The sequence below is a fragment of the Sphaerothrix gracilis Ecp01 genome (assembly GCF_030405905.1).
Taxonomy (GTDB): domain Bacteria; phylum Cyanobacteriota; class Cyanobacteriia; order Phormidesmidales; family Phormidesmidaceae; genus Sphaerothrix; species Sphaerothrix gracilis.
This window is the reverse complement of sequence record NZ_JASATW010000011.1, coordinates 54708-170000: the sequence shown is the minus strand read 5'-3', so window position 1 is coordinate 170000 and position 115293 is coordinate 54708. Positions and strand designations below refer to the sequence as shown.

General features: G+C 53.4%; 98 protein-coding genes, 4 tRNA genes and 1 rRNA gene (1 of these 103 cut by a window edge). 43 read left to right on the top strand and 60 right to left on the bottom strand.

Annotated features, from left to right (window positions below; genetic code table 11):
- Positions 1-31: 31 nt before the first annotated feature.
- From QJQ48_RS14375 to QJQ48_RS14365, 3 genes are all read right to left on the bottom strand, one after another.
- Positions 32-107 (bottom strand) — tRNA-Ala (locus QJQ48_RS14375).
- A 5-nt stretch (positions 108-112) separates the two neighbouring features.
- Positions 113-186 (bottom strand) — tRNA-Ile (locus tag QJQ48_RS14370).
- A 116-nt stretch (positions 187-302) separates the two neighbouring features.
- Positions 303-1790: ribosomal RNA gene (locus QJQ48_RS14365) — 16S ribosomal RNA — on the bottom strand.
- A 470-nt stretch (positions 1791-2260) separates the two neighbouring features.
- Between QJQ48_RS14365 and nadC the strand changes: the two genes are divergently transcribed.
- Together nadC and QJQ48_RS14355 are read left to right on the top strand one after the other, a co-directional pair.
- Positions 2261-3115 carry a carboxylating nicotinate-nucleotide diphosphorylase gene (gene nadC / locus QJQ48_RS14360; protein WP_346291928.1) on the top strand — a complete coding sequence of 285 codons (855 nt, stop codon included), beginning with the start codon at positions 2261-2263 and terminating at the stop codon, positions 3113-3115.
- A 42-nt stretch (positions 3116-3157) separates the two neighbouring features.
- Positions 3158-4330, top strand: a complete 1173-nt coding sequence (locus QJQ48_RS14355) for a cysteine desulfurase family protein (RefSeq protein WP_346291927.1) — start codon at positions 3158-3160, stop codon at positions 4328-4330.
- 45 nt (positions 4331-4375) lie between these two features.
- Here QJQ48_RS14355 and QJQ48_RS14350 read toward each other — a convergent pair whose 3' ends face one another.
- Complete coding sequence (locus QJQ48_RS14350) at positions 4376-4963, bottom strand: metal-dependent hydrolase (RefSeq protein WP_346291926.1); 588 nt, start codon at positions 4961-4963, stop codon at positions 4376-4378.
- 295 nt (positions 4964-5258) lie between these two features.
- Between QJQ48_RS14350 and QJQ48_RS14345 the strand changes: the two genes are divergently transcribed.
- The gene (locus tag QJQ48_RS14345) at positions 5259-5435 is read left to right on the top strand and encodes a hypothetical protein (protein WP_346291925.1); all 177 of its coding nucleotides are present in this window, start codon (positions 5259-5261) and stop codon (positions 5433-5435) included.
- Between the two features lie 23 nt (positions 5436-5458).
- Here the strand turns inward: QJQ48_RS14345 and QJQ48_RS14340 are convergent, their stop codons facing one another.
- Positions 5459-7609, bottom strand: coding sequence for a response regulator (locus tag QJQ48_RS14340; protein ID WP_346291924.1), 2151 nt, complete (start codon positions 7607-7609; stop codon positions 5459-5461).
- Positions 7610-7863: 254 nt separating this feature from the next.
- Positions 7864-8922, bottom strand: coding sequence for a potassium channel family protein (locus tag QJQ48_RS14335; protein WP_346291923.1), 1059 nt, complete (start codon positions 8920-8922; stop codon positions 7864-7866).
- 298 nt (positions 8923-9220) lie between these two features.
- On the opposite strand from QJQ48_RS14335, the gene QJQ48_RS14330 reads away from it, so the two are divergent.
- Positions 9221-11326 carry a M3 family metallopeptidase gene (locus tag QJQ48_RS14330; protein WP_346291922.1) on the top strand — a complete coding sequence of 702 codons (2106 nt, stop codon included), beginning with the start codon at positions 9221-9223 and terminating at the stop codon, positions 11324-11326.
- Positions 11327-11509: 183 nt separating this feature from the next.
- Here the strand turns inward: QJQ48_RS14330 and QJQ48_RS14325 are convergent, their stop codons facing one another.
- Both QJQ48_RS14325 and QJQ48_RS14320 read right to left on the bottom strand, forming a co-directional pair.
- Positions 11510-12877 carry a serine/threonine protein kinase gene (locus QJQ48_RS14325; protein WP_346291921.1) on the bottom strand — a complete coding sequence of 456 codons (1368 nt, stop codon included), beginning with the start codon at positions 12875-12877 and terminating at the stop codon, positions 11510-11512.
- A gap of 100 nt (positions 12878-12977) precedes the next feature.
- The gene (locus QJQ48_RS14320) at positions 12978-13664 is read right to left on the bottom strand and encodes a Uma2 family endonuclease (RefSeq protein WP_346291920.1); all 687 of its coding nucleotides are present in this window, start codon (positions 13662-13664) and stop codon (positions 12978-12980) included.
- Positions 13665-13951: 287 nt separating this feature from the next.
- Between QJQ48_RS14320 and QJQ48_RS14315 the strand changes: the two genes are divergently transcribed.
- Positions 13952-15634, top strand: a complete 1683-nt coding sequence (locus QJQ48_RS14315; protein ID WP_346291919.1) for a multicopper oxidase family protein — start codon at positions 13952-13954, stop codon at positions 15632-15634.
- 93 nt (positions 15635-15727) lie between these two features.
- On the opposite strand, the gene QJQ48_RS14310 is transcribed toward QJQ48_RS14315, so the two are convergent.
- The 5 genes from QJQ48_RS14310 to QJQ48_RS14290 all read right to left on the bottom strand — a co-directional run bounded on the left by QJQ48_RS14310 (position 15728) and on the right by QJQ48_RS14290 (position 26938).
- Positions 15728-16339: a TIGR04376 family protein gene (locus QJQ48_RS14310; protein WP_346291918.1), complete on the bottom strand. Its 612-nt coding sequence runs from the start codon at positions 16337-16339 to the stop codon at positions 15728-15730.
- A gap of 15 nt (positions 16340-16354) precedes the next feature.
- Positions 16355-17422, bottom strand: a complete 1068-nt coding sequence (locus QJQ48_RS14305; protein ID WP_346291917.1) for a hypothetical protein — start codon at positions 17420-17422, stop codon at positions 16355-16357.
- Positions 17423-17664: 242 nt separating this feature from the next.
- Positions 17665-23058 (bottom strand): AAA family ATPase, encoded by a 5394-nt coding sequence (locus QJQ48_RS14300; RefSeq protein WP_346291916.1) that lies wholly within the window; start codon positions 23056-23058, stop codon positions 17665-17667.
- Positions 23059-23251: 193 nt separating this feature from the next.
- Positions 23252-25582, bottom strand: a complete 2331-nt coding sequence (locus QJQ48_RS14295) for an NAD(P)-binding protein (RefSeq protein ID WP_346291915.1) — start codon at positions 25580-25582, stop codon at positions 23252-23254.
- A gap of 117 nt (positions 25583-25699) precedes the next feature.
- Positions 25700-26938 (bottom strand): acetoacetate decarboxylase family protein, encoded by a 1239-nt coding sequence (locus QJQ48_RS14290; protein ID WP_346291914.1) that lies wholly within the window; start codon positions 26936-26938, stop codon positions 25700-25702.
- Between the two features lie 503 nt (positions 26939-27441).
- Here QJQ48_RS14290 and dnaN point away from each other — a divergent pair.
- Positions 27442-28581, top strand: coding sequence for a DNA polymerase III subunit beta (gene dnaN / locus QJQ48_RS14285; protein ID WP_346291913.1), 1140 nt, complete (start codon positions 27442-27444; stop codon positions 28579-28581).
- 344 nt (positions 28582-28925) lie between these two features.
- On the opposite strand, the gene QJQ48_RS14280 is transcribed toward dnaN, so the two are convergent.
- From QJQ48_RS14280 to QJQ48_RS14245, 8 genes are all read right to left on the bottom strand, one after another.
- Positions 28926-29369 (bottom strand): Fur family transcriptional regulator, encoded by a 444-nt coding sequence (locus QJQ48_RS14280; protein WP_346291912.1) that lies wholly within the window; start codon positions 29367-29369, stop codon positions 28926-28928.
- Positions 29370-29670: 301 nt separating this feature from the next.
- Positions 29671-30384 (bottom strand): M48 family metallopeptidase, encoded by a 714-nt coding sequence (locus tag QJQ48_RS14275; RefSeq protein ID WP_346291911.1) that lies wholly within the window; start codon positions 30382-30384, stop codon positions 29671-29673.
- A 36-nt stretch (positions 30385-30420) separates the two neighbouring features.
- Positions 30421-31437, bottom strand: coding sequence for a cytochrome d ubiquinol oxidase subunit II (gene cydB / locus QJQ48_RS14270; RefSeq protein ID WP_346291910.1), 1017 nt, complete (start codon positions 31435-31437; stop codon positions 30421-30423).
- Between the two features lie 15 nt (positions 31438-31452).
- Positions 31453-32895: a cytochrome ubiquinol oxidase subunit I gene (locus QJQ48_RS14265; protein ID WP_346291909.1), complete on the bottom strand. Its 1443-nt coding sequence runs from the start codon at positions 32893-32895 to the stop codon at positions 31453-31455.
- 161 nt (positions 32896-33056) lie between these two features.
- Positions 33057-33443, bottom strand: a complete 387-nt coding sequence (locus QJQ48_RS14260; protein ID WP_346291908.1) for a response regulator — start codon at positions 33441-33443, stop codon at positions 33057-33059.
- A gap of 118 nt (positions 33444-33561) precedes the next feature.
- Positions 33562-34944: an ATP-binding protein gene (locus tag QJQ48_RS14255; protein ID WP_346291907.1), complete on the bottom strand. Its 1383-nt coding sequence runs from the start codon at positions 34942-34944 to the stop codon at positions 33562-33564.
- Positions 34945-34973: 29 nt separating this feature from the next.
- On the bottom strand, positions 34974-37358 hold the full coding sequence (locus QJQ48_RS14250; protein WP_346291906.1) for a response regulator: 2385 nt from the start codon (positions 37356-37358) through the stop codon (positions 34974-34976).
- 208 nt (positions 37359-37566) lie between these two features.
- Positions 37567-37639, bottom strand: a tRNA-Ala gene (locus QJQ48_RS14245).
- 166 nt (positions 37640-37805) lie between these two features.
- Between QJQ48_RS14245 and QJQ48_RS14240 the strand changes: the two genes are divergently transcribed.
- The 3 genes from QJQ48_RS14240 to QJQ48_RS14230 all read left to right on the top strand — a co-directional run bounded on the left by QJQ48_RS14240 (position 37806) and on the right by QJQ48_RS14230 (position 39888).
- The gene (locus QJQ48_RS14240) at positions 37806-38894 is read left to right on the top strand and encodes a RuBisCO accumulation factor 1 (protein WP_346291905.1); all 1089 of its coding nucleotides are present in this window, start codon (positions 37806-37808) and stop codon (positions 38892-38894) included.
- Between the two features lie 12 nt (positions 38895-38906).
- The gene (locus QJQ48_RS14235) at positions 38907-39116 is read left to right on the top strand and encodes a hypothetical protein (protein ID WP_346291904.1); all 210 of its coding nucleotides are present in this window, start codon (positions 38907-38909) and stop codon (positions 39114-39116) included.
- Positions 39117-39246: 130 nt separating this feature from the next.
- Positions 39247-39888 carry a DUF3386 domain-containing protein gene (locus QJQ48_RS14230; RefSeq protein ID WP_346291903.1) on the top strand — a complete coding sequence of 214 codons (642 nt, stop codon included), beginning with the start codon at positions 39247-39249 and terminating at the stop codon, positions 39886-39888.
- 82 nt (positions 39889-39970) lie between these two features.
- Here QJQ48_RS14230 and QJQ48_RS14225 read toward each other — a convergent pair whose 3' ends face one another.
- Entirely contained in the window at positions 39971-40816 is an 846-nt protein-coding gene (locus QJQ48_RS14225; protein WP_346291902.1) for an MlaE family lipid ABC transporter permease subunit, read from the bottom strand.
- A gap of 531 nt (positions 40817-41347) precedes the next feature.
- On the opposite strand from QJQ48_RS14225, the gene QJQ48_RS14220 reads away from it, so the two are divergent.
- The 6 genes from QJQ48_RS14220 (at position 41348) to QJQ48_RS14195 (ending at position 46563) form a co-directional block, all read left to right on the top strand.
- Entirely contained in the window at positions 41348-42349 is a 1002-nt protein-coding gene (locus QJQ48_RS14220) for a hypothetical protein (protein WP_346291901.1), read from the top strand.
- A gap of 75 nt (positions 42350-42424) precedes the next feature.
- Entirely contained in the window at positions 42425-42832 is a 408-nt protein-coding gene (locus tag QJQ48_RS14215; RefSeq protein ID WP_346291900.1) for a hypothetical protein, read from the top strand.
- A gap of 109 nt (positions 42833-42941) precedes the next feature.
- Complete coding sequence (locus QJQ48_RS14210) at positions 42942-43361, top strand: hypothetical protein (protein ID WP_346291899.1); 420 nt, start codon at positions 42942-42944, stop codon at positions 43359-43361.
- Positions 43362-43540: 179 nt separating this feature from the next.
- A complete protein-coding gene (locus QJQ48_RS14205; RefSeq protein ID WP_346291898.1) occupies positions 43541-45277 on the top strand; it encodes a hypothetical protein in 1737 nt (578 codons plus the stop codon).
- A gap of 57 nt (positions 45278-45334) precedes the next feature.
- A complete protein-coding gene (locus tag QJQ48_RS14200; protein ID WP_346291897.1) occupies positions 45335-46414 on the top strand; it encodes a tocopherol cyclase family protein in 1080 nt (359 codons plus the stop codon).
- A gap of 75 nt (positions 46415-46489) precedes the next feature.
- Positions 46490-46563 (top strand) — tRNA-Arg (locus QJQ48_RS14195).
- A 17-nt stretch (positions 46564-46580) separates the two neighbouring features.
- On the opposite strand, the gene QJQ48_RS14190 is transcribed toward QJQ48_RS14195, so the two are convergent.
- The 6 genes from QJQ48_RS14190 to QJQ48_RS14165 form a co-directional block, all read right to left on the bottom strand.
- Positions 46581-47261, bottom strand: a complete 681-nt coding sequence (locus QJQ48_RS14190) for a Uma2 family endonuclease (protein ID WP_346291896.1) — start codon at positions 47259-47261, stop codon at positions 46581-46583.
- Between the two features lie 132 nt (positions 47262-47393).
- Positions 47394-48626 (bottom strand): class I SAM-dependent methyltransferase, encoded by a 1233-nt coding sequence (locus QJQ48_RS14185; protein WP_346291895.1) that lies wholly within the window; start codon positions 48624-48626, stop codon positions 47394-47396.
- A gap of 259 nt (positions 48627-48885) precedes the next feature.
- A complete protein-coding gene (rnc, locus tag QJQ48_RS14180; protein ID WP_346291894.1) occupies positions 48886-49626 on the bottom strand; it encodes a ribonuclease III in 741 nt (246 codons plus the stop codon).
- A gap of 24 nt (positions 49627-49650) precedes the next feature.
- Entirely contained in the window at positions 49651-50868 is a 1218-nt protein-coding gene (locus QJQ48_RS14175; protein WP_346291893.1) for a DUF3095 domain-containing protein, read from the bottom strand.
- 354 nt (positions 50869-51222) lie between these two features.
- Entirely contained in the window at positions 51223-52998 is a 1776-nt protein-coding gene (locus QJQ48_RS14170; protein WP_346291892.1) for an N-acetylmuramoyl-L-alanine amidase, read from the bottom strand.
- Positions 52999-53043: 45 nt separating this feature from the next.
- Positions 53044-54159, bottom strand: a complete 1116-nt coding sequence (locus tag QJQ48_RS14165) for a mechanosensitive ion channel family protein (protein WP_346291891.1) — start codon at positions 54157-54159, stop codon at positions 53044-53046.
- Between the two features lie 210 nt (positions 54160-54369).
- Here QJQ48_RS14165 and pyrG point away from each other — a divergent pair, with 210 nt between their 5' ends.
- From pyrG to QJQ48_RS14150, 3 genes are all read left to right on the top strand, one after another.
- Positions 54370-56007 (top strand): CTP synthase, encoded by a 1638-nt coding sequence (gene pyrG / locus QJQ48_RS14160; RefSeq protein WP_346291890.1) that lies wholly within the window; start codon positions 54370-54372, stop codon positions 56005-56007.
- Positions 56008-56022: 15 nt separating this feature from the next.
- Complete coding sequence (locus QJQ48_RS14155; protein ID WP_346291889.1) at positions 56023-57081, top strand: threonine ammonia-lyase; 1059 nt, start codon at positions 56023-56025, stop codon at positions 57079-57081.
- Between the two features lie 87 nt (positions 57082-57168).
- Complete coding sequence (locus QJQ48_RS14150) at positions 57169-57483, top strand: hypothetical protein (RefSeq protein ID WP_346291888.1); 315 nt, start codon at positions 57169-57171, stop codon at positions 57481-57483.
- A 15-nt stretch (positions 57484-57498) separates the two neighbouring features.
- Here the strand turns inward: QJQ48_RS14150 and QJQ48_RS14145 are convergent, their stop codons facing one another.
- Both QJQ48_RS14145 and QJQ48_RS14140 read right to left on the bottom strand, forming a co-directional pair.
- Positions 57499-58515 carry a tetratricopeptide repeat protein gene (locus QJQ48_RS14145; protein WP_346291887.1) on the bottom strand — a complete coding sequence of 339 codons (1017 nt, stop codon included), beginning with the start codon at positions 58513-58515 and terminating at the stop codon, positions 57499-57501.
- 262 nt (positions 58516-58777) lie between these two features.
- Complete coding sequence (locus tag QJQ48_RS14140; protein ID WP_346291886.1) at positions 58778-59173, bottom strand: hypothetical protein; 396 nt, start codon at positions 59171-59173, stop codon at positions 58778-58780.
- A 208-nt stretch (positions 59174-59381) separates the two neighbouring features.
- Here QJQ48_RS14140 and map point away from each other — a divergent pair, with 208 nt between their 5' ends.
- Entirely contained in the window at positions 59382-60176 is a 795-nt protein-coding gene (gene map, locus QJQ48_RS14135) for a type I methionyl aminopeptidase (RefSeq protein WP_346291885.1), read from the top strand.
- Positions 60177-60440: 264 nt separating this feature from the next.
- Here the strand turns inward: map and ppk2 are convergent, their stop codons facing one another.
- Entirely contained in the window at positions 60441-61271 is an 831-nt protein-coding gene (gene ppk2, locus QJQ48_RS14130; protein WP_346291884.1) for a polyphosphate kinase 2, read from the bottom strand.
- Positions 61272-61294: 23 nt separating this feature from the next.
- Positions 61295-62260: an Npun_F2552 family protein gene (locus QJQ48_RS14125; RefSeq protein WP_346291883.1), complete on the bottom strand. Its 966-nt coding sequence runs from the start codon at positions 62258-62260 to the stop codon at positions 61295-61297.
- Positions 62261-62338: 78 nt separating this feature from the next.
- Here QJQ48_RS14125 and QJQ48_RS14120 point away from each other — a divergent pair, with 78 nt between their 5' ends.
- Positions 62339-63085, top strand: coding sequence for a DUF554 domain-containing protein (locus QJQ48_RS14120; protein ID WP_346291882.1), 747 nt, complete (start codon positions 62339-62341; stop codon positions 63083-63085).
- 66 nt (positions 63086-63151) lie between these two features.
- Here QJQ48_RS14120 and QJQ48_RS14115 read toward each other — a convergent pair whose 3' ends face one another.
- The gene (locus tag QJQ48_RS14115) at positions 63152-63331 is read right to left on the bottom strand and encodes a hypothetical protein (protein WP_346291881.1); all 180 of its coding nucleotides are present in this window, start codon (positions 63329-63331) and stop codon (positions 63152-63154) included.
- A 262-nt stretch (positions 63332-63593) separates the two neighbouring features.
- Here QJQ48_RS14115 and uvrC point away from each other — a divergent pair, with 262 nt between their 5' ends.
- The 3 genes from uvrC to QJQ48_RS14100 all read left to right on the top strand — a co-directional run bounded on the left by uvrC (position 63594) and on the right by QJQ48_RS14100 (position 66351).
- Positions 63594-65504 carry an excinuclease ABC subunit UvrC gene (gene uvrC, locus QJQ48_RS14110; protein ID WP_346291988.1) on the top strand — a complete coding sequence of 637 codons (1911 nt, stop codon included), beginning with the start codon at positions 63594-63596 and terminating at the stop codon, positions 65502-65504.
- Positions 65505-65554: 50 nt separating this feature from the next.
- On the top strand, positions 65555-65677 hold the full coding sequence (locus tag QJQ48_RS14105; RefSeq protein WP_346291880.1) for a hypothetical protein: 123 nt from the start codon (positions 65555-65557) through the stop codon (positions 65675-65677).
- A gap of 473 nt (positions 65678-66150) precedes the next feature.
- On the top strand, positions 66151-66351 hold the full coding sequence (locus tag QJQ48_RS14100) for a replication restart DNA helicase PriA (RefSeq protein ID WP_346291879.1): 201 nt from the start codon (positions 66151-66153) through the stop codon (positions 66349-66351).
- Positions 66352-66475: 124 nt separating this feature from the next.
- Here the strand turns inward: QJQ48_RS14100 and rlmN are convergent, their stop codons facing one another.
- The 3 genes from rlmN to QJQ48_RS14085 all read right to left on the bottom strand — a co-directional run bounded on the left by rlmN (position 66476) and on the right by QJQ48_RS14085 (position 68887).
- Positions 66476-67540, bottom strand: coding sequence for a dual-specificity RNA methyltransferase RlmN (rlmN, locus tag QJQ48_RS14095; RefSeq protein ID WP_346291878.1), 1065 nt, complete (start codon positions 67538-67540; stop codon positions 66476-66478).
- Between the two features lie 46 nt (positions 67541-67586).
- On the bottom strand, positions 67587-68417 hold the full coding sequence (locus QJQ48_RS14090) for an SPFH domain-containing protein (protein WP_346291877.1): 831 nt from the start codon (positions 68415-68417) through the stop codon (positions 67587-67589).
- 161 nt (positions 68418-68578) lie between these two features.
- Positions 68579-68887 (bottom strand): TMEM14 family protein, encoded by a 309-nt coding sequence (locus tag QJQ48_RS14085; protein ID WP_346291876.1) that lies wholly within the window; start codon positions 68885-68887, stop codon positions 68579-68581.
- A 112-nt stretch (positions 68888-68999) separates the two neighbouring features.
- Between QJQ48_RS14085 and QJQ48_RS14080 the strand changes: the two genes are divergently transcribed.
- A complete protein-coding gene (locus tag QJQ48_RS14080) occupies positions 69000-70295 on the top strand; it encodes an ATP-binding protein (RefSeq protein ID WP_346291875.1) in 1296 nt (431 codons plus the stop codon).
- A 39-nt stretch (positions 70296-70334) separates the two neighbouring features.
- On the opposite strand, the gene QJQ48_RS14075 is transcribed toward QJQ48_RS14080, so the two are convergent.
- Positions 70335-70763 carry a universal stress protein gene (locus QJQ48_RS14075; protein ID WP_346291874.1) on the bottom strand — a complete coding sequence of 143 codons (429 nt, stop codon included), beginning with the start codon at positions 70761-70763 and terminating at the stop codon, positions 70335-70337.
- A gap of 184 nt (positions 70764-70947) precedes the next feature.
- On the opposite strand from QJQ48_RS14075, the gene QJQ48_RS14070 reads away from it, so the two are divergent.
- Entirely contained in the window at positions 70948-71742 is a 795-nt protein-coding gene (locus QJQ48_RS14070; protein WP_346291873.1) for a tryptophan-rich sensory protein, read from the top strand.
- Positions 71743-71768: 26 nt separating this feature from the next.
- On the opposite strand, the gene QJQ48_RS14065 is transcribed toward QJQ48_RS14070, so the two are convergent.
- Positions 71769-72377, bottom strand: a complete 609-nt coding sequence (locus tag QJQ48_RS14065; protein WP_346291872.1) for a hypothetical protein — start codon at positions 72375-72377, stop codon at positions 71769-71771.
- 124 nt (positions 72378-72501) lie between these two features.
- On the opposite strand from QJQ48_RS14065, the gene QJQ48_RS14060 reads away from it, so the two are divergent.
- Entirely contained in the window at positions 72502-73161 is a 660-nt protein-coding gene (locus QJQ48_RS14060; RefSeq protein WP_346291871.1) for a DUF938 domain-containing protein, read from the top strand.
- Here QJQ48_RS14060 and QJQ48_RS14055 read toward each other — a convergent pair.
- Positions 73158-73394, bottom strand: a complete 237-nt coding sequence (locus tag QJQ48_RS14055) for a hypothetical protein (RefSeq protein ID WP_346291870.1) — start codon at positions 73392-73394, stop codon at positions 73158-73160. The genes QJQ48_RS14060 and QJQ48_RS14055 overlap by 4 nt on opposite strands.
- Before the next feature lie 228 nt (positions 73395-73622).
- Between QJQ48_RS14055 and QJQ48_RS14050 the strand changes: the two genes are divergently transcribed.
- A complete protein-coding gene (locus QJQ48_RS14050) occupies positions 73623-74243 on the top strand; it encodes a pentapeptide repeat-containing protein (RefSeq protein WP_346291869.1) in 621 nt (206 codons plus the stop codon).
- On the opposite strand, the gene QJQ48_RS14045 is transcribed toward QJQ48_RS14050, so the two are convergent.
- The 4 genes from QJQ48_RS14045 to QJQ48_RS14030 form a co-directional block, all read right to left on the bottom strand.
- The gene (locus QJQ48_RS14045; protein WP_346291868.1) at positions 74233-76554 is read right to left on the bottom strand and encodes a two-partner secretion domain-containing protein; all 2322 of its coding nucleotides are present in this window, start codon (positions 76552-76554) and stop codon (positions 74233-74235) included. The two genes, QJQ48_RS14050 and QJQ48_RS14045, sit on opposite strands and share 11 nt — an antisense overlap.
- A 107-nt stretch (positions 76555-76661) precedes the next feature.
- Positions 76662-78746, bottom strand: coding sequence for a two-partner secretion domain-containing protein (locus QJQ48_RS14040; RefSeq protein ID WP_346291867.1), 2085 nt, complete (start codon positions 78744-78746; stop codon positions 76662-76664).
- 125 nt (positions 78747-78871) lie between these two features.
- Entirely contained in the window at positions 78872-80893 is a 2022-nt protein-coding gene (locus QJQ48_RS14035; protein WP_346291866.1) for a TRAFs-binding domain-containing protein, read from the bottom strand.
- Positions 80894-80951: 58 nt separating this feature from the next.
- Complete coding sequence (locus tag QJQ48_RS14030; RefSeq protein ID WP_346291865.1) at positions 80952-81692, bottom strand: hypothetical protein; 741 nt, start codon at positions 81690-81692, stop codon at positions 80952-80954.
- A gap of 285 nt (positions 81693-81977) precedes the next feature.
- On the opposite strand from QJQ48_RS14030, the gene QJQ48_RS14025 reads away from it, so the two are divergent.
- On the top strand, positions 81978-82190 hold the full coding sequence (locus tag QJQ48_RS14025; RefSeq protein WP_346291864.1) for a hypothetical protein: 213 nt from the start codon (positions 81978-81980) through the stop codon (positions 82188-82190).
- A gap of 57 nt (positions 82191-82247) precedes the next feature.
- On the opposite strand, the gene QJQ48_RS14020 is transcribed toward QJQ48_RS14025, so the two are convergent.
- A complete protein-coding gene (locus tag QJQ48_RS14020; RefSeq protein ID WP_346291863.1) occupies positions 82248-83051 on the bottom strand; it encodes a WecB/TagA/CpsF family glycosyltransferase in 804 nt (267 codons plus the stop codon).
- Between the two features lie 138 nt (positions 83052-83189).
- Here QJQ48_RS14020 and QJQ48_RS14015 point away from each other — a divergent pair, with 138 nt between their 5' ends.
- The 3 genes from QJQ48_RS14015 to QJQ48_RS14005 are packed head-to-tail and all read left to right on the top strand — an operon-like array spanning position 83190 to position 89794.
- Positions 83190-84632, top strand: a complete 1443-nt coding sequence (locus QJQ48_RS14015) for a sugar transferase (protein ID WP_428843052.1) — start codon at positions 83190-83192, stop codon at positions 84630-84632.
- A gap of 5 nt (positions 84633-84637) precedes the next feature.
- On the top strand, positions 84638-87241 hold the full coding sequence (locus QJQ48_RS14010) for an O-antigen ligase family protein (protein ID WP_346291862.1): 2604 nt from the start codon (positions 84638-84640) through the stop codon (positions 87239-87241).
- A 6-nt stretch (positions 87242-87247) separates the two neighbouring features.
- Positions 87248-89794, top strand: a complete 2547-nt coding sequence (locus tag QJQ48_RS14005; RefSeq protein ID WP_346291861.1) for an O-antigen ligase family protein — start codon at positions 87248-87250, stop codon at positions 89792-89794.
- Here QJQ48_RS14005 and QJQ48_RS14000 read toward each other — a convergent pair.
- The 4 genes from QJQ48_RS14000 to QJQ48_RS13985 all read right to left on the bottom strand — a co-directional run bounded on the left by QJQ48_RS14000 (position 89791) and on the right by QJQ48_RS13985 (position 93975).
- Positions 89791-90582, bottom strand: coding sequence for a hypothetical protein (locus QJQ48_RS14000; RefSeq protein ID WP_346291860.1), 792 nt, complete (start codon positions 90580-90582; stop codon positions 89791-89793). The genes QJQ48_RS14005 and QJQ48_RS14000 overlap by 4 nt on opposite strands.
- A gap of 197 nt (positions 90583-90779) precedes the next feature.
- Positions 90780-91352: a type IV pilin-like G/H family protein gene (locus tag QJQ48_RS13995; protein WP_346291859.1), complete on the bottom strand. Its 573-nt coding sequence runs from the start codon at positions 91350-91352 to the stop codon at positions 90780-90782.
- 171 nt (positions 91353-91523) lie between these two features.
- Complete coding sequence (glcD, locus tag QJQ48_RS13990) at positions 91524-93005, bottom strand: glycolate oxidase subunit GlcD (protein WP_346291858.1); 1482 nt, start codon at positions 93003-93005, stop codon at positions 91524-91526.
- A 64-nt stretch (positions 93006-93069) separates the two neighbouring features.
- Positions 93070-93975: a ferritin-like domain-containing protein gene (locus QJQ48_RS13985; RefSeq protein WP_346291857.1), complete on the bottom strand. Its 906-nt coding sequence runs from the start codon at positions 93973-93975 to the stop codon at positions 93070-93072.
- Between the two features lie 177 nt (positions 93976-94152).
- Between QJQ48_RS13985 and QJQ48_RS13980 the strand changes: the two genes are divergently transcribed.
- Positions 94153-94839 (top strand): transaldolase family protein, encoded by a 687-nt coding sequence (locus QJQ48_RS13980; protein WP_346291856.1) that lies wholly within the window; start codon positions 94153-94155, stop codon positions 94837-94839.
- 16 nt (positions 94840-94855) lie between these two features.
- Here QJQ48_RS13980 and QJQ48_RS13975 read toward each other — a convergent pair whose 3' ends face one another.
- From QJQ48_RS13975 to QJQ48_RS13965, 3 genes are all read right to left on the bottom strand, one after another.
- Entirely contained in the window at positions 94856-96259 is a 1404-nt protein-coding gene (locus QJQ48_RS13975) for an AAA family ATPase (RefSeq protein WP_346291855.1), read from the bottom strand.
- Complete coding sequence (locus QJQ48_RS13970) at positions 96249-96686, bottom strand: VOC family protein (protein ID WP_346291854.1); 438 nt, start codon at positions 96684-96686, stop codon at positions 96249-96251. Before QJQ48_RS13970 ends, QJQ48_RS13975 begins: the two co-directional genes overlap by 11 nt.
- 66 nt (positions 96687-96752) lie before the next feature.
- The gene (locus tag QJQ48_RS13965) at positions 96753-97262 is read right to left on the bottom strand and encodes a TIGR02652 family protein (protein ID WP_346291853.1); all 510 of its coding nucleotides are present in this window, start codon (positions 97260-97262) and stop codon (positions 96753-96755) included.
- A gap of 144 nt (positions 97263-97406) precedes the next feature.
- Between QJQ48_RS13965 and QJQ48_RS13960 the strand changes: the two genes are divergently transcribed.
- Entirely contained in the window at positions 97407-97934 is a 528-nt protein-coding gene (locus tag QJQ48_RS13960; RefSeq protein ID WP_428843054.1) for a gamma carbonic anhydrase family protein, read from the top strand.
- A 104-nt stretch (positions 97935-98038) separates the two neighbouring features.
- Positions 98039-98167 (top strand): photosystem II protein Y, encoded by a 129-nt coding sequence (locus tag QJQ48_RS13955; protein ID WP_346291851.1) that lies wholly within the window; start codon positions 98039-98041, stop codon positions 98165-98167.
- An 81-nt stretch (positions 98168-98248) separates the two neighbouring features.
- Here QJQ48_RS13955 and QJQ48_RS13950 read toward each other — a convergent pair whose 3' ends face one another.
- The 3 genes from QJQ48_RS13950 to QJQ48_RS13940 form a co-directional block, all read right to left on the bottom strand.
- The gene (locus tag QJQ48_RS13950) at positions 98249-99985 is read right to left on the bottom strand and encodes a hypothetical protein (RefSeq protein ID WP_346291850.1); all 1737 of its coding nucleotides are present in this window, start codon (positions 99983-99985) and stop codon (positions 98249-98251) included.
- 133 nt (positions 99986-100118) lie between these two features.
- Positions 100119-100703, bottom strand: a complete 585-nt coding sequence (locus tag QJQ48_RS13945; RefSeq protein ID WP_346291986.1) for an LURP-one-related family protein — start codon at positions 100701-100703, stop codon at positions 100119-100121.
- A gap of 111 nt (positions 100704-100814) precedes the next feature.
- A complete protein-coding gene (locus QJQ48_RS13940; protein ID WP_346291849.1) occupies positions 100815-101537 on the bottom strand; it encodes a DUF1995 family protein in 723 nt (240 codons plus the stop codon).
- A gap of 133 nt (positions 101538-101670) precedes the next feature.
- On the opposite strand from QJQ48_RS13940, the gene QJQ48_RS13935 reads away from it, so the two are divergent.
- Positions 101671-102465: an SDR family NAD(P)-dependent oxidoreductase gene (locus QJQ48_RS13935; RefSeq protein WP_346291848.1), complete on the top strand. Its 795-nt coding sequence runs from the start codon at positions 101671-101673 to the stop codon at positions 102463-102465.
- Positions 102466-102479: 14 nt separating this feature from the next.
- Here QJQ48_RS13935 and QJQ48_RS13930 read toward each other — a convergent pair whose 3' ends face one another.
- Positions 102480-102836 (bottom strand): hypothetical protein, encoded by a 357-nt coding sequence (locus QJQ48_RS13930; protein WP_346291847.1) that lies wholly within the window; start codon positions 102834-102836, stop codon positions 102480-102482.
- A 199-nt stretch (positions 102837-103035) separates the two neighbouring features.
- On the opposite strand from QJQ48_RS13930, the gene QJQ48_RS13925 reads away from it, so the two are divergent.
- The gene (locus tag QJQ48_RS13925) at positions 103036-104499 is read left to right on the top strand and encodes a tetratricopeptide repeat protein (protein WP_346291846.1); all 1464 of its coding nucleotides are present in this window, start codon (positions 103036-103038) and stop codon (positions 104497-104499) included.
- A gap of 454 nt (positions 104500-104953) precedes the next feature.
- Positions 104954-105469 carry a DUF3122 domain-containing protein gene (locus QJQ48_RS13920; RefSeq protein WP_346291845.1) on the top strand — a complete coding sequence of 172 codons (516 nt, stop codon included), beginning with the start codon at positions 104954-104956 and terminating at the stop codon, positions 105467-105469.
- On the opposite strand, the gene QJQ48_RS13915 is transcribed toward QJQ48_RS13920, so the two are convergent.
- Positions 105466-105870, bottom strand: coding sequence for a peptide chain release factor 1 (locus QJQ48_RS13915; protein WP_346291844.1), 405 nt, complete (start codon positions 105868-105870; stop codon positions 105466-105468). The two genes, QJQ48_RS13920 and QJQ48_RS13915, sit on opposite strands and share 4 nt — an antisense overlap.
- Positions 105871-105938: 68 nt before the next feature.
- Here QJQ48_RS13915 and QJQ48_RS13910 point away from each other — a divergent pair, with 68 nt between their 5' ends.
- Entirely contained in the window at positions 105939-106118 is a 180-nt protein-coding gene (locus QJQ48_RS13910; RefSeq protein WP_346291843.1) for a hypothetical protein, read from the top strand.
- 148 nt (positions 106119-106266) lie between these two features.
- On the opposite strand, the gene QJQ48_RS13905 is transcribed toward QJQ48_RS13910, so the two are convergent.
- Positions 106267-106920 carry a GDYXXLXY domain-containing protein gene (locus QJQ48_RS13905; RefSeq protein WP_346291842.1) on the bottom strand — a complete coding sequence of 218 codons (654 nt, stop codon included), beginning with the start codon at positions 106918-106920 and terminating at the stop codon, positions 106267-106269.
- Positions 106913-108334: a DUF2157 domain-containing protein gene (locus QJQ48_RS13900; RefSeq protein ID WP_346291841.1), complete on the bottom strand. Its 1422-nt coding sequence runs from the start codon at positions 108332-108334 to the stop codon at positions 106913-106915. Before QJQ48_RS13900 ends, QJQ48_RS13905 begins: the two co-directional genes overlap by 8 nt.
- Before the next feature lie 124 nt (positions 108335-108458).
- Here QJQ48_RS13900 and QJQ48_RS13895 point away from each other — a divergent pair, with 124 nt between their 5' ends.
- The 4 genes from QJQ48_RS13895 to QJQ48_RS13880 all read left to right on the top strand — a co-directional run bounded on the left by QJQ48_RS13895 (position 108459) and on the right by QJQ48_RS13880 (position 111596).
- Complete coding sequence (locus QJQ48_RS13895) at positions 108459-109721, top strand: MFS transporter (RefSeq protein WP_346291840.1); 1263 nt, start codon at positions 108459-108461, stop codon at positions 109719-109721.
- A gap of 143 nt (positions 109722-109864) precedes the next feature.
- Complete coding sequence (locus QJQ48_RS13890; protein ID WP_346291839.1) at positions 109865-110635, top strand: ABC transporter ATP-binding protein; 771 nt, start codon at positions 109865-109867, stop codon at positions 110633-110635.
- A 136-nt stretch (positions 110636-110771) separates the two neighbouring features.
- Positions 110772-110930, top strand: coding sequence for a hypothetical protein (locus QJQ48_RS13885; protein WP_346291838.1), 159 nt, complete (start codon positions 110772-110774; stop codon positions 110928-110930).
- Positions 110931-111050: 120 nt separating this feature from the next.
- Entirely contained in the window at positions 111051-111596 is a 546-nt protein-coding gene (locus QJQ48_RS13880) for a hypothetical protein (protein ID WP_346291837.1), read from the top strand.
- Positions 111597-111689: 93 nt separating this feature from the next.
- Here QJQ48_RS13880 and QJQ48_RS13875 read toward each other — a convergent pair whose 3' ends face one another.
- A complete protein-coding gene (locus tag QJQ48_RS13875; RefSeq protein ID WP_346291836.1) occupies positions 111690-112655 on the bottom strand; it encodes a glutathione S-transferase family protein in 966 nt (321 codons plus the stop codon).
- 83 nt (positions 112656-112738) lie between these two features.
- Complete coding sequence (locus QJQ48_RS13870) at positions 112739-114574, bottom strand: ABC transporter ATP-binding protein (protein ID WP_346291835.1); 1836 nt, start codon at positions 114572-114574, stop codon at positions 112739-112741.
- Between the two features lie 207 nt (positions 114575-114781).
- Between QJQ48_RS13870 and QJQ48_RS13865 the strand changes: the two genes are divergently transcribed.
- Positions 114782-115293, top strand: partial view of a metallophosphoesterase family protein gene (locus QJQ48_RS13865; protein WP_346291834.1) — the 5' end (the start) only. 628 nt of this gene lie beyond the right edge of the window; the window shows 512 of its 1140 coding nt (coding positions 1-512); it begins with the start codon at positions 114782-114784; the stop codon falls past the right edge of the window.

Below are 115293 nucleotides of genomic sequence, written 5' to 3'. Positions count from 1 at the left end.
ATCTCTATTCAACTCGCTCTCTTTCTCTTAATGGTGGAGGTAAGCGGACTCGAACCGCTGACATCCTGCTTGCAAAGCAGGCGCTCTACCAACTGAGCTATACCCCCACGAGTGGGCCATCCTGGACTCGAACCAGGGACCTCACCCTTATCAGGGGTGCGCTCTAACCACCTGAGCTAATAGCCCATGCCCTTCACCAGACCTAGTTTGAAAACCAAAAACTCATCCTGCACGACCTAGAGATGACCTCTCACTCGCCTATTCCTGTTTGTTTCAGCTAAGTGTAGGTTAGGTCTCCCTTGAAAGGAGGTGATCCAGCCACACCTTCCGGTACGGCTACCTTGTTACGACTTCACCCCAGTCATCAGCCCTGCCTTCGGCGCCCCCCTCCGCGAACGGTTAGGGTAACGACTTCGGGCGTGGCCAACTCCCATGGTGTGACGGGCGGTGTGTACAAGGCCCGGGAACGTATTCACCGCAGTATGCTGACCTGCGATTACTAGCGATTCCGCCTTCATGCAGGCGAGTTGCAGCCTGCAATCTGAACTGAGCCATGGTTTATGGGATTAGCTGACTCTCGCGAGCTAGCTGCCCTTTGTCCATAGCATTGTAGTACGTGTGTAGCCCAGAACGTAAGGGGCATGATGACTTGACGTCATCCCCACCTTCCTCCGAGTTGTCCCCGGCAGTCTCCCCAGAGTGCCCAACTTAATGATGGCAACTAAGGACGAGGGTTGCGCTCGTTGCGGGACTTAACCCAACATCTCACGACACGAGCTGACGACAGCCATGCACCACCTGTGTCCGCGCTCCCGAAGGCACTCCCTGCTTTCACAAGGATTCGCGGCATGTCAAGCCCTGGTAAGGTTCTTCGCGTTGCATCGAATTAAACCACATACTCCACCGCTTGTGCGGGCCCCCGTCAATTCCTTTGAGTTTCACACTTGCGTGCGTACTCCCCAGGCGGGATACTTAACGCGTTAGCTTCGGTACTGAACGGGTCGATACGTCCAACACCTAGTATCCATCGTTTACAGCTAGGACTACAGGGGTATCTAATCCCTTTCGCTCCCCTAGCTTTCGTCCATGAGTGTCAGTTGCGACCCAGTAGAGCGCCTTCGCCACTGGTGTTCTTCCCAATATCTACGCATTTCACCGCTACACTGGGAATTCCCTCTACCCCTGTCGCACTCAAGCTATTCAGTTTCCACCGCTAATCCAGAGTTGAGCCCTGGGCTTTAACAGCAGACTTAATTAGCCACCTGCGGACGCTTTACGCCCAATAATTCCGGATAACGCTTGCATCCTCCGTCTTACCGCGGCTGCTGGCACGGAGTTAGCCGATGCTGATTCATCAGGTACCGTCAGTTCTTCTTCCCTGATAAAAGAGGTTTACAACCCACAGGCATTCCTCCCTCACGCGGCGTTGCTCCGTCAGGCTTGCGCCCATTGCGGAAAATTCCCCACTGCTGCCTCCCGTAGGAGTCTGGGCCGTGTCTCAGTCCCAGTGTGGCTGATCATCCTCTCAGACCAGCTACTGATCGTCGCCTTGGTAAGCCTTTACCTCACCAACTAGCTAATCAGACGCGAGTTCCTCTCTAGGCCATAAATGTTTCAGCTCTCGCCATATGGGGTATTAGCAGAAGTTTCCCTCTGTTGTCCCCCTCCTAAAGGCAGATCCTCACGCGTTACTCACCCGTCCGCCACTAACCCCGAAAGGTTCGTTCGACTTGCATGTGTTAAGCACGCCGCCAGCGTTCATCCTGAGCCAGGATCAAACTCTCCATGTTATTTAGAGAATCTATCCAGATACTCATAGTATCCAGAACTCTTCTCGGCTCCCTTGGCAAACTACCCACTCTCGTGTTACAGTCTTACCAATTTAGCCTCAGTTCTATCAAAATTGAACAGGACGTTTAATTCGTCTTTGGCTTTCAAACTATTTAACTGTCTAGGTCCGGCTCGCCCTCCAGGACTTCACTTCCGTGTCCCCCCTTCAGGCGCTTTACTAATATAGCGACACCCTTTCGTTTCTGTCAACGGGTTTCTGAAAAATATTTTTTTGAGGGAATAAAGCCTTTATTTGTAAGGTGTTGAGGCGATCGCGTCCGGAAACTTGGCGCTTTTACCGCCCGTTTTGAGGAAATTTCGTAGAAAATTTTCTGCGAGCAGGTCAGTCAAAACGCAGGGATAAATAGCTCACCTTGGGGTGAAGCAAGCGCTCTATGCTAGAGGTTGTTGCATTCAACCCGTTGAACCTATGCTGCCTTCTTGGTTAGTTCTCGATCCGCTGCTGCAAAGCTGGCTTCTTGAAGACGTGGGACGAGGCGATCGCACAACTCAAGGGATCTTGCAGGGACAGAGTCGCATGAGTAAAGCGGTTTGGGTGGCGAAGCAGTCCGGCGTTCTTGCCGGATTAGAAGTTGCAGCGCGTGTGTTTCAACTGCTAGATCCTAGGGTAACTGCTGCGGTCAGCCAGTCTGACGGGTATGAATGCCAACCCTCCGAAATAATTGCGCGCTTTCATGGTCCTTTAGAGGCGCTGCTGACGGGTGAGCGGGTAGCTCTCAATTTAGCGATGCGGCTGAGCGGCATCGCTACGCTCACCCATCAGTATGTTGAAAAGCTCGCAGGTACTTCAGTCCAGCTCGCCGATACCCGTAAAACAACGCCCGGATTACGGGTGCTAGAAAAATATGCGGCCTTCGTAGGAGGAGCTGTTAACCATCGGATGGGACTAGATGATGCAGTCATGCTCAAAGACAACCACATTGCGGCGGCTGGTGGCATTGAACAGGCTGTCACTCAAGTCCGCGCTCACATGCCTTACCCGCTATCTATTGAGGTAGAGACTGAGAATTTAACGCAGGTCAAAGCTGCACTGGCCCAGAAAGTAGACATTATTATGCTCGACAATATGCCGCTTGATGAAATGCAGCAGGCCGTGGAGCTGATTCGCCAACAGAGCGATCGCATTAAGGTAGAAGCCTCTGGCAATGTAACCCTGACAACAATCCGTGACGTAGCGCAGACAGGTGTAGATTACATCTCTACCAGCGCGCCTATTACTCAGGCTAAATGGCTAGATATTAGTATGCGATTAGATCTTGAGTAGATCAGTTCTTGGCTAGCTATCGCAATTTTGGGAGGCTAACTGATGCCACATCGCCCGATTTATCTTGACTGTCATGCCACAACGCCCGTCGATCCACGAGTAGTAAAGGCCATGACGCCTTACTTTACGGAGTATTTTGGCAATCCTGGTAGCAGCCTGCATCAATACGGCTGGGAAGCGGAGGCGGCTGTGCAGCGATCGCGCGTACGCTTAGCGCAGGCCATCGGGGCTGTTCCTGAGGAAATTGTGTTTACCAGCGGCGCTACCGAAGCCGACAACTTAGCAATTAAAGGAGTCGCCGAAGCTTATTTTAATCAGGGTCGGCATATTGTTACGGTGCGAACAGAGCACAGTGCTGTACTGGATCCTTGCCGCTACTTGGAAACCTTGGGCTTTGAGGTGACTTACCTGCCGGTTCAGCCAGACGGTTTGATTAGATTGGAAGCTTTAGAAGCAGCGCTGCGAGAAGATACGGTTTTAGTCTCTGTGATGGCCGCCAACAACGAAATTGGCGTTTTGCAGCCATTAGCCGCTATTGGTCAGCTTTGCCATGACCGACAAGTTCTGTTTCATACTGACGCGGCTCAGGCATTGGGCAAAATTCCCTTAGATGTCCAGGCGATGAATATTGATCTAATGTCGATGACGGCCCATAAGATTTACGGGCCGAAAGGCATTGGCGCGCTTTACGTCAGGCGGCGTCAGCCACGGGTACAGCTAGCACCGCAGCTCCACGGAGGCGGGCAAGAGCGGGGTCTGCGAGCGGGAACGCTATATCCGCCGCAGATTGTAGGCTTTGCTAAAGCAGTTGAACTGGCGATCGCTGAGATGACCATAGAGACTGAGCGGCTGACTGCGCTGCGCGATCGCCTTTGGCAACAGCTTCAATCCCTTTCCGGCATCGATCTCAACGGTCATTCTTGCCAGCGGCTAGCAGGTAATCTCAACGTCAGCTTTGCGGGGGTAGACGGTCAAGCTCTGCTGCTAGGACTGCGATCGGGGGTTGCTCTCTCTTCTGGAGCAGCCTGTAGCACAGCCAAAACGGAACCATCTCACGTACTTAAGGCGCTAGGGCATACAGACGTGCTAGCCTATGCGTCGCTGAGATTTGGGATTGGGCGCTTCAATACGCAGGCAGAGATTGACCAGGTGGCCAAGGCTGTTATTGAAACGGTTGAAGCTTTGCGGGAAGCGCGAACCGTACCTGCTAGCTGAGCGGCCACGGTCAGCGGCTGTCTCTCTGCCTTCCTTATAAGAAAGCTAGTTGAAGCTGGAGAGACGTTGTTTGAGATATCGCCAAATTCGGAAACAAGACGGCGTTACCAGGTAGAGCAAAAAGATCAAATTAGCTGTTTGTTCAAAGATCTGAAACTGCTGAGCATAGTAGCGATCGTCCCAGTAGCTGACCGCGCTTTGAAAGCGAGTCTGCCAGTCTAAGGGAAATAAGAGCAGGGGGCCATCGTCAACGTGGGTCAGAATATCTACGCCAGAGTGCAGCAGGCAGGCCAGCAAGAACCAAAACAGCCAGCGCGATCGCGAGTTAATACGACGCCGCGATCGCCAAACAATAGCCAGACCTATTAGTAACACTAGAGGCGAGTGCAGCAAATTATGAGCGACAATCCAAAGCGGATGATTAAAGAAAAGCTCGTCAAACATATAGCGAAAGGCATCACCTGCTGACCAGCCCAAAATGTAGCGGTAGTAGATCATGCCGCCAATTGAAAGCAGCCACAGGGGTAAATCAGGTGCAACTGACCCTAGCAAAAAGGCGCTTTTAACAATTGGAACGCGGGGATTTCCCTTTTCTAGGGCAGCCGTCATTAAAAAGTGCGAGGGCGTATTCATGGCAACCTCTTTTGAGAGAAATTCTTGCTTGAACCTAAGTTCTAAAGGCGAGGGATTCAACTGGCTATATTACAAACCTTTTTGGAATATCACACCTGACTCAGCGATAAGTGGCCATATTGGGACAGGCATGACAATTCTTTACCAACCGTCTGGTGTTGAGCATTCTAGGTACCGCCATCCAGTAAAGTTGTTGAAACTACTGTCTATAGCCCACAGCATTGAGTGAAAAGCGAGGGCGCCTCTAATTCCTGTAGATCCAGCACAGTTGTCAGCTTTTGGGGAGCAATTGCTTATGTCCAATACTGAAAATCTTGAAAAACTAGCAGGTGTTCTGAATCGCGCTAGCCAACAGGGAAAAGAAGGCTTTGTTAGAATGCTTTGGGGCAATCAGCCTGCGGACGTGCAGTCTCAGCTAATGCCGTTGCTGGTGGCAAAGACACTGCAGGCAATAGAAACTCAGTCAGAATAGGCTTTACTTTGGACGGGATCGACTCATAGAGAAGCTGTTTTGGAGGCAGAACGACTCCGCATCAAGGCAGCTACCAGTTCTTTGATCCGAATAGGCTTACTGACATAGTCATCCATGCCTGCTTGGAGACATTTTTCGCGATCGCCCTGCATGGCACTTGCGGTCATCGCAATAATTTGGGGCTGTGACTGACTTGCTATTACCCGACGAATTGTTCTAGCCGCCTCAAACCCGTCCATCTTGGGCATATGAATGTCCATCAGCACAATATCGTAAGGCTGTTGCTCAAGCGCGGCGATCGCTTCAAGACCGTTACCCACAAGCTGAGCTTTGTAGCCCATTCGGGCAAGAACGTGGGTGATCAGCCGCTGATTGACTCGGTTGTCTTCCGCAACCAGTATTTTTAAGGGTAAGCGTTCAGCTAGCTGCTGATCGATTGCTTTTGTGTGATTGGCGGGCGGCTGCTCTAGAGTGCTACCTGTCAAAACCTGCACTAGAGTGTCATAGAGCTGGAACTGTCTAACAGGCTTATATAGCTGCGCTGCAAAAACAGTTTTATTGACTTCTGAGGTCGTGTCTACTTGGTACAGAGGCAAGCCAATCGAAGTTAGCATGATCAAAGGCAGATCCCTGCCCTGAGAGCATTGACGAATCTGAGTGGCTAGCATCAGACCGTCCATTTCTGGCATTTGCATATCTAAAATGCCTAAATCAAAAGGTTCAGACGTCTTTAAAAGTTCCAGCGCCTCCCGACCGGAACAAGCCAGTACAGGCTCCATTTCCCAAGCCTGTGCTTGCAGTTCTAGAATCTGTCGATTCGTCTGATTATCGTCCACAATTAGAATGCGCTTACCGGCTATCTGAGGTTCAGCTAACCTGGGCAAGCTTTGGATACTAGCTGCTTCAGCAGTCAGAGCTTTGATCGTGAAGTGAAACGTCGAGCCTTGATTGGGCTGACTGTCCACCCAGATTTGACCGCCCATCATTTCGCAGAGACGCTTACTAATGGCTAGGCCCAGCCCGGTACCACCATAGCGCCGGGTGGTAGAAGCATCCACCTGGGTAAATGAGTTGAACAGCTCTGACTGCTTATCAGGATGAATACCAATGCCTGTATCAGTTACGGCAAAGTGTAGTTCGTGTACCTCGCCTGCTGCCGAACGATCTCTATCAGGTAGAGCCTTTGCCTGCACTCGCACCACAATTTCTCCGCTCTCGGTGAATTTAACGGCGTTGCTCAGTAAATTCATGAGTATCTGTCGCAGTCGGGTAGCATCTCCGACCAAAGCAACTGGAACATCTGCGGCAATTAGGGAAGCCAGCTCCAAATTCTTAGCTACTGCATTAGGCGCTACAAGTTCTAGAGCATCTTCAACACAGGTGTGTAGATTGAAAGGCTGTTTTTCTAGGGTGAGCTTATCGGCCTCGATTTTAGAAAAATCTAGAATATCGTTGATTAGCGCCAGCAAAGTTTCGCCACTTTTCTGAATAATCTCGGTAAATTCTCGCTGCTTAGGCGCGAGCTGAGTATCCAGTAACAGGCCGGTCATGCCGATGACGCCATTCATAGGCGTACGAATTTCGTGACTCATCATGGCTAAAAATTCAGACTTGGCGCGGCTAGCCTCTATGGCTTGCTGACGAGCCGCCTCCAGTGCCTCGGCGTATTCCTCAATTCGCTTGGCATGTAGCCTAGACTCTAAAAGTGCTACCACCTGATTGGCGATAATTTTAAGATTGTCAAGCTGAGTCGCCGTTAGCTCTCTGGGAACATAATCAATCACGCAGAGCGACCCCAAACGATAGCCGTGGGCTGAGATGAGCGGTATGCCAGCGTAGAAGCGAATGTGGGGTGCACACAGTACGAGGGGATTGTCGCTGACAAGGTTATGGGCGATCGCGTCTGAAACCACAAATGGCTGATCGCGGAGAATCGTATAACCGCAAAAAGCCTGATCCCGTGGCGTTTCTGCAACGTCTAATCCGTAGCGGGACTTAAACCACTGGCGATATTCATCTACTAAGCTGATGAGGCTAACAGGCGCTTGGCAAAGGCTAGCGGCTAGGCGCGTCAATTCGTCAAAGGCTGGCTCTGGAGGTGTATCTAAGATGGCGTAGCGGCGCAGCTCTGCTAGACGTTTCTCTTCATCAATAGGAATAGGGGCGGCTGGCATTAAAGCGTTGACTCCTGGGAAACTGATAGCAATAGGCAAGACCTTAAGACTCAATTGCCTTGAATTTTCAAAGTAATTGAAAGACTAGGTAATACAACTAGGTAAGCAATCTCCACTCTTAGCAATACTTTAACGAGGATCGTGAGAAGTCTCAGCAGTTTTTGCAGTAGGCACCTGTTTCAATACTCTTGTTTCGATATTCTCAATACTCTATCTACAGGGTACCCAATCCCGTTGGCAATCTTTGGCACAGGTTAACGGACTCTAGCGCCGCGATAGCGTAGTCCGCGTTTGTGGGTATGGCTTTGAGCAAACTTAGGCATATCTCCTTGATGCCCCATGAGAATAACGGAGTCGTCCTGGGAGAGATAGGTTTCGCGGCTGGGGTGAATCAGCACTTCGCCCGTAGCCCGCCGCAGAGCAACAATAATAAATGTGCCTCTGCCTCTCACCTCAATATCGCCAATAGTGCCGCCAATAAGAGATGAATTAGCCACAATCGGTAACTCATTGAGCTGAATGTCCAACTCGCCTAAAAGCTCATTTAAACTCGCACCTTTGTCAGTTTGGGATAGAAAATCGACCGCTGTGGGATGGGTAATCAGATGGGCCATGCGAATCGCCCCGATGGCAACAGGCAAAACAACGTGATTGGCCCCTGCTAGACGCAGCTTTTTTTCGGTAGAAGGCAGCTTACCCCGCGCCAAGATCACTAAGCTGGGATTCATTTCTCTAGCCGTTAGGGTAATAAATACGTTGGAAGCATCATCCGGCAAAACGGTGGACAGGGCCTTAGCCCGGTGAATTCCTACTGCCTGCAGGTTGCCCTCATCGGCTGCATTCCCCTGATAAACCAGATAGCCAGACTCTTGGGCCTGGGCAATACGCTCAGGATCGTGATCAAGTACAACAAAAGCCTGCTTTTCCTGCCACAACCGACGGGAAAGCATTTGGCCCATGCGGCCATAGCCACAGACAATTACGTGGCGCTCTAAGCTTTGAATTTCCTGGGTCATACGCTTGTTTTTGAATACTTTACGGAGTTCTCCTTCCGTCACTAACTGCAAAAAGCCGCCCACGATATAGGCAACTGATAGTACTCCCGCAATGATGACTAGAATCGTAAAAATCCGCAGCTTGGCTGAATCCAGCGGATGCACTTCACCATAGCCAACGCCAAAGATGGTGATGACAACCATGTAGACAGCATCTAACAGCGACCAGCCAGCTAGCATATAGCCATAAACAGCTAGCACCACTGTCAGCAAGAAGAACGTGCTCCCTAAGATAATTCGCCGAAAGGGACGCTGCATTGCGATCGCCACTAAGGTTTCTAAGGCTGTTAGCTATTTGTCATGGTAGAGCGATCGCCCGCAATTGTCGGTGCTAGAAACTGCAGTTGAATTGGGGTGGCGTTCCTAAGCGGCCAACGAGTGCGGCGAGGAGACAAAAAGAGATGCCTTAACTGACACAGCACGCTATGATAATTAAATAAACTCGTAACGAGTATGAATAAAAACTTAGGCGAAGGTAGTTACCTTTAGTACAAAGCTAAGTTTGTGCGGCATTCAAGTCGTTAAAGTTGAAACTATATCTCCTCGAACACAACCTATGAGTGCAACTGTCACCCTACCTGAAAACTCAATTCAAAATCCGTTGCTGCTTGGTACGGGACTACCCCCTTTTGCAGCTATCGAGCCGGAGCATGTTGTGCCTGGAATGACGCAACTGCTTGATGAGTTAGCGCGATCGCTTACCGCCTTGGAAGCCAACGTTACGCCGACCTGGGCTGGCTTGGTGGAACCGCTGACGCGCATCAGTGAGCGGCTAAGCTGGAGCTGGGGTATTGTCAGTCACCTGATGGGGGTGAAGAACAGCCCTGAACTACGACAAGCCTATGAAGCTGTGCAACCAGGTGTCATACAGTTTGCTACTCAGCTTGGGCAGAGCAAACCGCTTTACGCAGCCTTCAAGCAGATGCGCGCAGGCGAGCAGTGGCCACAGCTAGCTCCCGCTCAGCAGCGAATCGTAGACTCTGCTATTCGTGAAGCTGAGCTGTCGGGCGTAGGGCTAGAAGGCGAAGCCAAAGAGCAGTTCAACCAAATTCAGCAGGAGCTGGCTGAGCTATCAACTAAATTTTCTAATAACGTTTTAGATGCGACCAAAGCCTTTAGCCTAATGCTAAAGACCGAGGAAGAGGTTGAAGGATTGCCGCCTAGCCTCCTGGCCCTAGCGGCTCAGGCCGCGCGCGAAGCGGGTAAGGAAAAGGCGACGGCTGAATCTGGCCCTTGGCGAATTACGCTGGACTATCCCAGCTATGTGCCCTTTATGCAGCACAGCCGTCGTCGTGACCTGCGTGAGCAACTCTACCGGGCTTTTGTCACTCGCGCGTCTGCTGGCGATCTCAACAATACGCCCCATATTGAGCGGATTTTAGAACTGCGGCAGCAGCAGGCGGCGCTACTGGGCTACGACACCTATGCTGAGCTGAGCGTTGCCCGCAAGATGGCCCCTTCTGTCACAGCGGTGGAGCAGCTAATGGAGGAACTACGCAGCGCCAGCTATGCAGCAGCTCAGAAGGATTTAGCCGATCTCAAGCAGTTTGCTCAAGCCCAAGGAGCCAGCGAGGCCAACGACCTGATGAACTGGGATACGGCGTTTTGGGCCGAGCGCCTGCGGGAAACCAAGTATGAGCTAACCGACGAAGAACTGCGCCCCTATTTCCCGCTGCCTCAGGTGCTTGAGGGACTGTTTAATCTGGCCAATCAGCTTTTCGGCGTGACTATTACTATTGCCGATGGTGAAGCGCCAGTTTGGCATCCTGATGTGCGTTACTTCAAGGTGGCAGACGAATCGGGCAGCGCGATCGCCCATTTTTACCTCGATCCTTACAGCCGCCCGGCAGAGAAGCGCGGCGGTGCTTGGATGGATGAATGTCTCAATCGCGGCAAGTTTGGCAACCAGCTCCGGCTGCCTGTCGCTTACCTGGTGTGCAACCAGTCCCCCCCGGTAGACGGCAAGCCTAGTCTGATGACTTTCCGAGATGTAGAAACGCTGTTTCACGAGTTCGGGCATGGCCTGCAGCACATGCTAACTCAGGTAGACTATCCGGGGGCAGCCGGAATCAACAACGTGGAATGGGATGCTGTAGAACTGCCCAGCCAGTTTATGGAGAACTGGTGCTATCACCGCGATACTTTATTCAAGCTGGCGCGGCACTATGAAACGGGCGAACCGCTACCGGAAGACAAGTATCAGCGCCTCTTAGCGGCCCGTAACTTCATGACAGGCAGCGCCATTCTGCGCCAGGTAAACTTTGGCTGGTTGGATATTGAGCTGCACCACCGCTATCAGCCGGGTGGCAGCGAAAGTATCTGGGAGGTGCGCGATCGCCTAGCAGAAAAGACGACGGTGATGAAGCCGATTCCGGAAGACGCCTTCTTGTGTGCGTTCGGCCATATCTTTGCCGGAGGCTATGCTGCAGGTTACTACAGCTACTTCTGGGCCGAGGTGCTGAGCGCAGATGCTTTTGCCGCTTTTGAAGAGGCCGGTTTAGAGGATGAGTCAGCCCTGCTTGAAACCGGACGCCGCTTCCGAGATACGGTGCTGGCCTTGGGCGGGAGCCGTCATCCAATGGAGGTGTTTAAAGCCTTCCGGGGGCGGGAGCCGAGTACCGCAGCGCTGCTGCGACACCGAGGTTTAGCGACAGCCGCTTAGTCCTTGGGCTGAATTAGGTAAGGGCAGCGGGCCAAGTCTCTCTGTCCTTACTGCTCAACAGCTAGCCCTAACCCACTGAACCAAGTCTCTCTGGCACCTGTCTTCGCGCGATCGCGCCGCTACGCCAGAGTCAAAGGTGAAAGGCAGGGGGTCTTGCATCTACTTTTGGCAGTCTGCTTATTTCTAACGCTGGACTGTTGCCATAAATTCGTTGAGTTCCTGCAATAGCCAGTCCTTTTCCACCGGGGAAAGCATAGCGCCAAACTTATGGGCGCTAATCCCTTCTACTAGAGTGAGCGCCTGAATGGGGCGTTCATTTTGCGTGTAGGCCGTACGCAGCTCAAACGGTTCCAAATCGTGAAGCTGGCCCTCAACGTAGCGCCGCCAACCAAGAATGCTGCGCTCAAACTTGAACCGCTTATGGTCAATTTCCAGCTTGGTTTTGCCCAGTAAACCGTTGACCACAAAAGCGATCATGCCGAAGCCTACTAGCCAAAAGGGAATTGAAAACAGCGGAAAAATCCAAAAACCGCTAGCCGCAGCGCCCCAGGTAGCCCCAACTGTCCAAATCAAAACAAAACCTGTCCAAAAGAGGGCAAAACCGCCCACGGCCAAAGTCTCCGCCTTCCAGCCGGTAGGCGGAATTTCTAAGGTAAGCTGCGATCGCGTCCGGTTGAGCTTAATCTGACTGCCTTTGGGCTGACGTCGCCGCATCTGGCCTGCGGCTGTGCCTGTATGTGACACGAGCTGAGGGCGAGGCTGAGTGAGAGCGGCGATCGCTTTTTGAGCTGAGTCAAAGCGATCTTCGATTGCCGGTTCCAGCATCGTTTCTAGCCAATCAGCTAGCCCTGGGCTGATGTTGACCTGCTCGCGGAAGTCGATCTTCAGGCGGCGCTGCGGTAGATCAGCGGGCGACTGGTGGGTGAGCAAAAATAGCAGGGTTGCCGCCAAGCTGTATAGGTCAGAGCCAGGATAGGCAACGCCGCGAAACTGCTCTGGAGCCATGTAGCCATAGGTACCGACCACCGTGCTGCCCTGCAGGGTGTGGTGATAGACCTGCTGGACAGCACCAAAATCTACGAGAAAGAGGGCACCATCCTCATGACGAATGATATTTTGCGGCTTAATATCGCGGTGAATAATGGGCGGATTGAGACTGTGCAGATATTCCAAAATCTTGAGCACCTCTAAAGCAATCCGCTTGACCTCAGCTTCCGTGGCTCGCCAGCCAGATTCAATCAAAGCAGCTAAAGATTTTCCCTCAGCTAGCTCCTGAGCAATGTAAAAGCGGCGATCGCGCTCAGAATCTACCTGAAAGTAGTCAATATAGTCAGGAATCGCCGGATGGTTCAGGCTTTTGAGTACCTGAGCTTCGCGCTCGAACAGCTCTAGCTGCTTCCAATCCGTCAGGCCGCGCAGAGCTAGGGCTTTGAGCGCGACGTGACGTTTCAGACCAATCTCTTCAGCTTCGTAGGTAATACCGCTGCCCCCTGTGCCCAGCAGTCGCACAATCCGGTAGCGATTAGCAATCACTTCCCCCGGCTGATGCATGGAGCGTCTCCCTTAACTAAATCTAATAGTTTGACGGTAGCTCAATCTCCAGGTCAATGCCGAACCGACTTTGGTAGAAACATCAGGTGCTCGCAGGCTGCTAGATTTCCGGTTGGCCGAGACGCTGTACAAAGGCCTGATGCTCCGGTGCGGCAATCCCCTGCTGCGCTGTCGCTAACACCGTTTGCATCTGTCCCTGCTGCAGAGCTGCCACTGCCAGCCACAGCCCTGGAAAAACTCGGCTCTTGATAACACCTGCTGCATCCGGTTCAGCCAGCCCATAGTTGCCTTCTTCTAAATAAAACCAGTTCAGCTTATTCTCAAATGCCTGCCAGACAATATATTCCTGCACACCATTGCGGCGATAGGCATTTTTTTTGGCATAGAGATCGATTGCTACGCTGCTGGCCGCAATTTCAACCACTAGCTCTGGTGGTCCTTCAATGTAGTCATCTGACGTCAGTTTGGCTTGTCCCCCCGCAATCAGTAACACTCCATCCGGCTGAAACTCGTTATCTAAGTCCAATCGCACCGTCGGCTCAATTCCCAATTCAACACCCGGCGTAAATGCTTGATAGAGTCCCAGCCAGGTAATTAGAAACCCATGAGGCTTGGCATGACTTCTAAAACGCAGCGCAGCAGGCGGCATGTAAACAGTTCCTTCAATTAATTCAGCTTGAACGTCAGTATGAGCATAACGCCGCTCAAATTCATGCCGCGTTAGGCGATCGCCGTTCGTCAAGGGCGGCACTGATGAGGATGGTGACTGAACTGGACGATTAACCATAAGACTTCTCTACAGCTTGAGCAGCAAGCTCACGTCTCTTGCCTATTTATAGGGTAATACTCGCTTTGAGCTGCAACACGATGCGCTTTTCCTCAGTGTCAGCCGATCGTCACTGTCCTCGTCCCCCTGACTTCTGCGCGTCTCCCAGACTAACAATATCCTCTCCCCGCCTATATTTCAGAACTTCTCAGCCCGATACGCTTCATGACGATTTCGGCGATCGCTTGCGGATTTTTTCTATAAGCAGTGGTGCAACCCTTAAGTACTGAACAGAGGAAGCGGGCGAGATGAAACTATCGAGACGCGATGCACTGAAGCTGGGTTTAGCCACAGGAGGCGCTTGGCTAGGAACAGCTCAGAGCGCTGAAGCCGCGACAAAATGTCCACCTCAGAGACACCACGGCTCTCCCTTGGACTCTCCTATTCCGGAGACAGATTTCCACAGTCCTTGGATTGAGCCATTTCAGAGACGCTTTCAAACGCCGCCAGAACTGAGGCCGGTTCGTAGTGATGAGCGGGGCGATCGCCCCACCGACTATTACGAGATTACGCTACAAAAAGCTCAGGTCAATATTCTGGCCGATCGCCCCACCGAAGTCTGGAGCTATAACGGCGTTGTTCCTGGCCCCACAATTCGGCAGCGGGGCGGCATTGAGCCGGAAGATCAGGGGCGGCAGTCGGTAGTGCGATTTATTAACCAGATAGGCCAAGACGATGAAGGTCAAGACTTTAAAACCGTTACTCATCTACATGGCATGGCCTCTCTGCCTCAGTATGACGGCTATGCCGAGGATTTAATTCCGCCTGACCACTTCAAAGATTACATCTACCCTAACGATCGCGCCGCCACGATCTGGTACCACGATCATGCCGTAGAGCAAACCTCCCGCAACGTCTACAAGGGTTTAGCAGGCATGTATATTGTCGAGGACGAATACGAGCGGCGATTGAATTTGCCTGCAGGTGACTACGACGTGCCGCTAATTCTGCAGGATGTACGTTTAGACGAAAACGGTAAGCTCCTCTTCAACGATCGGGCTCGACGTAGCCTCTACGGAGACATTACTTTAGTCAATGGTGTCCCCTGGCCCTACATGCCGGTTGAGCGGCGCAAGTATCGCTTCCGGGTATTGAACGCCTCGGTATCAAGGGCCTATCAGCTCGTACTCAGCCTTGATTCTCAGCGTCAAACCCTGGGTGAAACGCTCTCGATGATTGCCACCGATGCCGGACTGCTGGGTGCTCCCGTACCCTTAACGCCAACGCGGCGATCGCCCTTCAAGACTCTACGAATTTTCCCGGCGGAGCGCTATGAATTTGTGATTGATTTTTCGGCCTATGAGCCAGACACGTCGGTTTATCTGCGCAGTCCGGCCCTAGACACCAACATTGACTCCAGCGGGCGATCGCAGGTCTTGATGCGCTTTGACGTGATGGCGGGCAGTCCAAATGACTCTAGCGATTTACCCCAGGTTCTACGTCCGGTCGAGTCAATCTTAGAACGAGCAGAACGCGAAGGCCGTCCGGTGCGCACCCGCACATTCCGCTTTGGCCGCAGCTCAACCCAGTGGCTGATTAATAACAAAGTCTGGAATCCCTATCGCGTTGATGCCAACCCAGAACCCGGTGATATCGAAATTTGGGAACTCACTAATGTGGGTAGCGGCTGGACTCATCCGGTGCATATTCACCTAGTAGACTGGCAAATCATCGATCGCAACGGCATTCAGCCCCCAGAACATGAACGAGGCTGGAAGGATGTCTTCGCCATTCATGAGTTTGAAACGGTACGAGTCGCAGCCCAGTTTGGTACCCGCAATGGTGACTATATCAAGGGCAAGTTTATGATGCACTGCCACAATCTGGTGCATGAAGACCATGACATGATGACCCAGTTTGAAGTCGGTCAGGGTGGACCTAGCCCTTGCTCGGAACCTGCTCTGCCCATTTCAGAGATGCGTCCGCTGTAGTAAGTGGTTAAAGATGAATTAAGCTTTCGGCTGGAAGCAGAGTCTCCAGTGAGAGAAAACTGCTGCGATCGCCAAGAGTCTTGCAGGCTACAATCACCGTCCCATTTGGCGCTTAAGGTCTTCTAATTCTTCTTCCGTTTCCCAGCGCTGGAAGGTTTCTTCTAGCGGATCAACGGGGCGATCAAAAGTGGTGTAAGGGCTTTGATTCCAGCCTTTATTCCCCCAAGCAGCAGCAGCCGGATCTTTGGCGGCGGTGGCAGTCGTCTTGGCTCGCTGAGCAGCGCGATCGGCTTCAGCCTGGGCAATTTTCACCTTTAGCTCTCGCCGTTTCTCATGTACCTGTCGCTGCAGTTCACGGGTCTGTTCAATCCGCTCTTTGGTGCCCTTCATCTGCCCCCAGAGATGATTTCCCTGGCGCAATAGGGAGGCCTCCCGCTCCTGGGCAGCGCGGCCTAGATCTTGGCGATTGGCTGATTCTGCTTTCTTGACCCGTTCGTGCCAGCGCTGAATTTCCTGGGCCGTCGAGAGAATACTGTCTTCTAGCTGCTTCTCGCGCCGCTTCAGATCGCCCAGTAAATTGATCGCGTCTTCTTCCTGCCCACGGAGCTGCTCTTCCAGCGCCATCAGCTCTAAGTGGGGATGCGCTCGCAGAAACTCATCCAGCCGCGTTTCTAAAAATCGGCTGAGATCTTCAAATAGACCCATGCTGCATTCCTGAAATTAAAATTTTTGCCCTACGAGTACCGAGCGCACATCCCCATTGCGACGGATTACCGCCTCTTGATTGGCTATAGACACTAGGGTCCAACCGCTAGAGCCAATGGGCTGCCCCAGATAAACGCGCTGGGGTGCTCCGTCTATTTCAAATAAAGCAGCAGAGCGATCGCCCAGTTCTAAAATTCCGACGAGCAGATGGGTCACGACTGGAGCGGCGGCTGTCTGAGTGGGCTGGGGCAGCCTAGCGGCTGGCGACGCGGGAGCTGGCGGCGCAGTGGGGGAAGCGGGGGCTGCTGGCGCTGGCCGCGGTGGCAAAGGGGTTACTGTGGGTGCCGTCGCCAAGGTCTGGGGTGGTTGATAAACCGGCACGTAGACCCGCTCGATTACGCTAGGCCGGGGCGAGGTGGCAGCACTACCAGGTAGGGGAGGCAGCGTCCCTGCCGGTGGCGGTGGCGTCAGGGCGACTGGGGGAAGCTGAGCCGCATTGGGGGCTGTGGCGACCTGAGCCTGCTGCTGCTCAATCACGTTGAGCGATCGCTCTAAATACTCTAAATACTGGCGATCGGCTTCTGCTTGCAGTTCAGCAGGGGTCAGCTCTAGTTCAGGCGCGACAGTGCCCTGGCGGCTGCGGTATTGGCTATCTACCAGCCACAACAGCAGGGTAAACACCAGAGACATGCAGGCCGCGCCCAAAAAGAAGCGATCGAAAGGGCGACCAAACCAGCGGCGAGGTGGAGCGGCTTCAGCGGAGGCAGCCGCTACAGGAGGTGACAGCGCTGAGAAAGCCAAAGTCGGGGGAGCGGGCTTTAGGCCAGCACCAATCGGCACAATAGCGCCTGAAAAAGCTTCATTGGCGTAGGTCGTTTCTGCATCCGGCTCAGCATAGTCATCCGCTAGCTCAGTTTCTCCCTCCAAAATGCGATCGACATCACCAAAGAGATCGCCCATCAGATCGTCGGCATAGGCATCGACCAGATTAGCCGCATCCATCTCACCCATCGCCGCCGAGGGGGGCATTTCTGGAGTATCTAAGGTAGGAGCCTTGGAGCTATCGCGCTGAGTCATCGTCATCCGTATTCCTGCGTTGCAATTGGAGCGTTCGGGCACCCGCTAGGTGTTTGCCTAGAACTTAGCAAGATATCTAGCCCAGCGAAATATTCGCAATGAATTGTTAAGTAAGTTATCAGTTCCTCGCAGAATCGACAATGCGTATTCAGACAAAATCATCGATCTACTGATTCCTGGACCCGATAGCTCACCCGCTAGCTCATTTTATGAGCTTTAGCCTATCAGTATAAGGGCCTTAGCTGAATCTATGAGTTGCCTTGATGGTTTAGTCGCTGCTGGCAGCGATCTAGATAAAGCTGCGCAATCTGATCGGCAGGGTTTTGATGGAGACAGGACTCAAATCCCTGGGCCGCTGTCTGCCAGTTTGCTTCAGCATATTGCACTAGAGACTGTTCAAATAAACTGCGCGTCGCGTTTTTTGCCTGCAAGACCTGAATAGGGTCGGCATCGAAAACTTCATACACGCTCAGGGCTGAGACTCTGCCGCGCACGGTAGTATGACCCACCAGTCGCAGAGCATAGCGATTGGGGTCGTCTAGCTGCATGAAGGTGTGCTGCGAAATGAGCAGCGCTGCCCCATATTCTTTGGTTAACTGTTCGATCCGCGAGGCGACATTGACCGCATCGCTAATCACGGTACTGTCCATGCGGCTGTTACCACCGACTGTACCTAGCATCAGCGTACCTGTGTTGATGCCAATGCCTAAGCGAATGGAGGGCTGGTTTCTCAGGCGCTGCCGCTGGTTGAAGTCGGCTAAAATTCGCAGCATCGTGATGGCGGCTCGCAGCGCATTGTCAGCCGTGCCGTCAAACAGGGCCATGATGGCGTCGCCGATGTACTTATCGACGAAGCCACCATGCTCGGCGATCGCTGGTTCCATGCGTGAGAGAAACGTATTAATAAAGCGAAAGTTTTCCGCCGGCGTCATCTGCTCAGAAATGGCCGTAAACGCCCGAATATCGGCGAAGAGTACCGACATTTCTCGCTGCACCTGATCTCCTAGCTTGACATCGACGATGCTGCGCTTGTTGAGCAATTGCAAAAACTGCCGGGGAATAAAGCGCTCATAGGCCTGGTTTAGCGCCGTTAAATTCTGATTGAGAATAGCCAGATCTTGGTTGAGCTTTTTTTGCTGGCGGTAGAGCAAAGCATTTTCGATTGAAATGGCGGCCTGAGCCGCTAGCAGATTGAGGGTTTCTAAGCGATCGAAGGTGAAGGCATCTGTGGCTAAGTTATTTTCTAAATAAATGACGCCGCTGAGCCGTCCCCGATAGGCCAAAGGGGCACACAAAACTGACTGGGGCTGCCGCTGCTGAATATAGACATCGCTGGCAAAGCGGCTATCAGAGGCGGCATCGCTGAGAACCACGCTCTCCTGGGTGCGAATGACATAGTTGATGACGGCGATCGCCAAGCGCGATCGCGCCCGCTCATCTGTGAGAGCAATTGACTGCAGCACCTGAACCTGAGATGAGTTGACCTGGCCCTCCGCCTGAATCGTCCAGTCATCCTCCTGATGCAAAATCAGGTAGCCCACTTCTGCCCCGGCATTTTCAATCAGAATTCGCATCAGACGCGCTAGCAAACTGTCTAAGACAATCTCCTCAGCAATCGTTTGCGAAGCTTTGACAATAGAAACCATGTCTAACGACAGGCTCTTGCTGCTGGAAGAGGTAGTAGTGGTGGTAAAGCCGTTAGAAGAGAGCGATCGCGGTTCTGGCGCAGACTGGCTCAGCCACATCGGGTAGCGCTGTTCCAAATCGGTCAGCTTAGCCTTAGCATCCCAGCGAAGATAGGCGTAGAAAGCGTCTAGCAGATAGGCTCTGGCAATGCGGTCATGCTTGAGGCTGAGATAGAATTCGCCAGTCAGCTCACAAGCAAGCGCTTCCTCCTGCAGATAGGCGGCTCTTTTGGCACCCTCGATAGCCACATCGTACAGCGCCATTGCCCGCTGTACCTCGCCCCTCACCTTGGCCAGTTCAGCAGCAACGAGGTCATATTTATGCTGGTAGTTTATCGGCGCATAGCTAGCCCAGTGGCTGAGCTTCGTCTGATTTGCCACCACTTGGCCGAGCCAGTCCCCATGCTCCCGATCCATCTCAGCCGACAGCAGCGCCAACCGCGTCAGTGAGTCATAGAAATACAGCAGCGCTACTTCAACAGCGGCAGGCACGCCCATGACATAGCTGGCTGCCGCCTCGGCATGTTCTAGAGCTGCTTCGTATTGCTTAAACCCATAGTGCAATATGAGCTGGTGCAAATGCAGTTCATAGAAGCCCAAAATATTGCCTGTAGCCCCATACTGACTGAGGCAGGCCGCTTCATCGTAGTAAGCACCGACTAAGCGTACCGGATTAGCGCTCTTGCCCCGCCAATTCGCCACCACTTGAGCCTGTAGCTGAATTAGATTGAGCTGGGCCTCTTGCTTTAGGCGCTTTACAGCCGCGCAGGCATTTTCTAACCGGGCCTCCAGCTCGTTTAGCCGTTCACCCGTCAGGTAGGAAAAATGGACAACGCGCCAGTAACCCCAGGTGGCATATTCCAAATCACCTGCCTCTAGGCCGGTATCAATGCTAGAGCGCAGATTGGGCAGACTTTCCCGCAGATGAAACTTCCAGGGATTGATGAAGTTAGCCACCATAAAGGTAATTTTGGCGGATAGCTCCTTTGACGGAAACTGAGCCAGCAAGTCTAAAACAACCTGCCCTAATTGATAGCCAGCTTCAATCTGATTGAGCAGGCCGCACAGCAGTAAACCGTAGTTGGAATAGGCTAAAACAGACTGCGGCGCATTACCATACTCAACCGAGAGCTGCATAATTTGGGTCTGGAGTAGGGCAAATAACTGGGGGTTGGTAACGTAGGCCGCTGCTGAAATCGCGCCCAAAATTTGAGTGGCTGCCAGAGCGCGGGGTTCACTCATCCGGGGCAGCCGCCCTAGTCGCTGAATGGTTTGGCAGGCAATTAGCTCAGCCGTCGCCATCAGAGCCTGCCCTGTCTGAGCTTCGGTCGGCGTTTCTGGCAGATTGATGTGCAGCAGCTTCAGGGTAGATAAGCCCAGCTGCACAGCTTCTACAAGCTGCTTTTGAGCAATTAAAACCCGAATTTGAATTTCATAGGCTTTGACGCGGTCAATCAGCGTCACCCCATGCGTTAAAACTCGCTGTATCCAATCCTGGCTATCGGCTAGAGCGCCTACAAAATAGGCGGTTTCTGCCGCTTCTATATGCAGCTCTAGGGCCAGAGTGTAATGGCTTTGCCAAAGGGTTTCTCCCAGTAGCTCAATTCCGACTTGCGCATAGCGACGGGCAGATTCAAAAGCAGCAGCTCGTTTAGCTTTGTGGTTAGCGGCTAGGTTGAGCTGAGCTAGCGTCAGACGCTCCGCTAGGTCGGCAATGGCGGCGGAGCCGATATTGAGCTGATTGACAATATCAAATATTTTCTCCTGTTGCTTGCAGGGAGATGTCTGCTGCAGTAGCAGACGGCCAATTTTAAGATGAGTTTCCTGTTGCTGCTGCGCTGAGAGCAATTGGTAAACAGTCTGATGGACTCGGTCGTGGAGAAAGCGATATTCCCAAATCGTCTCTTCGAGCGCAAACTGTTCTAAATCTTCTTCTTCTAGAGCTAGAGAACGCTGATATTCACCGCTGAGCGGCAAGACCAGTCCCTGCTGTAGGCTGGGCCAGAGATTTTGGGCCAGCGTCAGGGGCGATTGCTGACAAATGAGTGCCAACGTTGATAGGTCAAACTGATTCCCCAGGCAAGCGGCTAGCTTCAGCACTGTTTGAGTCGCCGCCGGCAGGCGTTCAATGTTGGCCGCCAGCAGATCGGCAACGCTTAAATCGACTTGGCCTAAAGCTCTGATGTCTCTAATATTCCACTGCCACCGCCCTTGGGCAAAGTCAAATTTGAGGTGCTGTTGCTGGGCCAGGGATTGCAAGAGCTGTCTCAAAAAAAAGGGATTTCCCTGGGTTTGAGCGCAAAGCTGGGCGGCTAGGGGCTGGATTTCGGTGGGCGTATTATTTACAAACGTATCGGCTAGCAAATTGGCGATCTGGGGGGAAAGTAATGGGCCGACTTCAAGCTGATGAATCGAGCCGCCCTGCTGCTGGATAGTTGCGATCGCCTCTCGCAGTGGATGTCCCGCCTCAACTTCATGACTGCGATAGGCTCCCATCAGCAACAGGCGTCCAGGCTGCAGCGTCGTTGCCAAGAGCTGTAGCAGATTGAGTGAGGTCGCATCCGCCCACTGTAAATCGTCAATAAACAGCACTAGCGGCTGGCTGCCCTGGGTAAACGCCTGGACAAACTCTATGAAGACCTGGTTGAAGCGGGTCTGGGCCTCAACGGGGCTGAGTTCTGGCACGGGCGCTTGGGGGCCGATAATCAGCTCCACATCCGGAATGACATCAATAATCACCTGGGCCTGTTCACCCAGCATTGACAATAGCTGCGCCTGCCAGTGGGAAAGCTGATAAATATCTTCGGCTAAAAGCTGCGCTACCAGTTCTTGAAAAGCCTGCCGAAAAGGGGCATAAGGCATATTGCGCTGCAGCGGATCGCACTTGCCAGCAATAAAATAGCCCCGCTGCTGTGTCACTGGCTTGTAGATTTCGTTCACCAAAGCAGACTTGCCAATGCCAGAGTAGCCAGAGACCAGAACGAGTTCCGCCTGCTGGGTCGTCTGAGTGATGCGATCGAAAGCGGCCAGTAAGGTTTGCACCTCAGCTTCACGACCATAGAGCTTTTGAGAAATTTGCAGCTTGCCAGAGTAGTCCTGCTGCCCCAAAGTAAAAAGCTCTATTTGACCTGTCTGTTGCCAATCTGTTAGACAGCGCTCTAGATCGGCTTTCAAACCAAAAGCATTTTGGTAGCGATTTTCTGCGGTTTTCGCCAGCAGCTTTAAGATAATTGCTGCCACAGTTGGCGGAACCTCAGCCCGTAGCTCGTGAGGCGGCAGCGGCGTTTTGGCAATATGAGCATGAACAATTTCCATTGGATCGCGGGCATCAAACGGCAACTGTCCGGTGAGAATTTCATAAAAGCTGACACCTAGGGAATAGAGATCGGTGCGATAGTCGATGGAGCGGTTCATGCGCCCGGTTTGTTCCGGTGACATATAGGCCAGCGTGCCCTGAAACTCGCGGGGACTGCTGTGAGCCTGAGTTTCCTGAGACAGCAGTGAAGAAATGCCAAAGTCAGTAATTTTGACCGTCTTCGCCGAAATATCGAAAATAATATTGGCTGGCTTGATATCTTTGTGAATGATGCCCTGCTGATGGAGCTGCCCCAAGATGTCCGCTAGCTGAATGGCAATCTCCAAAAATTCGGCCAGCGTAAACCGCTGACGCTGCATCACCTGTCGCAGCGATTCATGACCGAACGCTTCTAGGATTAGGGCTAGGCCATTGTGATATTTTTCCAGGGTATAGGACTTGACAACACCGGCGATCGCTAGCGAATTAGTTAGCTGATATTCGTGCCGCAGCTTGGCAATATCCTGCAGTTGGGGATACTGAGCCTTAAGCACTTTAGCCACAATCGGCTGCTGATCGGCCTGGCGCAGCCCTCGGTAAACGTCAATCCGAGTTCCACGATTGATAATCTCTGAAATATCGTAGCCCGGCAGCACAATCATGAAGGTACTTAGAAGAGGGCGCTAGAGACTAATTGAATTGAAGCGTGACCTGGGCAAAAAAGCTGTAGCTTTTGTCATCGGCTACACAGACAAAAGAGCCAAGACCGAGAGCCAATCACCGCAACATTTGGATAAATGCCCACCCTGAATTAAGCCGTTACTATTTTTGACAAACTACAGCTTCGATCAATATTTACGCATATTTTCCAAACATCCAGGAGTCCCATTCACCAATAATTTGTTTTCCGTAACTCAAATTGAATTGCTGCTTCAGGATAGCTCTGGCTGCTTGCATACTAGACATAACAGTTGCTTCAATACAGCTAGCGTTATAGCCATTGTTGATCCAGTCACCGGCCAAATAGAGATTGCTAAAGCCGGATTCATCGGCTTTTAACCGCTGCGCCAGCGTTCCTGGTAAAGAGAGCACATAGCGCTCCGTAGGGAAGATGTTGATTCGCCAGTATTGAGACTGAAAGCGTTCGGCTAAGCCTTTCCCGTCATCTAGATCGACCAGCAGGTTGGCCTCCAGGGATCGCGGCTCGCCAGCAGCGGTTGCCAGGGGCCACAGGTAGCCAATATCGTTGGTCAAGAAGTGGAGCGATCGCGCATCGACTGTCGCCTGAGCCTGAGCCGGAAAATCATAGTCCTCAGCAGGGGGAATCCCCGGATCGGCAATAACCCCCGTGAAGTAGGCAATAGAGTGCGGATAGTGGGCCGCTGGCCAGTTTTCTTTCGGCAGCAGATCGCTCATGTCGGCGTAGGTATCCAGCGGCTCCACATAGGCACCAACAACCGGACTCGCCAGCGGCCAGCCAAGCTGCGGCAGCGTCGATTTTAGCCAGAGCTGTCCCCCTTGGGTCGGCACAGTTTTGGCTTGGGTGTCTGCAAGCAAAGTTTTCCAGCTCGAACTAGCGGCAACCAGTTCCTGACAGATATCCGGCAGCGCCGCCAGCGAAATGCCTAGCAGCACTAGATCAAAGTCTTGGCCCGCTTCTAGCTCAACCGGCGTTTCTCGCTGTTTCCAAGGTGACCAGTAGGACTCTAGGTTAATGCCTTGCTGCTTTAGTTCTTCCCCTTCAACCAGCTGCTCGTAGTGCGGCTCGCTGGGCCAGCACCGCATACCCTTGACCGAGATCAGCGGTTCATAACCGCGATCGGGATGCTTGAGCTGTGCCTGACGGCCCAGTGAAATACGGGCGATCGCCGTCTTTTCTGCATTTAGATGCAAATGCCGCACTCGCTGGAAAAACTCAAACTTGACGCCCCGCCGCTGCAGCACCGTATAGAGCGGCGTGAAGACGACATCTCCCATGCCCCCCTGCATCTTCCACATCACCGCCCCGTTGTACTGAAAGATGACGGTAATCAGAATGCGCACTGCCACCCCAGCCGCCAGTCGCGGCTGGGTAATATCGCCGCCGGGAAAGGCATAGACCAAGTCATAGAGTACACGAATAAAGGCCGACTGCAAGCTGCTAGGGCGCAGGCCGTGATGCAGCAGCCATTCTCGGTAATCAAGGTGGTCGATCGCTGCCAGGGAACCGTGATAGACAATGCCGTCAGCCAGCAGTCCCCGTAGATTGGCTAAAGCTATATCAATCAGGGCAATGCGCCAGTGGCCTTCGTGTATCTGATCTGAATCGGTAGCGCAGCGGAGACTAAAGCGATCGCCAAAGCGCTCCAATAGCTGAACTAGCAGGCTGTGGTGTTCGCGGCGGTGAAAGCTGGGATTTTCCGGCAGGGCCTCGGCTAGCTGCAGCGCTAGATGCAGAAACGTCCCTTCTGCGCCAACACCCCAATGCTTCAGCGTTTTATCTATCCTTTCTGCAGCACTGCTGAGCCAAGCCTGCCACCGCTGAGGCTCCTGCAGCAGCGATCGCAGCAGCTGCTCTGGCAAATGCAAAAACACGCCGTCAAAAGCCAGCTCTAAAACTTCGCGGCCAATCTCAAACTGCTCAATTAGGGTTTCGAGAAACGGTGGGGTAGCTGTTTCAGGCGTTTGGGGCGATCGCTGAATTTGGCGGTACTCGACAAATAGCTGCAGCACAAAGCGAATGGTAGTGCAAAAATGCTGCCACAGCGAAAAGTTGCCGCCCCCGGTCCAGGGCCGCAGATTATTAGGTGGAAAATTTAGCGCGATCGGCTGCCACTGGGCGTTGACATATTCCTGCAGCACAATTAAATCGTGGGGCTTAAAGGCATCTTCAACCGTCGCCAATGGCCCGTTGCCGCCCATCTCGGCATAGCACTGCTGCAGGATGCGGAAGGCATTTTCATAAAAGCCGAAAAAGATATGCAGGCCGTGTTCTTCAATCCGATAGGTGGGTTCAGGCGCATCGGCATGGGTCTGCAAATTGCGACCGCTAGCGCCTTTGCCGCCTAGCCGCCAGCCCATTTGATAAACCGTGATCTCGTAGAGGCTGTCCCAGCCAGGCTGGCTTGTCAGCTCATAAGCAGTGGTCAAAGAAGCCATGCCGCCGCCGAGAATGGCGATTTTTTGGCGCGGAGGAAGTTCAGACATATTTTTTCTTGGGGGGCTAATTAGCTATGTCCTCAGTGCCGATGCGGTTCTTTTCGGCAAAAACTGGCCAAAACGGGATAAATTCCATATCGCCTAACTTGGCCGGGCCTCAAGCCTTTAGCGGGCCTGCCAGATAATCTTGCCGTTCTGCAGGCGAAAGTCGAAATCTAGCCAGAAAGCAAATTTGACAGGTATTAGGGCAGGCCCGTGAGGTTGCAGGCTGCCTGCCTGTGCGGTGAGTCCAAGTTCCTGCACCAGCGGATGGCTAGCAAACTGCCCGATTTCGACCTCAAACTTGTAGCCCAGCTGTTCTGTGCCCAGCAGCCCGCCAGCGTGTAAGGCCGTTAGCTGTGCTGGCGTTTCTACAATGGCCTGATAGCAAGCGCGATCGCCTACAACGGCATCCCGAAACTGCTTTAGCAGCACAAAGGGCACCTCCTCTTTCAGCAAATAGTCAGCTAGATTAAACGGCAGCTCCCAGCCGGGTACATCGACAGGATGCTGACCGCCCAACAGCAGTTCGGCCAAATGGCTGCCTGCCTCCACAGCACTCTGCCAGTGCCTGACGGGTTTAGCCATCTCAGCGGCTTTGACTTCGATCAGCGTTTCCCAGCGGGCTGGAGTTTGGGCCGATAGAGTCTGCCAGGTTAGTGCCTGCAGGTGAGCTGGCTCAGTCAGATGGTTCGGATCGGGGAGCTTAAATTTGCCTAATTCTTTAGGAAAGCCGCAGACTTCTCGGCCAGAGGCAATAATCGGCTCATTGCTGGCAAACATGTAGGGGATAAACCAGGCCAAGCGCTCTGCCTGAAAGACGGGGCCATATTTCTTCCCTGCCAGGGTCAAAACCCAAATCGCTACTTCTTGCTCAGACAGATATCCTCGGTTGGCATCTGGCAGATTGACTGAGCTGACATGTCCCATCTGCTGAAAGCTAACTACAACGTAGGGAATCGCCGCCTGATAATACACCGCTCCGTCAGCAGGCTGATTCAGAAAGCGATCGCAGAGCGTTTGCAGCCTTGCCAATGACCCCTCCAAGACAAAGCCAAAAAGTTGGGTATTTTTCAGGTCGTAGGGCGACAAAAATGTTTGCTCGCTGGGACGGGTAATGAATTTGGGTAAAGCCTGAGCGCCACAAGCCTCTTTCCCCAGATGGGGCCAGCGCTGCTCCCAAGCGTGAGCAACTGAGGCACCTTCTGCCCTCAAATCCTCAAAAAAGCTGGCGGGACGCTGCTGGAGTTGCTGCCAGTCTTGACTAAGCTGCTGAGGCTGCTGGGGCAAACGTGCCATACGCTGCAGCGCTCCCAAGGCTGCATACCAGCCAGCCTGAAGCGGATCGGCAGAGGAAGAATACATCATTAGCTGCAACCCAAAAAGGATGACGCTATTCTATGGCGGTTTCAGGATAGCTATGCCTTTTCTAAGACAGATTTTGGGATTGGCTCAGTTAACATTAGGTAAAGAATTTTAAAAAATTGCGGATTCAGCCTGTGGAAAACTAATTCTTCTCTGTGGAAAAACTGTGGAAAGTTAGGGGATAAATCAGACTCTATAGTGGAAAAAAACTGAGGATCCACAAGGCTTGTGGAAAACCTGTTTTGTTTTCCACAAGTTTTCCACAGGCCCGCGATCGCTTAAAGCATTTCTGTATGGACGATCCCCCATCTTTTCCACATTTTCCACAGCCCCTACTACTACTATTTTTAAAAAGCTTTTAAACCAGGAGAAGATCTTAAGGCTGAGGAAACTTTTCAGATTGAACTTCTAGCCAGGGGTGTTACGATTGGCATCCAGCCCTTAGAATCCTGAGTAAGCTGCCTGGTTCGCTAGATTAAACGCCTTGAAACCCCACAAAATCCATGAAGTTCGTTTGTTCTCAGAGCGAATTAAATACCCATCTTTCCCTAGTCAGTCGGGCCGTGCCTTCTCGCCCTAGTAAGCCCATTTTAGGCAATGTTTTGCTCAAGGCTGATGCAGAAACTCAGCAGGTCGCGCTGACGGGATTTGATGAAAGTTTGGGCATACAAACCTGCTTTGCCGCTCAGGTGGAACGCTCAGGTCGCCTAACTTTGCCAGCCAAGCTGCTGGGGGATATTGTTTCTCGTCTGCCCAATGAAGACCTTGTTTTAGAAGAAACTGAAGCCGAAACGGTGATCACGCTGACCTGCGCTTCCGGACACTACCAGGTGCGGGGACTGAGTGCCGATGAATACCCCAATTTGCCTGAGGTAGAAGCGGGGCAGGCGACAGAACTTTCGCCGGAAGTATTGCTGGAAGGGCTGCGGGGTGCCCTCTTTGCGGCCAGCACTGACGAGACAAAACAGGTCCTGACCGGCGTACACCTGCTTAGCGAAACAGCAGCGCTGGAGTTTGCCGCCACAGATGGGCACCGTCTTGCGGTAGTCCAGACGACTGAGCCGCCTGTAGAAAAGGCTGTCGAGGAAACGGCCATCGAAGTGACCGTACCCGGCAAAGCACTGCGCGAACTGGAGCGAGTCTTGCAGATGCATCAGGGCAGCGAGGCCATTGCGCTTCGGTTTGATCCAACCCAGGTGATTTTTGAGCTAGGCCAGCAGCGAATCACCACCCGCCTGCTCGAAGGCCAATATCCCAACTATCGCCAACTGATTCCTCGCCAGTTCTCCCGCCAGATGACGGTCGATCGCAAGCTGTTTGTCTTGGCCCTAGAGCGCATCGCCGTACTGGCCGACCAAAAGAACAACATTGTCAAACTAAGTCTCGACAACGAGGAGCAGGCGATCGCTCTGACGGTAGAAGCTCAGGAAGTCGGTAGCGGTCGCGAAAACGTGGCGGCCCAAATTACCGGCGACAGCATAGACATTGCTTTTAACGTGCGGTATCTGCTCGATGGCCTCAAAGTCTTAAATACTTCAGAAGTGCAGCTTCAGTGCAACAGCGCGACCAGCCCTGCTGTCCTGTCTCCTCTGGGCGGCTCTAAGATGACTTATCTGGTTATGCCCGTGCAGATTCGCGGCTGATAGGCGGGAAAAATAGAGGGTGATACCAGTCTGTACCCTGACAGAGCGATCGCGTTAAGTTAGGGGAGAGGCCAGCCAGCCTTTTAGCGACTGGGTTGGCGCTGATTGATGTCACACCTTAGGAGACTTTTCATGGATCTTGCTTTTGCCGCCGTTGTTTTTGGCACTGTCTTGGTTTTGTTTACCCGCGACGTTTTTAACAAATAGGCGCGATCGCCTCCAGCTTTAATCTCGCTCACGCAAAAACAAGCTAATTTCCACAACAGCACTATCTGCTTTCACTACAGGAGAGCAGCTTGTTTTTTGTTGATTACCGCTACGCTTGCCGTAGATAGGGTGGCAGACTACGCGCTCTGAGTTTTAGTGCCGTAAAAATCGATGCGATAGTCCGTAATGGTAACGCCCGTTTGGGCCTCGATTTGACGAATAACCTCTGCCGGCAGCTCCACGTGGATGTCAATAATTTGGTTTGTGTCCAAACAGTTGACATGGCTGTGGGAATCGCTGATGTTGCCATAAAGACGACCATCAGAGCGCTCTAAACATTCAATAATGCCCTGCTCTGATAGCGCTTCTAAGTTTTGATAAACGGACGTGTGCCCAATTTCCCGGCCCTGGCGATTAAGACAGTCATAGATTTCGCGGGCTGAAAGATGTTCTTGGGCCTGCCAAAGCAGCTCTAAGATATAGCGCCGCTGACGGCTCAGGCGCATTCCTAACTCCTGGCAGCGCTCCAGCGCGTCGTCTAAAGATCGAAGTGGCTTGTTAGTGTTTGCTTTACTTGGCATTGATGTCATACTCCAATCCCCTTGAGAAAACGGCTGATAACCCCAAGCTTGTTTCCCGCTCCAAATTCTATCGTGGCTGAATTCTGAAAGTAACGACAGGGCTAATCTAGCCCGCTGGATGCCGCTTATGAGAAGGGAAGTTGGCTCAGGCTCGACTATGATAGAGTCACTAATCCATCGTAAACAGATACAATCAGCGACTGGCTCAGCACTTTCCTAAAACATAGTCAGTACCACTTTAGCTTAGAGTTAGCCTTGCTGTCCATAATCCCGAATTTACGCCAGCTTGCGCCTGTCGCCTTTACTGCTCTACCCACCGTGGGATGTACTGCCAAGCCTGTTTAAGCTGGGTTTTGTGCTGCTGATAGTCTGCCATTTGCTGCGCTACTAGACTCCAGAAGGCCGGGGAGTGATTCATCTGCCGGGTATGGCAAAGCTCGTGAACTAGCACGTAGTCTACTAGGGACGGCGGCAGAAACAAGAGCTTGTAGTTAAGGCTGATGTGCTGCTGGCTAGAGCAACTGCCCCAGCGTGTTTTCTGGCCCCGAATAGCAACTTGTCTATAGGGCAGCCCCGCCATTCGACTCCGGCGCTGCAGCCAGCGCGGCAAAATCTGCTGGGCTTTACGCTGCAGCCAGCGCCGTAAAGCTTCCTGACAGATTGCGGTTTCTGCTACGGGACCCGTGACGGCTAGTCGCTGCGAGCTAAGCGTCTTGACCTGAAGCCGCTCGCTCTGGCTGGGCTGGTAGACAATATCCCAAATTTCGTCGAGCGATCGCAGCTGTATCTGGCTGGGTCTGGTTTCAGCTAGAGCCGCATCGGCTGACTGCCGCTGGGCTGCCAATCTAGCCAGGGTTTGCTCAATCCAGGTCTGCTTTTTCTCTAAAATTTCGGGGAGTCGCCGAGTATCAAACTGGCGGGGAACAACCACCTCTATCTGACCGTAAGGAGAGATTTTGATGGAGACATGTTTAGCCCTGGCGCTCGCTCGAATCTGGTAGGAATAGCTGCTCATAAACCGTTCGGGAAAATGCCCTAATAGCGGCAGTTATCATTCGCCACCGTAACCACCGCTGGTTACTTTACCGCGAAACACGATGTACTGATAGAGGTTGTAAAACAACATGACGGGAATCAGACCGCCGATAAAAATCAGCATAAAGACAAGCGCACTGGGATCGGCTGCGGCCTGATAAATCGTGATTTGGGTCGGAATAATATAGGGAAACACCACTAAGGCTAGCCCCACGAACGTCAGCAGAAACAACAGAATGGTCAAAACAAAGGGCCATCGTTCCTCTTGGCGATTGAGGCTGCGCAGCAGCAGCGTAATCAGTAAAACTCCCAGCAGGGGGATAGCGGCGAAGAGATAGACTTGGGGTGCCTGAAACAGGCGATCGCGGGCATAGTTGTAAAAGATGGGCGTTGCGATCGTAATCAAGATAGCGCCGACCAGCGTTGTGATAGCGGCTATTTTGGCGGTGCGGTAGTGGGTTTGCTGCAGTTCCCCTTCGGTTTTCCAAACCAGGTAGGTAGAGCCAATCAGTACGTATCCCTGAATCAGGGTCAGCGTTACCAGCACAGACGGCAGGTTCAACCATTCCCAAGTGCTGCCTACAAAATGGCCGGTCGCATCTACCGGAATGCCTGCCAGAACGCCGCCTAGGGCAAACCCCTGACCGACAGCCACGACGAAGCTACCTGCCCCAAAGGCCGTATTCCAAAAAAACTTGCGGTTGGACTGTTCCCGAAACTCAAAGGCAACGGCTCGAAAGATGATGCCGAACAGCATGATGAAAATAGGAATATACAGCGCGTTGAGAATAGTGCCGTAAGCCAGCGGAAACGCGCCGAATAGGCTGCCTCCCATCAGCACTAGCCAGGTTTCATTGGCATCCCAGACGTTGCTGAGGCTCGTCATCAAGATGCCGCGACGCTCTTCTGAGGAAGAAGTGAGCGAAAGAATGCCAACGCCCAGATCAAAGCCGTCAAGCATGACGTAGAGAAACAGAAAAAGGGCCAGAATGCCAAACCAGACTTGGGGTAAAAAGTAGCTGAGCGTATTCATAAATAAGCGAATCGATTACTGCTGGGCTTCGACAGGGCGTTCATCAGGCGTGAATTGACCGGGTTCAGTGTCCACAGCGGGTTTTTCCTCAACGCCTGGAATAGGCAAATCTAGGCGAGGGCCACGACGAATAATCCGGCTGCCAAAATAAAGCGCGGCGATGAACAAGACCGTATAGGTGGAAGCGAAGCCGATGAGGGTAGTCAGCACATCGCTAGGTGGCAGGCTAGAAACCGCATCAGCCGTACGGATTTGACCATACACGACCCACGGCTGACGACCTACACAGCGCACGATCCAGCCAGATTCTACAGCGATATAGCCCAGAGGAGCCGAGAAAATCCAGCCTCGTAATAGCCAGCGCTGCTGGGTGATATTTTCAGGTGAAAGCTGGCCTCGGAGCCACTGCAGGGTCGTTAGCAACATCAGACCCGCCAGGAAAAAACCGATGGCAATCATGGCCCGGAAGGAATAGTAAACCAGCCCAATCATGCCGGGGCGATCTTCAGGCGGAAATTCTTTCAGTCCCTGAACCGGCTCCGATAAATTGGGCTTCAGCTCCAAGATGTAGCCGAGGGCATTGGGCACTTTGATTTCCCAGTCGTTTTGCTCAGCCTGTTTGTTGGGCAGAGCAACTAAACTCCAATCAGCAGGCTGCCCGGCGGGCTGAGTTTCCCAAAGCGCCTCCATCGCTGCCATTTTGGTCGGCTGACGGTGATAGACCTGCTCGCCGCTGAGATGACCGACGTAGATTTGCAGGGGGGCAACAGCGATCGCGGTGGCAAGCGCGATTTTGAAAGCCTTGGTAAAAAATTCGGGCTGACGCTGATTGATGATATACCAGGCGCTGATGCCGCCAATAACAAATAGCGAAGTTTCTAGCGTTGCCAAAAACATATGGGCGACACTAACTGCCATGAACGGGTTAAGAATGGCCTGAAAGTAGTCGCTGACGATAAAAATGCCGTCTACAAACTGGCCGCCTGCCGGGGTTTGCATCCACGAGTTGGCAGTCAAAATCCAAAAGGTAGAGAGATTGGCGCCAAAGGCGACCAGAATAGTGGCTACGAAGTGAATGATCGGATTAACACGCTCCCAGCCAAACACCATGATGCCGAGAAAGGCGGCTTCTAGCATGAAGGCCCAGGAAGATTCAAAGCCAATAATGCTGCCAAAGAAGTTACCAACGGCTTCCGAAAAGGGGGCCCAGTTGGTGCCAAACTGAAAGCCCATAGGAATGCCGCTGGCGACACCAATACCAAAATTGAGAATATAGAGCTTAGACCAGAAGCGAGCGTGATAGTAGTAAACCGGATTGCGGGTTTTGAGCCACAGGGCCTCGACTAGAACTAAATAAATACCTAGCCCAGTCGTCAGGACAGGCCAAATCATGTGGAAGATGGCTGTCAGCGCGAACTGCATCCGCGAGAGTACAACCGTGTCGGATAAAAAAGACATAGGGAATTTTTATCGCTGAGGGCTAAAACCCGGCGGCAAGCGACCGCCAAGAATTTGAACGATTCTATGCTAACTAGAAAATTCTTTGCAGCGAGAGTTTTCCCTGGGTTTTGCGCGAAACCTGACAGAGCGCGATCGCCGCTGATATGTTAGAGCTGCAATTAACACCGGCCCTCAGGCCAGCGCAAAATTTGGGCTACCTGACGGCTTAGATCAACAGGATTAAAGGGCTTATAAATCACCCCGGCGACATCGAGTTGGGAAAACCGATTGCGATCGCTAGGGGTCCCTTTGGCCGTCAGTAAAATGACTGGAATGTAGCTGATTGAGGCTTCGGCTTTCAACGCCGCTAGAAACTCTAGGCCGCTGATATCTGGCATTGAAACATCTAGCAAAATAGCATCGGGCTGCTCTATTTTTGCCTGAGACAACCCCTCAGTGCTCGACTGAGCCGTCAGCGTCAGCCAGCCAGCTAAATCTTCTAAACAGGCCCGAATCACTTCGCAAATCCGCTCATCATCATCGACAATTAGAATTTTTCTGACCATTTTTAACGATGATGGGCGGACTTATTGTGGCTGATGTTAGTATTTTAATCTCCTCAAAAAATAGACAGGTGAAAAACAATAAACTGAGTTTGGCTGCAAAAAAAGTTAGAGTTCAGAATTAAATCTTATAAGATTCTTGATCCGAAGGCTGCGGTAAGGTAAAGAAAAAAGTACTGCCCTGAGCCAGCTGACTAATTGCCCAAATTTGACCTCCCTGCTGTTCCACAAGGCTCTTACAAATAGCTAGCCCTAAGCCCGTACCTCTGCCCGGCTCAAAGCCTGATGTTTCTGCGAATTGAAACCGCTCAAAAATTAGCTGCAATCTGTCAGCCACAATTCCTTTCCCCTGATCCCGGATAGAAAATAAAATGTTCGGCTCAGAGTTTTCTAAACGATTGCGAGCCTGCCCTTTGACATCAAGAGCTGCTGTAATCCATATGGTACTGCCGGCCTCTGAAAATTTAACGGCATTGTCAATCAGGTTGATCAAAATTTGATGGACAGCATCTGGATCGGCCCATACCTGCTGTCCTGACGGCTCCAAATCTAACAAAACTGACTTTTCTGCAGCAATTGGTTGCACGCTCCTAAAAGCCTGATTTAAAAGGTCGCTGACGTCGCAGATCTGAGGCTGTAGCCATGTCGTTCCTGCCTGTAATCGCTCAACATTTAAGATATTGTTGATCAGGCGTATTAGGCGATCGCACTCTAGGTTGGCAATTTCTAACATGCGCTGAGTTTGCTCAGGCTGATGGTGATAGAGGCCGGTTTCTAGCAGTCCTAGAGAGCCTTTAATTGCCGTTAAAGGCGTTTTTAGTTCGTGGCTAACAGCTGAAATTAGCTCTGACTGTGGCTGTGCTGATAGCTGGTATGGGTGTGTCTCCTGCAGCAAAAAAACTAAAAATGATGGCTGTGCTTGTAGATGAATGAGTGAAGCCTCAATGGCGATCCAAATACTTGAGCCTGACTTTTTTCTTAAGCGCAGTTGCAGGCTGAAATGCCTCTGCTGCTGCCGAAATAGCTGCCACAGGGCTGATTCAAAATAAGGGCGATCGCGCGGATCAATTAGCTCAGTAAAAGACTTTGCTAATAAATCTGACTGGCTATAGCCTGTGAGCTGACAGAGGGCGACATTGGCTTGCGTCAGGCAACCCTTTGGGGTGGTGATGCCAAGGGCTAAGGGAAATTGTTTGAGTATAGCCGTCAGCGGTTCGCTTTTAGCAGCCTGTGTCTGCGCCTGATGATACTGGTATTGAGCCAGTAGGCTCATCAATCCGGCCAGGCTAAAACTAAGCCAGCTTAATCCTTGAGTTGTCAGCCCATGATGGCTAGATAAGTAGCCAATTGTGCCTGCAATCAGGCTCATTTGTAGAATGACAAGTGCGCCCCAGGCCAAAATATATTTATTGGGGCGATCGCTCAGCCAACGTTCTAAAAACTCCGCTAAAGCGGAACGCAGCGAGATTAAGACAGTGTGGCAAACTGCAAACAGACTTCTCATGCAGGGCTAACCGTGACAACACATAGGCTCTATGGCAAAACCGTGCAGAAAGTATTGCGGCCCTGAGCCTTCGCTTCATAAAGGGCCTGATCAGCCGCTGCAATTAGCTGACTAACTGAACTTTCAGCCGTTGTTGGCGCTAACAGCGTAATGCCAAAGCTGAGGGTCACAAAGTCGCTGATCGGGGACGGTTCATGGGCAATCTGTAGCTGAGCGATCGCTTGCTGAATTTGATTGACTACGTGAATAGCTCCATTTAGAGGCGTTTTGGGTAAGACAATACAGAATTCTTCCCCGCCGTAGCGTGCTACCAAATCAGCCGGACGGTTAATCAACGTATGAATGGTTTGCGCAATCTGCTGCAGGCAAACATCTCCGGCTGGATGGCCGTAGTAATCGTTGTAGTTTTTAAAGTAGTCAATATCGCAGAGAATCAGCGCCAGATTTTCCTGCTCGCGCCGCATTCTTTGCCACTCGTGATTTAGATACTCGTTTAGGCGGCGGCGATTGGCAATTTGAGTGAGCGTATCGATTGTGGCGAGGTGGTAGAGTGCCTGCTGCTCCTGCTGCTTATGCCGCTTGATCTGTTTTTGCAGTCGGGCCCGCTCCACGCGGCCTACCGTACGACGCAGCAGATCAGAGGGATTAACTGGCTGGCTGACAAAATCGTCGGCTCCGGCCTCAAAGGCCGCCTCAGTAGCTGCCTGGCTATCATTTGGCGTAATCAGAACGATGGGCAGGTCGCCCCAATGCGGATCTTGTCGCACCACCTGACACAAATCTAAGCCGCTAAAGGTCGGCATTTGAGCATTGAGAATCAGCAAGTCGGGAGCAATAGCGGTAAGCACGTGCCAAAAATCGTTGGGATTCTGGATAGCCACTACCTGAAAATTGTGGCTACTCAAGAAGATACTCATGTGACTGAGTAACGTGGCGTCGGCATCGACAATAATCACCTTACTGCTGTTTACCTGTCGCTGGAAGAGGACTTTCATTACCTCTTCAAAAATCTGGGCCGAGGGAATGGGCTTGGCTAGAAAGCCCCGACTGCCTAACTTTGCTGTTGTCACCCGATCGACTAAGCGATTGCGAATAGTCATGGTAAGGACGGGAATTTCGGCAAATTGTTCCTGTAGCTCTCGCAGTAGCGCCAGGCCATTTTCATCGGTATCGGGAAAAAGCAAGTCAAGCAGAATCACATCTGGCGCAGACTGCATAATCTGCTGGCGGGCGCTGCTGAGATCATGGGCCACGATCAGATTAAACCCCCAGGCGATCGCATCTTGCCTCAGCATTTCTGTCAGGGCAATATCGTCATCAATGACCAGAACTGAGGGAACTGGGTCAGTTGATAAGGGGGTTGGCGAAGTCAGGGCGGGGGGATAGGTGAGGGCTTGCTTGAGGGCGGTGAGCTGCGCTGCTAGGTCTTGAATCAGGGCTTTGCTAGAGCGGTTAGGATCCCCTAAAATCCGCTCAATTTCGCGGGCAATATCTGAGGCCGTTGAGTAACCAAAGATGCCGAGTCCCCCCGCTAGCTTATGGGCTTCTTGTTCTCCAGACTGCTTAATTTGAGGCTGAGGGCCGCTTGTCAGCAGGCTTTGACAAACCTGCTCTAAGCGGCTGACCTGCTCCTGAAACGAGCTGCGAAACCGTTCTAGGACTTGGTTGAGTTCTGGGGAAGGGGTCAGTCTGTTGGAGATAGATGACCAGGGAGTCGGGAGCTGGGCCGCTGGTAGATGTAGCCGGTAGCCAGAGCCATAAACCGTCTCAATCGGATCGATGTTTAGATCGGCCTGTTTGAACCTACGGCGCAGTTTGCGAACCAGCTCGGCTACGGCGCGGGGACTGAGCTGATTTTCAGCCGAACTGAGCCGTTCAGCTAGCTGAGTCCGGCTAAAGGCGCGTTCAGGATTCTGGAGCAAAAGCGTCATCAAACTAGCTTCCTGGGGCGTGAGCGAAATGGCTGCTTGCCCGTACCTCAAGGTAGCCGTTTCAAGATTGAGGACAAAGTTACCGCGACTGATCACGTTTGGCCGAGGGGCGGTCAAGAGGCGATCGCGGCGCAACAGCGCTTGGATGCGAGTAACTAAATCTGGCAGGCTGTAGGGCTGAGTAATAAAGTCATCGGCTCCGGCCTCCAGTCCAGCTGTCAGTTCTGAGCTAGAACTGCTGCCAATGATTAGCAAGATTGATTTCTGATAGCCCCGCTGGCGCAGCTGCCGGCAAAATTCAACGCCGTTGAAGTTCGCAATAAACAGCGTCAGGAGAATCAGATCATAGTCAAGCGCTAAAACGGAATCAAGGTCAATTTGCTCAGCCGTGCTTAGAATACTGACCGTATACTGCTGAGCCGTCAAGGCTTCTGCAAGCAGACTGGCGGTGAGGCCGTCACTTTCTACTAACAGAATTTTCACAATCTATCAAAAGCAAGCGTTCCTGGAACATAGGCAATGCTACACTACATCGATTTACAAAAATAAATAAAAAATCGTAAATCGCTTGTTCTTTTGGCTGCCGGTCTGACTCGCTGGGGAAACAGAGCTTGGAGGCACCTGGGAAAGCGCAGAATGAACTTTCCACAAAGAATACCCAGTTTGCAGGGGCGTAAAAACAAGAATCAAATGGAGCTAAGCGGACTCGAACCGCTGACCCCCTCAATGCCATTGAGGTGCTCTACCAGCTGAGCTATAGCCCCAGGATGCAAATGCCTGACACGGCTCAAATTGCGTTATCCATCATCGCTTGTCAGTCAGGATCCCGTCAAGCTTTCACTTAACTTTATTTTGAGTCGGGCCGCGATCGCCCGTAAATCGCGCTAGAGTCAGACAGACAGACCTTTGAGGATATGTGGCCGCGCTAGTATGACCTCGACTCCTAACAATTCTGATGCCCAGGCGACAGCTGCCGACGTGGATCAGGCCGCTCTGATTCAGCAACTCCGTCGGAAGCAGGGCAACTGGCTTGCTTGGGGCCAAGCCTGCCAAGCGCTGCAAAAGGCGGGACTCAGTCCGCAAAAAATATTTGAAGAAACTGGGTTTGAGCCGATTCAGCAAAATCAGATTATTGTGGCGGCTCAGGTCTATGCTTCGATGCTAGCGGCAGGGGCTTCCAGGCAGGCCCAATCGCATTTTCAGGAGCGCGGCAGCGACCTGCTCTACGAACTCAGGATTTTATCTCAAGGCGATCGCGCTCAGGCTGCCAATCTGATTGTGCAGCATGGTTTAGAGCTAGATCAGGTAAGGGAAATTGCCAAAGCGCTGCGAGAGTATTCTTACTCCAAGCAGCCCCCTGAAGGTTTTAGCCCACATCCCGGTGACGCGGTGGCCTATCACTACTGGCGGTTGGCCCGTCAGCAGGCTGACTTACCCAAGCGATCGCGCCTAATTGCCCAGGGCTTACGCTTTGCCCACAGCGACAGTGCTCGCCAGCAGATTGAGAAGCTGCTCTTAGATTTCACCGTCGTCAAAGCCCAGCCCGCCCCTAGTCTGCCTATCTATCGGCTAGAAACCGAAACTGAACTACCCCGCCTAATTCCAGTAGCCGGAGAGTGGCCTTTGCCTACAGCCGATTTTCAGGCGGTGCCTGTAACCCTGGCAGGAGACCCGTTTGGTTTGGTGAAGTTTTCTGGCACAGGGGCTTGGGTTCCAGTACCCGGCTGGCAAGTTATTTTGCAGGCGGAAGATCCCGTCGGGATTCTGGCTCAGTCCCAGCAGCTTCCCGGCGCCTCAGCCCAAACGGCAGCAGAGACAGTGCTGGTTGTCATCGACCGGGCGCAGCGAGATTGGCGCAGTGACAGCTATTTTGCAGTGGCAGCGGGCGATCGCCTGGATTTGCAGTGGTTTGCTGAAGCGCCCGCCGAGCGCTTGCTGGGCCGAGTCATTTTAGTCATCCGACCCAAGCGCATTTTGGACGAAGACTACACCCGCGAACTTTGGCAAATCGATGAATAGAGAGGTGCTGCTATGCCACTAGAACGACGCCTATCTCGCAGTATTTTCGATCCCTCGGAACTGGTAGAACTGAGGCAGGTTTGCCTAACCCCCGGTCGCGTCTTTGAACCCGGCAAGTACATTGCTGGCGATTTGCCAGACATTGCCTTTGAAATGGGTCTAGTGGAGAGATTACCGCCCGTACGCGGCAAAAGCGAGGAAGTTGAAAAACAAGAGAACTAAAGCCCCCCAAGCGATCGCGGCGCTTTCTCATCTGCCCTATTCCCCTACTCTCCATTCCTACCCTCACTCCCCCCATTAACCTAACTCGCTACTATAGAAACAACTCACTATTACCTTTGGACTATTCCGCATGGTAGGAACTCAAACCTCAGCCCGCGAACTGTTTCGCTCTGCTTACGAAAATCGCTACACCTGGGATAAAAGTTTTCCAGGCTATAGCGCCGACGTGACTTATAGCGCAGGGGAAGATACCTTCACGGGCAAAGCCATTGTCAGCGCTGACTTCAAAGCCGAAGTGACTGACGTTGACGACGAAGAAGCCCAAAAGGCTATTCATCAGCAGCTCTGGGAAATTGCTATTCACCGCGTTCGCCGCAGCTTTGAAGAAACCCACGGCAAGAACACGTTTACCTATGGCGCAACCGATGAGGAGGGCGCTGTAGAGATTCTCATGGGCGGCAAGTCTGAGGGCGATCGCTATAAGCTGCGAGATAACGAAGTGACGATGGTACATCGCCATATTCATGGCGTCGTTGTCACCATTCACACCTTCAGCAGCCATGATACGGGGGCAGGCTACCTGTCTCACCGCTATGATTCGGTCTACCATGATCCCCAAACTGGGGAGCAAAAGGGGGGTAAGAGCGTATTTGAAGACGAATACACTCAGGTCGGTGACTACTTCGTCCTGTCCCGCCGCCATATCACAACCGAAACTGAGAATGGCCCAGTTGAGCAAGAATTCAGCTTCTCTAACATCCAGTTGATGTAGAGCTAGGAGCTTGACTGAAGCTCTGATGCCCGTAGAGCGCTTAATTGCTTGCTCTACGGGCTGTTTACTGTTCGCCAGATGTTCAGTGAATCTGTACCCCTTCAAACAGCACAATTGACAAAAAGAAATCCACTACAAATAGAGATACCCAGGTGGTAACAACTGCCGCCGTTGCCGATCGCCCGACTGATTTACTACAGGTGGTGGTTAGGCCCCAGCTACAGGCGAAAAGAGCAATCATGGCGCCAAACAGGGTGGATTTAACTAAGACCATGATCAAGTCCTGTAGTTCCAAGAGCGATCGCACCGATTCTAAAAAGACTGCAGGGGCAATGGCATAAAACTGGTGAGCTACGAAGGCGCCGCCCGCAATACCGATCACCAGCGATAAAACGGTCAAAACCGGCAGCATGATGCAGCAGGCTAGCACTCGAGGCACCACCAGGTAGTCAATTGGATCAGTCCGCAGCATCTTAAGCGCATCAATTTGATCGGTCACCTTCATACAGCCAATTTCAGCCGCAAAGGCCGAACCCACCTGTCCGGCTAGGATAGCTGCTGTCAAAAGAGGCGCAAGTTCTCGGCAAAAGGCCACGGCAAAGGCCCCTCCCAGGGCGTGAGTAGCCCCGTAGCGAATCAGTTCGCGGGCCGTCTGAATGGTAAAGATCATGCCTGCAAATAGATTAGTTAGTAGCACTGGCGAAAGCGAGTTGGGGCCAGCTGCCACCATATACTCCATGACGTGACGCCGATCGACGCCCCTCTGCATGACACGCATCAGAACCTGTCCGCCCAAAAAGAGGCCCAGGGCTAGGTGATACAGCCAGGATTTAGAACGGGTGAAGTTCTCTTCAGCATAGGGGGATTTAGCTTTAGGAACAGGCGAATGGACATAGCGGCTAGACCACTCGCGGGCAGATTTCACCATATCGCTTCACCATTTCCCAAATAACTATGACCGTACTGGCTTATCACATCAGAGTGCCCGACTTCAGTGCTGTGGCTAATTCTTATCCTGGGAGAATATATCGTCACCGTTAGCCTGGTTGGGCTGCCTACCAAAATCGTTTGTTCGTCGGGTAAAACCTCATTGCTAATGTCCACTGCGCGGACTCCACTTGCGGCTACCTGGTCTGTTCTCACGGATATTTGCTGTAAGCCTGGAATTTTGCCTGACTGTTAGACCTAACAATAGCCCTCATGCTTGAACTCCGGATCTACTGTTTCAAGCTGAATTAAAACCGGGAATATGCTGGGTTCCAGGTGCTACCGTGGCTTTTTGTCTAACTTGCTGAGATTGAAAACTGTTCTGGGGGCGATCGCGTGGCTAAGCCACTCATAATATTCTGCCCAGAGGCAGATCGCGGAAATTTGTAGAGAACTCTGTTTAAAATCTCATTTGTATAGTACACTTGTACTAAATTGGGTGGAAAACCGTTTCCCTACGCCCCGACTTCCCATGAACAACACTGATATGGAACTTCGAGCAATTCGCGAAAAGCTACAGTCTCTTCAGCGGGAACCGCTTTCGTCAGAGGCGACGGCCCTCCCTTGGAACGGACGCTCGGAAGCCTACTGGCCGAAAGCAGCGGCTGAGCGATCGCCCGTTGCCCTTCCCCGCTCCAGTCCGGCTCAAATTCACACCACCGTAGAGACGCTGAGGCAGCGCTCAGGTCATACTGCTATCTCGCCTCAGCCTGAGACGGGAGTGGTGTCGCCGCCATCTCAGGTGGCTATGCTGCTGGAGCAGTATCAGCAGCAGCTACAGCAGCAGGCCCAGCAGATCAATCAGTTGGCGATCGCTCAGGAAGAGGCGATTCTGAAACTCAAGTCTTTAAGCGATCGCTGGACCTCAGATTTAAAGCAGCAGGCGGCTCGCAGCGGCGAAGAACTGGCTTCGGTTGTGCCCCTATGTCAGTTTGAGGCTGCCTTAGTGCCAGCCGTCCAGCCAGATGCACAGGGCAATCTCCGGGTCACCTACCGCAATCTTGATCTGCTGCAAGAGACGCATGATGCCTATGATTTGGCAGATAGTCTGCGGCATCGCGGTGGTGCGCCACGCCCTCGACAGTCGGAGACTTATACCGGGCTGGATCTAGGCATGGGGGCGATTTTAGCTGAACCGCTTGAGGCAGTCCAGTCCCTAGGCAACTGGCTGCGAGTTCGTCTGCATCAGTGGCGGCGAAGTCTAAGAAGACGGCAGCGACAGCAGCAGCGGCAGCCTTCGCCTCTAACCTTTTTAGACGCGGTGATTTGGTTCAGCGGGGCCGCTATGGTCCGGGTGGGCATCGATGTCTTGTCCGTGGTGGTGCCTTGGCTGCAGATCCCTCTGCTGGTCCTGTTGCTAGGGCTGGGTGCCTGGTCAGTTTATCGGGCCTTGCTCTCACCCCAGCCTGACTACGCCCTCGGATATCGCTTGCTAATTGCAATTATGGGTTTAATTGCAGGCGGACATCTCTAGGTCACCTCACTGTCTAGAGCTATAGCTCGGTCGCGGTCGCATCTCCAATTGCTCGGTTATTCAAGAGAACATGCAATGCAGAATTTTAACCCCCACCCCGCTCAGCCCCTTATTCTTAAACCCTTTCTGGCCGGGGGGCTAATGTTTGCCATCGTCGGTCTGTTCTTTGACTTTCAGGGCGTGCGGACGCTGTTTAGCGCTGCTAAAACCGACACGGCGCAGCAGTGTGAAACGGTGGTGCAGGCTCAGGCCAAGCTGTCACGAGAAACTCTGGCCCAGCTTTTGACCATTCCAGAGCGAGATCCCAAGGCGAAGGTACGAGAGCTGGTTGCCGAACCTTACTGCCAGCTACCAGAGCTGCAGGTGCGATCGGGAGTAGTGGCAGAGCGCGAAGCGTATCCGCTGGCATTCGACCCCCAAACTCGACTAGTGATCCTTTATGAGAACGATGAGTATGCTGGCTATCGCTTCGATTTTCAGTAGAATCTGCAGTCGAGTCCTTGGGTTAGCTTGCTATCAGCAGCTCATCTGGCAGTGTCAAAAGCGGTCTGCTGTTGTTTTGCGAGTCTGCTGCATTCTGGGGAGTTTGGGAATGGCCGTAGGTTTGACTAGCTGTCAGCTTAAGGCGACGGTGACGCCGCGATCGGTGCCTGTGCAGCAAACTTGGGAGCTGCAGCTTGGCGATCGCGTGGCTGGCTATGTTATCAGTGCCAGTTTAGGCGATATTTCTATCGAGCTAAACGGCGGCAAGATCTACGCCCCTTTTGCTGGTGAGGTAGAGCCGACCGATAAAGCGTCCTGCATTGTGTTTTCCAGCGCTGAAGTGCCGGCTTACTTATTTCGGTTCTGCGGCATCCGGCGTCCCAGACTGGGAACGGTGCGTCAAGGTGACTCAATTGGTTCTGGTCGCTATCTCCACTTTGCGACGCTGCGGCGTCAGCCCGATGGCACTTGGGCAATAGTGGAACCTTCCAGCTCTGTTTTAGAACGTACGCTGCAGCCTGCCCTGTAATTTGTCAGTTTCAGAACTTAGGCATTTGACGAGGTTTTAACTGAGCGTGAGATCTCCCCGGCTATCGCCACCTTATCAAGGGGGCAGGCGGGATTCTGCCTCTATCCCCTAGTGTCCCAAATTTTGAACTGCGTAACTTCTAGGTTTATCCAAATCGCCTTTTGCTAAGGAGTCTGCCCGTGATCAAGTCCCCCTCATTGGTAGCCGCGAGCCTGCTGGCCCTGACCTTTGGTTCTTCTCAGCGAGCTGAGGCCAAAGAGGCGATCGCCCTCATTTTTGATCTACCAGAAATGGCCGATCAGCAGCCTACAAGCCCGGCGATCGCTGAGCCGTCTGTCAGTTCAACCTCCGTGCCATTACCCATACCGCCAGCGGCGGCCCAGCCTCCCCTATCGAGCTCAACCCAGTCTCTACCCCGGTCGGTCTATACCCCTAGCTCAGGGGCGATCGCACCGAATGAGCTAGTGGCTGCTTTGCCCCCACCTCCCCCGGCTGTAAAAGCACCTACTGTGGCTCAACCATCAGTACAGGTAGCTGCTCAGCCAGCGGTAGCTGCTACAAGTGTGGCCCTGAACTTTGAGCTAGAGACGAATTCGGCCCCTGCTGCTACAACTGCCGTTGTCGAAGCGCCTGAGCCGCTAGCTCCGGCAGTGCTATCTGACCTAGCGGAGCAGATTTTCCAAGGAGGAACCGATTCTCTAGTCGCGCGAGCTGTGGGCAGCGCTGAGGGAACCCGTACTCCTGAGGGGCTACGAACCTCTGCTTTTTACGGCCATGTAGATCCGGGTAACGGCGTCTGGAATCTGGGCACATTTTCCTACCAGCACGGGGCGCAGTCGCCTGAAGAAGCCGATGATAAGCAGCTTCGACGGCTACAGTCCCAGAGCGAAGTTATTCAGGAAAAGGCTAACAGCTACGGCATTGAGCTAACGCTGGCTGAAAGACTCAACGCCCTCGACCTAGCCAATCAGTCTCCTCGCGCTGCCCTGAGTCGAGGGGGATATATGGACTGGCTAGCGGAAGCGCGAAAGCTGGGTATGACTGACTCGGAAGCGATTCTGTGGGCTAGAACCCGCTCGTTTTTAGATCCCGACACCCAGCGTTGGAATGCGCCAGGACTGGGCAATAATGTGCACAGCATTAGCCGCGATCAGGAACGGCGGATGCGGGCGATCGCCCGTGCGGTTAATGCCTATGAGCAGTCTCAGCCTAGCCAATCTACGGCTAGCGTACCGCCCCCTACCCCCGTTAAAGCTGAAATTGGCGCTGGCTCTGAGGAGGCAGCAGCGGCAGATTTCATCTTTTCTCTAGATCTAGATTCCTTTTCTGACAATGCAGCGGCGATCGCTTCTGAGGAGCCAGCGGCGCTTGAGGCTACGCCAACGCCTACCCAAGCGCTAGAGACCGACCAGACTGCTAGCAGTAATGAGCTGTCCGCTGAGGCGCAGAACAGCGTTACAGAAACGCCCGCAGCAGTCACCGATGGCGGCTTTAGTGCTCCTGGGCTAGAGCCAGCAGCCCCGCCAGCGCCGGTACCTCAGACTCCCAAAGTCTCCACTGTGCCAGTGCCTGCGGCGGAACTGGAAGCAGCAGTCATTCCTCGGCCTAAACTTTCAGAGCTGCCGCAAGATCCCAGGGCAGTGCCTCAAGTCAATCTCTACAGTCCGGCTGTGGACAAGCCCCGTGTCAAAGCAGGCACAGCGGATGAAAATCTAGCCGATTTTTTTGACGAAATTGAGTCAGCAGGAGAAATAAGCGACCCTGCCATTCAGGAGCAAATTCCTCAGGCAGGACCGCCAACTGTTGAAGAGTTACCAAATTCTGCGAAAGGGCAGACGCAGGAACCCCGGCCAACTGTTGAAGAGTTACTAAATTCTCCAATGGCTGCTAAAAAAGCGGCGGAATCAGGGTTGTAAAGTGCCATTGGCTTAGCCAAATCGCTATGGTAAGAATGGCGCAATTTGAACTTTACTGTGCAAACTTCTACTGCTTCGCTGCAGACTCCTCACAGCGGCTACCACTGGGACGGTAGCCGCCGTCGTTTCTTTGAAGGCTGGTACTACCGGGTGACGCTGCCTGATATCAGCCAAACGTTTGCTTTCATGTACTCAATCGAAGATCCCGTGGGAGGGCAGCCTCACAGCGGTGGCGGTGCTCAAATTTTGGGGCCGGATGACGAATATCTCTGTCGCACGTTTGCGGATGTCAGTCAGTTTTGGGGCTGGCCGCAGGCGCTAGGACTGGGCCACTGGCGCTATGCCACGGCAGAGCCACCCGCTCGACTTTTAGAGATTGATCAGTTTGAGCAAGAGGTACAGGAAGGCTACCAGGCCACCGCTACCTGGCACCAGGGCAAGCTGCGAGATCCGGGCAATGGTCTAGCGGCGCACTGGCAGTACAGGATTGAGCCGGTTTATGGCTGGGGTCAACCAGCGCAACCGCAGCAGTCTACGGCAGGATGGCTGTCTCAGTTTCAGATTTTTGAACCGGGCTGGCAGATTCTGATGGCCCACGGTCTAGCGTCTGGCTGGATTGAGTGGCAGGGGCAGCGCTATGAATTTAGCCAAGCTCCGGCTTACGGTGAAAAAAACTGGGGTGGTGCTTTTCCGCAAAAATGGTTCTGGTTTAACTGCAATGCCTTTGATCAGCACCCGGATTTAGCGCTGACTGCCGGGGGCGGACGGCGACAGGTTTTGGGCTGGATGGAAGAAGTGGCGATGGTGGGCATTCACTATCAGGGTCAGTTCTACGAGTTTGTGCCCTGGAATGGCCGGGTTACCTGGCAGATTGAGCCTTGGGGACACTGGCAGATGCAGGCAGAAACCGCCGATTATCGGGTAGAGCTAGTGGGCACTACAGATCTCCCTGGTACGCCCCTGCGGGCACCGACCTATGAGGGACTACGCTTCTGCTGCCGCGATACGATGCGGGGACAGCTAGCGCTGAAGCTCTGGAAGCAAGGCGATCGCACTCCGCTTTTAACCGCTACTAGCTCTCTCTGTGGTTTAGAGGTGGGCGGCGGCCCCTGGCCGGGAACCTGGATTTCAGCTTAGAAGACATAGGGGCGATCGCCGCTGTAACTATCTTCACTCACCCAGCTAAGTGAATGTTGTATAGTTTTACTGTCTGGGGCTGTAGCTCAGCTGGATAGAGCAACCGCCTCCTAAGCGGTAGGTCATGCGTTCGAATCGCATCAGTCCCGTTGGCACTGTGCTGTTTTCAGACCTCAGGTTCTATCCCTAAGGTTCTCAATTGCTCTGCCAATCTTGCTGCTCGTGATTCAGCCTGCTGGGCCTGTGTTTGAGCTTGGGCTGCAGCTTCTGCGGGGGTCGGTACTAACGCGCCGCTTTCTAGAAAGTACCGCAACATCCCCTGATGCAGGCCCAAATAGAGATGTAACACTTGACTCCAGAGTTTCCCGGCTGAGTCGGCGGCGATCGCTTCGTAACGCTGATTCACTAGCCGATAGCCTTCAAACTCTAGAGTTTCTGGCGAGAACCAGAAGTACTCCGGTGTGCGAAATCGCTCTTGATACAGCTCTTTTTTCAGATTCTTGTCTATTGTGGCAGTAGAGTCCGAAAGCAACTCAATAATCAAGTTGGGATACTGCCCGCCTTCCTCCCAGACGACCCAAGATTTTCGTGGACGCTTTTCAGTCTGCTTGACCAAAAAGAAATCAGGCCCCCGAAAGTCTCGGTTCTTCAACTGTTCGCGGCTAAAATATATCGTCAGATTAGCCCCAATGAAGAAGTCGGTGCGATCGCGCCATAGCCATTCTAAACAAGCAACCAAGAGAGCTAGCTGAGCGTAGTGCAGCGAACTTTCCATTTCTGGCTCGACACTTTCTATTTGGGTAGCATCTGGCATCAAGGCCGCCAGCTCTTCAGCAGTAATCGCCATAGCTGATTCAGATTGAGCTAAAGGTATCTGTATTGTACTGTTTACAACTATTTGCCTTGGGCTAAGTATTCGCGACTGTGCTTGCCGTTGGACACCAAGTTTTCTGTCCCTTTTCAGCAAAGATAGCCTGCTCTAGAGCTGATGGCGGGGATTGTGTTCTAGGACGAGGCGATAGGCTTGCAGGTCGTTCTTGAGGAAATTGTGGCAAACGCCCCATAGATACAGGTGAAATTTGCAGTAGAGTTCTCGGCCCCAGCGCTCTATGATTTCAGCCTTGGCTGCTTCTAGTTTTTCAGCCCATAATTTGCTGGTGAGATAGTAGCTGTGGCGATCGCTATGAACGCTGAGCAGCTCTAAACTGCTGTGCTGCACCTCTGCCAAAAAGTCATGAATACTGAGGGTACAGTGATTGCCGGGATAGATATGGCGATTTAAGAATGCGTTGAACGAGAACTTTCTTTTGGAAGCGCTGCCGTCTAGATAGGCGCGGCCCCCTAGCCGCAAAAGCTGCTGGAGCTGCTGCACCACCTGGCGATAGTTAGGCAGATGCTCAATGACGCCGAGAATGACCACGGCATCGTATTTTTCAGCAGGCCGGTAGGTCATGAAGTTTTGCTGAATGGCTCTGCAGGGCAGGTTTTTCTCTAGAATGAGTCGATTGAGATACCGCAGTGACCTGTCTGAAATCGTCAGCGACGTGACTTCAATGCCCCGCTGTCCGGCGTACTCCGTAAAGGCACCCCAACCGCCGCCGACATCAAGCACCTTCATTCCCGGCTGAAGCTGGCAGTTCTCAATAGCAAAGTCCAGCTTGCGTCGCATCGCTGTTTCGAGGGTTTCATCGTCCGATTCAAACACGCCTTGCGAATAGGTGCGGGTTGGATCTAGCAGCAGCATGTAAAACTCGTCATCGTAGTCGTAGTGGGTGGCGATCGCGGCGGCATCGTCTCGGACCTGTCCCACAACCCAGGGGCGAATCAGACGAATGAAGTTGAGCCAGGGATGCTGCAGGGAGAGAATTCGTTTGAGATCAAACAGCTTCAGCATACTGCCGCTAAACTCTAGCTCCCCAGCAATATAAGCCTCACAAATACGGAGTTCATTCAGCGATCGCAGCGCGGCTAGGCCAGAGGGGTGCCGAATTTCTACGCGAAACTGAGGCTGTCCGGCTGGGCCGAGGTGGTAGCTAGTACCCTCCCACAGCTCAATTTCAAACGGGCTAGTCGCCTGCTGGTCTAAAAGCTCAAATAGATCGCTCTGCCGTTGCCTGTCTATCCCTGGTTCAGCCGATCGCTGAATGAAGCCGTGAGGTCTGAAAAAGGTTGGCGCGTGTAAATGCTGACGAGTATTTGTTTTACTAGCCACGTTGCCCTCCTAATGCAAACGCAGAATCCGGTCAGGCGCGATGAGGCGTCTGAAATTGCCTGAGCCGCTTTAATTTAAATGAAAGATGAGGTTCAGCAGAACAGGAACAACAAGCCCAAAAAAATTAATACTTAAAGACTTTCCTGAAAAAATTAGTTACAAAGTGCGGCCTGTATAAGGGCTACAGGTCGCAGGGTTACTATCAGCCCTTATTGGAAAATGTCTGTAAATTTGGCTTAAGACAGCGGCAGCCTTCGCCTCAGAGGGTTTCCAATTTCAGCAGGGCTGCTTGGGCAGCGGCTTTCTCAGCATCTTGCTTACGGCGACCGTCACCCCGGCCATAGACAACGTCCTGAATCATCACTTCTGCCGTAAACTGGCGGGCATGATCGGGGCCGGACTGGGCCACAATAGTGTAGGTGGGGATTTCGCCGTATGTCGCCAAGGCCCAGGCTTGCAGGCGACTCTTATAGTTGATTTGAGTCGCTGATATTGCTAAGCGATCGACCACTGATTCAAACAAGGGGATAACGTAGGCCCGAACCGCTTCTACATCGGAACCACTGTCTAGGAAATAAGCACCAATCAGTGACTCAAAGGCGCTACTCAGCAGGCGCACATTAGTCCGACCGCCACTGCCCTCGACGCCTCGGCTTAGTCGCAGGCGATCGCCCAGTCCCAGCATTTTGGCAAACTCGCCTAGCTGATTAGCGTCTACTAAGGCCGATCGCAGCGGCGTCAGCTCGCCTTCGGGTTTGTGAGGATAGCGCTTATAGAGAAAATCGCCGCAGAGAAAGGTCAAGATAGCGTCGCCCAAAAATTCTAGCCGCTCGTTATGAAGGGCTGGCGGAAACTCGTTAGCGTAAGATTTATGGGTGAGAGCCTGTTGCAACAGCGCTGGCGATTTGAAGGCGGGCAGGGTAGCGGTCATCGTCACTGAAGCGAATGCGTACAATCGGATCAAACTCACCTTAGCGCGATCGCTGCCTGACTCAGACATGAATGTCAGCAGAGTCTCCAGCCGCTATTGTCTTAGCTGACGGCGCTTAGCTAGCTGGCTATAAGCTCTCCAATTAATTGTCTTGCGGTGTAGCCGCTGCTTGAGGGCTTTGGCCGCGAGGGCGTAGCCACCGTCTGCCCCATCAACTAGATGAATGTGGCGATCGCGGCGCTCAAAAATCAGGCAGGTAAGCAAAGCGCGATCGGAAACGTGATGACCGTAAGTGAGATATCCGGCTTGAGTCTGCTGCTCTAGATACTCGGTCAGCTGCTGGGTTTGAGCCGCAGTGCCCGCAATCACCATCTGCAGAACGTCATCGATTTTTTGAAAATCAGAAGCGGTCGTGACCTCGTCCTTATACCTACCCCAGTCAACGTTGCCAATCACGAGGCCAAATTTCATAAAGCTCAGGCCCAAAAGATTCTCAGCTAAAATTTTCAGGGCGTACAAGCTGCGATGCCAAAGAGAAGCGGTTTGCGATCGCGCCTTAATTTCGGCACTGAGCTTCTGCAAGCTAAAGCTAAGTTTGAGAGCCGACTTAGTGACTGGGTTGTAGGACTTGTCATCGCCGTAGATGGCCTGAATCTTTTGAATCACCTCGCGGTAGACGCTGCCGCTAAACTGGCCGCTGCTGGCACTGGCTGAAACAATCAGGCTAACAATCTGTCCTGGCTGACTAGGAATATCCTGCCAGCGGCATTCTAGCCCATCGAGATTAGCGGCAGGCGTTTCTGCGGTGACTTCTAGCTGATGGCGACTGTCAGCCTTGATCAGATTGGTCGCGTAGGTCAGGCCACCGCCGGTAAAGCTGGCCTGACTATATTGAGGAGTGACTTTAAACTTGGCGATTTTGAGCTGGCTATAAATCGTTATTTGTTTAACTGAAACAATGCCGATTCGCAACTCCAAATCAAAGGTATTGCGGGCGAGCTGGCGAATAGATAAAGCCGCATCTTTGACTAGCTGATACACAGATGGCGGAAAAAGGATAGAGGCTCCATCGCCGCCAAACACGAAAGGGATTTCTAACCCATTAACAGCGTTCAAGACGGCAATGATAGAGCTAGCCCCCAACAGATTGACTTCTTTGTACCTGCCCGATTCGATCGCTTCAGTTGAGCGCACGATATCTGTAATCAAGACATACCAGTCTTCAGGTACAGAAACATAGTTGCTGGATTCAGCTAATTCCAGAAACTGATTTAACGATGTTAGCGATGCGTAAAAGCTCTCCGTAGACATGACAGAATTTTCAGGAACAAGACCGATTTATCGCACTCTCAGCAACCTCTATCTTTAGGGTGCCCTGGCTGTTTATGCGATCGCTATGGCGTTTGCAAGTCTCTATCTAAAGGGTAGCTAAGCGTGACCGATCGGACTAAACTATCCGCAGTTTGGCTGAATCTGCAGGCAAAATTTTTGTTCCTGTACGGCGTCTTTTTTTAGAATCCGGAAGCCAAAAGTCTGATTTTTATGGTGAATCTTTAAAGTAATAAAAAATGCTAAGTAGGCATCAGCCAGCAATTTTGCAGTGGGTTTATCACGCTAGAGAAACAGCTTTGCTGTCATGTCGCGCTCCTGCCAGCACCTCGGCAATTAGGATTGCCCTTGAGCCTGAATCCACTGCTCAATCCCCTCAGCCAAAGTCTCTGCTAGCTGCTGCTGGGCTTGGGGATCGATAATCCACTCAAACTCGTTGGGGTTGATCATAAAGCCTAGCTCTAGTAGCACCGAGGGAGTGATGCTGGGTCGGGTGAGTGCCAGATTATTCCAAAAGACGCCGTAGGAGGGGCGATCTAGGGTTGCAGTGAGATAGTTGTGCAGAAAGACGGCGAGATCATGGGCCTGAGCGTGATACCAAAAGGTGCCGATGCCAGCGGTATTTAAAGCGTCGCCGCTGTCAGGTAGGGCATTGTAGTGGACGCTGAGCGCCAGCGTTGGCTCTACCTGTTCGATAATCTCGACGCGATCGCCCGGATAGAGATCGTCATCGCCTTCCCGCGTCATGACTACGGTGGCACCTCGCGCTTCTAGGCGATCGCGCAGCAGCTTTGAGACAATCAGCGTCACGTCTTTTTCGGGATAGCCGGTGGGACCGCGTGCGCCCAAATCTTCAGCGCTGCCGTGGCCTGGATCGAGCAGAATGGTGGTGCCTTGAAGCGGCAAACGGCGATTTGCTTCAGGGGGATGGCGCAGGGTCAGAATCAGCGTTGTCCCTTCGTAGCGCAGGTCGTAGCCCCACTGCTGATCGGTCTTGAACTGAAACGTATATTCGGCTTTATCGGGCAGAACAGGTCGCCAGTCTAGCCGCTCTACGATTGGATCATCATTAAAAAAGATGGTATCGGTCTGGGGAATCGTGTTGTGCAGCGTCAGCGTCAGGCTGCCGGCGGTCTGGTCAACACTGACCGGTACCGGGGTCTGCAGCGGAAACAGCACTTCGGTTGCCCCGGCCACCGACTGCGATCGCACACTGCGAATCAGCGATCGCGGCGGCACAGCGCTGGCGGTAATCTCGGTTTCACTGGCACGAATCCAGCCGCCATAGTCTAGCCGCAGCCAGTCTCCTTCCCGGCCCGTAATCACGGCGCGGGTGCCTTGGGGCAGGGGCGTCAGGCGAGAATAGCTGGTGCTCGGCCCGGTGCGGGCCACCCCCGATTCAGCCGTAACAGTTGCTACTTGAAAGCTGGCTGGGGCGAGAACAGCGATGCTGCCCGTACCTGACTGACTCACCTGCTGGCCGCTAAGAGCTAGCTGAAACTGAGGGATGCCTAAATTTCCGGGTTGAGTTGCGACCGTGCAGCCTTCGTACTGCACAGCGCTGTTGATAGCGTAGGGATCGTTCTGGTCGGTGAGGACAGCGGAATTAGGCGGCAGCTCCACCAGAGTCTGCTGAGCCTCTAGGGGAAAAGTCTGTCCGGCTAGAGTCGCTGTCACGGTGGCGTTAGCCGGGGCGATCGCCCCAAAGCAAATCAGCTCACCGGGCAGACGGGCAATATCTACGGCAGGGCTGAGGGAATCCGGCGCGAAGGCGACTCCCGCTGGGGGCTGAGGGCCGTTGGGCAGGCGGGTAATATTCAGCGTCAGGCTTTCGCTATCCTGGGTCAGAGTGAAGGTATTTTCGCCTAAGACAAGGGGCAGCGTTGGGGCAAAGTGTCCGGCGGGGCTGCGGTTGGCAATGGGTTCACCATTAATCTGAACCTGGGCATCTGGGGCCGCCGTGCCGATAATAAAGATGCGATCGGCCACCGTTTCATGGTTGGCAGGCGGATAGGCGACGAAGAGCGATTGCTGAGCCAAACTCGGCGCGTTCACAACTAGGAGGCTTGTCGCTGCTAGCCCCGTTCCCCAAAAGAATTGCTGAAATCCCATAGTGCCTGCTTAACCCACACTGTCTCAATCCACACTGTATAGAGTTTACGACTCTGCGGCGTGAACTGGCGTATGGCCGTTGCTGTGGGTCGAGGTTGAGTCCTGCCGGCTGAGGCCGTTGAGGTAGAGCAGCTGAGTCGGATAGGCAAAGTCAATCCCTCGTTCAGCAAAGGCTGCCTTGATCGCCAAATAAATCTGCTGCTGGGCGTCCATGTAGACGTTGTAGTCGCTGCTTTCCACAAAATAGACCACTTCAAAGTCCAGGCTGGAGTCGCCGTAGTTGCTGAAATGCGCTCGGTCAAAGGTGACATCTACCGTTCTGTGGATGATGTCCTGAATGATTTCGGGAATATCTTTGAGCCGATCGAGTCCGGTTTCGTAGGTGACGCCTAGCTGAAACACAATTCGGCGGCGGGCCATGCGCTTAAAATTCTGAATGCGCGAACCTGTTAGATCCGTGTTGGCAATGATAAGCTGTTCGCCGCCGAGACTGCGCAGCCGCGTCGTTTTGATGCCAATTTGCTCAACGGTGCCGACCATATCACCCACGATGATAAAGTCGCCTAGTTCCAAAGGCCGATCGAACAGAATCGAGAAATAGCTAAACAAGTCCTGCAACACGCCTTGGGAAGCTAAGGCGATCGCCACACCGCCAATTCCTAAGCCCGCCACCACGGCTGAAATATCAAAGCCGAGATTGTCCAGCAAGAAGACAATGCCCACCGCCCAAACAATCACCTTAATGGCGGGCACCAAAGCATTGAGGGTTTGCTCTAGGGCCGTGTCGCGGTTTTTAGTAATCCAGTAAATGCGGACGGCATATTCTACCAGCGACCCCATGAGCTGAATGCCCAAAATAGTCGCCAGAATGACGCAAACGACCTCGATTGTCTGCGCCAAAATCGGATGGAGCGTCAGGTTGTGAATGCTGACGTAGAAAGTGCCGACGTAACACAGCCGCATGACGGGGCGCTCAATCAGGCTGACTAAGCGATCGTCTAGGTCAGTGGTGGTATGGCGGGACCAGCGCTTCAGGCGGTTGAGAACTAGCGCCTTGACCAGGTTGATGACGAGAATGCCGCCCAGCAAAATAGCGATCGCTAGTAAATAGTCAGAAACCCGATTGCTGATGAGTTCTGTCTGCAAAAAGTCATTGAGCATTCAAAACCTCCTGTTTGCAAGTGCTGCCTTGAGCCTGGGTCTAAAAGCTCAGACAGGCACAATCCTGGCAATGTTAACAATCCGTTACAGCGCTTCCCCATCTTGCTATCGATAGAGATCCGCTAGGCCAAGATGAACTGTCCACACTCCCGAACGACTATGGCACAATTAACGGGTTGCTGCTCTGGTCTGGGTGAAGTCGGGCGATTTATGACTAAGTTTGTATTTGTCACGGGTGGGGTTGTTTCGAGCATTGGTAAAGGGATCATTGCGGCTAGTTTAGGGCGACTGCTGAAGTCGCGGGGCTATTCGGTTTCGATTCTGAAACTTGATCCTTATATCAATGTGGATCCGGGGACGATGAGTCCGTTTCAGCACGGTGAAGTGTTTGTAACTGAAGACGGGGCTGAGACTGACCTGGATTTGGGTCACTACGAGCGCTTTACTGACACAGCGATGTCACGGCTCAACAGCGTCACCACAGGATCAATTTATCAGGCCGTTATCAATAAGGAGCGCCGAGGGGACTACCAGGGAGGCACCGTACAGGTGATTCCCCATATTACCAATGAGATTAAACAGCGCATTCATCGGGTGGCCCGAAATACCAGCCCGGATGTGGTGCTAACTGAAATTGGCGGCACCGTGGGAGATATTGAGTCCCTGCCGTTTCTAGAGGCGATTCGCCAGTTCCGCAAAGATGTCGGTCGCCGTGATGTGCTCTACATGCACGTAACCCTGGTCCCCTGGATTCCCTCTGCCGGGGAAGTGAAAACCAAGCCTACTCAGCACTCGGTTAAAGAACTGCGATCGATTGGGATTCAGCCAGATATTTTGGTCTGTCGCAGTGAAAAACCCATTGCGGCCCATATTAAAGAGAAAATTTCAGAATTTTGCGACGTACCCGTGGAGCGGGTAATCCCGGCCCGCGATGCCAACAGCATCTATGAGGTGCCGCTGATTATGGAAAAAGAGGGCTTGGCCCATCAGGCACTAGAGATTCTAGATTTAGAGCAGCGTCAGCCTGATTTGGCCCATTGGCAAAACCTGGTTGAGGGCCTGTATCGCTCCAGCCAGCAGATTGAAGTGGCGATTGTCGGTAAGTACGTCAGCCTCAATGATGCCTATTTGTCGGTGATTGAAGCGCTGCGTCATGCCGCGATCGCCGCTGATGCCGACCTCAATGTCCGCTGGATTAGCTCAGAAGATATTGAAATTAACGGCCCAGAAGCCTATCTCAAAGGCGTTAGTGGCGTGGTGGTGCCGGGAGGCTTTGGTACCCGTGGCGTCGATGGCAAGGTGCAGACGATTCGCTACGTGCGGGAGCGGCAGATTCCCTTTTTGGGACTGTGCTTGGGGATGCAGTGCGCCGTTGTCGAATGGGCCCGAAATGTAGCTCACCTAGAGCAGGCCAGCAGTTCCGAAATCGATCCCAACACGCCTAATCCGGTGATCAGCCTGCTGCCAGAACAGCAGGACGTAGTGGATTTAGGCGGTACCATGCGTCTGGGTCTTTATCCCTGTAGGCTACAGCCCGATACGATCGCCAGCCACCTCTACCAGAAAGAAGTGGTTTACGAGCGCCACCGTCACCGCTATGAGTTCAACAACGCCTATCGCAACCTGTTCTCCGAGACGGGCTATGTTGTCAGCGGAGCCTCTCCCGATGGTCGCCTAGTGGAAATTATTGAGCTGCGGGATCATCCCTTCTTCCTTGCCAGTCAGTTTCATCCTGAATTCCAGTCCCGTCCTAGCTCGCCGCATCCCCTGTTTGTTGGCTTCATCAAGTCAGTGCTGCAGCTGCGACAGGGCCAGATGGGACGCGAGCCGCTGTCGGTGGAGGGATGAGGTTGACTTTACACTTTGCCCGCTCCCAGAGACAATACTGCTTTCAGCGCTATCTCAAATAAAGAACTCATTTTTCCCCTCCCCCTCGCCGTCGTGACCCAAATTACTGCTCATCCGACTCAGCTTGTCACTCTAGACTCTATTCAAGCGGCGCGATCGCGGATTGCTCCCTACATCCGGCAAACGCCAGTGGTGCAGGCGATCGCCATCAAGCAGCCCATTCCAGCGGTAGATCAGCTTTTTCTGAAGCTGGAATGCCTGCAGGTGACGGGAGCCTTTAAGGCTAGGGGAGCGCTGAACAAGCTGCGATCGCTGCCGGAAGCCAAAATCAAGCGGGGAATTGTTACGGCTTCGGGCGGCAATCACGGTTTGGCGGTGGCCTATGCTGGCTGGATTGCCGGGGTGCCAACAACGATTTATCTGGGGGAGAATACGCCGCCGATTAAGGCTGAGCGCCTGCGGCAGTGGGGCGCGGAGGTTGTGATTGAAGGGGCAGTCTGGGATGACGCTAACCGGGCGGCGCTGGCCCTAGCTGAGCGAGACGGGATTGCCTATTTTCATCCCTTTGCCGATCCCGAAGTGATTGCAGGCCAGGGCACCATTAGCCTGGAGGTACTAGAGGCTATTCCCGAAGTTGATACGCTCATTGTGGCCATTGGCGGCGGCGGTCTGATTAGCGGCGTCAGTACGGCTGCCAAAGCGCTCAAGCCCAATATTAAAGTCGTCGGCGTAGAGCCAGTAGGGGCACCCACGCTCCGCGCTAGCGTGCAGAGCGGTCAGGTAACGGAACTCGCCGCAATTACCTCCCTTGCCAACACCCTGGCCCCGCGCAAAACCGAAGAGATCAACTTCAAGCTAGTTTCGCAGCACGTCGATGACATTGTGCTGGTGAGTGATGAGCAGATGCGTCAGGCAGCGCGCTGGCTTTGGTTTGAAATGGGGGTGGCAGCAGAGCTGAGCGGCGCGGCTTCCGTGGCGGCGCTGCTCAGCGGGCAATATCGGCCTGCGGCTGGAGAAAGGGTTTGCGCTCTGGTTTGCGGCGCGGGGACTGACGGCATGGATTCGCCTGCTTGAACCTTTGTAAGCAACGGGGATCGTTCTGAGCGGGTCTGTCTACAATGGACCCATCTAGCTCGCCTCACGTAAGGAGGGAGTCAGCTCATGGTTTGGCAGCTCTTTTGGCACAGATGCGCCCGCTTTTTGATCGCTTTGCTGCTGCTAGTGCAGTGCAGCTTTGGCTTTTCGTCGCTTGCGATCGCTCAGTCTGAGCGTCCTCATCCATCTGAACCCACTCAAAACAAAACCGAATCCGCCGAGCAATCATCGTCGTCTCAGTCCCCTCGAACCCAGCAGAAGCAAACGGCGGCGTCAAAGCTCACTTATCCTAATCCGCCTCATCCCTACAATTACGACGCTTTGCGGCAGTATGACGAAGAGGTGTATGGCGAAAAGTCGCCGACTCGTTCCAACCCATAATCTGAGCTAAACGGTCTAACCGCTAGCCGCCGCAATTTTTTCCTGAACCCGCTTAAACTGGCATAGCAGCCAGCGGTGCTGCAAAACCATATGCGGCATCAGATGACAGAGGGCTAGCTGGCGGCAGTGCTGGGCGTTGGGAAAATCTGGCTGCAGTTTCAGTACCCGGTCATAGCTGGCGATCGCTGCCGGATATTGACCTAAATAGGCGAGGGCTTTGCCCCGGCTGTACCAGGCGCTGGCATAATCTGGCTGCAGCGCAATTGCCGTGTCGTAGCTGGCGATCGCCTGTTGCGACTGACCTTGCCGCACTAGAGTATTGCCGTGACCGTGCCAAACCTCGGCTAAGTCGGGTTGAATCTCCAAAGCCCGTTCGTAGCTGGCCTGGGCGTCCTGGTAGCGTCCTAACTTGTATAACGCCCTGCCCCGGCAATGCCAAACCTGATGAAGATCAGGCTGCAGCACCAGGACTTGAGCAAAACTGGTAATAGCCGCCTCGTACTGGCCGAGCTGCATTAAGGCTTCTCCCTGGTGGTGCCAAGCGGGATAAAAGTTGGGCTGCAAGACTAAAGCTCGCTTGTAATCATCTACGCCCTGCTGCTGCTCGCCTAGCTTGCAGTGCAGGCGTCCGCGACTGTACCAGGCCACAAACAGGTTGGGATTAAGTTGGAGCGCTTTGGCATAGCTGCAGAGCGCCATTCTATATAGCCCCAGCCGTGCTAGCTGATTTCCCTGGTTGTACCAGGCTTTGACATAGACCGGGTTAAGGCTCAAAGATTTGCGGTAGCTGGCGATCGCCGCTGCTGGCTGACCGGCCTGCCCCAACTGCACCCCCCGGTTGTACCACTGCTGATAAGGACTCAGCTCAGAAGCTACAATAGCTGACTCTGAAAGTGACTCTGATGCGCCAGCCGCCAGCTCGAAAATCTCGGCGGTTTCACTGGAGTGCTGAAATTGTAGAGGTGGGCGATCGCCGCTAGGCTGCAGCGCGATCGCAGGCGGCGAGCTGGCCCGATCTGAGATAGCAATCATATCCGTAAGCACCCTGAGATTAAAAACTGTAGAGGCCGCCAACTAGGAACAGCCGCTGGCTTTTAGTATCTCTAATTTGAAATCAACCTCCTGTCAGTAGAACTACAGAATTTTACCTGTAACAATGGCTGTCCTAGCAGAAATTACGGGCTTATCGGTCAGTCAACGGTATTAATAGATACTAAGTAGAGGCGGGGCTGCTGGTTTTCACCCGTCTAAATAGCGCTAATGTGAAGCCCTGCGCATTTACGCCGTGCTCTGCCTAGCGGCGGTGCGGCTGCGGTGGCTGCTTGAAGGTTTGCCATTGGAGCCGCCGGGGCTTTTGAATTTCAAAAGAAATAGATTTGGGAGCAGAGGGCTGGGCCGTCTGCCTGTCGGCGGTTGCAATGGTCTGGGGTGAGGGAGCGTCTAAGCAGGCCGGAATAAAGTCTATGGCGTCTGGTGAGGTAGGCGCTAGCGAGTCTGGCGGGGCTGGTTTGGTGTCGGGGGCTGAGACAGGACGCCGTCTGCCGCGGTTAGAAGCGATCGCCAGCAGCATACCGCCCGCGATCGCCAGCGGCAATTCTAGCTCAGCTAACCCGTCTAAATTCATCACCCACTGGTAGCCTTCTGCTAGGGCAAAGATAAGGACAAAACAGAGGAGCCAGAGCTTTACCATAATGTTCAACCGCGATCGCCGCTAATGCCGTTTTTAATCGCAACCATAGCGAATTTTCAGATCTTGTCAAGCTTCAAGATGCGAGTTGAGGTCGCGCCTGCTTTCATCCTTGGTTATGCTGGTATAGTTACCTGCTATCGGTTATTCTGCAACAGCTAGCGGACGGATGATCAGGTGACAAAGCGAAGTTACCTAAGGCTGGAAAAACGTGGATCAACAGGAAGTCATCACGCTGCTGTCAAAACGAGAAATTGAAAAGATGCGTCAGGCGGGCCAAACAGCGGCGGCCCTGCTGGACTATTTGGAGCCGATGGTAAAGCCCGGCGTCAGTACGTTGGAGCTAAATGACGCAGCAGAAGCCTGGACGCAAAAACGCGGCTATAGAAGTGCTCCTCTCGGCTATGGCCCAGAAGAGACGCCGTTTCCCAAGTCTATCTGCACCAGCGTCAATGAGGTAGTTTGCCACGGTATTCCCAATGCCAAGCAAATTCTCCAAGATGGCGACATTATTAATATTGATGTGACGCCAATTGTTGAAGGCTTTCACGGCGATACCTCGCGCACTTTTTTGGTCGGCGATCCCTCTCCTTTAGCCAGAAAGCTGGTAGAAGTGACGGAAGAATGTCTCTGGCGCGGTATTCGTGTGGTTAAACCGGGGGCACGAATTGGGGATATCGGCGCGGCCATTCAGGAATATGCTGAGGCCCAGGGCTTTTCCGTGGTGCGTGACTTTGTTGGACATGGCGTACACCGCATCTTTCATGCAGCCCCCCAAATTCCTCACTATGGCACTCGCGGCAAAGGCAAAAAGCTGCGTAAAGGCATGGTCTTTACCATTGAGCCGATGATTAATGAAGGCAGCTATGAGGTTGAGCTGCTCGATGATAAGTGGACGGCCCTCACCCGCGATCGCAAGCTGTCAGCCCAGTTTGAACATACGATTGTGGTGACTGATGATGGGGTAGAAGTGCTAACTCTAGCTCCGGCCAAGGTAGTGGCTTAAAGCGCGTATGCGGTTGGATCTTTCAGCTTATGAGAAACCAACGTCAAGCAGAGATTTTTCATCTGATTGGCGGTTTCGACCTGCTGACGCATCGCCTGCTCGCTAACTAGCAGGCGATCGCGCTCAGCTTTTACTCACTGGCGCTCGGTAGCATTTTCAGCGGTACCGACATAGCCCGCAATCGTGCCGTCACTGGCCGGGACTGGGGCACACTGCTCAAAAGTCTGATTCAACTGTTTTGATGCTGTCTTTGCCTTAATTCAGCTAGTACATATTTGGAATAAAATTTTGAGTGGTCATGGGAGGACGCTGGTAGTCAATTGACTTTTGGCGTGGCGGTAGCTCTAGAGGCTGAGGCGTCAGATCTTCATAGTCAATGCAGCTCAGCAAGTGGCGAATACAGTTGAGTCGCGCCCGCTTTTTATCATCGGCTTCGACCACGTACCAGGGCGATCGCGTGGTGTCTGTGGCTGCAAACATGTCATCTTTGGCCTTGGAATACTCCACCCAGCGCGCCCGCGCCTCTAAGTCCATCGGACTCAGCTTCCAGCGCTTCGTCGGATCGGCAAGTCTGGCCTGAAATCGCCGTTCTTGTTCGGCATCGCTGACTGAAAACCAGTATTTAATCAAAATGATGCCGGCGCGCTGCAGCATATGTTCAAACTCTGGGCAAGATCGCAAAAACTCCACGTATTCGTTATAGGTGCAAAAGCCCATCACCCGTTCAACCCCGGCCCGGTTGTACCAGCTGCGATCGAACAGTACAATCTCTCCAGCCGCAGGCAAATGCGCCACGTAGCGCTGAAAGTACCACTGAGTCCGCTCTTTTTCAGTGGGCTTACCTAGAGCCGCGATGCGGCAGATGCGCGGATTCAGGCAGTCAGCAATCCGCTTGATAACGCCACCTTTGCCAGCCGCATCACGGCCTTCAAAAATGACCACAATTTTAAGACCTTTATGCTTGACCCATTCCTGCAGTTTAACCAGCTCTACCTGCAGGCGGGCCAGTTCTTTTTGGTAGACTTTTCGGCTCAGCCGATCGCGTTTATCAGTCTGGGAGGCGATATCGGTGTCCGGCTGTTTTTTCTTAGACATAACGTTGCAGTTATTCAACTGGCTCAGGTACGGCCTGCATAAGCAGCAAATGGCTCTTTGATAAAGCGAATATAGAAGTGTTTGAAGGTGGAGCGCACCACTCTCGGCAGGCCAAAGTCAATGGGGACGAGCTTTTCCGGTAGCTGCCAGTCCGTAATCTTTAGATCTGCTGGCTGCAGTAGGGGAAAAGCGATCGCTCCGAGATTTGCTGTCAACCCTAGCCGCTGCGCCGCTACTAGAGTGGGTACCTGCTGCGGATTGATGCTAAGGATTTCAACTATGGCGCGATCGAGGGCAAACACATCGGTCGAGGCAGCCAAAAGCTCTAGCTGGCGAGGTTCACCGCCGCTGGGGCCATTGCCCTCGTGGCCGATGATGCCGTCGAGAATAGTCAGCTCAGGACTGATGGTGCGAGCTGTCTCTACCAGCATTTGGCCGAAACGCTGGCGATCTTTACCCGCTTCCATGTGCCACCAGGCTTTCATCTTGCCGGGAACGCAGCCAAACAGGTTTTTAACGCCCAGAGTCAGGGTGAGCTGGACGTGTGATTTGGCCTTGGGCAAGTTAATCACTACGTCTGCCTCCATCGTCTCTCGCGACAGCAGCAAGTGATTAAATTCAGCGCTACCTGTCTCGTATCGCTTGCCGTGTAGCTCCACGATTGGCAAACCCAGCTCTGTCATTAGCGGCAGATAACCATTGGCTTCTGCTACTCCCCTAGCGCTACCAAAGGCCGGACTGTCCCCTAGAAAAGGCTCCCCCCCGGCTGCTTTGACGAGCTGCGCCACGCAGTAGACGATTTCGGGCCGGGTGACGCATTCCTGGGTTGGCTTAGCGCCGGTGAGCAGATTGGGCTTCAGCAGAACGCGATCGCCCGGTTTGACAATAGCCGCCATGCCTCCTAGGGGCGCTAGCAGACTCTCTAACGACTGGCGGAGCTGAGGAAGATCGTAGGTAGTTGCCCGTAGCAGACTGACGGTAGAGGTCATGGCGATTTGAATCTGAAGCTAAAAGAGCGTTTATTGCTTAGAGTAACGAAGTGACTGAGAAAAAGCGAGACGCGGCTGATGCCTGATTTTTTGATCAAAACCAGTGGTACCTGGATCAACGTAGCCACAGTGCTGGTGGGTACTGGCTGCGGTTTGCTGCTGCGCCATCGCCTGCCGCAGGCAATGCAGACGATTATCACCCAGGCGGTAGGGCTGCTGACCTTATTTATTGGCGTCAGTATGGCAGCTAGTCTAGCCCAGGCCAATGCTGGCCCTATAGACGGCATCATCTTAGGACTTTTGGCACTGGTGCTGGGAGGACTGCTGGGAGAATGGTGGGCGATCGAGGCCAAGCTGACAGCCTTAGGCGATCGCCTCAAGCGCCAGTTTCGCGGCGGCGGCAAGTTTACTGAAGGCTTTGTGGCCGCTAGCCTGCTGTTTTGCGTCGGGCCGCTAACCCTGATTGGCAGTCTTAATAACGGCCTCAGCGGTGATGACACCCTGCTGACGCTGAAGGCGGCAATGGACGGCCTCGCCGCGATCGCTCTGACCGGCAGTTACGGGATTGGCGTGGGGTTTTCGGCCTTAGTCATTTTGCTATTTCAGGGGGGCGTCTCGTTATTAGCTAGCACGCTGTCCCAACTGATTGGCGATCCGGCCAGCGATCCGGGAATTGCCTTGGCCACGGGAGCGGGCGGAATTATGATTTTAGGACTGGGACTCAACCTGCTCCAGGTGGGCAAAATTCGGGTGGCTTCTTTTCTGCCCGCTCTCGTCCTAGCCCCTATCATTTATGCGATCGCCCAGTGGCTAGTAAATTTTTAGGCAACCGCAAATCGTGACCTGATTTGTGCGGCTGAAATATTGGGGTGCGAAAATTTAGCTAACTATCTACTCCTGCTTTTGCTCTGTCATAAAGCTTTCAACCGTTTGGCTGAGCTGCTGAATAGAGTCTCCGATACGCGCAATCCGGGCTTCAATCTGAGAAGAGAGCAAAACGACGGTCTGGAGCTGGTTCAGAATCTCCCCAATCTCTTCGCGATAGCGAACTTCAAAGTCTTGAATATTCATAGTGTGAATGTAACGAATCTACAGGAACACAAGGAACTTATAACCGAAGGTTATGACTTTACTCTATCGATCCTTCAGGGTAATCGAGGCTGGCTTGTTCTGAAATTCGCTAAAAATACGCAGGCTCCTTAAGTATATAATAATACCTTAAAGCCAAAGCTTATCCTTGAGGGCTGTGCCGAAGTCGCTCAGGTACGGCAACTTCGCCTCTTTCTCTAGCGGCTTTAGCTGCCGTCAGCGGCTTTTTCTAGCTATCGTAGTGATGCTGCCCGTAAAGTTAGATCAGGCTGTGAAGATAGATTCGCAACCACAAGCCCTTATTCAAGATCCCGATCGCCTAGAAGCTCGTCTCCGCGAAATCCCCAAAGAGCCGGGCGTCTACTTTATGAAAGACGCCAGCGATCAGATTCTCTACATTGGCAAATCTAAGTATTTGAAAGCCCGCGTCCGTTCCTATTTTCGCGATCGCCAGGGGCACACCCCCCGCATTGCCATGATGGTGATGCAGGTAGCTGAGATTGAGTTTATTGTCACAGACACCGAAGCAGAAGCTTTAGCCCTAGAGGCCAACCTAATTAAGCAGCACCAGCCCCACTTCAACGTGCTGCTAAAGGACGATAAAAAATACCCCTACCTCTGCATCACCTGGTCAGAAAGCTATCCCCGCATTTTTATCACCCGCAAGCGGCGGAAAAAAGCTCAAGATCGCTACTATGGTCCCTACGTCGATACCGGCCTGCTGCGGCGGACGCTGCATCTGGTCAAGCGCATCTTTCCGCTGCGGCAGCGGCCCCAGCCTCTTTTTAAAGATCGACCCTGCCTCAACTACGACATTGGTCGCTGTCCCGGCGTTTGTCAGCAGCTGATCTCGCCTGAGGACTATCACAAAATCGTGCAGCGGGTAGCCATGATCTTCCAGGGACGTACTCAGGAACTAGAGGCGATTCTGACCCAGCAGATGGAAAAGGCGGCAGAGAAGCTTAACTTCGAGCAGGCGGCCCAAATCCGCGATCAGCTCCGAGGATTGCAGTCTCTCACGGCGAATCAAAAAACCGCGCTTTCTGACGATACGATCTCGCGCGACGCAATCGCTTTGGCCAGCGACGATCAGCACGCCTGTATTCAGCTTTTCCAAATTCGAGCTGGTCGCTTAGTTGGGCGGTTAGGCTTCAACGCTGAGGCCCAGTCGGGAACGCCCGGTGACATTCTGCAGCGGGTGCTAGAAGAACACTATCAAACCGTGGAGCCAATTGAGATTCCGGCAGAAATTGCCGTGCAGCATGAGCTGCCGGAAGCAGATATGCTGGCCCAGTATCTGAGCCAGCGCAAGGGCCGTAAAGTAGCGATTTCTACGCCGCAGCGACAGGTCAAGGCCGAGCTGGTGGAGATGGTGGAGCGCAATGCCCAGTATGAACTGGCCCGCACCCAGCGCTTTGCCGATCGCACGGCTCAGTCTCTGCTGGATCTAGCCGATATCCTTGATCTGCCGGAAATGCCCCGCCGCATTGAAGGCTATGACATTTCCCACATTCAAGGGTCAGATGCGGTGGCTTCCCAGGTAGTATTTGTGGATGGTCTGCCCGCCAAGCAGCACTACCGCCACTACAAAATTAAAAATCCGGAAGTCAGAGCCGGACACTCAGACGACTTTGCCAGCATGGCCGAGGTGATTCGGCGGCGGTTTCGGCGCTATGCGGCTGACCCAGCCAAGGAGCGGGTAGGTAATCCTGACTGGCCCGACCTAATTATGATTGACGGTGGTAAGGGGCAGCTCTCAGCGGTGGTGAATGAGCTGAGACAGATGAACCTGCTGCAGGACGTGCGGGTAATCAGTCTGGCGAAGCAGCGAGAAGAGGTGTTTTTACCGGAAACCTCACTACCGCTGACCACGGAGGCCGAGCAGCCAGGAGTGCAGTTGCTGCGACGGCTGCGAGATGAGGCCCATCGCTTTGCCGTTAGCTTCCACCGCAAAAAACGCAGCGATCGTATGCGGCGATCGCGCCTCAGCGAAATTCCAGGGCTAGGACATCATCGCCAAAAACAGCTTTTAGCTACGTTTCGCTCCATCGACTACATCCGCGAAGCCTCACCCCAACAGCTCACCACGGTACCAGGCATTGGGCCGAGCCTAGCCCAGCAAATTTACGATTACTTCCATCCCTCCGACTCCTAGAAACCCAAAAGGTCGAGATTGAAACAAATAGAAAGCTCAAGACTAAGTGGGTGAAGGGGACTCCTCACAAGCGAGCAGTGTTCCATGACGATGGCGCTAGGGCTATTGCCCGACGGGAGTTTGCTGATAGCTCTAATCGTGTGAAGCGATCGCTGAAGAACATCAGTCAATAGGCTGAGATTTGTTCAAAGTTTCTTAAGAAAATCAGGCTTTTTAGAGATTAATTATGGCAGGGAAGCTATTATCTGCGATCGCTCCTGTGTTTCATTAAGAGTTATAAAAGTTTGTATCTGAAGCATATCCTTTGAATCAAATAAAACTAGCTTGATTCAAGCTTAAGACATTTTTAAGATCTATCTATAGGCAGAGAGAGAAGTCTTGAAAGGGTTCATAAGCTCGGAGTTGTGGGCACTTTGACTAAGGGGATCGCCCTCAATAAAGGCGATCCCCGCTTTTTTTCTAACTAAAACAGGATTGCCAATCACATGAAAAGTTGACATAATGAAAAACATAATAAGGCTTATTGCCTAAGTTGAACTTTCTTTAACGAATACGGGCAAACTGTATTTATCTAAAGCCAAACCCCACAACTTCTGCAATTTGAAACTGCTTTTCTCCGTAAAACTACTGCATCGGGAGTTCCAAGATGAAGACTATCCAAAGTATTGAAAGTGTTGAAAGTGTCGAAAGCATTTATTGCCCCAACTGTGGCAACTCTGCTGAGCGGCACTATCTGTCTAGCGATCGCCTGGTACGAACCCAGTGCCCTCGCTGCGACTATCTGATGATTACCTGCTCTAGCACAGGTCGCGTGATCGAAGCCTACGCGCCGGGTCTATTTGCATGAGCGCATAACGGCTAAGTGCCATGCCGATAGGCAAATATCGCTATTTCAAAAAACCTTTTGATGAAATTCTTTAAGGCACTGCCCCAGACCCAGTCTGGGGCTTTTTACGGTTTAGGCGCTGAAATTACGACGCCAGCGTGGGCTCGGATACCGTTGAGGCTCGGAGCTGACCGCAGGCCGCATCTTTTTCCAGACCGCGAGAATAGCGAATGCTGACGGCGATATGGCGATCGCGCAGACCCTGAGCAAACGCATCCACCTGCTGCCGGGTAGGCCGCTGATACTCGACTTCAGCAATAGGATTATAAGGAATCAAATTGACGTGGCTTTGGAAGCCGCGCAGCAGGCTGGCTAATTCTGCTGCATGAACTGGCTGATCGTTTAGCCCTGCCAGCAAAATATACTCAAACGACACCCGCCGCCCGGTCTGTTTAACATAGTCCCGGCATTCCTCGATCAGGGCGGCTAGGGGGTAATGGTTAGCGCTGGGAATGAGCTGCTGCCGTAGCGTCTGGTTGGAAGCGTGCAGGCTTACCGCCAGGGTGATTTGCAGATCGCGGTCGGCTAACTGCCGAATGCGCCCCGGAATGCCAACGGTTGAAAGGGTGATCGATCGCTGACCAATGCCGATATCGCGGTTAATGGACTGAATCGCCGCGATCGCATTGTCGGCATTCAACAGCGGTTCGCCCATGCCCATGAACACGATGTTGCTCACCCGCTGCTGAAAGTCTTCCTGCACCGTCAGCACCTGATCGACAATCTCGTGGACGGCCAGGTTGCGAATATAGCCGCCTTTGCCTGTCGCGCAAAAGTCACAGGCCATCGGACAGCCTACCTGGGATGACACGCAAACCGTCAGCCGCTTATCTGCCGGAATGCCGACCGCTTCAATAATTTGCTGATCGGCCAGCTTCAGCAGAAACTTGACCGTTCCGTCTGGAGCCTGGGAGCGACGATAGATTTCAGAACGACCCACTGGCGTGTCGGCTACAGCCTGACGGAACGCCTTAGAGAAAACGGTAATCTCGCTGAGCGATCGCGCCCCTTGCTGATAAATCCACTGGTGTAACTGCTTGCCCCGGTAAGCAGGCTGACCCTGCGCCTGCACCCAAGCCGTAAGCTGCTCAGGCCCCAGACCCAGCAGCGGAACGGATGACGATGCGACGGCGGCATGAGGGCTAGACATAGGAAGGCAGTAAGAACGTCTCAGCCTTCCATCTTAGATCCTTTTTCTAATCGTCATTGCCGGGTTCTACCTGATCAGTTGGCTCATTGATTAGCTCAACCAGTCCCTCCGACAAAAACTTCGGATCCATAAAGACGACTTTGGAGTTGCTGCTCTCTCCCAGCTTTTGGTTCGATTCCACATACTGCTGAGCTAGCAAAAAATTCAAGACCTGCTGGCGATTCTTAGCGCCCTGCAGGGCTTCAGAGAGCAGGCGCATTGACTGCACCGTCCCTTCAGCACGAGAAATAGCGGCCTGTTTTTCTCCCTCGGCTTCTGTAATGGCGGCTCGCTTTTTAATTTCTGCTGCCTGCTGAAGCTGCATAGAGTCTCTCACCTGCTGGGGCGGCTCAATACTCTGCACCTCCACCCGCGTCACCTTTACGCCCCAAGGTTCGGTGGCTTCATCGAGCTGATCTAGCAGAACTTTATTTAGCTCATCACGGGAAGAAAAGGTTTCTTCCAGCTTCATTTTGCCGATCGCCGATCGCAGCGTTGTAGTCACCAATTCCTCAATCGCTTCCTCCACGTTCTCAATGGCGTAGTAGGTGCGCTCTAGATCCAGGATTTTCCAATAGACAACGGCGTCAACTTCTAGGGGTACGTTATCGGCGGTAATCGCAGATTGCGGTTCAATATCCAAAAGCTGCTCTCGAATCGTGTCTTCTAGCACCACGCTATCGACGACAGGAACAATAAAGTTCAGACCCGGTCTGAGCTTGCGCTGATAGCGACCCAGCCGCTCTATCAGCGCTTCATTTCCCTGTTTAATCACCCGAACCGAACCAATCGTATAGCCAATGACCACAAAAGCTAAGACTAGGATTGATGGCCCCATACAAGCCCCCCTTGACAGGCGTATCCCTGTTTAATTGAACGCTTCAGAACTTTAAAAGTTATATCGAACAGTCTAAGCTTTGGCGATTGATTATGGCCGTTGGATAGCAGAAATTGTCTCAGTCTTGATAACTGATGCAGGTTCGTCCACTCAGTTTGGCTTTAGGCCGCGTTCAGCATGGCGACCATGGCAATGATGCCAGCAACCACCATCAAAATAGCGGGCATGGGCTTGCGGGTTTTGAGATAGCGGCTGATAAAGACGACAATCAGCAGCACTGTGACGACTAAAGACAACGTCCAGCCCCAGGCAATTCCCTGAAACTGCAAAATGCCGCCCAAGATCAGCAGCAAGCCGCTCACAATGCCTGAAACCAAAGAAACCTGACTCTTGGCCTGGGCATATCCAATGACGCCACCGACTAGCGCTAGGAGACCGTAGGCGATCGCTGCTACTATACCTAAATTCATAAGCTGGCTCACTCTCGACGCTGCAAGCCTCTATCGTGCCAGGTTTCCGCAAGGTCGCCGTCAGTTTCAACGAATTCGTAACATTCAGCCAGTCTCAGGTTTATAGGTTGCTATGGGTGGTCTGACAGCCGACATTTTGACGCCAATCAATCGCTATCGCCAGCAGGCAGCGGCGCTTTTGCTCTATCAAAACGTTTTGCAGCCGCCCCTAGGCCAGCTTTTTTTACAGCTTTTAGAAACCCTGGCGAATCAAGAGGCAGAGCGCAGTTTACGCACTTACGGTCTCTGGTTTGCGGCTCTAGCTGAGCAGGGCCAAACCTGGCAGCAGTATTTAGTCGAGCAAATTCTGCAGGACGACAATGTCTTTAGCCGGCAGGTGCAGCAGGCTGAGCTGAGTCAGCTACCGCCAGCGCTGGTGCAGGCGGCTAGGCACGACTTGAAAATTTTGCAGGATTTATATCGTTGTCAGCCTGAGGAAGTCGTCCGCTGGGTTAGCTGTCTCTGTGAGAAATCTATCTCTCTGGTGCCCTGGACGCTGGAAAAAGACACTGTCCCTGACTGGACGCAGCGCTCAGACTGGGCTGAGGCCGTCAGCGCTTTGGCCATCCACTATCAGCAGCAGGGAACGGGCCTGTTTGCTGAGTTTCGAGCGCTGCGCTGGCAGCAGGGGCAGCTCTTAGGTATTGCTCACCCAGATCCGGTTCGCCTGGATGAACTGGCTGCCTACGATCATCCCCGCAGGACGCTGATACGCAACACGGAGTTTTTGCTGGCGGGGCGAGCGGCGCTGCACGTATTGCTCTATGGCAGTCGCGGCTCGGGGAAGTCCTCGCTGGTGAAGGCGCTGGTGAATGAATATGGCGATCGCGGGCTGCGACTTATCGAAGTGACTAAGGCTAACTTACAAGCGCTGCCGCAGATTGTGGAGCGAGTGCGATCGCTGCCGCAAAAGTTTATTATTTTCGTCGATGATCTCTCGTTTGAAGAGGATGATGAGTCGTTCAAGGCGCTCAAGGTAGTCTTGGAGGGCAGCGTCACGGCGCGGGCACAAAACCTAGTGGTCTACGCCACTTCTAACCGCCGCCATTTGGTGCGGGAATTTTTTGACGATCGCCCCCGTCCCAGCGATGCCGATGAAATCCATACCTGGGATACGGTGCAGGAAAAGCTGTCTTTTAGCGATCGCTTCGGTCTCACCCTCACTTTTGAACCTGCCGATCAGTCTACTTATTTAGTGATTGTGCATCACTTAGCTCAGCAGGCTGAGATTGATTTGCCTGCTAATGAGCTAGAAGCCAGAGCTTTGCAGTGGGCCACGCGGCATAATGGGCGATCGGGCCGGACGGCGCGGCAGTTTGTAGATTTTCTCAGCGCTGAGCTAGCCGCCGAACCGTCCTCTGCTAATTGAGCTACGAGGAAGCGGGCAGCCCCCACCCGATTCAACCGTCTACTGGCGCAATACTAAAACCGGGCAGTGGGAAAATCTGACCACCCGCTCAGCTACCGAGCCGAGGAAAAAGCGGGCAATGCCGGTACGCCCGTGAGAGGGAATCACAATCAGATCAATGTCATTATGGGTAGCGTAGTCAATAATTTCAGAGCTAGCATTGCCCACAACTACCTGGAAATGTAGCTTCTTATCGGCTTCTGAAGAGCGCTTAGCGTAAAAAGCCTCTTCAACATGCTCGCGACGGCTCTTTTCATCTATGGTTTGCCAAATCACCCCCGGATCGGTGGCTTCCAACGCGGGCAAGACGTGCAGAACATGAACTTTAGTGGGATCGCTGACAAAGCTGAGGGTGTCATCTAAGGCTTGAAACGCCTCCTCCGAAAAGTCAATAGGAACGAGAATCCGATCTTGTGAAAATAAGGTCATCTTAAACAGCCGATTGATAGTGCAACGGGCAGCCCCCTCCCTATCTTCAGCAATTAGGGACAGTTGTCTGCCAACTTAACTACAAATCTTTGTACGGTACTGGCGTAGGTCTTGCTTTGGTAGGTGGTGTTTTGGGACAGCAGTGCGCTAGGATGCCAGCGTTTGGCGCGGTAAGACAGATCCCATGAGGCCATCGACTCCACAGACAGCATCGAAAGCAGGCTCAGGGCTGGCGATCGCTACGTTAGCTGCTATCCTAGCGACGCTCATTGTCAATGCCCTCTCCAACCTGTATCCGCCCCAAGGGCAGAACATTGGTGAGATTTCTAATACAGTTCTTAGCGGCGTTTTGATCACGCCCGCTGGCTATGCCTTTGCCATTTGGGGCGTCATTTATATAGGGCTGATTGCCTATGGGCTGTATCAGCTACGCCCAGCCCAGCGTCGAGCCGCCGATATTCAGCGGGTCAACGTGCGGCTAATTGTTGCCTGTGTGGCTCAAATCATCTGGGTCTATTTGTTTACGCTGCAGCTCTTTAGCCTCTCTGTTCTCGCCATGCTGGCGATTTTGTTCGCTCTGATTGGCGCTTACCTGCAGATAAATCCCTTACAAGAAGCCGTTTCTCGTCAGCGAAAATGGTTTGCCCAAGTACCGCTGAGTATCTATCTAGGCTGGATCTCAGTTGCCACAATAGTCAACGTGGCCTCAGCTCTGTATAGTCTTGGCTGGCAGGGCTGGGGACTCAGCGCCGTCGGCTGGACGGTGCTGATGCTGATTGTGGGCGGACTGCTGGCGGCTTTGGTGGCCTTGCAGCGCCGGGATGTGGCTTTTACGCTGGTCTATGTCTGGGCCTTTGGGGCGATTGCTGTGCGCCACCTGACAACGCCTTCCCTTTGCCTGACGGCAGGCGGTTTAGCGATCGCTCTGGTGCTTATACTGCTAATCGGGGAGCAACTGCGCCGTCGGGCAACCGCTTAAGCCCTGCAGAACCATAGCTTGCTCTACTATTGATGATCCCACTGTAGAACCGACAGAAAGACTAGGCTGAGCGCAATCACGCTGCCCGTAAACAAAAATTGCCAGCCAAGAAACCAGGGTAAAGCCGCGATCGCGCCTAAATGCAGGCCGCTAGTCAGAGCCAGCGCCCGCGATCGCATTCCCCCTGCCGTGACGCCATATCCTAGAGCGCTGAGGCCCAGCCAGAGAGGACAAAGATTGAGCAGAATGCTGGGACAGCCTCCAAAAATGCCATAGTCGGTGAGACAGACACCGAGCAGCATCAGGGCTGACCAGTAGTAAATAATCCAGCGGAGATTTTTGAGCTGGGCCCACTGCCAGGTGAGCCAGTTGGTCACCATGATTGCTAGACCGGACAGGCTAGACCAGGCGATCGCCTGCCAGTACCAGTCCAGCGGCGAAAACTGAGCAGTGGCAAAAATGACAAACACGCACCAGGCCCATAAAATGAGAGCCTGATCTAGCCGCGTATAGTAGGTTTCTAAAAAAGCGCGATCGCCCCCCCAGCGCAGATGAAAAACGCCCTGCCTGTCCTGCGGCTGGTGAAGGGGCTGCTTTAGTTGAAAAATAGGTTCTTTATAATTCAAGCTCTGCATCTGAGCTTATACTCTCATATTATTTACGAATGTTAACAGACCGCTCCCAGCTCTGAAAGCGGTCAAAAGCATGAAAATAGCTTTAGAGCAATAAAACTTTACGTCTGTAGCGATTGATAGGGAGATGTCTCAGCCCGTGGATGCCCGCCAGTTTGCCCCCGCCACCCAGCGTAACCGAGAGCCGATTCTTCAAGTGCTACAGCAGGTACTCCCCTCTGACGGAGCGGTGTTAGAAATTTCAAGCGGCACCGGAGAACATGCCGTTTTCTTGGCACCGCGCCTGCGATCGCCCGCCTGGATTACTTCGGATCTCAGCCCGGAGGCACGAGCCAGCATTGCCGCTTGGCAAGCCCACAGTGCTGCAGACAATCTCTATGGGCCGGTGGCGCTAGACGCGCGTGAGGCCCCGTGGCCGGTGGAACAGAGTCCCTTGCCTGAGCCTCTACAGGCGCTTGACTTAGCACAGCAGCCCATCTGCGCCATCGTCAATATCAACATGATTCACATTGCTCCCTGGTCTGCTTGCCTAGGGCTGATGGCCGGAGCTGAGCGCCTTTTGCCTATAGACGGCCTTCTCTATCTCTACGGCCCCTTCAAGCAAAACGGCCAGCACACCGCGCCCAGCAATGCTACCTTTGACGCCAGCCTGCAAGCCAGAAATCCGGAATGGGGAGTGCGCGATTTAGAAGCGGTAATCGCGATCGCCCAGCAGCACCAGCTCTCGCTGCTCAAAACAGTAGACATGCCCGCTAATAATCTGTCGGTGATTTTTCAGCGGCGCTAGCGCACTGTCACCTGCAAAATCAGATCGCTCATGCCCCAGACCTCAAAGAAGCGCTCCGAGAGTCCCTGACTGGCTTCGGACATGTCCCCGTCGGCATCAATCAGACCGCCTTCCAATAAACGTCCGCCGTCGGTGGCTAAGTCTAGGCGCAGGTCGCCCGATTCAGTTTGGTGAACTAATAGTCGACCGTTGGCTAAGACCTGTCCGGCGCGGCTAATCACTGCACATCGCATAGCTGAATGTCCTATCTCGCAAATTTCTACAGGTTTCCATCATGCCAGGATATGGGTGCAGGAACACCCTCTCTATTAAGGACTCGCTGTTGAGCCGCCAAATAGGCTGCTTGAAGCTTTGTATTAAACATCTGTGAATCTGCGTGAAATTTCGGGTGCCTTGGCTGTAGAAAAACTAAGCTTGATGAGTATCCGAGAAAGCACGTAGATCTCCCCCCAAAATGAATTATGAAGCTCCCTAATTTTCCGCTTGCGGCTGCATTTCTGGGCTTGACGATGTTGGGCGCTGCCTCAGCTAACGCGATCGCCAGCAGTCCCAACGGCTTTCCTGTTCTGTCTGATGAGGCTAGAGTGCTTGTCCAGCAAGAGCAGACTCAAAATATTAGCCTGAGTTTAAAAGACGAAGAGGAGCGGGAAGATTTGAATCCTTTTCTGTCCTGCAGGTATAGGGGAGTCTCTGACGATGGGGCACTGCAAGGAGCCAACTGTAAAAGAGCCAGCCTGCAGAGAATAGATCTCTCTGGACGCCAAATCAGTCTTTCGTTTTTCAACAACGCGACATTCGACAGCGTCGACTTGGCAAACGCTCGCTTAAGCAATATTTTTTTGAACAACGCCACCTTAAGAAATGTCAGCTTTAATGGAGCTACCTTCACCGATGTCAGCTTCAACGATGCCAATTTGCGCAATGTCGATTTAAGAGGCATCACCCAAATCAATGTCAACTGGAGCGGTGCCCGTCTAACTAACGTTCGGCTCAGTTCTGGTACGAATTTGGCAAATCTCAGCGGTTTGAGCTGCGAAAACGATGCTGAAAATGCCGGCGTGCAGATTTGCTCTACTCGGTAGCGCCATGCTCGAAATTATCTTTTGCTGCACAGCCTCTTGCTGCAGAGATAGCAAACTGCAGGGGGTCATTTTGCATAGAGCCTGATAATAGCGTCATTTCAAGAGAATCTAATGGCTCGCTACTTAGCTCAAAGCTGTTGGAAATGACGCTAACCCAGGGGACTGATACCGCGTCTGCCGCGATCGCCTCCCCTGGCTGCAGCGGCAACCCCCCGCGCCCGCTAATAATAAACTCACTTTGCTGCTCGGCAACTCTGCTACCAGTTCCGCATCCCTGAGCAATTTGGTTAGCGGCATCTGACAGGGTTGTGGGCAGTTCCACCAGTCCGCGATTGGGATCGACATCCGGGATTTCAATGACGATCTGTCCGGTTGCCGTAATGTTGTTTTCAGGGTCGCTGAGTGGATCGGCAGTATCTTGAATGGTGAAGCCATAAATGCCGCCAGAGGCGTCAATCGTCACATTCCCCCCCTGACTGGCACGGGCAATAATGTCGCTATTTTCTAAGGGAACAGCCACAACAATCGGGGCCGTGATGCTGATGTTGCCGTCAGAGCTGTTTGGGCTGGTTCCAGTGGCTAGCGTGGAGATGCGGCTGCCCTGACGCAGTAGCAGCAGGCGATCAAGCTGCAGGGTAATGTTGCCGCCGACACTATCTTCAGCTTCAGAAACTAGATTGGCATTGCTCAGCGTTAGCGTACCGGCCTGCAGTGAGATGGCACCCGCAGCGCCGCCGCTGGCAGAGGTATCGATAGAGCTGCCTGACTGGAAGTCAATAGCATTATTAGCCTGAAGCTCCACGCTACCGGCAGTACCGCTAGTCGCAGAGGTGTCGATATTACTACCGCTATTAAACAGAATGTTATTGCCTGCTCGCAGTTCTACGTCTCCAGCTATCTGATCCGTGCTAGCTGTTTTAATCGAGCCGCTACTGTTGAGCACAATGTCGTTGGCCGCATTGAGAAAAATATTAATTGCTGGCCCGAAAGAAGACACCTCAATCGGCTGGTTGAGAATGATATCGTTGCTGGCTTCTAGTCTTAGTTCACGGCTGCCAGAGAAGGAGGGAAACAAAAAGATTGACAAGGCCGTATCTAGAGTAATATTGCCAGCCTCATTGCCGCCGATGTCAGTAGTGAGGGTGACGTTGCTGCCGTTTTCTAAGGCATTTACAATATCCTGCGCCAGCACTGTGTTGCCCGTATTGGTCTGAGGGTCGTCGCTGCTGAGTGGTAGGGGGGAGGGGGAAGCACTGTCTACGATAGTGATATTAGTGGGGTCAATTAGCCAGAGTCCGGCAGCGCCATTGAGCGCGCTGGCATCCGGTACGGTAGTGAAGTTAAGCCGCAGTGCCTGACGACTGGAGGTTTCTATCAGACCGCCATCACCGGTGATCGCGCCCCCTCTGGCACTGAGGGTTCCGGCAATCTCAGCCGCTTCCTTGGCCCAGACAATGATTTGGCCGCCACTGCCGTTAGCTCTGGCATCAGCCTGAATTGTGGCATTTGGACCAATCACTGTACGCTGCGCTGTCGGCATAGTTGGGCGGCCCCGGTAGTCACCGCCAACAAAAACGCTGCCGCCGCCAGTGGTGCTAGAAACGTCAATACTAGCGGCCTCCAGCAGATTAACCGTATTGCCTAACAGTCGCACGGTGCCGCTGGGGGCTGTTAGCGTCCCTGTGCTGGTAGTTGTATTGCCAAACAGAGTAAGGCTTTCACCGGAAGCCACTGCCAAAGCGCCCTGATGCAAAATGTCACCTTGGGCCTGAGTCCCATACTGTACGCCTAGCGGCACGCTGATGCTCAGAAGTGAACTCTGAGGCTGAGCCGCGCTGAATTCACTACCATCGGCAAAGCTGATCGCCGCAGCGGTACTGGCGGTAAAAGAGCCGCGCAGGTCGAGCTGAGCCTGGGGGCCAAAAATAATGCCGTTGGGATTGAGCAGAAACAAATCGGCACTGCCAGCGACGCCCAGCGTGCCTAAAATCTTAGAGGGACTATTGCCCGTTACCCGACTCAAGATAGTTTCAATTCCGGCTGGGTTGGCAAAGTAGAGTCGCTGACCGCTGCCGACATTGAATTCTAAAAAGCTGTGGAACAGGTTGGTGCTGCGGATAGCGCCACCGTCGATCCGATCGGCCTGTTGCCCATCGATGATGGTCTGGGGCGTGACGATAGATCTCTCAGTCCCTAGGCTGCCATCTGGCAAAACTTGTCCTTGGGCAGGTAATGAGGCTGACAGGCTCAGCCCTAGCAGCAGCGGGCCAAACCAGTATCGTAGAATTTTCCTAGACTTATGCTGTTCCATCCCAGTGTTTGAGAGGCTTTCCAGGCATCGTATGACTTGCCGATCGGCTGGGTCAAGCTAGCCAAGCGATCGCTTACCCCAGCTTTATCCAATCAACCGCAAGTGCTTCAATTTGCCTGATTTGAGTCGCTGCACAGCGGTACGGGCAGGGCAGATGGGTTTGGCGTTGCTGCTGCCTGAGCGATAAAGAAGACATTGCCCGCCGCATCGGTGATCCAGCCTTGGGCTTCCGTCAGGGTCTCTGAGGTAGGAGGCAGGGCAGTGGGTTCCGCAGACGATGCCCCCGGAGAACTGACCCAGGGAACGACGGGTTCGCGATTACTCAAGAGGTCGTTAGGGGCCGCAGGCAATCCACCTCGACCGCTGATGACGAAATTACTTTGACGACAGCTTACCAGGTTGTAACTGGGGAAACTTTGTGTTTGGCGATCGCCAATAAGCGGAATTAGCTCGCCTTCTTCAAGCTCTACCAGCGCTTCGTCTTCTTCAAATTCTTCGCTTTCAAAGTCACCTAGATTGTCGCTGCTAATGTTGACATCGTTGCTATGGCTGTTGCGCAGGGTTTGAAAACCGCCTTGGCGATCGGTGATAAATCCCTCAAACTGACCGACCTCTAGGCTAATTTGCCCAGGCGCAATAATATCGGCATTGATCTCATTTGTAACAACCGGAAACTCAGATTCAAAAGATACGGCTCGCACCGTATTGGCCTCAATCGCTAGCAAATCGGTAGCGAACAGAAAACTCTGCTCGGCAATGTCTAGTCGGCTGGTGTTGACCGCAATTGTTCTGGCCGAGACTTGACCAGGTTCAAAGCTGCCAATCGTGACGTTGCTGCCTCGCAGCAGAACATCTCCGCCATTGGCAGAAATCCTGTCATTAAGCTCTACGCCACCAGAACCATCGCGATCGCGATCGGCCTGCAGCACCACGTTCAGGGGGCCGCTGGTAGAAATAATCTGATCGTCAATCAGAATGTTGTTGTCAGTGGCGAAGGTGAGGGTGGCTTCCCTTCCTGCTGTTTTGCGAATAGCTGCGCCAGGTTCCTGCAGAATATTACCAGCGGAGCCGACATCGGTTGTGATGGTGACGCTGGTGCCAGAATTAAGCGCGGCATTAATGTTGGCCGCATTGACGATGGCGCTACCGATGGGGCCACCGCTGGTAGAAATCGTGACGCTAGCCGGATCAATCAGCCACAGCCCGCCTGTACCATTGGCGGCGCTAGCATCGGGTATGGCTGTCAGGTTGAGGGTTTGTTTACTAGAAGTTTCAATCAGGCCGCCATTGCCTGCGATCGTCCCGCCTCTGGCGGTGAGGGTGCCGTGAATATTGGCAATTTCATCTGCCCAAACGATAACTTGGCCGCCATTGCCCGTATTGAGGGCATCGGCTTCTAAGGTTGCACCTGAAGCAACGGTGGTGACTTGAGCCGTGGGCACTGTAGCCCGTCCCTGATAGTCACCTCCCACTAAAATTCTGCCGCCGCCCGCTGCGGCTGAAACATCCAGGCTAGCCGTATTCAATACGCTGACGCGATCGCCTAGAAGCCGCAGTTCGCCTCCAGGAGCGGTCAGCGAGCCTGAGTGACTGAGGGTCTGGCCGAAGAAGGTCAAATTTTGCCCAGGGGCTAGGCTGAGGTCGGCCTGGTTGACTAAGTTTCCCTGGGGGCGATCGCCTGCCTGTACTCCCAGCGGCACGCTAATGCTGAGCAAGCCAGCCGACTGGGCTACATCGTCAACCTGCCAAGTGCTGCCATCGGTAAAGGCCAAGCTATCCGCCGTACTTGCGGTGAAAGAGCCACGCAGATCAAGCTGCGCATTGGGGCCAAACACAAAGCCGTTGGGATTGAGCAGAAATAGGTTGGCGCTGCCAGCTACGCCCAGGGTGCCGTCAATTTGGGACAGCGTATCTCCGGTAATCCGGCCCAAAATGTTTTCAATGCCAGCCGGATTGGCAAAGTAGATCTGCTGCCCGGTGCCCAGACTGAAACTGGTAAAGCTATGAAATAAATTGGGGCCACGGGCCGCCCCCCCCTCAATCAGCCCCGGCAAAACAACCGAGCTTTCGGTTCCCAAGGTGGTATCAGGAACGATTTGGCCCCAGACAGGCAGGGGCAAAGCTAACGCTAATCCGCAGACAATGGGGCTAAGCCAGCAGCAAGGCACTGAGCCGTAGAGTTTTTGCGGCATGGTGGCCTCCCTGTAGTCCATGCTCCTGCTTGGAAAATTGCAGCCGTCAGAACAGGCGCTGCAACCGTGATTAATTTAGCCTAGCTCAATTAGCGGGCTGTGATAGCGGGGTGAATCTATAAAGCTCAGCAGACGTGATAGGTGGGAAAAGTGCCGTATTGCTTAGCGTAAGGCGTTTGGCCCACGTACTCACAGCTAAAATCTGTGATGCTTTCAGACGAAGCGATCGCCGCAAAGGCTTGACTAGCATAGACCTTGCCCGGTGGCGTAATCGGCTCCATGCGAGCAGCGTAGTTAACGTGGGTGCCGATATAGTTTTCCTGGCCGCTGATCGGATCTAGGCTGCGATGTACTGGCCCAGCATGAAGGGCTATGCGCAGGTTGAGATCAGCCGGTAACCCCTTGGCTGTCCAGTCAATTCGCTGAATCAAATCGCAGAGCGCCAACGCAAAGTTGCCTGCCTGCCGTACATCCGCAAAGACAAAATAGAGGGCATCCCCCCAAGTATTGCGCAGCAGCGGCTGGTACTGCGGCTGGTTAGATAGCTCAGCCACCTCACTCAGGAAGCAATCCACAAAGGGTAGAAACTGTTCTTCAGCCAGCTTGGCAAAGTTAACCACATCGGCAAACAGCAGGGCGCGAATTTGGCGATCGCTAACGGTTGAAAGCGCCGTCGAGCGATTTGTGGGCTGGGTAGTTGGGACGTCTGGCGTCACCGATGAGCTAAGTGTAGCCGCTGGGCTGCCTGAGAGTTTGAGAGGGGACTGCTGGAGGAGATCTGCCAGATTGATCACATCAACTGCCTCAGACCACTGTTGCCAGTAGCCCACCGCGCTGGCCGTTCCGCCCCGGCTGTCTCCCGGTTCACCATTCCAGACTGCTAGAGACAGCAGTTCTGTGCCTAACTGACGGGAGCGAATTTTAGCCAAGCCGTGCAGCAGTCGGTGGGAATATTCGTATGATACCGAGGCAGCCGTGGCTGGTTTACGGTGGGGCGCGACAATTACCTCGGTGGCCTGCTGCAGGACGTGGTCGAAGCGATCGCGCCAGCTCTCTCCCGCCGCAATCTCAACCGAGTCTTGAATAAACTGCTCCCGCTCAAAGGGCAGCACCACATGCAGTTCTCCCTGTAACTCCAGCAGCGCTTCTAAAAACAGGATGTCTGAACCACAGGCAGCAGAGGTATAGCCCAAACGGGCGTTGAGCTGCTGCAGGCGATCGCGAATGGCCTGATAAACCCGTGGCGCTAAATCTGGCGGAAATCTTGGCACCGGGCGATCGGGGCGATCGATCATGTGGCCGCAGAAGACTACGACTCTGGGGAGCTGAAACCACCGCTTAATCTGACTAAGATCTAGGCTGAGATACTGGGCAATGAGCAGCGCGTTACGGCGGCTCGAACTGAGGTTGCCAAACTGCCTTTGCCCAACCGCGACAGCTTGACCATAACAATCCTCGGCTTCAGCCAAATTGCCTAGAATCAGAGCGGCTTCGCCCAGCGTAGCTAGCAGCCAGTAGCGATCGCTGGCGGCCTGAACCTTATCTAGCTGAGACAGACATTGATGACGCACCTGCTGGGCAAATGCCTGAGCGTACTCAACTTGTCCCTGCAGTAAGGCCATCGTGGCCCCATTGATACCCGTCCAAATGCTGCGGTTGAGGCGGTAGGCTTGCTGATAGTACTGGGCGGCTAAGCGCAGATGGAGTTTCTGACTGGCCGCCTCTGTAGCTTGACTCCACAAATCTTTGTGCGTACGGGCTAGCAAACCCAGGGTTTCTTCGTTCCGGGGGTGCTCCTGCACCAGCTGCAGCAGGAGCCGATTTGCAGACAGGGTAGCGCCGCTGCGGGCAAGTGCCAAAGCCAATAGCTGCCGAATGCGCAAATCTTGGGGCCAGTGTTTTCGCCCTTCTGCCAAAATGTCATAGCCAATCAGCGGCTCTCCCGCCAGCAGAAAGGCATTGCCAAGCGTCTGATAGACCTCTGGCAGGTGACGCTTCAGCCGAATGCTGCCCTGCCACAGCGAGATTAAAGTGGGTAGTCCTGTCCGACTTGCGGCCTGAATCTCTTGCAGAATGAGCTGATTTTCTAAGAGCAGATCAGCTATTTCAGAGGTAAGCTGCCGTTTTTCTTCAGTAGATTCCAGCATTTTGTGCCTTATTACAGTTAGGCATCTAGCTCCGGCTCCCGCACGACCTGGTTGACTCTCAAGACACCAACTTGCCCTGCACTACGTCCGCTAGCACCTCTTCTTCGCCGTTCAGCTCAACGATCTGCAACAGTCCGGAATTGACCAAAGGCATGGCTCGCTGATCTGCTACGGGTTCTCCCCGCATAGCCTTAGCAATGATGTCAGCCGTGCGCCCGCTGCCGCTGATGACAATGATAGGCCGATGTTCAGCCAAACTACAGGCTGCATCTTTCCAGGTGACACCGCCGCCATTGACCAAGAGAGTAACGGAGGGCATATCACTCGCGATCGCCGTGGCTAGGCGGGCAATCCAGGGACTTTCATCCCCCCACTCGTTACCAGGTACTAAAAAACAGTGGGTATGGTGGGGTTCTAACGGCGCGGCATCAGGATGGGAAGAAGGCTGCGTCGGTAGAGAAACCAAGCCGATAGGAGCAACGCCTACCAAGGGGAAAGAAGCGCCGATCTTCAAGCGGGCTTTGCCCATCAGCTTCATGACGCCAGCATCGGTGCCGCCGTCAATGACTACCATGTTGAGCTGTTCTGCTAGGGGAGCCAAAACTTCCGTGAAGAGTGCCTGCAACCGATTGAAGTCTTTTTGGCTAATTTTGCTAGCACCGCCCACCAAAACCAAGGTGCGTCGCCCTGACGGAAGCTTCAGTGTCTCGACAGCTTTGGGCAAGCTATCTTCAGCCTGCAAAACTAACACTGAGGCGGCTAGCCCTGCGGTTGGAGTTGGCTGAAAGCTTGGTTGCATAGTCAGAGGCAATACCATATGTAGACTCAATATTACGCTAATTCTTTAAGATGTTCCCACCGCGACATTTCGTTATACGGCGACTTTATAGTTCGCTCCGTTGGCACTTAAGATAGCTTTATCTTTATAGGGAAATGCACCTAAGTGATAAATAGGAGAATTCCCAAGATCGGCCCGTTACGATCTATTGGCGCTGCGTTAGGGGTCGAATGGGGCTGTCAGTTTACTCCCTACTCCTGTTTCAACCTAGAATGAATTTAGTGACGTATTCAGGACATTGGTCTTATGCCTGTGGAAACCGTTGGCAATCCTCCCCCCGAAGCTGATCAGTTGCGCGTTGAGCTGGAAAAGCAGCTGCCAGATATCATTGCCAGCTTTAGCCAGGTTTTACAAGAAAAATTCGGCTTTGAAGGAATTCGAGTGGGCGGATTTACTATTGTTCCCGCAGAAGCTGCTGAGCAAATTTCATGCGATGAAGAGAGCTGTTCTGTGGATTGAAGCCGATTCAACGGCTGCTTCCTAAGCCAAAGCAGCTTGGCTACCCCTCACGAGCTGTCAACCGTAATGCATATCGTGCAGAGGCGGCTGTTTAGGCTTTGTAAAGCGGCGTAGCCCCAGAAGCTGTAGCAAGAAGCATCCTATGTAAAGCGGATTGTAAAACAAATAGCGCTGCCACAGTCGCCCCGGCTCCTGCACTAAGCGAAATAGCCACTCCAAGCCCCGCTTTTGCATCCAGCTAGGAGCCTGCGGCAAAATGCCCGCGTGAAAATCAAAAGCGGCTCCGATCGCCAAAATTGGCATCGACAGGCGATCGCGATATTCATAAGCCCACACCTCCTGGCGCGGACAGCCCAAGCCCACAAACACAATCCGGGCACCGCTAGCGCGAATCGTCTCCGCGATCGCGGTCGTCTCCGCCTCCGAAACCCGGCAAAAGCGCGACGGCTGACTGCCCGCTACGGCCAGATACGGAAATCGAGCCTGCAAGTTCTGAATGAGTGCCTGCAGCACCGCCGGCCGACTACCGTAAAAGTAAACGGGAATACGCTCCTGCGCCGCGCGATCGCAAACCTGCAGCATTAAATTAGGCCCGTAGACGCGATCGCGCAGCCGCCTCTGATGTAGCCAGTTCAGCGCCCATCGCACTGGCTGTCCGTCCGGTACTACTAAGTCTAGGTGATTCAAACGGTACCCCTGTTTTTCATCAAGTACCCCCGTCATCACGCCATGAACCGCCAGCGCCGAAACCCCCAAAGGTTGGCTCTGCTTTGCCGCCGTCATAATTCGACTCACAGCGGCCTCATAGTCAATAGCGTTGACCTGAATGCCCAGAACGCTGTATTTACCCTGATCAATCATGCTGTTAATCGCTTAAGCCTAGATGAGGGCTTAAATCGTCATTTGCGGCACACTGAATTTACACATCGCTAATCTAAGTTAAGTAGCTGTAAAGTTGCACTTTGACCTCTTGTAGACTGTCATCATCTTGCCTCTTGGATGAAGAAACAGCAAAGCCCCGCTTCAGAGCCTATTGTAGATATCCGCACGCCGCGACAGATGAGGCCAAGCCATATTCTGTCCTGGCGCTGGCAGCGAGTTTTAGTGCTGCTGCTGGGGGATATTCTGGCCCTGGCCGTGGCTTGGCAAGTCGCCCGCTATCTCAACCAGTTTTATTCCCCTATTCCGGCTGAGCTGGTGTGGTGGGTGTGGCTGGGTCTGCCCAGTCTATTCTGGATTTTTGTGGCGGCGACGCTGCTGCTGTTTGCCCAAAGCGGGCTTTATGGCAGTTCGGTGCAGGTGAGCAACTACCTACGCGCCGGCAAGCTGGTCAGTATTGTCTATTTGATGTCGCTAGCGCTGGGCTATTTCTATAACCCCAAGCTAGATCCGCCGCGATCGCTGTTTTTAGCCGCCTGGGTCAGCAGCGTTGTTTTGGTAATCAGCCTGCGTTTGGTGCTTACAGCCATTCTGCGACGGGTAGAACTGTCCCATACACAGCTAGCCGTATTTATTATTGCGCCGGCTCATCGGCTGAAAAAGCTGGCAGATACCCTCAAGCGGCGATCGCACTATCAGGTCGTCGGCGGGGCGCTGTCTTCAATGGCTCATACCCGCGCCACTTACCAGGCTATTTTGCTTGCCAAAGCGCAAGAGGTGCTGATTGAAGACTTGCCGAATGTAGAACTGGCTTCCAGCCTCTACTGGCAGCTCAAGCGAGACGGCATTGCTCTGAAGCTGATCCCCTCTAGTCGGGAAATGCTCTATCGCCGGGGTGTGCCGGAGGTCTTTGCCGGATTGCCTACCCTGCGGCTAGAAGCTCCCTTGATTGACGGGCTAGACTATCACATCAAGCGGGCAATGGATTTCTGCGGCGCGAGTTTGGGGCTGCTTCTGCTCGCACCGCTATTTTTAGCCGTGGCGATCGCCATCAAAATCAGCTCACCGGGTCCGATTTTCTTTCGCCAAGAGCGGATGGGTCTGCATGGCGAAGTTTTTCAGGTCTGGAAATTCCGCACTATGAGCGCCAATGCCGCAGCGCTACAGCAGGTTCTAGAAAGCCAAAATGAAAACAAAGATGGCATTTTGTTTAAGATCAAAAACGATCCGCGCGTAACGGTCATAGGCCGATTTTTGCGGCGCACCAGCCTTGACGAACTGCCTCAGCTTTTCAATGTGTTGTGCGGCCAGATGAGCCTGGTTGGGCCGCGACCACTGCCGCTGAGAGATATAGCCCAATTTAATCCCTGGCACCACATTCGCCATCAGGTTTTGCCGGGTATCACCGGACTCTGGCAAATCTCCGGGCGATCGGATCTTGACTGCTTTGATGATGCCGCCCGCCTAGATCTGCACTACATCGATAACTGGTCGCTGAACCTAGACCTGGAAATTTTGATCGAGACGATCCGCATCGTCATTTTTGGCAAAGGAGCCTATTAAAGCTGATGATGGCCTACTGGCAAAAAGTTCGCCCCATCCTTGGTCGCTGGTTACTGCCAGATCTATCCCCATTGGCCCTAGAAAATGACCGCCATTCCTGGCGCGGTCAGATTCTGGGCTGGCTGTGTTTAGCGGCTCTAGTCTGCTTCACCTGGTTGCCCGCTAGCTATTTTCGCATGGTGGGCTGGCCCTGGATTTTAATCTGGCAGTTGGGCTTCCTCTGCATGGGCCTCTGGCTGATTTCGATGCTGCGGCAGTTCACCATTCCCTTTCGATCGCTGGGCTATGGTTTAGACGCGCTAGCTGGCCTCACAGCCCTTGGGCTGGTGCTTACCGCTGCTGGTAGCCAGTTTCGGTCTGTAGCCGCTTGGAATATTGGGCTGGTTTTTGGCTACGGTCTTTTGCTCTATGGCTTTCACAACTATATTGCGGGTGATGCCGTCAAGCGCTATCTGCTCTGGTTTGGCTTAGCCGTGACGGGCGTGATTACGAGCCTTGTGAGTCTTGCCTATTGGCAGCCCGATACCCAGATGTGGCAGTCCGGCGATTTTAGCGCGGCTATTCGCAATGCTTTACCGCTGGGACACCACAACTTTGTGGGCGGATACTTGGTTCTGGTGCTACCGTTAGTAGCCCCCTTTGCCCTTGCCCAGCAGGGCTGGCGGCGCTGGGTAGGACTTGCGGCCACTGGGATAGTTCTAGGTGCTCTCTATGTCAGTGGTTCACGGGGAGCTTATTTGGGCTTTTTAGTTTGGGCGATCGCGGCGATGGGGGTCGCCCTCTGGACCAGCCGGGGGCCGCAGCGAAAACGTCTGCTTATCGGTAGCCTGCTGGGTCTGATAGTGATTTTGGCGGGGATTGGCAGCAATCCGCGAGTTCGCGATCTCGTCACAGGTATTCAGCTACAGGGCCGCGGAGACAGCGCCCAGGTAACAATTGCGGACAGTCCGGCCCGCGATCGCTATTTCATGCTGCAAATTGGCAAGAACATTCTGCGCGATCGCCCGTTCTTGGGCGTCGGCCCCGGCAACCTGTCCCGTGTTTCTAATCTCTATCGCCCGATTGAAACCGGAACCGGACTCAATCATATTCAGCAATTGCACAACACGCCCGTACAGCTAGCGGCAGAGCTCGGCCTCATCGGCATCGGCCTGTACGTTGGCTGGCTTGCTAGTATTGGCTGGCTTTGGCTCAGACTGGCCCGAAAAGATTTAGCAACGTGCGATCGCCTTTTGCTCTATGGTGTCGGCGGCAGCTTCTTAGCCTATGGCGTTTCCAGCCTGACTGACTACCAGCTTGAAAATATTGGTATCGCCTCAACCCTGGTCCTCAACTTGGTTTTGCTCACAGGACTGGCCGCCGCTCAGCTCCAACCGCCCCCACCTATACCCCAGCGATGGCGGCGCCTTTTGAGTTTAGCCGTGCTGGCTGGTTTAGCGATCGCCTTTAGATTGTGGCTGCCCGCAGATGTAGCCCTCGCTTTGGGAAGTCAGGGAGCCGACGAAGCCAGGGGGGCTGATTTCTCGGCGGCTGACTCCCGCTGGACACTGGCGGCCAAGCTACAGCCCTGGGATCCAACCTATGGGGCACTGGCAGGTCAGCAACTTTTGGAAATTCAAAAGTTTGTGGCAGCCGAGGCCAGCCAGGAAATTATTGCAGCAGCGATTTTAGAACATTTTCAGCAGGCGGTGACCGCCGCTCCCAATGACGTTTGGTTCAATCAAAATTTGGCACTTCTCTTAAAAAACGAGCCGCAGCAAGCTGAGGTGTACGCTAGCCGCGCCGCGCAGCTCCTGCCCCGCAATGAAAACTTTACCTACTATCTCTTGGGACAAATCTATATGGCCCAGGGACAGCGTGACCGGGCGATCGCCGCTCTGGCCTTAGAGGGAATGGTGAGTCCTAGCTTTTTAGTCATGCCCCAGTGGGGCAGTCCGGCCCTAGAAGCGCTGCGCTTGCCTGCGGTAAATACCTTCTTGGCGTATTCTGAAGGGCTATTAGAGAAACTTGATCCCGCCACAGCCGGATACCGTCAGCTATACGAGCAAACAGCTCTAATTCGCTGGTGGTATAGCGGTTTAGCAGACAACCTGAATCCTGGGCTTTTGCGTCCGGTCGTGCAGGCTCTTTTTTTAGCCGAGGCCGAACCGCAGGCGGCGATCGCGCTTTTAGATCAGGCGATCGCCAGCAGTTCAAATTCTCAGGAATTTGGGCTGCTCAAAGCCTGGATCGCTCCAGACCCATATTTAGCTAGCTACTTGCGGGAATTAAATCTCTCTGCTTCAGAAGCCGCCGCCGTAAGACAGCACATCTATGACTACCGCAATGTTCGTATCTGGCTGAGTTCTTTGGCTGAACCGACGCTAACTCACAATCGCCTACAGCTCGCGATGGCATATCGCAATCAGAATGCTCAAGCGATTAAAACTATTCTGCAGCCTGAGGATTTGCAAGAAAACGCCCTGGCTGAAACGCTTCAGCTTTTCTCAGACTATCCCCGTGAATTTCCGGCTTTAGACCGCTCAATTGAGCAGATTCGCACAGAAGCGCTAGGCTTACCGCATCCCACCCGCAATAACTTTCAAATTGTCGCTGCTGACGCCGCATAGTTCACTATGTCATCTTCTCAAAACCGATCTCAGGCCAAATCCCGCACTGATGGGCAGCTACTTTGCCTCCTGACCGCGATTGCTTACGGCCTGTTTACCCTATTGCCCGGTAGCAACAGCCTGATGGTGCTATGGCCCTGGGTATTTGTTTGGCAAGTAACGCTGGCCCTGCCCTTTATTTGGCTACTCTGGCAGCTCTGGTATAAGCCCAGCAGCAATTTCAGATTAGGTAATGGCTGGGACTGGGGAGCGGGTCTAACGGTTTTGGGGATTGGCCTGACTACGCTCTTGGCCGAATTTCCGCAGCAGGCGCGCTGGTATGGCTGGGCGGCGCTGTGTGGCGTAGCGGCGCTTTATGCCCTCAGCGGCTGGCTGACCTGCTCAAGGCGCTGGTATGCTCTGTTAGTCTTTCAAGCGGGTTTAGGCATTGCCTTTATTGTGCTAAGCCTGGGGCTATGGATTGGGCAAACCTATCTGCCCGAACTGGCCCGCCTGCAGACACTACAGCAGTATGGCGTAGTGGCTGAATTTAACTTCGGCTACACCAGTCTGCGTAACTGGCACCCGATTGGTCATCAAAATTACGTGGCCGGATATCTGATGCTAATTCTGCCGCTGCTAGCGGGGTTCAGCCTGATCCAAAAAGGCTGGCGGCGCTGGATTTGGCTAGCAGGTTTAGGTCTAGGGCTAGTAGATTTATACACCACTAGTTCGCGGGGGGGCTTTTTGGGCCTAGCGGTGCTAGGAGTAGCGGCTTTTTTACTGGCGCTGTGGCGTAGCCAGCTCCCTAAGCTGTGGCTGTGGCTCAGCGGACTAGGGTTTGCCGGAATTCTACTGCTGCTAGTTTGGACAAATAGCCGTCTGCGATCGCTGATTCAAGGCGTTCTCACGGGCCAGAGCGGGGGAGAAGTCGCCTATCGCTTGATTACCAACCTGATTGGCTGGCGCATGGGGGCCGATCAGCCGCTGACGGGGGTGGGATTGGGCGGCGTTCCCATTGTCTATCAGGAGTATCGCCCGGCTTGGGCCGGGCGAGAGGCTGAGCTGGCCTTTCAGCTCCACAGTTCTCCGGCTCAGCTTTGGGGCGAGATGGGGGTTTGGGGCCTATTGATTCCTCTGGTCGCCATTGGCTTGCTGGTGTTCTCAAGCTATCGCTGGGCAACCCAGTCGTCCCCCCGTCCTCACCAGGTTTTGGTCTGGAGCTTGCTGGGCGGATTGCTGGCCTATACGGTGATGAGCCTGACAGACTATCAGCTAGACAATCTCTGCATTAGCGGCGCTTTGATTATTTTTCTAGCCGCATTGGCTCATGAGTTTCGTCAGCCGTTAGAAACTGAGTCCCAAACGGGCGATCGCCTTCACAAATGGCTTTTTGGCCTGCTAGCCGGATTTTTCCTAGTCGTTCAGCTTTGGCTGGTGCCTATTCACAGAGCCTGGGCCATTTCTAATAGCGGCTTTGCAGCGCTAAATCGAGGTGAATTTGCCGTTTTTGTCGAGCGCCTGAAAACTTCCCACCAGCTCGCTCCCTGGGAACCTTACTATGCCTATCAGCTCGCCTGGAACTTAGGCGAAGCCAGCTACCAGACCGCTAGCAATCCTGCGCAAAGCGCTGCTCTGCGACAGGAGGCGATCGAGTGGTTTGAACGGGCGATCGCTATTTCGCCTTATCAGGAGTTTGGCTACTCTAATTTAGGCTGGCTGCAGGTACAGGAAAATTCGGCGGCAGCAGTTCAGGCGTTTGCTTGCTCAGCTCAGCTTGTACCTGCTAAGCAGGGAGTCTTCTTCGGCCTCGGTTTCAGCTTACTTCTGGAAGGGCAGCGCGACTTTGCTGTTGAAGCCCTAACCTTAGAAGCGCTGCGTCATCCGCTCCTAATTACTAGCCCTGTTTGGCAATCCGGTATTTTGTCTACTGTCTACGTCCCAGTTATGCAAAGCCTGGAGCAGCGCTATACGGCCTTGCTGGAGCAAGCTGAAAACAATGAGTTAATTCGCTACCTGCATCAGTCCAGAGGCAGCCTGCGCTGGTGGCGAGGCGACTTAGCTACGGCCCGACAAGACTGGCAAGCAGTTGACTCTTCGCTCGGACAGGCGCTGATCGCTTTAGAGCAAAATCAGCTTTCCCTAGCGACAGCGAACGCCTTACCCAACTCCCCTGGCAAATACGCCATCTTGGCCTGGCTACAGCCCGACCAGCGCGTTGAGTATTTAGAACAAGCCTGGGTAAGCGCCCCGGATGATCTACCCCAGCTTGACAAAGCTTTACCACCCAACAACCTTATTCAAGAACTTGCAACAACTATGAATGCTGCAGATTCGCTTTCGCAGTGGCTGCAGCAGGGCTTAAGCTGGAAACCTCGGAGTAATCGGTTAGGGTTTGGAGCGCTAAGTCGCCATATAGACGGGCCTTTACCTACAGACTATTACCCTAGAGTTGAAAATTTGCCTGTAGCTCGGTTCTTCGAGAGTCTTTTTTATCTCAATATTTACGTTCCTGAGCTTGATCAGGCGCTGCAACCTCAGCGCGATCGCTTAATTGAACAACTTCAGCTCTAATCTTCTAAGTCATAGCGCACAGTTACCTGTCCGTCCTCCTGAACCAGAATTTCGCCACCTAGCAATTCGATATTTTGAATTGCAATTTGACGAGTTCGATCGCTCACCGCATTGATCAATACTTGTATCCAAGCGCTCATCCGCGCGGTTTTACTAGCTGGATTGTTTTTGAGATATGCGGCTGTCTGTCGAGAATAGGTAGCTACACTTTCAGCTTCAGGATCGGGAGACTCCTCGGCCCATTTAGCTGCCATCTCTAGAGATTTCTGAGCAGCTTCAGTATCTCCTAAAAATAGCAACTCATCAATTGCCTTGTAGCGCCAGATAAAGTAAGAGCGCGGCGGCACTTGTGGAGTCATTGCCTCTAAGCCTCTTTGCATCAAACTGATCGATCGCTCTGGTTGAGCTGCATAGATTGAGACGCTGTTGGATAGATACAAATAAGGCAGCAGAAAGCGAGGATCTTTTTCCACAATAACTTCAAAGTATTCTGGACTTAAATCGTAACCGATGGCTTCTCGCTGTTCTTCATTGCCAAAATATTGCAAAAAGCTAAGGAAAGACCAATCAGCTATCAAATTAGCAAAGCTGAAGTCAGGTATTTTTTTAAGCAACTTCAGCCATTGCTGTTGAGCGAAATTTTGCTGCTTAGTTTCAGGAGAAATAAATGTTTGCTCATCGGGATCAATCAGGGGGTGTAAACGTGCTGATTGAAAAGCCGCAATTCCTGCAACTAAAGAAGTTATTAAAAGTAGCTTACCTAAACACCTTAACCGAACTGTAAGCATTATGATCATTCGTGTTTAATCTAAATTAGAGTATTTCAGGAGAATATTGAGTTTGACAGCAGTAGCCACAAATTCAGGTAACTCATACAACAAAGAGGTAGCTACCTAAGCAGCTACCTCCGTTGTGTTACCAATAATGGCTTAAACCTTAACTTCAGATTCAACACTGTTGCGGCGTTCAAAATCGCAGCAGCAAGTTAGTCACACTCGCCATCAGTACCAGTAACCTCAGCACCCGATGTGTTTAGACCAGACGCAGTTAGATCCGGTGCCTGGTCTGCAACAGTAGATCTACACAGAACAGCTGTTGTGGTAGCGGCATTGGCTTCATCTAACAAAGTATAAGTCGCGCCTGAATAGCCTAAGAGCACTTCGTCCAAGGGAGCTGCATAGACACCAGCACCAACACCGTAACCACTACCTAGCGACTCAGTTTTATCCTTGTTGCTATCAGCTGGATCTTTGTTTGCGTCGCCATAGATGTAGTAGGTCGTTGCTGACTTGATACCTAAACCTAGACCAGAAATAGTTTCTGAAAATTCCGGTCTTTCTAAACGATATGCTTGCTGAGCGCGGTTGATGGAACCTACGTAGGTTTGAGCTTCTGTCTGACGGGCGCGGTTGGCTTGGTTGAGGAAGGCGGGTAGGGCGATCGCGGCGAGGATACCAATAATAATGATTACAACCAGTAGCTCAATCAGGGTGAAACCTTCGTTGCCTTTTTTCTTGAGCAGATGCTGGAGTAGCTTAGCTTTGAGATCGGTTTTCATGTGGAGTCTCCTTAAGGTGCTTGTATCGGGGTTTGTCTAGCTCCTGAAGCTATGCTACCCAGGCATAAACAAGCCGATATCACATTGGACTAAAAAGTTTTTGGAAAAAGCCAAACTGTTTTCCAGCAGGTTGCGCTGCGCGACTCCGTTCTCTGTTGGCTGCTTGGCAATTTAGAACCGCTCTACATCAGAAAACTGCTGGTTTTCCTGTGCCCTAGCTGCTTCGCCACAGGTGCGAGGGGTGGGAAAGATTTTTGTGGGGTTAGCTAGTTCTTTCGGGTTGAACGTATGGCGCACCCACTGCATGGTTTCCAAATCAGCGGCGCTAAACATATGGGGCATATAGCAGCGCTTATCAGCCCCAATGCCGTGTTCACCGGAGATGCTGCCGCCCACCTCAACACATAGCTTCAGAATTTCGCCGCCCAGTGTTTCCACCGCTTCGAGCTGCCCTGGAACTGAGTTGTCATAAAGGATCAGCGGATGTAGGTTGCCATCTCCGGCGTGAAATACATTCGCCACCCGGTAGCCATACTTGTCGCCCAGCGCTTCAATCTCTTGCAGCACATGGGGTAACTGCGTTCGAGGAATGACGCCATCTTGCACGTAGTAGTCAGGGCTGAGCTTGCCCATCGCTGCGAAGGCGGCTTTGCGGCCTTTCCAGAGGCGTAGGCGGGCAGCAGGATCGGTAGCGATCGCAATATGGCGCGCTCCGTTTTGACGACAGAGAGCCTGAACGCGATCGCTCATGGCCTCCACTTCTGCCGTCAGTCCGTCGATTTCAATCAGCAAGATGGCTGTGGCATCGCGGGGATAGCAGTCCAATAGCACCACATCTTCTACCGCATTGATGCTGAAGTTGTCCATCATCTCCATCCCCGCCGGAATGATACCAGCGCTGATGATGTCTGAAACAGTTTCACCGGCTGCCTCTACGCTGGTGAAGTCTGCCAGCAAGACCTGTACCGCTTCCGGCGCTTTCAGAATCCGGAGGCGAATTTCGGTGGCAATGCCCAACGTCCCCTCGGAACCGACAATCACTCCGGTGAGGTCATACCCTGGCATCTCCGGCACAGGCCCCCCCACGTCTACAATCTCGCCATTGGGTAGCACCAGCTTCAGCCCCAGTACATGATTCGTGGTTACGCCGTACTTGAGGCAGTGGACACCTCCAGAATTTTCAGCAATATTGCCGCCGACGGAGCAAACGCTTTGGCTAGAGGGGTCAGGCGCATAGTAAAAGCCCGCACCGCTGACGGCCTGCGTCACCCAGTTATTGATTACTCCGGGCTGCACCACCACCTGCTGATTGGCTAAATCCACTGCTAGAATTTGGTTCATCCGGGCCAAACCAATCAGCACGCAGTCTTCTAGTGGCAGCGCCCCGCCAGAAAGCCCAGTTCCGGCCCCCCGCGCCACGAAAGGCACGTCAAAGCGATCGCACACTTTCACTACCGCCGCTACTTCCTCAGTTGTGCGCGGCAGCACAACTATCGCTGGCCGCTGACGATAGCTGGTCAAGCCGTCGCACTCATAGACCAGCAGTTCTTCTTTACGGCGAATCACGTTATCTGCGCCGATCACCTTTTCCAGCGCCTTGTAAATAGGTCGCCAGTTGCGCTGCTGAGCAGGCAGGTTAAGTGTTGCTGTCATTGGAATTAGGTCAAGATGAGGGTAGGGACTACCTCTTCTGTCAAGCCTACCCTATCTTGAATAGCTACGAAGCGGTTTTAGCAGGCTTGCGGGCAGGCTTGACCTGGTTAATGCCGCTTAAGAACATAGGCACCAGCTTCTCCATGAAGGCTTGGGGATCGCGCTGCCAAGCGCGTTGAGCTGCTGTGAGCCGGGTTTGCTGCAGGTCAGGAGCCAGAAGCGTCAGAGGTAGACGCTCAGCAATATACTGCGGACGCTCCCAGACAGGTAGCGTATTGGCAATTTCAACTAGCTTGCTGACCCGGCGTAGTTCTGCCCCTAAAGTGATGTCCATGCCAGACTCATAGGCGGCCTGCTCGATGGCCGCATACTTAAGCCGCGCCTGCTCCACCTTGCGGCGATGAACCGGGCTTTTGCGAGCAATCTCTGCCAATCGGCGAGTCCCCCAGCGCACATGTCCAGCCTCTTCGGGTAAAATTCGCTCGATGGTTTCGCGAATCTTGATATTTTCTTCGGTTTGAGGTGCCTGCTTCAGGGCGTGAATGTGAGCCGAAAAGTATTCACAACCGCGCTTTTCGGTGACGTTGATAGCGGCGAGGGCGGAAATGATGCCGTCTTCTTTCTGTTCAGGAGAGCTAAACTGCTCTTGATCAAGCAGGCGCTCAAATTCGTCAATGTAAGAAGATCCAGGAGGCGTATTGATTTCTGCGCCTAGATCTAGCAGCAGATCGGTTAGCCAGTAAGCGTGACGGGCTTCGTCGGCAATGTGGTGCGACAGGTCCTGCACTAAATCGCGCGGCTCGCCGTTGAGGGTTTCAATCAGATCGGTCAGGTCTTTACAGCTACGCTGCTCGTTGTAGCGGTAGCGGTTGATCGTGATGAGGTGAATTTCGCGATCGCTGACGACTCGGTTGAGAATATCACGGGCACTCAGCGCGTTTTGCAGTTTGCGAGGATAAGCGACAGTCATTGGAATATTTCAGTTTGTGAAACACTATTAATGATCGTAACGCACTTCTTTTTTTCAGGGGGGTGGCTGCCCTCAGGCGATCGCAGATTCGTTCGATAGATTTATCAGGGTAATATCGACTTTGAAAATTCCAGCCAGAGATGGCTGCTTGAACAAATCACTGCCCATACTCAAACTATGCTTGCCCCCGCCTCTCGTCCCTCGCTACGGCTGTTTTTAGACTCTGCCGAGGTGCATCAGTGGTCTAATTGGCTGCCGACAGGACTGTTCTACGGTGTGACCACCAATCCGCTGTTGCTGGAGCGGGCTGAAACAGCCTGTACTGTAGACAAGCTGCACCATCTAGCGGAAACTGCTTTTTCTCTAGGCGCTCAAGAAATGCAGCTACAGACTTGGGGAGACGATGTCTCTACCCTAGTCGAACGGGGCCAGCAGCTTGCTGCTGGCGATCGCCGCATTGTAGTTAAAGTCCCCATTACTCAGACAGGAACAACGGCAGCCGCTCAGCTAATCGCTCAAGGCATTCGGGTGACGCTAACGGCGGTTTATGCCCCGCAGCAGGTCTTGATTGCAGCCGCCCTCGGTGCTGACTACGCCGCTCCCTACCTGGGCCGCATCAACGATCTGACGGGACAGGGACGCAAGAGCTTAGTGACGATGCAGCAGGCGATCGCCAGTTTGCATAGCTCAACTCGCCTGCTAGTAGCCAGTATTCGCAGCGTTGAGGCTATGACTTTCCTGGCCACTCAGGGCTGCAACACCTTTACCTTTACCCCCGCGATCGCCGCTGAGCTTTTCGACGTGGTGGCTACGCATCAGGCCACTGCCGACTTTGAACGTGCCGCCCGGCAGATGAACCCTTAGACATTGCGACTAGATATTACGACTGCAGGCGAAATGATTTACCGCGCAGAATGGCAGCCTGTTGCAAATGGCATAGCTGTACCGTGGGGGAGGCTTCAGCTTGGGCGTATGCTAGGGCTGTCTGAGCGATCGCCTGAATTTCGCCACCGCTCAGAGCCAACCGCACAATTGGCGACCAGTCAATATCGGCGACTATCCCGGTTTGTTGCACAGCCTGCTGCCAGAGCTGACGGCGCTGCTTTGCATTCGGCAGCGGCAACTCAAATACTCCGTCAAGCTGATAGCGCCAGTGCGGTCGAATGGACTGGATAAAGTGAGTTGTGAGCAGCGTTAGGCTGGGTACCTGGCGGCGCTGAGTCAGCCAGCGGTTCAAGGCAGTTTCGACGGCTGCCTGCCTGCCCAGCCATTTTTCGGCAGTCCGCACGAGTACCAGCGGTGCAGCCAATAGGGCGTTGTCACCCAGTAAAGCCTGACCCGCCTCAGGGGTGAGCTGAGCCAAATCAATCAGCGTTAGCGGCTGTTGGAGTGTCTGAGCGATCGCTTTGGCCGCGTAGGTCTTGCCCGTCCCTGCCCGCCCCGCTAGCAAAACAATTTGCCCCCGCGCCGTATGAGAGCGTAAGTTCACAGCCGTTTGCTGAGCCAGTCCCTGCAGGGACTGCCGCAAGGATGGCGACAAAATGACATCTTGCCACTGCGGTGTCGTGTATCTCTGAGCCGATGGGGTGCTTGTTGCCGCTCCAGTGCTGTCTACAATCGTCTGTAAGGCTGCGGGCTGAGGTGTTTCAGCTATGAGGTAGTTCACCAGCGCGGGTGCAAGCTGCAGATAGCGATCGAGCAGGGGGGCTGGCTCCTTTTCTGAGGCATAGAGGAGCTGGTGCATAAAGCTAGACGGCTCGGCCAGACGCGATCGCAGTCGCCGCCATTCCAGATCATTGCGACAAAAGAGTCTTAGCCCCAGATCTACGGTGGGTATACCCAGCAGCTTTTGCGTGTCGGCCTGCAGATAGCGATAGAGACGACCGTAGCGGCGGTTAACTTCTGGCGCCAGGGCTAGCAGCACTAAATTTTTTTCAGCCAAGGTGAGCTGAAAGCGATCGCACAGCAGCGGCAGCGCCAGCGGAATTTGCTCAGACTGGCTGGCCCGAATCCGAGCGGCTAAAAGCTGCTGGTAGCCTTGCTTACCAGAGGTATTTTGCGGGGGGACGCGACAGTCATCATAAAACGCAGGCTGATTTAGCGTAATGATGCCTTTCCACCAGTGGCTAGTGGCGCGATCGGCTGGGGATTGTGCGATCTTGCTCACTTCATGATTGTCTCGCCGCTGTTTAGCCACAGCGGCTAAAAGCAGGCGTTCTAGCCAGCCTAGTTCCGTCTTTAAATAGGCCCAATTATCGGCAAAGGGCACTACCTTAGCTGACATGGCCCATCATCCGCAGAAATTCTAGGGGCAAGCCGTCAGCATCGGCAATAAAGGCGACTTCATAAACCTGGCTGCCAATCATCTGCTGCTGGGGAGCCAAAAGGATCTTCAGCGGCTGCACTTCGCCTGAAGTCGCCGCTTGCACAAAACGCTGCTGCAGCGCCGAAATCCAGCTAGGCAAATCGGATACGGTTTCAGTTAGGTCAAAAGAGAGGTGATAGTAGCCGGTATAGTGTTCATCGTCAAAGGCATCGGCGGGGGGGCGCGGCTCTGGAATTTGCAGCAGCTCAATACGACCGTTAAGTCCTTCCATCCAGCAGGCTAAAGTGATGCCAGCGGTGAAGCGTTCTGTCACCACAAAGCCCAACTGCTCGTAAAAGGCGATCGCTCGGTGAATATTAGCGGTGCGGATAGACGCATGGTGCATGGTTAATTCCCAGGTCAGATGCAATTAGGCTTAAACCACACGGCAGTAAAGCAGGCGCGACTGGCTCTATTCAAAAAGGCGAAAATAGGGATAGCGAACAGGCGCACCCGGTTCTTTTTCGAGCGCAAAATTGATCACGTCCCAGCAGGGTTCCTCTTCAGAAGTGGGGCTGAACTCAACGGGCAGGCCATAAAGCCGCGGAGAAGCTGATTCTGACTTGCTGCGCCAGGGCGTACTGCGCTCTAGATAGGTGCTAACCAAGTCTTTATAACGGCGGGCAATAATGACGCGCGTGGCCCGGTAGCCCTGAGTGTAAAGGCGATCTAAAGCTTCGTGAATTTCAAAGCGAATGCCGTCTGGATGCGTATGCTGCCGGTACCACTCATCCTTCCACTGCCGCCAGTGCCGCCCCGACTGGAGATGAACCAGCTCTTTGGTGTCTGGGTCGGCCTCAAAAGCGCCATGCCGCGAACACAGGTAGGTATCTGTGAGCGTTAGGGCTGGAATGGTTTGGCGACAGTGGGGGCACTGAATCTCAGGGCCGAAGATGGGATATTGTAGGGCTGGATTCACCATTGAGTCTTAAACGAGACGGTTTTATACAACACCAGTCCCACATGTTCTGGTGGCCCTATTATAACTGGAGGGCCTAGTTGCTTCCGATTTCTTGGCCGCATCTGTGCATAACTTTAAGGAATTGCTGTGGATTTCGCTCAGCCGCTGTTAGTCACTCCCGGAAAATTTTGGCCCGCCCCCAATATCACCGCCGCTACGTTTGTCGCGCCCAACGCTACCGTGATTGGACAAATCAGCTTAGCTGAGGGCACTAGCATCTGGTATGGCACCATCCTGCGGGGAGATATAGAGCCGATTCAGATAGGTCAGTGCAGCAACGTTCAGGACGGTGCGGTACTCCACGGTGATAGTGGGTTTCCTGTGGTGTTAGAAGCGTATGTGACTGTCGGCCACCGGGCCGTGATTCACGGTGCTCATGTGGAAGCGGGGAGTTTAATTGGTATTGGCGCTACGCTACTCAATGGCGTGCGGATTGGGGCTGGCAGCATTGTCGGGGCCGGGGCCGTCGTCACCAAGTCAGTGCCGCCGCGATCGCTGGTGATGGGGCTACCGGGCAAAGTAGTGCGATCGCTCTCAGACGCAGAAGCGGCCAATTTAATCGAGCACGCCCAGAAGTATCAGCAGCTAGCAGCCGTTCATGCCGGCACTGGTGATCAGCTTGGTTTTACCTAAAACCCGAATCTTTGCGGCCAAACATATCGGAATCGGGTTAATTATGAGAGAATTATTACACCGCTTAAACTTACAATATTTTTTTAGAATAGGAGGATTCGGAAATGGATCTGGATTTCCGCATTTTGGCAGTGCTGGCTCCCATCATTTTGGCCGCTAGCTGGGCGGTGTTCAACATTGGTAGAGCGGCCCTGGGTCAAATACAAGATTTTCTCAACCGGAATGAGGCTTAGAGATTAATCGAGTCTTAGGTGAGGTGGGTAGGCCAACAGCTTTCTCACCTCATTTGTTTTTAGCCATACAGGCGAGATAGCTCAGGGAGAATTGGCCTGAATCTGTTGAGAAACACAGCTAGCGTCTAGCAAAACGCGGCTTTCTGTCTCTAGGGTCGTGCAGGGTTCTATCAGTTTAGGCAACACCAAAGCTTCAGGATTTTTCAGGGCCATCAGCACCATATCTACAAGCTGAAATTCTCGCAGCAGCCGGTTGTCCGCCACATAGTCCGGTGTAAAAGATTGCTTATCCAGTAGCCAAAAGTCTGCCCCGAACTGCTGAATAAATTGGCGAACTTGCTGGAGATCGGCGCTGTACTGGGCTGCCGCTAAGGTTTGTACGCGCTGGCGAAATTGTGTGTAGTAGCCCCAGTGATAGGGAAAGGCATATTCCCTTGCGACTAGCACTGAGCGCTGGGCAAAGGTAGGAATATTTTCAGCCTCTTTATCTAATGAGACGATGAGGCTGTCAACAGGCTGCTGTTGTAGAAACTGGTGTAGTGCTGGCTCTCTAGCCGGCTTAAAAAGCTGATTGACCACCGTCAGTTCTGGCGAAAAGGGTGCAGCCAGCAGCAAGGTGACAAAGATAAGCTGAAGGGCGATCGCCCCCTTTTGCCGCAATGAGGGGGACCGCCGTTTCAGCAATGCCTCAAAGTAAATAAATAGGCTAATCCCCGCCGCGATCGCCAGCACAATTCTCATACTGTGATAGACATAGCGGTTGGGAAAGTGAAGCTGAAACAGCAGCAGGTGGGCCAAAAAGAACAGCCCCAATGAGGCTAAGACAGTCTGAGCTAGCAGGCCGATCTGAGGCGAAACCTGTTTCACTGCTGGAAATTTGTCGGGGCGTCTCAGCAGCCAGGGCAGCGCAAATCCCGCCAATACCAGCGGCGACATAATCCCCCAAAACAGCAGGCCGCTGCGGGGCCCCACTAGCCAAAAAATGAGCGGATTGTCGGAGAAAAAAAACGATCGTCCGTAGTAGCCCTCCACAAAGTTGAACGTAGCCAGCGAGCGGGCCTGGGCCACAGTTACTAAGGGGCCAAACTCAGAGGCGTCCAGCTTGTAGGGCAAAAGAATCAGACCAACGACCAGCAGTCCGGCGGCCCAAAGCTGATAGTGGGCTTTGGCTTGGACCCAGCGCAGCCATCCCTGCTGCCCGCTAAATAGGCGCACCGTCAGCAGAGCGATCGCTAACAGGGCCATCTGCGGATAAAACAGGCCCAGCAGCGCGAGACTCAGCAGCGCTCCCCCAAACGAGCAACGCAGCAGGTAATACAAAAAGGCTAGCAGCAGCGGATAGAGAAAGGCGCGGGGCGTGGCGCTGGCTAGGTCGTCTTCCATCCAGAGTCCCTGATTGAGCAGCAGCGTAGAGAGGAAGGCGGCGGCAGGCAGGGGAAAGAGCTGGAGGCTGACGCCAAAGCAGTAGAGGGTGGTGATCAGGCCCAAAAAGCAGGGCAGCAGCTTGCTCAGCAGCAGCGGATTAACGCCAATTTTGGCAAAAATGTAGTAAAAGACGGTGAATCCGGGTGGGGCAACGGACTGAAAATAGTCGGCAATGAGGTCATGGGGAAAAAGAGCCGGATTGACAAATCGCTGCAGCCAAAAAATGTGCTGGCGGGCGTCGTCTTGGATAAACAGCTCGCGGCTGAAAGCATAGTGTAGAGACTGGAGGCCATAGATTAGGGCTACGGCTAGGCTGAGGCTGAGCCAAAGATGAGATTTATGGGGTAAATCAACGGCTAGCGATCGCCTCAGCTTTTGACAAAGTGCCGACAAGACTTGACTCCGGGAATTTAGGTTTGAACTAGCTCACTTATTAGCTAATGATGGGCATGGACTGCCTCCTTTGCCCACCCTTCGACTTGCCCACCCTATCTAAATTCCAGAGAATTCAGCTCAAAGAAAGTCTCTAACCGCGTCGGCGCTCTAGCAAAATCATCATCAGCAGACTGAGCAAGATGCTGATCTCTTCTCGCTCATCCAGCCTGTCGGTCTTCTTAATCGTGAAGATGCGAGAGAAAAAGGCGGGCTGCTTTTCCAAGCGCATGACCACGCTGCCTTCTGGGCGACTGATTAGATAGCTAGGATTAAATACGTAGCCCGTAAAAAGGCCTAAAACTGGAATTTCGGCAAACAGCGAGTCCATCACCTTGACCCAGGGATTTTTCTCACTGATGGCAAAGGCGACCTCGTCCTGATTGAAGATGTCATAGCGAGCACGCCAAATAGAGCGCCAACCTCGCCGCTTGACCGCTCCAATTTCGCGCTGATAGGTATCGGTAAAGCCGTAGCGAGCCGAAAAGTCTAAGATCCGATCGGCTTTGATTTCGTAGCGGAGCTGGGTTTGTTCTGCATCGGCGAACACGCCAATGGCTTCTTTGAGTTTGAAAAGTTTTTGGCGAATGTAGAAAACGACCTTTCCCGAAGCATCCGTTACCAAAATCTGAGGCGCTAAGGCCCAAAACTTGAATGTCAGCGTGAGTGGATATTGCAGCATACTGGCTTTTTCCTCGTGTCGTCAGACTCACTTTAGAAATTCCCTCCGTACACTTAGAATCCGCGTTTTCAAGAACTAACTACGGACTTTTTAACAAAAAATGCTTTTTTACTGAGTGAGGGCGCGAATAAACTGCTGTAGCTCACCCAAGAAACCTTTACGAGATTTAGGAGCCGCGGACTCCTCCGTCTCGTCAGCAGACTGACCCGCTAGCACTCGGTCTAAAACCTCGCCTGAAGGTCGCTGGGGCAGCTCTGCCAGCAGAGCATAGTCACCTTCAACCGCTTCTTGCCAAATCTGCCAGCCTGCCGGATAAGCGCGGTGAAGGGCGGCTCCATCTAGCGGCTTGAGATAATAGCTAGTCTCTAGCGTACTGAGAAAGCGATCGCGCAGTTGCCGTCCGGCATAGCCAATGCCGATGATGGCGACATCTTCCAGTTTAGGGTTGAGAATCACCACCGGTCGCCCCAAAGCGTTTTCTACCAGCTTTTCCACCTGCTCGACTTCCACTGCCGAGGGTTCTACCACCAAAAACAGCTCATCGTCTGCTGATAGCTGGCCCCTGAGTTCGCCAATGCCGCGAATGGTGAAGTCTGGATTGTCCCAGTCTCGCTTGGCTAGGGCTGCCGCCCCGGCATCGGGAAAAAAGACGCTAAACTGCACTCCCATCTCCTGAAAGAGCGGGTAGAACTGCTGGGCCACGGGCATAATTTGCAGCTCTGGAAATGCCAGATCGACAATAATTCGGCTCACGCCTGCCTCAATTGCCGACCGGGTAGACGTTTGAGCCTGAGCGATCGCCGCTTCAAGAGTTTTGGGAAGTTCAGCCATTGTTTTTTATTAGCGTTTCTTTAAATTCAAAATTCAGCCTTAATCGCTAATCTATCAGCTCTCTGGCTACGGTGGGATTTCCCTTGGCTGCGCCATCGTTACGATTAGTTTGTTCTTTTCCCACACACGTTTTATGGATTTGCAACTGAGCGACAAAACCGCTTTTATTTCTGGCTCTACGGCGGGCATTGGCTACGCGATCGCGGCCGGGCTGGCTAAAGAAGGCGCTACCGTCATTCTCAACAGCCGCAAGCAGGCGCGAGTTGATGAAGCGATCGCTCAGCTTCAGTCAGAAGGCGTAACCGGTAAGCTGATGGGCATTGCCGCCGATTTGAGTACGGCGGCGGGCGCGGCTCAGGTAGCTGAGCAGTTTCCAGAGGTCGATATTCTAGTTAACAACGTGGGGATTTACGACCCCAAGCCTTTTGAAGAGATTACCGATGAAGAATGGCTCAACTTTTATCAGATTAATGTCATGAGCGGCGTACGGCTGTCGCGGGCCTACCTGCCAGGCATGAAGCAGCGCAACTGGGGCCGCATCATCTTTCTCTCTAGCGAGTCGGGCGTTCACATTCCAGGGCCGATGGTGCACTACGGCATGACCAAGGCAGCCCAAATTGCGATCGCTCGCGGCCTCGCGGAAACCACTGCCGGAACCCAGGTCACTGTCAATTCGGTACTGGCGGGGCCAACCTATTCAGAAGGAGTAAAAGAATTTGTCGAGCAGATGGCGAGTGCTCAAAATAAAGATGTTGCAGCGGTAGAATCAGACTTTTTCCAAGAAACGCGGCCTACTTCCCTGATTCAGCGCTTTGCCAGCCCAGAAGAGGTCGCCAACCTGGTGACGTATGTGGCAAGTCCCCTATCCTCAGCCACCAATGGCGCACCGCTGCGGGTTGAGGGGGGCTGCATTCGCGCTGCTTTTTAGATCGCCCTTGAGAACTAGCTGGCACCCCTGGCAAGCTGATTTTCCAATTCATCTATTCGATTCTCCAGAGCCACCACTCGCTGCTTCAGCTCAATTGTCAAAATCGCTAAGTTATCAAACTGCTCTGCTAGGGAAGGCTCTCGTAGCGGCGCAGGTGGCTCAGTCGGCGGGCGCGGACTCACTGGCGCAGCAGGGCGCGAACGAGAGGCTTGAGACTCTAGCTGGCTGAGGCGGGTTTTGACGTTCTGCAGATCAAATTCCAGGCGGGTGATGCGAGAGCTTAAGCCAGAGGTATCTTGCCCTCTTGCCTGAGAAACTGTGAGGCTGAGGAGGGTCAAGCCCAAGCAGATGGCGATTAGCAGTTTTCGCATCAGTCTTATCGTTACAGCAGCGCTGCTGTTATGGTCGGGAGCAAACTGGGGTAGCCTATAGTCTTAAATTGACACAGGTCTTGGCTTTTGTGACGATTCTTCGCTAAGTTTCGTTCTGGTTTAGCCAAGCTGGCCTATGATAAGCGCCATAGCATTTTGTTATTGGCGATCGCTCAGTCTATAACTTCTAGGGGGCCGTATGAAGGATATCCGCAACGCCGTAGTGATTTTGGGATGCGCTGCCTTGTTGGGTGGCGTGCCGCTGGGGGCGTTGGCTCAGGAAACCCCGATGCCTGAGTCAGAAGTGATGGAGGAGATAGAAGGAGAGGATATTGAGACAGAGGATGAAGTCTCTGAACCCGAACCGCTGCCCAATCCAGTTGAACTCTACAACCGAGGCGTGGAGCTGTTTGAGGATGAAGAGTACGAAGAGTCAATTGCTGTTTTAGATCAGGCGATCGCTCTTGATCCTAACTATGCTGAAGCCTATGGCTATCGGGGGGCTTCCTACGCCCTGCTGGAAGATTGGGATACGGCTCTGATCAACGTCAACCGCTCCCTATCTTTGAAACCAGATCTAGCCCCGGCCTACTTTTTACGCGGCTACATCTACTACAAAAATGACAACAACAATCAGGCACTGGAGGATTTCAACCAGGCCATAGCCTACGATCCCACCTATTTCCGCGCCTATCTCTATCGCGGCTACGTGGACGCCATTTTTGACAACTATCAGACCGCTATTGAGGACTTCACGGCAGCGATTGAGCTAGACCCTGGTTCCGCTGAAGCCTATCTGCATCGCGGTGATGCCTATGCGGAAATAGGCGAACATCGAGCGGCGATCGCTGACTTTACCGAGTCACTCAATCTGCGCCGACAGCGACAGCGCCGTAACCTAGAAGCTCACATTGGCCGAGGTGCTTCCTACTACGCTCTGGGGCAGTATGACCAAGCACTGGAAGATCTAGATTTGGCAGTTCGCTTCGATCCAGACTCGGCTGAAGCCCGCTACAATCGCAGCTTTGTCTACGTGGCTCAAAACCGTCCCCAACGAGCGATTGAAGATCTCGATCGCGCCATCTTGATTGACGCTGACTATGTAGAAGCCTATCTGAACCGGGGGATTTTGCTGGCCGATCAGGGAGACATTCAGGCGGCACTAGATGACTTTGGCCGCGTACTCACCCTGAATCCGGAGTCGGCTGAAGCCTACAAGCGGCGGGCTGATGTGCGCCTAGCGGCTAGTGACGAGGTGGGCGCAGTGGCAGATTATGCCGAAGCTATCTTTATCGATCCGGGATATGCGTCAGCCTATAAGGGGCGAGGGGATGCCTGGATAGCACTAGGCGATACCCAAAACGCGCTGACTGACTATACCCAAGCGATCGAACTGCAGCCTACCAATACAGAGGCATTTAAGGCCAGAGCGGATGTATTTATCGAAATCGGCAACTATCAGCGGGCCTATGATGACTATACCCGCGTGATTCGTGGCGACGTGGAAAATCCAGGCGTTTACTATAACCGTGCCTTCGCCCAAATCCGCTTGGGGAACACGCAGGGGGCCAGACTGGATCTGCAACGGGCCTCTGACCTGTATTTAGAAACTGGGGACGCTGAAGGCTACCGAGATGTTCTAGACATTCTAAGTCAGCTTTAGAGCAGGGTTCTCAATAGGGACCGTTTTGCCCCGCGTCGGCGCAATGATTCTATTTCTAAGCAAAAACGGTCCCTGCGGCGCAAAGCTCCCGCTATTCGACGAACAGTTTTAACGTATACCTCAGCCTCATTCCCTGACGGAACTGAGCCACCGCGATCGCGATCGGTAAAAGTCCTTCAGGCGTTGCTGAATCAAGAAATGAACCTGGTGTTTGCGGGTCGTGAGCGAGACGCTCACACTCCCTCGCCTTTATCATCAGATAGGTTAGTGCGAGCATCTTGCTCGCGCTTTAATTCATACCCAAAATTAGCAATGCCAAGTCCTTCAACCATTCCTCAAGGGAAGCCAGAGCTGTGATTCCCGAAGGAACCCCCTACAGAAATCAAGCGTTTCTGCGAAACCATCGCTGCACGCTAGCGACAATATTTTCAAGTGATTAAAAAATTCTCCAACTATGCTCACCTGTCTACGGGCAATTTGTTTAGTCTGCCTTGTCCTGCTGCTTACTACCTCTCCGGCTTTAGCCTCCACTCATGTTTATCAAGAGCGTCCTGGCCAGCTCACCTACCGATCGCAGCAGAGCCTGCGCGATCGCCAAGATCGCGCTTGGCAAGCAGTCTTATTTGAGCGATTTCAAGGCGAAACCTTAGAAGGGGTGTATCTGCGTTTGGTCGGCTATCCGGGCCTGGTCGCGGTTGATCAAACCCAGCCTTTGACAATTGCCACAGGAACTACCCTAGCCTGGCAGGCACTACCCGCCCGCGATCGCACCTTGCGAGAGCTGCCTGGCAACGCCGGACAGTACGACCTGCAGACCGCGATCGCTCAGCTTGAGGGTAATATTCCGCTGCAGCTAGAAGTGCCGCTGCAGGGGGGCGGAGTGGCTGAACTGACCGCCGCGCCATTCGTAGTCCGCGAATGGCGATCGCTAGCAGGCACTCCCTTAGACGCTTTGCAAAATGCTGACTAGCGATAGCGGCGTCCGCGCCAGAAAATACCCAGGATGATCCCCACTAGCCGGAAATAGTCCATGCCCACAAACAGGCTAGGCAACGGCAGCAAAGACACCAGCCACAGCAAAATGCCCAAACAGGGCACCAGCGCCCACAGCACGTTGGTGGTAATCAAGACCTGATGCTGAAAGAACCGCTCAAATACGAAAACCGCTAGGGCGCCTATCCCAACGGCGGTAGCAAAGAGCAGCACCGGAAGGAGCAAAGGCAGAGAGGGAGCCAACACACCAAAGAGAATCGGAGCTAATCCCAAAGCTAAGACGGCATCTAATAGCGCTGCGATCGCGGCTGTGACAGCGGCTATCTGGAGCAAAATTAGCCAGGGTAGGTATTTCAAACGTTCTATCGGATTGCGCATGGGAGGAGTCTCTAATTGCAGGTGAACGATCCGGTATGATGCTTTCGACTTTAGCGTTTTAATCTGCAATGACCGCCACAAATCAAGCTTTGCTTTATACCCTGCTGCTGCTGCACTGCCTCATGGGGCTGATTGCGGCGCTAATTGCCCAGCGCAAGCGACTTAACTTCTCGACTTGGTTTGTCTGGGGCGCAGTAGGCGGAACGCTAGCCTTTTTCATGGCCCTAAATGCACGTCATGAAGAATAACAGAGCGGCAAATACCGTATGGGCAGATCCAGCAGCTTTCCGCCACCGTACGGGCAGGTTGAGCAGGGACGTGATCGATGGGACAGAAAGACTTCCAGCAAAACCTGCCCCAGCCAATTCCATCAAAATCTGCCCCAACCCACTCCTGCTAGAACCGATAGACTTGGCCTTGAATCCACATTTTTATTGGCACAGCTTCACCCCGCCGATTGACGCTGATTTCAACCAGAAAATCTCCGGCTTCGCCAGGCTGCACTGACTGCGCCGCCTGAATCCGATCGTTGATCTCCTGACGCTGAGCCTCAGGAATATAGTAACGCTCCAAACCATAGAGCCAAGGCCCGCCCGTATCACTGATAAAAGCCGGATTGACCGTGCCCCTGAGGGCGACCTGATCGGGGCTAAGCTGAGCAGGGCGATCGCCTGAGATAGCGACTGGCTGCCAGGGCAAAGGTAACTGGCTCTGAGCCTCCGCCGGAGCTTCTAAAGTGACATAAAAAGGAACCTGCCGGGGCAGCGGGCCAAACTCGCCGCGCCGCGTGGCTTGCTCAGCAGTGAAGGTACCCCAACCGTCCAGCTCCGAAAGAGTTTGTGGCCTAGAAATGTCGTAGCTGAGGGTGACGTAATAGCCGCGAAACAGATCGTAGGGATCGACAGGGGCCGTTTGCAAAACAACCCGTTCTCCCGTGGTCTGAATCCAACTGGCCTGCAGCGGAATCAGCAAAATCAGGGCGAGCTGTAGCGTCAGCGGTAGCCAAAACTGCCAGCGTCTCAGGCGATCGCGAACATTTGCTTTACTCATGACCTGACACCCTCCTAGCCGAGAGCCGCCGCAGGTAGCGCTCAAACCAGAGCCCTGCCAAAATCACCAAGATGCCGCACAGACCAAAGGCGATCGACTTCAGCAGCAGCCCGGTTTCATACTCAAACACGCGGCTCAGTACCTGCAACGTCAGCAGCACAGTGCCAAACCAAAAGGCATCACGACGGGCGCGGTGCAGCCCTTGCTGAATACAGCCAACGGCAATGAGAAACAGCAGCAAGTTGAAAACCAGCGTAGCGATCGCGCTTATGGGTCTGACAAACCAGTGGATATAGGGAATCGCCGCCGTCATCAACAAGAAAAAAGCTATCGTCGCGTCCAACCCCGTCCAGCGCCAGGTTGGGTTGGGGCGATCGCGCTGCCCCAGCGCAATCCAGGCCCAAACCGTACAAACTAGAACGATCCCTACTGCCAGACTGCCCAGCCCGTAACGGCCCAAAATTGACCAGTCTACAGGCCGACTATCAGGGCTAGCTGGCTGGCTCCAAACAAAGTAGAAAGCGCCGATATAGTAAAGACTGCCTAGACCAAACACCGACAGCCGCCGCGCCACGGGCTGAAAGAACGGCTCCTCAAATGCTACATTCGCGTTGACAATTGGCCAGAGGCGATCGCGGTAGGCCCAAAGCAGGGCGTAGGGCACTAAAAATAGGCAAAGCGTCAACACCGGGGAAATGCCATTGGCCAACTGCAGCAGAATAGTCCAGTACGACCCGCCGACAGCGATCGCCCCCAAAGCAAAAATTACTTTAGAGCGACAGCGATAGGCCAGCGGTATAAACAGTCCACCCGCAATCAGCGGCATGGCCTCCAATGTCCAACCCCACTGAATTGTATTTTGCCAAACAGATCCCCACAGTCCTGACCCGTAGCCAAAAATCAAAACCAGCGCCGCTAGGACGCCCAAAACAGTCACCTGCAGGCTGTAGGCCATTAGCCAAATTCCCAAGCTCCAGGCCAAACAGAGGTCGTAAAAGCTGCCGCTGCGGTGAAAAAGCTGCCCCGTCAGCGCTAGATTAGCCCCTAGCAGCAGCGCCCCCAACAGCAGCAGCCCTTGGCCTAGACGACGCTGTCCGGTTTCGGGTTCAGCCCGGTACCATAGCTCAAATCCGGCGATATTAATGCTGAGAAAGGCGGTAATCAATAGCAGCAGCTTCAGATCGCGAGGAATTGCCTGCCAGTTAGCAGCCACAAACGTAATTGCCCCAATTCCTAACAAAACACTGCCTAAACCAATCAAAATGGCCGTGAAGCGATTTTGGGCACTGCTCTCTAGCTGATTCAGCCGATAGCGGTCGGCAATTTGCTGCTGTTGCTCATCGCTAATGAGGCCGTCTTGCTGCCATTGAGGCAGTTCTTGGGCCAGTTGTTGGCGAAATTTTTCAGATGCCATAGGGAAACCTTCGACCTGACCTTAGTGTGTCAGCGATCGCCAACATCGATCATTTCTCTTATGCCAGCTTAGGCATTGGCTGATAAACCTGCTTACACTGACAGCAGTAACTTCAGAGCGCAGTATGGCAAATAGGGGTTTGGAGACATGGCAAAAATTTCAGCAGTGGTTGCCAGCGCTTGATCGGAGTGTTTGGATTCTGGCAGCAGGCCGCTTGCTGTCTCAAATTGGCATTGGCTTCACCCTATTCTATGCGCCAATTTTCTTTGTCGATCAGGTCGGCTTATCAACCACGCAGGTGGGTTTAGGCATTGGCATTGGGGCGCTAGCCGGACTGATTGGTCGCTTTCTAGGAGGTTCCCTGGCTGATTCCCCGGTTTGGGGTCGCCGTAAGACGCTGTTGCTATCGGCAGGAATCTCAGCGATCGCCGATGTGATCTTGCTCTCCACCTACAACTTCCCCATGTTCGTCTTGGGAAACGTGGTGATGGACTTCGGCGTGGGGCTGTACTGGCCTGCCACTGAGGCGGTAGTAGCTGACATTACAGCGGAGGCGCAGCGCAACGAAGCCTTTGCCATTGTGCGGCTAGCGGATAGCATTGGCTTAGGGATGGGGGTGGTGATGGGCGGGGCGTTAATCTCGCTGACGGGTATGTACCGCGCTCTATTTGCCATTGACGGCGTGACGTTTTTGCTGTTTTTTGGCGTCATCTACTGGGCGATCGCTGAAACCCTCCCTGAGCAGCCGCAAGAAAATAATTTCTTCGACGGTTGGGGGGTGGCGCTGCGGGATCTGAATTTACTGACCTACGTAGCAGTGAATATCTTCTTCACCAGCTACCTGGCCCAGATGCAGAGTACGCTGCCGGTCTACTTTAATAAGTTTGTTTCGGTAGGGGATGCAGGCGAGGGCTTTTCAGAGGCGACATTAAGCGTTCTGTTTACCGGGTATGTGGTGCTGACAGCGCTGTGTCAACTGCCGATTGCTCGGCGGCTGAAAGGCATACCGCTGCCCAGAGCCTTGATGCTGTCGGCCTGTGCCTGGGGCGTCGGCTTTGTCTTTATCTGGCTGGCAGGGACACTGGCCTCTCTACCGCTGCTGTGGGCGGTGCTGGCGCTGAGTACGATGGCGATCGCTACTGTTTGCTATACGCCCATTTCTTCGGCCATCATCGTTTTCATGGCGCGGGAAGATCTGCGCGGGGTCTATCTGTCAGTGAATTCGATGTGCTGGGCTATGGGCTATCTGATTGGCCCCCCGCTGGGCGGTTGGGCGCTGGATCAGTCGCGGGCCGTTGCAGACGGCTTTTGGATCGCGGCGGCCCTGAGCGTATTGGTAGCGATCGCGATTTTACAGCTTTTAGATCGACGACTAGCCCGTTCGTAGACGCTGAAAGCCGCTGGCTTGATACGGTTTATACATCAGCCTCGATAGCCATTAGGATACAAAGGGGGATAGGGTGTCTAAATTCGCAGCTATCTCAGCTATGCTCTTTTCTGACAAACTCTACTGTCGCTGGCTTGGGGCTTATGCACCTGGAAATTTCTCATCTCTATAAGCAGTTTCCCACTCAGTCAGGGCCGCTAGTGGCCCTTAAGGATATTAATCTGCAGGTGGAGACAGGAGAGCTGGTCTGCGTGGTGGGGGCTTCTGGCTCTGGTAAGTCAACTCTGCTGCGGCTAGTAGCCGGACTGGATCAGCCCACTGCAGGCACCATTGCCGTAGACAGTCAGCCCGTGACCGGACCGGGGGCCGATCGCGGCATGGTGTTTCAGCGCTACACCCTCTATCCCTGGATGACGGTGCAGAAAAACGTGGAATTTGGCCTAAAGCTGCAGGGCATTAAGTCGCCCAAGCGGCGCGAAACCGCTTCTTACTACCTAGATGTCGTGGGCCTAACCCAGTTTGCGCAGGCGCTGCCTAAAGAACTCTCTGGGGGGATGAAGCAGCGGGTGGCGATCGCCAGAGTACTGGCTTCTCAGCCTAAAATTTTGCTGCTAGATGAGCCGTTTGGGGCGCTAGACGTGCAAACGAAGGAGCGGATGCAGCAGTTTCTGCTGGAGCTGTGGGAACGAACAGGCATCAGCATTTTAATGATTACCCATGACGTAGAAGAGGCGGTTTTTCTAGCTCAGCGCATTTATGTGCTAACAGCGCATCCAGGGACAGTGCAGCGGGAACTCAAGATTGATTTACCCCGCGATCGCAACTATCACATCCGCCGTCAGCCGCGCTTTCAGGCTTATCGAGAAGACATCACCGATTTGCTGCGGGGTGCTAATTCCGTGGCGGTATCCTGAGACTGGCAGTTTTTGCGCTCAGCAGGCGGATCTAATTATTTGGGCGGATGGGTAAAGCCCTCCGGGAATGGTGGCGCTAAGGCAGCAGCATAACCCATACGGGTGTTGGTTTGTTGCCTTAGGCAAGGCTACGCCAATGTTTCTCAACCGCAACCTACCTCTACTCACGTTTGACGGCGCTTATCTACTTAAGCAGGTTCGCGATCGCCGCAGTCAAAGAGCCAGCTCTGCTAATCCGCCCCGGCACGTAGACCTGCATGCGGCTCATCTACTCGGCAGCAGCTTGCTGGAATGATGAAGTCTAGGCTGAACCTTTAAGCTTTGATAAAAATTGAGATTTTGTGCGCAATCTGTGCATCGGAGCCTGAATCTACGGGTAGTGGATCCTATTTTCTTGGTTTCAGGAGCTTGTGCCGTGATTGCTGTCTTTGACTGTAGCCTGTATCCGACTTTGCAAGATCAAGGGGCGCATTTTTGCGAGCAAGTCTCCTATTTTGTGAGGCGGCTGCAGGCGCTGACAGAAGATGAAAAAGAAAGGCTGGCTTTGTTCAAGGTGCTGGAGTTGAGCAATGCGCTGACTCAGATACGGGAACGCGGACAGGCCAGCGATCGCTTGGGGCCAGCCAAAGCGGCGGCGTCTTTTCGGCTGGTGCGGGCCGTAATTCGCCAGCGGCAAATAGCCTTACCGGGCAGGCCCGTTGTCTCGCTGCAAGATCCGGCTTTGAAGGCCATTATTGATCAGGGCTGTCAGCTATTTCATGCCGGTAAGCAAGACGCTGAACAATGGCGGCAGAGCCTAGCCCTTTCAACGGCTCAGTGCATCGTGCTGAATCCTAATCTTAAGCGGGGACTGAGCCAGGTTTACCGATATTTGGGGAATCTCTATCCGGATAACCTGCGGGCTGAAATCATCGAGCGGTTTATTATGCCGTACGAGATTTCTATTGATAGAGCCGCTTAGTACAGGCTGCGCGGGCGTGAGCTGAGGCTGGAAAGCCCCAGTCTTGTTGATAACCCGCGATCGCAGCCGTTGATTTAATTTTGAGCCTATTGCTTAGCTAAAGCGATCGCGGTCGTGGGGCGCTTCAAAGTCAATCACCGGGCCGACGGGGACAATGCCGGTGGGGTTGACGTTGGGATGGCTGCGATAGTAGTGCTCCTTGATGTGGCTGAGGTTACAGGTTTCTTTGACGCCGGGATGCTGGTAAAGGTCTTTGAGGTAGTTCCAGAGGTTGGGATAGTCCACGATGCGCTGCAGGTTGCACTTGAAGTGGCTGTAGTAAACTGCGTCAAACCGCAGCAGGGTGGTGAACATGCAGAAGTCGGCCTCTGTGAGGCGATCGCCGCAGAGATAGCGCTGTTTGTCTAACACAGCTTCCCAATGATTTAAGGCGTTGAAGAGATCGCTGAAGGCGTTTTCGTAGGCACTTTGCTGGGTGGCAAATCCGGCCCGGTAGACGCCGTTGTTGATCGGCTCGTAAATTTGGTCGATGACTGTATCAATCTGGCTTTGCAAATCCGCTGGGCAGAAATCCGCGTCAGTGGCCGCAATCTCGCCAAAGGCTGTATCCAACATGCGGATAATTTCGCGGGACTCATTGTTGACGATGGCATTGGTTTCTTTGTCCCACAGCACGGGCACCGTCACCCGCCCGGTAAAGTTCGGCTCGGCCTTGAGATACACTTGCCGTAAATATTGGCTGTCATTCACCGTGTCGGGCAGGCACTCAGGCCGGTTGGAAAAGGCCCAGCCCTCCTCTCCCATGTAGGGATCTACCACAGAGAGCGAAATGGCCTCTTGCAGTCCTTTGAGCTGGCGCATCAGCAGGGTGCGGTGCGCCCAAGGGCAAGCATAGGATACGTAGAGATGATAGCGGCCTGCCGCCGCCGGATAGCCACTCGACCCGTCTGCTGTAATCCAGTCCCGGAAGGTGGTAGACGGTCGCACAAACTGACCCTTGTCATCTTCCTGATCGCGCTTGGTCTTCCACTGGCCGTCGATGAGCATTCCTAGCGCCATTGCCCTGTTTCCCTCAAGTGCTGCGATCGCCAGCGTAGCTCGAATATTGCTGGATCAGCGTCTATCAGATGTGTGAATTTGGGCTACTGGTAGCCAGCGGCCTGCAGCTTAAACAGGTGCGCGTAGCGGCCGTGCTGTTCCAAGAGTTCTTCGTGACTGCCCTGTTCAATCAGGGTGCCTGCCGACAGCACCATGATCTGATCGGCCATGCGCACGGTGGAAAAGCGATGGGAAATCAGAATCGCCATTTGGTCTTGGGTGACGGCCCGGAACTGGTCAAACAGCTTGACCTCGGCTTCCGCGTCCATAGCCGAAGTAGGTTCATCCAGCACTAAAATATCGGCGCTGGTGCGCATAAAGGCGCGAGACAGGGCGATTTTCTGCCACTGACCGCCGGAGAGTTCCTGACCGCTCTTGAACCAGCGACCGAGCTGAGTCTGAAAGCCCTCTGGCAGCGACTCAATAAAGGGAACAGCGGTGCCTTTACGGGCGGCACTGCGCCAGCGATCGCCCGCCTCAAAGTGCTGCACGTCGCCCACACCAATGTTTTCCCCCACGGTGAACTGGTAGCGGGTGAAGTCCTGAAAAATAACGCCAATCCGCCGCTTCAATACTTCTGGGTCCCACGCTTGCAGGTCGCGTCCGTCTAGCAAGATGCGTCCGGCAGTGGGAGTATAGAGCCGGGTGAGCAGCTTGATCAGGGTCGTCTTACCCGATCCGTTTTCCCCCACGATTGCCAATTTTTGACCTGGCTGCAGGTGGAAGGAAACCTGTTGCAAGGCCGGGCGATCGCTGCCGGGATAGGTAAACGATACCTGCTCGAACCGCAGACCGTCGTAGGGGATGAGGCCGGAACGGGCCTGACCTGACTCGGTGGGGACAGGCTGCTCTAGAAATTCGTACAGATTTGAGAGATAAAGGCCATCTTCGTACATGCCGCCGACGCTGCTCAGCCCGGAAGAAAAGGTGGTTTGCCCCTGACGAAAGACGGTGAGATACATGGTCAGGTCGCCCAGGGAGATGCGCCCGGCGATCGCCTCTAGCAAAATCCAGCAGTAGGCGGCATAGAAAGCGGCGGTGCTGAGCAGGCTGAGACTGAAGCTCCAGGTGCTGCGGCGAATGGTTAAGTCCCGATCTTCGGCATAGAGCCGCTGAAAAATGTCCTGGTAGCGCTGCAGCAGCATGGGGCCAAGCTGAAACAGCTTCACTTCCTTGGCATAGTCTTCGCGGGCCAGCAGCACTTCTAAATAGGTTTGCTGGCGGGTTTCGGGCGATCGCCATTTGAATAGCCGAAACGCCGCGCCGGCAAAATAGGTTTCGGCCACAAAGGCGGGTACGGTTGCCCCCAGCAGCATCACCACCGCCCAGCCGGAAAACTGCAGCAGCAGGCCGCCATAGGTAATCAGTGACAGGCTATCCTGCACTAGGCCAAATGTGCGGTTGACCATGCTCAGCGGTCGGTTTGATGCTTCCCGCCGTGCCCGCGTCATTTTGTCGTAGAATTCGGAGTCTTCAAAATGGGCCAAATCCAGGGTGAGCGCTTTTTCCAAAATCAGCACGTTCACCTTTTGCCCCAGCAGCACCCGCAGCAGAGACTGGCACAAACCCAATCCCTGTTTCCCCCCCGCCAGAACCGCAACCAGAATCGCCTCTAGCCCCAGATAGCTCAGGGCCGTCATCCGATCGGCCTGCAGCCCGGACTCTGCCGCCTGCACCACGCTATCGACAATCAGCTTGCCGACGTAGGCGATCGCCGCTGGCAGTAATCCGGCCAGAATTGTGAGCACCCCTAGTCCTAAGGTGAGCCGCCAGTCGGTCTGCCAGACTAGCTCGACTGCCCGTCGTCCGTATTGGTAAATAGTGAGCGATCGCTGGAGGTCGCGCAATCGCTGTGCAATGCTTCGTAGTTGCCTCGTCATTTACCCACGATAGCGCTTGCAAGATGGGGTTAGGGTGGGGGAGTAAGGGAGGTGCCGATTTGATGACCACGACAACTAATCAGAGATGACATAGCTTAAGCACTGGAGCAAGAGTCCACGGTGCGGGGCAGCAACCTAAACAGGCCGAAGCTGAAATCGACGGCTCAAAGCTAAACTAAAGGCCCTTGGTGTTAATCCTGACGAGGTATGAAACAACATTTACGCTTTGCCATTGTCAGCGACCCCCATGTAGCGCTGCCTCATACCGTTTGGCGATCGCCCAGTCGCTTCCATCTAGTCGAAGTCGCCATTCCCGCCCTAGAGCAGATCTTTCAGCATTTGAGCCGTTTAGAACTGGACTGTCTGCTGATACCAGGTGATCTAACCCAGCATGGCGAACGCGAAAACCATCACTGGCTAGCCCAGCAGCTAGCTAATCTGCCCTATCCGGTGTATGTCGTTCCCGGCAATCACGACATTATTCAGCGCCAAGGCAGCGAAAAAACGATTAGCTTCGATCAGTTCTTTCAGTGCTATCAAGGCTGCGGTTACAACCAGCAGCCATCCTATCTGACGCAGCTCAAACCCGGCATTTGGCTGATTGGACTCAACTCTATTGCCTTCGACTCAGACGGTCAACAGCTCTATCACGGCTATCTAGACGAGGCGCAGCTTGACTGGCTCGATCGCACGTTGCCAACCCTACAGGGACAAACTGT

Bases quoted from the DNA above. Each gene is read 5' to 3' on its own strand.
- nadC (WP_346291928.1), top strand. From the start codon at position 2,261: ATGCTGCCTTCTTGGTTAGTTCTCGATCCGCTGCTGCAAAGCTGGCTT.
- QJQ48_RS14355 (WP_346291927.1), top strand. From the start codon at position 3,158: ATGCCACATCGCCCGATTTATCTTGACTGTCATGCCACAACGCCCGTC.
- QJQ48_RS14350 (WP_346291926.1), bottom strand. From the start codon at position 4,963: ATGAATACGCCCTCGCACTTTTTAATGACGGCTGCCCTAGAAAAGGGA.
- QJQ48_RS14345 (WP_346291925.1), top strand. From the start codon at position 5,259: ATGTCCAATACTGAAAATCTTGAAAAACTAGCAGGTGTTCTGAATCGC.
- QJQ48_RS14340 (WP_346291924.1), bottom strand. From the start codon at position 7,609: ATGCCAGCCGCCCCTATTCCTATTGATGAAGAGAAACGTCTAGCAGAG.
- QJQ48_RS14335 (WP_346291923.1), bottom strand. From the start codon at position 8,922: ATGCAGCGTCCCTTTCGGCGAATTATCTTAGGGAGCACGTTCTTCTTG.
- QJQ48_RS14330 (WP_346291922.1), top strand. From the start codon at position 9,221: ATGAGTGCAACTGTCACCCTACCTGAAAACTCAATTCAAAATCCGTTG.
- QJQ48_RS14325 (WP_346291921.1), bottom strand. From the start codon at position 12,877: ATGCATCAGCCGGGGGAAGTGATTGCTAATCGCTACCGGATTGTGCGA.
- QJQ48_RS14320 (WP_346291920.1), bottom strand. From the start codon at position 13,664: ATGGTTAATCGTCCAGTTCAGTCACCATCCTCATCAGTGCCGCCCTTG.
- QJQ48_RS14315 (WP_346291919.1), top strand. From the start codon at position 13,952: ATGAAACTATCGAGACGCGATGCACTGAAGCTGGGTTTAGCCACAGGA.
- QJQ48_RS14310 (WP_346291918.1), bottom strand. From the start codon at position 16,339: ATGGGTCTATTTGAAGATCTCAGCCGATTTTTAGAAACGCGGCTGGAT.
- QJQ48_RS14305 (WP_346291917.1), bottom strand. From the start codon at position 17,422: ATGACGATGACTCAGCGCGATAGCTCCAAGGCTCCTACCTTAGATACT.
- QJQ48_RS14300 (WP_346291916.1), bottom strand. From the start codon at position 23,058: ATGATTGTGCTGCCGGGCTACGATATTTCAGAGATTATCAATCGTGGA.
- QJQ48_RS14295 (WP_346291915.1), bottom strand. From the start codon at position 25,582: ATGTCTGAACTTCCTCCGCGCCAAAAAATCGCCATTCTCGGCGGCGGC.
- QJQ48_RS14290 (WP_346291914.1), bottom strand. From the start codon at position 26,938: ATGTATTCTTCCTCTGCCGATCCGCTTCAGGCTGGCTGGTATGCAGCC.
- dnaN (WP_346291913.1), top strand. From the start codon at position 27,442: ATGAAGTTCGTTTGTTCTCAGAGCGAATTAAATACCCATCTTTCCCTA.
- QJQ48_RS14280 (WP_346291912.1), bottom strand. From the start codon at position 29,369: ATGCCAAGTAAAGCAAACACTAACAAGCCACTTCGATCTTTAGACGAC.
- QJQ48_RS14275 (WP_346291911.1), bottom strand. From the start codon at position 30,384: ATGAGCAGCTATTCCTACCAGATTCGAGCGAGCGCCAGGGCTAAACAT.
- cydB (WP_346291910.1), bottom strand. From the start codon at position 31,437: ATGAATACGCTCAGCTACTTTTTACCCCAAGTCTGGTTTGGCATTCTG.
- QJQ48_RS14265 (WP_346291909.1), bottom strand. From the start codon at position 32,895: ATGTCTTTTTTATCCGACACGGTTGTACTCTCGCGGATGCAGTTCGCG.
- QJQ48_RS14260 (WP_346291908.1), bottom strand. From the start codon at position 33,443: ATGGTCAGAAAAATTCTAATTGTCGATGATGATGAGCGGATTTGCGAA.
- QJQ48_RS14255 (WP_346291907.1), bottom strand. From the start codon at position 34,944: ATGAGAAGTCTGTTTGCAGTTTGCCACACTGTCTTAATCTCGCTGCGT.
- QJQ48_RS14240 (WP_346291905.1), top strand. From the start codon at position 37,806: ATGACCTCGACTCCTAACAATTCTGATGCCCAGGCGACAGCTGCCGAC.
- QJQ48_RS14235 (WP_346291904.1), top strand. From the start codon at position 38,907: ATGCCACTAGAACGACGCCTATCTCGCAGTATTTTCGATCCCTCGGAA.
- QJQ48_RS14230 (WP_346291903.1), top strand. From the start codon at position 39,247: ATGGTAGGAACTCAAACCTCAGCCCGCGAACTGTTTCGCTCTGCTTAC.
- QJQ48_RS14225 (WP_346291902.1), bottom strand. From the start codon at position 40,816: ATGGTGAAATCTGCCCGCGAGTGGTCTAGCCGCTATGTCCATTCGCCT.
- QJQ48_RS14220 (WP_346291901.1), top strand. From the start codon at position 41,348: ATGAACAACACTGATATGGAACTTCGAGCAATTCGCGAAAAGCTACAG.
- QJQ48_RS14215 (WP_346291900.1), top strand. From the start codon at position 42,425: ATGCAGAATTTTAACCCCCACCCCGCTCAGCCCCTTATTCTTAAACCC.
- QJQ48_RS14210 (WP_346291899.1), top strand. From the start codon at position 42,942: ATGGCCGTAGGTTTGACTAGCTGTCAGCTTAAGGCGACGGTGACGCCG.
- QJQ48_RS14190 (WP_346291896.1), bottom strand. From the start codon at position 47,261: ATGGCGATTACTGCTGAAGAGCTGGCGGCCTTGATGCCAGATGCTACC.
- rnc (WP_346291894.1), bottom strand. From the start codon at position 49,626: ATGTCTGAGTCAGGCAGCGATCGCGCTAAGGTGAGTTTGATCCGATTG.
- QJQ48_RS14175 (WP_346291893.1), bottom strand. From the start codon at position 50,868: ATGTCTACGGAGAGCTTTTACGCATCGCTAACATCGTTAAATCAGTTT.
- QJQ48_RS14170 (WP_346291892.1), bottom strand. From the start codon at position 52,998: ATGGGATTTCAGCAATTCTTTTGGGGAACGGGGCTAGCAGCGACAAGC.
- QJQ48_RS14165 (WP_346291891.1), bottom strand. From the start codon at position 54,159: ATGCTCAATGACTTTTTGCAGACAGAACTCATCAGCAATCGGGTTTCT.
- pyrG (WP_346291890.1), top strand. From the start codon at position 54,370: ATGACTAAGTTTGTATTTGTCACGGGTGGGGTTGTTTCGAGCATTGGT.
- QJQ48_RS14150 (WP_346291888.1), top strand. From the start codon at position 57,169: ATGGTTTGGCAGCTCTTTTGGCACAGATGCGCCCGCTTTTTGATCGCT.
- QJQ48_RS14145 (WP_346291887.1), bottom strand. From the start codon at position 58,515: ATGATTGCTATCTCAGATCGGGCCAGCTCGCCGCCTGCGATCGCGCTG.
- QJQ48_RS14140 (WP_346291886.1), bottom strand. From the start codon at position 59,173: ATGGTAAAGCTCTGGCTCCTCTGTTTTGTCCTTATCTTTGCCCTAGCA.
- ppk2 (WP_346291884.1), bottom strand. From the start codon at position 61,271: ATGTCTAAGAAAAAACAGCCGGACACCGATATCGCCTCCCAGACTGAT.
- QJQ48_RS14125 (WP_346291883.1), bottom strand. From the start codon at position 62,260: ATGACCTCTACCGTCAGTCTGCTACGGGCAACTACCTACGATCTTCCT.
- QJQ48_RS14120 (WP_346291882.1), top strand. From the start codon at position 62,339: ATGCCTGATTTTTTGATCAAAACCAGTGGTACCTGGATCAACGTAGCC.
- QJQ48_RS14115 (WP_346291881.1), bottom strand. From the start codon at position 63,331: ATGAATATTCAAGACTTTGAAGTTCGCTATCGCGAAGAGATTGGGGAG.
- uvrC (WP_346291988.1), top strand. From the start codon at position 63,594: ATGCTGCCCGTAAAGTTAGATCAGGCTGTGAAGATAGATTCGCAACCA.
- QJQ48_RS14100 (WP_346291879.1), top strand. From the start codon at position 66,151: ATGAAGACTATCCAAAGTATTGAAAGTGTTGAAAGTGTCGAAAGCATT.
- rlmN (WP_346291878.1), bottom strand. From the start codon at position 67,540: ATGTCTAGCCCTCATGCCGCCGTCGCATCGTCATCCGTTCCGCTGCTG.
- QJQ48_RS14090 (WP_346291877.1), bottom strand. From the start codon at position 68,417: ATGGGGCCATCAATCCTAGTCTTAGCTTTTGTGGTCATTGGCTATACG.
- QJQ48_RS14085 (WP_346291876.1), bottom strand. From the start codon at position 68,887: ATGAATTTAGGTATAGTAGCAGCGATCGCCTACGGTCTCCTAGCGCTA.
- QJQ48_RS14080 (WP_346291875.1), top strand. From the start codon at position 69,000: ATGGGTGGTCTGACAGCCGACATTTTGACGCCAATCAATCGCTATCGC.
- QJQ48_RS14075 (WP_346291874.1), bottom strand. From the start codon at position 70,763: ATGACCTTATTTTCACAAGATCGGATTCTCGTTCCTATTGACTTTTCG.
- QJQ48_RS14070 (WP_346291873.1), top strand. From the start codon at position 70,948: ATGAGGCCATCGACTCCACAGACAGCATCGAAAGCAGGCTCAGGGCTG.
- QJQ48_RS14065 (WP_346291872.1), bottom strand. From the start codon at position 72,377: ATGCAGAGCTTGAATTATAAAGAACCTATTTTTCAACTAAAGCAGCCC.
- QJQ48_RS14060 (WP_346291871.1), top strand. From the start codon at position 72,502: ATGTCTCAGCCCGTGGATGCCCGCCAGTTTGCCCCCGCCACCCAGCGT.
- QJQ48_RS14055 (WP_346291870.1), bottom strand. From the start codon at position 73,394: ATGCGATGTGCAGTGATTAGCCGCGCCGGACAGGTCTTAGCCAACGGT.
- QJQ48_RS14050 (WP_346291869.1), top strand. From the start codon at position 73,623: ATGAAGCTCCCTAATTTTCCGCTTGCGGCTGCATTTCTGGGCTTGACG.
- QJQ48_RS14045 (WP_346291868.1), bottom strand. From the start codon at position 76,554: ATGGAACAGCATAAGTCTAGGAAAATTCTACGATACTGGTTTGGCCCG.
- QJQ48_RS14040 (WP_346291867.1), bottom strand. From the start codon at position 78,746: ATGCCGCAAAAACTCTACGGCTCAGTGCCTTGCTGCTGGCTTAGCCCC.
- QJQ48_RS14035 (WP_346291866.1), bottom strand. From the start codon at position 80,893: ATGCTGGAATCTACTGAAGAAAAACGGCAGCTTACCTCTGAAATAGCT.
- QJQ48_RS14030 (WP_346291865.1), bottom strand. From the start codon at position 81,692: ATGCAACCAAGCTTTCAGCCAACTCCAACCGCAGGGCTAGCCGCCTCA.
- QJQ48_RS14025 (WP_346291864.1), top strand. From the start codon at position 81,978: ATGCCTGTGGAAACCGTTGGCAATCCTCCCCCCGAAGCTGATCAGTTG.
- QJQ48_RS14020 (WP_346291863.1), bottom strand. From the start codon at position 83,051: ATGATTGATCAGGGTAAATACAGCGTTCTGGGCATTCAGGTCAACGCT.
- QJQ48_RS14015 (WP_428843052.1), top strand. From the start codon at position 83,190: ATGAAGAAACAGCAAAGCCCCGCTTCAGAGCCTATTGTAGATATCCGC.
- QJQ48_RS14010 (WP_346291862.1), top strand. From the start codon at position 84,638: ATGATGGCCTACTGGCAAAAAGTTCGCCCCATCCTTGGTCGCTGGTTA.
- QJQ48_RS14005 (WP_346291861.1), top strand. From the start codon at position 87,248: ATGTCATCTTCTCAAAACCGATCTCAGGCCAAATCCCGCACTGATGGG.
- QJQ48_RS14000 (WP_346291860.1), bottom strand. From the start codon at position 90,582: ATGCTTACAGTTCGGTTAAGGTGTTTAGGTAAGCTACTTTTAATAACT.
- QJQ48_RS13995 (WP_346291859.1), bottom strand. From the start codon at position 91,352: ATGAAAACCGATCTCAAAGCTAAGCTACTCCAGCATCTGCTCAAGAAA.
- glcD (WP_346291858.1), bottom strand. From the start codon at position 93,005: ATGACAGCAACACTTAACCTGCCTGCTCAGCAGCGCAACTGGCGACCT.
- QJQ48_RS13985 (WP_346291857.1), bottom strand. From the start codon at position 93,975: ATGACTGTCGCTTATCCTCGCAAACTGCAAAACGCGCTGAGTGCCCGT.
- QJQ48_RS13980 (WP_346291856.1), top strand. From the start codon at position 94,153: ATGCTTGCCCCCGCCTCTCGTCCCTCGCTACGGCTGTTTTTAGACTCT.
- QJQ48_RS13975 (WP_346291855.1), bottom strand. From the start codon at position 96,259: ATGTCAGCTAAGGTAGTGCCCTTTGCCGATAATTGGGCCTATTTAAAG.
- QJQ48_RS13970 (WP_346291854.1), bottom strand. From the start codon at position 96,686: ATGCACCATGCGTCTATCCGCACCGCTAATATTCACCGAGCGATCGCC.
- QJQ48_RS13965 (WP_346291853.1), bottom strand. From the start codon at position 97,262: ATGGTGAATCCAGCCCTACAATATCCCATCTTCGGCCCTGAGATTCAG.
- QJQ48_RS13955 (WP_346291851.1), top strand. From the start codon at position 98,039: ATGGATCTGGATTTCCGCATTTTGGCAGTGCTGGCTCCCATCATTTTG.
- QJQ48_RS13940 (WP_346291849.1), bottom strand. From the start codon at position 101,537: ATGGCTGAACTTCCCAAAACTCTTGAAGCGGCGATCGCTCAGGCTCAA.
- QJQ48_RS13935 (WP_346291848.1), top strand. From the start codon at position 101,671: ATGGATTTGCAACTGAGCGACAAAACCGCTTTTATTTCTGGCTCTACG.
- QJQ48_RS13930 (WP_346291847.1), bottom strand. From the start codon at position 102,836: ATGCGAAAACTGCTAATCGCCATCTGCTTGGGCTTGACCCTCCTCAGC.
- QJQ48_RS13925 (WP_346291846.1), top strand. From the start codon at position 103,036: ATGAAGGATATCCGCAACGCCGTAGTGATTTTGGGATGCGCTGCCTTG.
- QJQ48_RS13920 (WP_346291845.1), top strand. From the start codon at position 104,954: ATGCTCACCTGTCTACGGGCAATTTGTTTAGTCTGCCTTGTCCTGCTG.
- QJQ48_RS13915 (WP_346291844.1), bottom strand. From the start codon at position 105,870: ATGCGCAATCCGATAGAACGTTTGAAATACCTACCCTGGCTAATTTTG.
- QJQ48_RS13910 (WP_346291843.1), top strand. From the start codon at position 105,939: ATGACCGCCACAAATCAAGCTTTGCTTTATACCCTGCTGCTGCTGCAC.
- QJQ48_RS13905 (WP_346291842.1), bottom strand. From the start codon at position 106,920: ATGAGTAAAGCAAATGTTCGCGATCGCCTGAGACGCTGGCAGTTTTGG.
- QJQ48_RS13900 (WP_346291841.1), bottom strand. From the start codon at position 108,334: ATGGCATCTGAAAAATTTCGCCAACAACTGGCCCAAGAACTGCCTCAA.
- QJQ48_RS13895 (WP_346291840.1), top strand. From the start codon at position 108,459: ATGGCAAATAGGGGTTTGGAGACATGGCAAAAATTTCAGCAGTGGTTG.
- QJQ48_RS13890 (WP_346291839.1), top strand. From the start codon at position 109,865: ATGCACCTGGAAATTTCTCATCTCTATAAGCAGTTTCCCACTCAGTCA.
- QJQ48_RS13885 (WP_346291838.1), top strand. From the start codon at position 110,772: ATGTTTCTCAACCGCAACCTACCTCTACTCACGTTTGACGGCGCTTAT.
- QJQ48_RS13875 (WP_346291836.1), bottom strand. From the start codon at position 112,655: ATGGCGCTAGGAATGCTCATCGACGGCCAGTGGAAGACCAAGCGCGAT.
- QJQ48_RS13870 (WP_346291835.1), bottom strand. From the start codon at position 114,574: ATGACGAGGCAACTACGAAGCATTGCACAGCGATTGCGCGACCTCCAG.